This is a genomic window from Kitasatospora sp. NPDC101801, from assembly GCF_044766665.1.
GTDB lineage: Bacteria > Actinomycetota > Actinomycetes > Streptomycetales > Streptomycetaceae > Kitasatospora.
On record NZ_JBIWML010000030.1, the window covers coordinates 1 to 97,850 of the forward strand.

A 97,850-nucleotide genomic window follows, 5' to 3' on the forward strand; every position below is an offset into this window, starting at 1 on the left:
ACCGGGGGGGCCGGCCCCCCCCCCCCCCCCCCCCCCCCCCCCCACCCCCCCCCCCCCCCGGGGGGGGGCCCCCCCCCCCCCCGCGCCCGCCCCCCGCCTCTGTCTGGAAGAGACCCTGATGGACACCTCCCTCACCCACCCCGCCCTCACCGCTCTGCGGACCATGCCAACCCGGCCCGCACCCACCACCCTGTTCGACCCGAAGTCCGGCACCGTCTCGATCGGCCGCCACCCCGAGGGCAACGACGCCGAACTGGCGCTGTTCGAGCCCACCGGGGCCATCCCGACCCGCATCACCGGAGTGCCCGGCAGCGGCACCACCACCCTGCTGGACACCCTGATGGCCGCCGAGGCCGGCACGGACATGGTCACCTCCGTGCTGGTCGACCTCGCCGGCCCCCAGACGGCGACCGCAGTCCCGGACCGCGCCGCCGACACCACGGGCAACGCCATCAGGTTGCTGACCGAGCTCCAGGAACTCGTCCTCACCCGGACCCGCGCTCTCGCCTGCGACCCGACGCTCGGCCCCTTCCGGCCTACCGCCGAGAACCCGTTGATCACCCTGACGCTGGTGCGGCTCACCCTCCTGATCGACGCCGACCCGAAGATCGGGCACCTGCTGGAGTCGATCACCCCCTTCGCCCGCCTGGCCGGCCTGAGCCTGCGCGCGGTCGACACCCCCGACGCCCCGCCCAGTGGACTCCTCACCCGCTACTTCCGCGGCGGCAACCTGGTCGACTTGCTCGCCGGACGGCCGGGCCACCGCCGGGACCAGGTCCTGCCCGGCATGGGGCTGCTGACCCCCCAGTTCGGCGACCCCCACCCCTTCCGGGCCTGGCCGCCGCTGCCGAGCGCCTGACCCCTTTCGCCTGCCACCACCCAACGCACCGAGGAGCACCCGTGACCGTGTCCCTTCTGGCCTTAACCGTCGTCGTCTCCGGCGTGCTGCTCTACCGCAAGCAGGTGCGCGTCCTGGCGGCGCTGCCGCTCGCCGGCGCCGGTTTCTTCGCCGCGCAGACCGCGATCGCCCCCGCCGTCAGTGAGCTGATCGCCAGCGTCGCCTCCCTCGTCTCCAACCTGGCCTCCTGACAACCGAGAGAAGGACCCGCCATGCACCACACCCCCGCCCCCGCCCGCCCGTCCGCCGGCACCGAGACCCCGCCGGAGACCGAGCCGACGGAGGTCCTCCTGGAACTTCACGCCGAGGACGGCTCCGACTACCGGGACAGGCGCCTGCTCGACCTGGCGCAGCTGACGATCCTGCTCCTCGCGTTCGACGGCTGCGAGGACGACGACGCGGACGCTGCCGAGGCGACGCTCACCTACGAGCCGGCCGAGTACGCCGGGCTCCCCTGGTCCGAGACCCGGTGGTTCACCAACGCCGCTCTGAGCGAGTTGCTGCTCGCCTTCGAGGAGGGCGAGCCGATCTGACCGGCCTGCGCCACCTGCCTGCTCCCGGCCTCTCCGAGGGCTGCCGGACCCCCGCCGCCGATCGAGGCGGCCGGGTCCGGCAGCCCCAGAAGGCGCCCGGCGCCGCGAACAGCCCCGCCGCCCCGAACCGCACACCACCCCAGAAGGAGAACGACGTGGACCTCACCGACCGCACCCGGACCCAGCCCGTCGGCCCGGCCCGCACCGAGCCGCAGATCGACCTGCTCAGTGCCAGCTACAGCCCGGCGATCATCGACGGCCAGATCATCGCCGTCCCGCTCCGCCCCGACCAGTACGACGGCACCCAGTTCGTCCCGGCCCTCATCGACGGGCAGGTCGCGCCCATCCCGGTGTTCAACCCGTTCTCCGCGATCGCGGTGCAGGCGCAGCCCGCCCCGGCCGCTCCGGCCCAGCCGCCCGCCGACCCGGGCCTGCCCCGCTCCGTGCAGCAGGGCGTGCTGCTCGGCTCGGTCGCCTTGGTCGCCGCCGGAGGCTTCGTGCTGCTGTCGGGTGCCGGGGCCGGCCTGGCTGCCGAGCACGCCGACGGCCTCACGGAGGTCCTCATGTGGGTGTCCATCACCGTCGTCGCCGTCGCGGCCGGGGTGCTGCTGCTGCTCGGCAAGTTCAAGGCCATGAACCGCGCCGCCGCAGCCGGCGGCGCCGCGTCCGCGACCGCCACCGGCGACAACTCCAGCGCGACCGCCACCGGCCCTGTCTACGCGTGGTCGTACCGGCCCGAGCACCGCACCACCAACATCGGCCAGCAGTCCGCCGGGTGGAAGGGCACGGTCAACAACAACGGCTGACGACAGAAGCGACCGTATCGCCGGGCTCTGACCGGTGCCGGTCGTCAACCAGCCAACGTCCGGTCCTACGGCTTCGTCACCGGCCAACCGCCCGCCCCGCCCACCGGCAGGGGCGGGCGGCCGCGCTCCGGGGGCGTTACCGGCCGACCGGCCGACCACAGCATCCAGGAGGACGCCTTGGGCAACACACTCACCTTCACCCTCCCCGCCGTCCTGGCCGCCGCCCTGGACATCAACGACCAGGCGGCCACCTGCGACGAGGCCGGGTGCGACACCGAGATCGACCTCGGTCCCGCCTCCCGATGCGGCAGCGGCCCGGACGATACGGCCGTCACCGGCTGCGGGCAGCACTTCTGCCCCCGGCACCTGTGGCTGGACGGCGACCACCTGACGCCGCAGCGGCAGCAGTGCGAGCCCTGCATCGACCAGAGCACCCTGCGGAAGGCGGCCTGACCACCATGTCCCTGTTCCGACACCTGATCATGAGCCGTGCCGACCGGCGGGCCTGGCGCAGTGCCGCCACTCTCGCCGACCTCGGCGAGCTGACCGCCCAGTGGCTGGAGGGCACCCGCGCCTCCTGGCCCGGCTACGTCCCCGGCTACGGCCCGGACTCCGAGACCACCGACACCCCCGGCCTGGTGCGGGCCCTCGCCCTGGCCAACAGGGCCGGCTACGTCACCAACGCCAGCCAGCCCGGCGAACACGGTCCTGACCAGGGCCAGGACTGGTGGGCGCAGCGCACGGCGGTCTCCGGCTTCGTCGCCGACCCGCAGGCCCTCCACACCCTGCGCCTGGTGGCCGAGAGTTACGGCCTGCTGTACGTCGAGCACCAGCCCGACACCGCCGAGGACCTGCGGCCCGACGGTGTTGTCGGCGTACAGGTGAAAGTGGCTCTGGCAAGATTTTCGTAGCCGAAGATCGTCGGGTGGGGTTCGGTGAGCCCACCACCCCCAATTCGATTGCCGCCGAGCCCACGGCTGCGCTGATACTTCGTCATGAGCAGAATCGCGCAGGTCATTGTGTTGGCGCAGTATGCGAACGGGGTGATGGAGCCGTTGACCCGGCGGGATGACTCGCGTAGCTGGGGCGGCCACTTCGAGCAGCTCGCCATGTTCGCTGACGGTTGGATGATCGAGTTCAACCGGGTGCGCCCGCGGTCCGGTCTGCTGCGGCATCTGGAATCCCTGGAGTGGCCGCGCCCGGAGAGCGTGCAGGTACTGATCCATGACGAGGAGGACGACTGCTTCGGGTTGTGGATGATGCGAGACGGGGTGCTGACCGAGGTCTCTCTCCCCGGTCACAGGCGCCTGCACCCTCCGGTGCCGGCAACTGATGAGTTCCCGCCCGACCCAGGGCTGCTGTGGCAGGCGGAAACGGCAGTGCCGGCGGGCTTCTCGGCGGAGCGTCAGGACAAGCGCACGGCCTGGTAGGACCTGGTCAGCCACTGGCAATCGAGCGATGACTCCCCAGCGGAGGGCCTCGGCCGGCACCGCACGTTCAGTAGCGGCGGCGCAGGTGGGCGATCAGGACGACGCGGTGGCGTAGGAGTGGGACGCCGGCGCGTCCTGCCATGATGCGCTTTTGGAGCTTGAGGTCGGTGATGCGGCCTTCGTTGACGCCGGAGTTGTAGGTGGTGGTGATCCCCTGCCGCACTGCTTCCTGGTCTTCGCGCAGGGCTGCGGCGATGCCGGCGAGGGGTGGCAGGCCGCTGGCGGTGAGTTGGTCGAGCCAGCCGGTCAGGGGGGTGTCGTCGCGGGTGTCGAGCATGGTGGCGAACTGGCGGACCAGGTCGTGGGTGCGGTTCAGTTCCGGGCAGTGTTCGAGCAGTCGGCGCAGACGTTCCGCGGTCTGGAGGCTGTGCCGGTGTGGTGCGGTGATGATCCAGCGTGCTGTCTCGCGTGGAGAGGGCGGGCGTTCGCGTGGCTCGTCCAGCGGCAGCCCGCGCCGCAGCGGCGCGATGGCCATCTTCACTCGCTGGTAGTGGCCCGGATAGCCCTTGCCCAGGAGCTCCTGGTGAAGGATTTTCGCGCTGTGCTCGCCTTCGTCCCAGCGTTGTTGCAGGTGGTCGAGGTAGGGGTCCAGGGCGGACGGGCGGCGGGGAGCACGGCGCATCACCTCCTGCCAGGTGCGGGCCCGGGCGTACTTGCTCACGGTGCGGCGGTCGAGCCCGAGTTCCCGGGCCACCGCACTGACCGGACGGCCGGTGTCGGTCAGGGCACGGACGGCTTCGAACAGCCGACGGGCGTGCCGGGCAGCAGGCGTGTCGACCGGGCCGGGACCGGTCCTGGTCGTCTCGGCAACCTGCGGGGCCGTCGGTTCGGCAGGTGGCAGGGCAGTGGGCAGACAGCCGCGATGGGCGGCGGCGATCTCCTGGACACGGCGGGACAGGCCTTGCCACAGGTGGAAGCGGTCGCTGACCTGGACAGCGTTCGGGGCACCGGCTGCGATGCCCTGCCGGTAGGCGAGCGAGCCGTCGCGGCAGGCGATCTCAACCCCTGGATGCCCGCGCAACCACTGGCTCAGCTGCCCGGCGTCCCGGCCCTCCCAGAGCGTCACCGGCAGACGGGTGGTGGCATCGACCAGCAGCGTGCCGTACGTATCGCCCTTGCGGAGCGCGAAGTCGTCCACCCCCAACACCTTGGGCGTCACCACCGGTGGAAGTGGCATCCGCATCACCTGGGACAGCACCGCGGAGCGCGACAGCACGATGTTCAGCACGCGCAGCATCCGAGCTCCGCCCCGGCCCGCCAGTATCACACCGATTTTTTCAACCAACCCTTGCAGCAACGGAGTTCGACGTTGGTAGCGCACCGTCAGTCCAGGGATCTGCTCGGCGAAGGTCGCCTTCGCGCAGGCCGCCGCCTCGCAGTACAGGCGCCGCACGCTCAGCTCGATCCGGACCGGACGCCCACCGATCGTGGCGTCGGCCAGCTGCCGCACGTAGCGACTGTGGACCCACCCGCTCAACACCCCGCACCCCGTGCACCCAGCCGGCTCCCGGGACCGAGTACGAGCCCGGACCATCACGACGGGCCCGGAGGTATCGACCGACAGCACCACCACATCCGTCAAGTGCGGCAACAGCGAAGCCAGTTCAGGAGAGCACCGTCACAGGCTGCCCACTGCCGAGCCCTGGCGATCTCCGGCTACGAAAATCTTGCCAGAGCCACTTCAACGAGTACGCGGACAGGTGTCGTCGTCACGGCCGTCAACGGGCAGCCGTTCACCCGGTTCGGCGACTGGATGCCGCCCGAGACCGTCCGCCGTCTGGTGTGGAAGGGCGCAGGCAAGGACGCTGTCGCCGCCGCCGAGCGGGCCTGGCAGGTCACACTCGCGGACCCCGACTCGGGCCCCCGCCGCGCGCTGATCGACGCCCTCTTCGAGGCCTTCGCCGACCCGGCCGAGGCCCGCTGCGTGCGCTGCGGCTGCACCGAGGACGACCCGTGCAAGGGCGGCTGCTGGTGGGTTCCTGGGCTGGTGACGGAAGACGTGTGCAGCGCCTGCGCACCCGACCGGTTCGACGAGCTGGCCGCCGAGGCCGACGGCGACGCGGACGGGTCGCCTCTCGCGCCCGTCCGGGCGCCCCTCATTCCCTGACCGACCCGGCCGGGCCACCGCCCGGCGCCGCCGGCGCGGCCGGGCGACGTGCCCGACCGCGCCGGCCCGCACCACATCCCGCGAGGAGAGCACCGGATGAAGACCTGGAACGTCCCCGCCCACCGCATCGCCGACACCGAACACAGCACCCTGACCTTCAGCAGCGGCGAGGAACTCGTCCTCGCCGACTGGGAGGTCACCGAAGCCGCCCCGGACCAGGACGGCCGCGTCTACGCGTCCCTCCGCGGCTGGATCGCCAACACCGAAGGCACCGGCACGAGCGGCGACCGCTACGTCCTGCCGGTCAAGGCAGGCCGGGCGCAGCTGGTCCTGGCCGAGCTGCGCGGCCGAGTGCCCCTGCGTGACCTGGCGGTCCACATCGACACGCACAGCCCCGGCGCCCCGCACCCGAACACCTGGGACCACGCCGGCTACCTGTGCACCGTCTCCTGGATGGACCGCCGGATCGACGGACACGGGCAGCCGGTCCTGGAGACGGAGATCGGCTCCGCCCGCTGGAGCGACCCCGCCAGCGGCCGCGAGTGGGACCTGCAGGCCGCGTACCTGCGCGACGGGGAGACCTACAACCCGCTCGGTTTCGTGTGGCGGCACTTCGACCGCTGGCACCGGGGCGTGCCGATGCTGCACCCCTTCTACGGCGACCACCGCAGCCCGGCCCATGGCCTGGCCGGCCGCCTGCTCACCGACGGCCCGTGGGCCCTGGCGACCGAAGCGCCGGCCCTCGCCGCCCCGGCCTCCACCGGCCGCTGACCCTGCCGCAGCCTTCAGCACCACGCCAAGACGGGCCCGGCCACCACGGCCGGGCCCGCATGCCGAACCCCTCAGCCTGTCCAGATCCGGGAGCAGACCATGAACACCGACACCCCGACCACCACCAGTCCCGCTGAGCCCACCGTGGCGGCCGCCCCGGCCGCCGGGCGGCGCACCCTCAAGGCCGCCGCCCGGGCCCGCTGGGCGAAGGCCACCGCGCCCGGCACCTTCCTCGACCGCCGCCGCGAGGACCTGGTCGAAGCCCTCGACCAGGGCTGGCGGGGATCCGCCCGCTGGGTCCGCATCCTCGCCGGGGTGCTGATCGCCGCGTTCGTCCTCTACGGGGCCCTCGCCGTCTTCTCGGTCGCGCACCACGTGCTCGCCCAGAGCGGCGAGAACGCCCGGATCGTCGGCATCACCGGCACCATCACCGGCCCGGTGCGCCTCTACCTCGACCAGCACACCGCCGGCCTGCCGATCAGCAGCGCCGACACCTACATCGTGTGGAAGGCCACCGGCGTGGTCACCGCGCTGCTGTCGTTCCTCCTGGGCTCGGCCGTCTCCCGGCTCGCCTGGACCGGATGGTCCGCGGCCACCCTGGCGACCGTGTGGCAGACCAGCCCGGACGGCGGCCGCACCGTCGCCACCGCCCTGACCGCCGCGGCCCTGGCCGCCGTCTCCATCCCGGCCCTGCGCGGCCTGACCTTCTCCCTGCGTCCCCAGGTCACCATCCACCGCAGCGTCCTGCGGAAGGCCACGGTCACCGGCCGGCCCGCCCGGAGCCGGACGGCCGTGCCGTCGCCCCGCAACCCGTTCGACATGCCCTGAACGCCCGCACCCCTCGGGGCCCGGGCGGCACCGGCCGGGCCCCGGTCGACCCTCAGACCACGGAGCCACCCTGTGAACAACCTGCTCGACCGAGCCGTCGCCCTCGCCGGCGCCGACTCCCCCTCCGCACGAACGATCTGCGTGGACTTCGACGGGGTGATCCACCCCGAAGGCCCGTGGAACGGCGGCCGCCTGCGCAGGGGCCCCCTGCCCGGCGCTGTCCAACGGCTGCGCACGCTCCTGGACGGCGGCTGGTGCTTGGCAGTGGTCACCGCCAGGCACTCCGACTTCCACGAGGACGTCGCCACCTGGCTCGGCGAACACCTGCAGCGCAAGGTCATCGTGCTCCGCGGGGCCGAGACCGCGTACTGGAATCAGCCCGGCGTGGTGCTGGTGACCAACGTCAAGGTCGGCGCCCTGGTCTACGTGGACGACAAGGCCGAGGAGTTCACCAGCTGGGCCACCGCCCTCGCGGGCCTGCCCGACTCCCCGGACGACCTCCTGCGGACCGGCTCACCGGCTGGCCCACCGGCGCCCTGGTGGCAGCGGCTCGCAGTACGCATCAGGTCACCAAGGTTTTCCCGAAAGCGTTGATGTCGCAGTTCAGAGCCTTGGCGGAGACCTTGGTGAGCGCCGTTACCGGCCCGGTATCAGCCCACCAAGGTTTCCGCCCGGGCCCGTCCGGGCCGTCCGTAGTCGCCCTCGACCCCGTCGAGGCGGCCACCGGCCACCCGGCCGATCCACCGCCCGCACCACGGGCGGGCCGAGCACCACGAGACGGAGCAGACATGCCCCAAGCGCACATGCCCGAGAGCAACCACAAGAAGACGGCCGGCCTGCCCGGGGTCTTCGCCGAGCTGATGTGGGTCGACAGCCCGGACTTCGGCGCCCACCCCAAGGACCGCCGCAACCCGTTCGTCTACGACGTCGATCCCGCCCCGCTCGCCCGGGTCCTGGCCGCCGTCCTGGACATCAACGAGACCGGCATCGGACGGTCGGACCTGTCGCGGATCGTCGCCGACGACCCGGTCGACGGCCCGATCCACATCGTCCACCTGGCCGCCGTGGTCGAGGCGACCGCCCGCCGCCACGGCGGCTCGCTGGCGACCCCGGCCAGCACGTCGGCGCTGTTCGACGCCGCGGTCAACGGCAACGCCAGCGGACAACTGGTCAACCTCATGGCGAAGGAGGGCTTCGGCCCGGCCACCGAACGCGTCCGGGCCCTGAGCGCCCAGCAGCGGTACGAACTGCTGGAGTCCCTCATCGAGCACTGGTCGCACCCGGTCCTCGGCCTGACGTTCGACATCACGCACAGCGGCGTGTTCGGCACCCGCTGACCCACCGCCGTGGTCCCGTCCCATCCGGGCGGGACCACGGCCCCGGCCGACGAGACGGCTGGTGCAAAACCTTGGTGGCAGCGAAACCGACAAGCCACCAAGGTTTCCGACGGAACAGCGAATCCGCAGGTCAAAGCATTGGTGGAAACCTTGGTGGGCGCCGTTGCCGAACCGGTACCGGTACCGACGGCCGTCACCAAGGTTTCCACCAAGGGTCACGGGATCCACTGCCAGGACCGGCCGCCGACGTGAGCGGCCCACAAGCCCGGGAGCCCCGCTGTGATTCCCCGTCGCTCTTTCAGTCAGCGAGTCCTGCAAGCCACCCTCGACGCGACCCAGTCCCTGGTCACCGTTGCCGGTGCAACGGCCGCCAGCCTCGCTGCACACCGAGCCCTGCGGGAGCGGCGCACGACCGACGAGCTGGCCGTGACATCCATCGTCATCGGCATCGCCGTCGCCGCCGTCGTCCAGGAGGTCCTGGAAGACGCCACCTACTCCCTGCGAATCAGTCTTGAGCGCCGCCGCAACCGGCCAGCCGCGGCGATCCGCCGGGACCCCGCTCCGACGGCGAAGCCGGAGACGGAGCCGGAACTGACGCCGATGCAGCAGGTCGAGATCGCGGCCCGCTCCGCCGCCACGTATGAAGCGCGATGGCACTCCAGCAGCGTCCTGGGCACCGACGGCCCGTTGCGGGACCGGAGCTGGACCGGCGCCGCCGACGGATCAGCCACCCTCGACCTGCCCTTCGGAGCGGTCCTGCGCTACCAGCCCGCCGCCACGGTCGACGGGGTCTCCGTCCCCGTGCCCTGGGACGAGTGCTACCGCCTCTGCTACGGCAGCCAGCTCATCGTCGTGCGCTCCGGGGCGCATCTGCTGACCCTGATGCAGCGGCTCGCCGAGGGCCGGCCGCTGCTGGGCCACCCCTGGTTCAAGGCGTCCGACGTGCGAGCCGACCTCGGGCCCGAACTGCACGCAGCCGACCTCGGGCCCGCGACGCACGGTGCTCCGGACCACGTCGAGCCTGCAGCGACGCCGAAGCGCACCAGCCGACCGGGCGGCGGTCCGGTTCGCCGCAACGCCGTGAAGTAGCCGCAGCCGCCTGGAATCCGTGCGGCCGCACGCTCCGCCTCTCCACCCGACCTTCCAGTCCCTCAGGAGGCCCAATGCCCGCCAGTCCGGCCGACCGCCAGCCGGTCATCGCCTGCACCGTCACTGTCGACACCCCGCCCGACCAGCTTCAGGACACCGTGTTCTACCTGGCCGAGGCGCAGCTGCCCCTGACCGTCGAGATGAACGGGTCCACGGTCCGCTACCACCCACTCACCGACGCCGTCCGCCCCCGGCCTATCGGTGCCGGTGACGCTGCCGTGCTGGACGCGTACGGCGAGCTCCCCTCCGTGACACTGCTGATGCGTGCCGGGGCGACGGCGTTCCACCACTGGCAGAGCGCCGTTGCGGGAGCCCCGAGCTCCTCCGGGCACCGGCCGGACCCGTGCCCGGAGGAGCTGGAGCGTGCCTGGGTCCTCGCGCAGGCGGTGATGCTCGACATTTCCTCGCTGAGGGACGGTGGTGACCCGCGCACCGCGCAGGAGTGCGTGGACGTCGTCAACCACCTGCGGGCGCTGGAGGGGCTGGGTCCGGTCAGCGAGCGCGAGGCGGTGACCTGGCTGCGGTACATCTACGCCAGCCAGCGACTGGAGGGCGGCCGTAGCTGATCGTGCGGCGCGGCCGCCCCGCGTGTGTCGGGCCGCGCCGCAGTGTTGGTGGGTGCGGCCGGGCCCCGTGGATCGGGGGCCTCACTCCAATCATGAGCCAACATAAAGTTGGCCAACACTTGATAGGCCAACTAAAAGTTGGCATACTTGGGGTGTCGGCACCGCCCGACCCCCGCTCCAGTGCCCAGGAGGCTCACCGATGCTCCGCATCACCACCACCCGGAAGCTCGGCTGGCTGCGCCACCGCGCGGACCAGGCCGAGAGCACGCTCGCCGCCACCGCCACGCAGCTGGAGACCAAGGCGGACGCCCACCGCGCCACGAAGGGCGACCTGGCCGCCGCCGAGTCCGAGCTGGCGCACCTGCGCTCCGAGGCGGCCCAGCGTGCGTACGACCTAGACGTCGCACACTGCCGCCTGCAGCTGATCCGCACGCGGGTCGAGCGGATCGCCCCCGGTGCCGACCCGGCGGGCATCGGCCCGGACCTGATCCCGTGGCTCGACGGACCGCTTCACCCGGGCCACCTCGCCGACTACCGGGGCACCGTCACCGCCACCCGGCCCTGACCACCACCACGGTCGCGACTCACACCGGGCACCCCCGCCAAGGGCACCAGGACCACCCGAGAGGAACTCCATGACCACCGAGAGGGTCATCACCGCCCGGGCCGAGGGCCCGATCCGCTTCGAACTCGGCATCACGTCCGGCCACGTCAGGATCACCACCAGCCCCCTCACCAGCCGCGCAGTTGTCACCCTGCGCACCATCGGCACCGAGGGTGCGGCAGTTGACGCCGTTGCCGCCGCCACCGCGAGCGAGCGCGACGGCAGCCTGAAAGTCACCGTCCCCGCCCCCGAGGACGACCACACGGCTGCCACCGGCCCCGTCGCAGTCGTCGGCACGGTCATCGGACCGACCTACACCAACCGGGCCCTGCGGGGCGGCGCGACCTTCGTCCAGCACGGCACCGGCAACATGCAGCTGCTGGGGGACCTGGGGTACTTGAAGATCGTCCACCACAGCGGTGGCGGGCGGACCATCACGGCCGACGGCACCCCCCTCATCGAGGGGCCGGGCATCATCCAGGTCGACGTCCAGCTCCCGCCCGACAGTGAGATCAGCGTACTCAGCGACGGCAGCGCCGACCTCACCCTCGCCGGTGCCTACAGCAAAGCCGCCGTCACCACCATCTCCGGCGACGTCGCGGCCGAGGACGCCGACCTTCGCGAAGCCGTCGTGACCAGCACCTCCGGGGATATCACGATCGGACGGCTCCGCCGCAGGGGCGCCCGGCTGACCTCCACCAGCGGCGACATCGCGGTTCACCGGTTCGACGGCGGCCCGCTCACCGTCACCACCGTCCGCGGGGACATCCAGGTCGGCGCCCGCCGGGGGACCGTCCACGCCGGCCACCTCGACCTCCAGACCGTCAAGGGCGACATCACGACCACCGGCTTCACCGCCACGCCGCAGGTGCGGCTCACCACCAACACGATCAAGGGCGACATCCGCCACCGCTGACGCCGCCCCGGGACGACCGTCCAGCCGGCAAGCATCGTCGGCCGTCCCGGGCCACCCACCCGCTCCAGGAGGAGACAGAGGGGAGAGCCCATAGTCCCTGATCCGAACGGAGCCCCCGGCCATGACCCCTCAGCCCGAAGAGACCCCCGAACCCGGTAGCGACGACGCAGCCGCCGTACTCGCCGCCGCCCGCAAGCGACTGACGGCCGCCCAACGCAAGCGCGAGGACGACCACGCCGAGGTCGACCGCGTCTTCTGGACCGCCGTCCGCGACGAGATCGCCTCCAAGCGCATCCGCCAGGTCGACGCCGCCGACGCCCTCGGCTACACCCGCGAGTACATCCGCAAGAACCTCAAGAGCCTGCCCCTCAAGTAGGAGACGACCACAGGTGGACCTCACCCCGTACGAGAACGAGAGCTGGCTCAACAAGTCCGGCGACGAGATGACCGAGGAGGAGCTGATCCGGGCCGCAGAGGCCCACGACGAGCAGGGCGAGGCCCGGCACGCCGAGCTCTACTTCGGCCTCCGCGTCCGCCGGTTCATCGACCCGGGCTGGGACCCGGACGGCATCCACGGCGACGGCTCGCCCGCCTGCTGACACCCCGGCCGCACCACCACCTCGGTGGTGCGGCCGCCACCCACCCGGCCCGGAGCACCAGCCGATCGAGAAGGACCGTCCGCCATGAACCTTCACTCCGTCAGCCCGACCAACCCCACCTACGTCACCGGGGCCGAGCACTACCGCGTCACGCTCAGCGGCATCCTGCTCCCCAACCACCCGCACTTCGCGCAGATGGAGGAGTTCTTCACCGAACGCCGCCAGCCGGAGGGCTACGGGCTGCTGTTCCTGGAGTCCGAGGAGCACTCGGTCACCCACGCCGGCCCCATCGACCAGGTCCGCGCCTACCAGGCGGCCCCCATCGCCGAGCCCGCCTCCCTGGACCTCACCCAGGGCGTGAACTACGGCGGCTGGCCGCACGGCACCGGCTGGGACGACCTCCTGCCCGCCACCACCTGGAACCCGGCCGGTGAAGGCATCGTGGTCGAGTTCGACCACCCGCTGGGCGGCAAGGTCACCGTCTACGAGTACCTCAAGGACGGCCCCGACGGGACGAAGATCCCGAGGGTGAGCCAGCACTGCGAGCACTGCCACCCCAGCGGCTCGGGCTACGACCACGAGGTCGCCATGGACAACCGCGGACCGCACGACCGGCGCTGGATGGCCCGCAATGCCCGCAAGCACGTCCGCCACCACGCCGAGCGGTGCCGCCCCCAGGACCCCAACCTGATGGAGATCGTCACCGCAGTCGCCAACGAGATGCACGGCACGAGCAACCCGGTGACCAGCTGGGAGTCGCACTGCGCCACCGCTGGGCCGTGCGCGAAGATCCGACACCTGCGCGCAGGCAGGGCCTGAGCCGGTGGCCGACGTCTTCGACGACTGGCCCGCCGACAAGCCGGTGAACACGGCCTTGCTGGAAGCGGCCGAGTCAGGACACCTGCGCTACGACCGCGACCGGTACCCGATCCACGCCGTCCCCAACAGCGTCGTCTACCTGTTCTGGGGTGGCCTGCTCTCGGACGGCCCCGACGGTCCCCAGCTCACCGAGACGGGCCGTGCCCGCCTCGCCCACGAGCGGTCCCTCCGTCCGCCCGAGGGCACCGACAGCCCCGACGACGCGGAGGCGGAGCACCCCCGGCCGGAGCCCGCCGCCCCGCCCACCCCGGCGGCGGACAGCCAGCTCGCCCTGTTCGGCTGACATCCAGTCAGCACCAGGGGATCCGCCGCTGGAGCAGGACGCCTCCACCACTCGGACCCCGTGGCAACTCCGGGGCACCGCAGAAGACTTCGCGGCTACCCCGCCGCCCCCGCGCCACATACCTTCCATGCCCTCGGAGGCCACCATGACCCTGCCCTCGCCCATCACCACCGTCTCGGCCACCGAGCTGGCCCGGATCCTTGCCCAGACCGCGCCCCACCGCGCCGACAGCACGGTGTGGAGCAAGGGAGCCGCCACGCTGCTCGATGTCGTCGAGCTGCGGCTCCACGCCGTCACCACGGACAGGACGGCCATCGCCGTGGGCACCGCCCACCTCCACGAGACCTCCGGCGCCTGGCACGCCGTCCTGCGGGACACCGATGCCGACGCCCTGCACCAGTGGGCCAGCTCGCGCGGCCACGACGAGGACGTCCGCCTGGTCAGCGACGGTCAGCGCCTGGACGCCCACACCGCCGGCAGCGGCCTGCACCTCCCGGTCAGCACCGCATACCCGGTCCTCGACTGGCGAGCCCGCCTCGCCCCCTACCTGCGCAACGCCACCGCCTCTCCGGCCGGCCTCGACACAGACGCCCTGCGCCGGTGGAGCACCAGCGGCGACACCCTCTGGCTCGACGCCACCAAGCCCGCCACCGCGGTCGTGATCAGGGGCGAGCGCTTCGTCGGCCTGCAGATGGCCACGAAGCAGACCGTCCCCGCGATCCGGGTGCCGGGCCCAGACCCGGCCACCCCCCTCGGCAGCGCTCCGGCGCTGCCCCTCCCCGACCGCGACAGCCACCACACCACCCTCTACACCGAGATGCTCAAGCGAGTCATCACCTCGGAGGAGGCTGTCACCGACGCCCGCCAGGCCCAGGACGGGTGGGCGGCGACCGCGCACATCCACGCCGCCGGATCCGCCTACGTCGCCAACCGGCTGCTCGCGGAGCTGGAGCAGTACGACCCCCGCCGCGCCTACCACCTCGCCGCACAGCTCCGCGAGGAACTCGACCTCGGGGAGTTCACCGACATCGCCCGCGAGATCGCCTACCGCGCCGACCTCGACCCGGCCGCCTGGCGGGACGAGTACCGCCGACGCAAGGACGCCTCGCTCAGCCGGACCTGACGACCAGTACCCAGCCAACTCGTGGCGGGTCCAGACGGTTGCGCCCCCCACCCGCCGCCCCGATCCGAGAGGAAGACCGCACCGTGACCGCCACCCCCTCCCAGCCTCTCCAAGGCCCGGCCGCCGCCGACCGGCCCCACCCGGCCCTCCGCTCGCTCGGCGAGGTCGCCGACGCCGTGGCCGACTGGATGGACGGCCGCACCGACGTGCTGACCTGCGCCGCCTTCCACATTCCCACCAACGCGGAGGGCGGCCCGACGGCTCTCCTGGCCGGCCTCAACCGCGCCGGACTGCTCACCCTGGCCTCCCAGTACGGCCAGGACACCCAGTTCGACGGCGACGGCAAGCCGACCACGCGCCGCGCCGCCGTGGTCCTCCTCGTGGCCGACCGCCGCCTGCGCCGCCGCCTGCGCACCCAGGCTCACGCACGCGGGCTGCTCGCCGTCGAGTACCGCTTCCCGCGCTTCACCCGGCTGAGCGGGCTGGGAGGCGTGACGGTCTCGCAGTACGACGGCGAGCCCGACGCCGCCTTCGGCGCCCGACGCGACCGGGCCGACCTGCACCTGCTCCTGCCCGGCGCCGGCCCCGCCGTCCTGCGCCAGGCCGCCGCCCGCCAGCTCACCATCGCCGACCCCGACTGGGGCCGCAACGACCGGCTGTGGCCGCTGCTGTGGCAGTTCGCCGCGCCGGGCCCCGCCGAAAGGACCGAGCCCGTGGAACCCCGCGACCGGCTGATCAATTACGGCGCGAGCGCTCACCTGGACGACGACGTCCTGGAGGAGCTCACCGCCCTGACCGAGGACGCCCAGCTCGACCGGGTTGAGGAGGTTATCCGACAGCTGCCCGTCACCGGCGGCACCCTGGAGCGCGAACAGGTCCTGCGGGTCCTGCAGGCGATGCGGTTCCACCCGCGCACCGGCGACGAGCTGGCGGACCTGCTGGCCGCCTACCACCACGTCGCCGACCTCGCGCTGCACCTCACCGACATCCTGGACACCCTCCACACGAGCCTGGTCCACGGGGTGCCGCCGGACATCGGCCCCGAACTGCTGCGCCGCGCGCTTGCCGTCGCGGTCGCCGCCGGCCCGCTGGAAGGCACCACCTTCCCGCGGGCGTCGGAGGCTCTCCGATGAGCACCGCAGAGACCCGCCGCGCCTTGGCGGCGCTCGGCCTGCCCGAGACCTGCCTGCTGGTCCTGCTCGGCATCAGCGGCAGCGGCAAGTCCACCCTGGCCACGCTGTTCCCGCCCGCCTCCGTGCTCAGTGCGGACAAGCTCCGCGAGATCCTGACCGGCGACCCGGGCAACCAGGCCGTCTCCCGCACGGCGTGGGCGCAGCTCAACGCCCAGCTCGACAGCCGCCTGCGCCACCAGCTGCCCACGATCATCGACGCCGTCAACAGCGAGCAGTGGGTGCGGCTCAGCAGCATCTCCCTCGCCCGCCACCGCGGCGTCCCGGCCGTCGCCCTCGTCGTGGAATCCGACCTTCCCACCGCTCTGGCGCGAAACGCGAAGCGGCCGCCCAGCAGCCGGGTGCCGGACCAGGTCGTCCGCGCGCAGCATGCCGAGCTCGCCCAGGCGCTGCCCGGTCTGATGGAGGAGGGATTCGCTGCCGTCCACCACGCCGGTGACCTCGCCGTGATGTCGGCGCTCGTCGGCGCCGCCGCCCGCCGGGAGGAGCAGTACCCGGCCCTGCACGTCGAGCAGGTCTTCGGCCGGGACCTCGCCCGGGTGTTCACCTGGCACGGCGAGAAGGACGAGGAGGGCTTCGCCACCGGCTCCTTCGCCGTCGCCGGGCAGGAACTGCTCCTGCGGTGGATGGACGACGGCGACCCGTACGACTGCAGCTTCCAGACCCCGGCGGCGCAGCCCTGCCTCTACTGCGAAGGGCCGACCTGGCTGTCCGTGCGCAGCGCCAAGGACCTCTTCGGCGCGATCACCGGCAACAGCGCGGTGGACGCCGTCTGCGTGAACTGCGACTGACCCGCCCGGTGCGGCCCGCCACGGGCCGCACCGCCCACCGCCAGACCGACAACCCCCGTTAGGAACGCCATGAACCCGTTCGTGACCAGCACGATTCTCCCCGGCACCGACGACCGGCTGTTCACGAGTCCTGCTCGTGAAGGGTCATGAGATCCCGTCCGATCCATGTGATCGGGCGGGATTTCTGCTTTCCGGGGGCTTGTTCGAGGTGCTGTGCGATCTCGGTGGGCCTTCGCGGGCGTGGTCCAGAAGTCTGCGGCGTTGGTTCGGGGGTGGCCCAGGGTGCGGTGGGCGTGCCGGGGCTGCCGCTGGGATGGGAGCCAACGGCGACCTGGGGCCGTGCTCTTCGGGATGTGGGCAGACTGCTCGTCAGCCGGGTGGTGGGGGAAGCCCGTTGGTGGTGAGCGGCATCGGGGTGAGCCCGTCGTAGCTCTGACCGTCGTCGGCCTGGATGGGTGCGGGGCTGCTGGTGCGGGTCCAGTCATGCAGGATCTGCAGGTTGATCATGAGGATCATCAGGGCGAGGAGGACGGTCTGGGCGACGCGGCCGTGGGCGAGGCGCTTCCTGGGGTCGGAGATGTCGATCTGGTGGCCCTTGGCCCGGCCGTTGAGGCCCTCGTTGTGCGCCCGGATGGGTTTGTAGGCGTCGTGCCAGGTCGGGCTGAGGTAGGGGCGGTCCTGGCGGAACTTGTCGATCATGCCCAGGTCGCCGGGGTGGACGGTGATCGTCGGCTTGCGGCAGATTCTCGGCAGTTCTTTCGACGGTGGTGGCCGCAGGCGTTCGGCCGGGGTGATCTGAACGGCTGGTTTCGCCGACGGGTGGGCTGTGGTGGAGCGCGTGTTGGTGAGGTCCACGACTGCGGGGACTGCGGCCGTGGGCCGGTGGACGCGGTTGAAACGAGGGCAGGTCACCGAGGGCGAGGGGCCGGCCGCAGGGCACTGCAGGCGGAGGGTCCCGTCGGGGGCCGGTCCCTGCTTGAGTTTGAGGAAGTACGGCTCCCGCTTGGCGAGGCGTTGTTCGAGCACCTCATCGAGGTCACGGACGGCCTTGTCGTCGAGGCCGGTGGTCGCATTGGCCAGCACGTCGGGCATGGCAGGGCAGGCGAGGGTGCCGTCGATGAGGGCGGCGCCGAGGTGGCTTCCTTGGACGCCGCGCTGGTTTTGCTTGTAGTCGAGGGTGAGTTGGTAGCCCATGCGGCGGGCGTGGAGTTGGAAGTGCTCGGTCGTCTGGTCGGTGTAGGCGCGGTCGGCGGCCAGCAGCCCGATGGGCAGGCCGAGGGGGAGCAGGGTGGTGAGCGAGTGGACGGCGTTGGGGCCGATGCGCTTGCCAGGGGTGTCCAGGACCGCCCCGAGGGCGAGCTGGGGGTGCTTGCTGACCCGCTTCCCGGCGCTGGGATGGCCAGCGGTGTGCCGTCGGCTGGCCGCGACCAGGAGCGTCGCGCTGTGGCCGAAGACTCCTTCGTCACTGCCGCCGCTGAAGTGCCAGCCGGCGGTGACTTCGACGGAGGCGAGGTCGCGCAGGTCGCTGGGCTCGTGATGCCAGGCGGGGACGGCGGTGGTGTCGGCGCCGATGTCGCCGCGCCAGCCCTTGAACAGTCCGCGACGCTGGGCGAGGCGCACGGTGACCAGCACCAACCGGTCGCTGATCTCCTGCAGCAGAGCCCGGCGTCGCAGGCGCTCAGCGTCGTTGTCCTCCCAGGCGGCGGCGTGGGCCGCGGCCTCGGCGAGCGGGAGCCTGCGCCTGCGGTCGATCCGGGCGGGGTCCAGGGCCGTGGTCAGACGGTCGAACGAGCGGTAGACGCGGCGGCTGAACGCGTGCCGCGCCCACTGGTCGTCCTGGTCGATGTCGGGGATGGCGAGCCAGCTTCGGGCCAGTGGCTGGAGCTGGTCGAGGAGGATCCGGCAGGCGTCCGCCAGGCTCGCGCTCTGGTTGTAGTGCAGGGACAACAGCAGGCCGACCAGCACGGTGCGAACGGGCAGGCCGTCGGGCCCCGGGCGGCCCGCCAGCTCGCCCTCGATGAGGTCGAGGGCCCCGGAGCGGTGGAGCAGGAAGTCGAGCTGGCCGACCTTGGAGTCCGGGATCTGTGCGGGGGCGTCGGTGACCGGCCGAGGCCGGCAGTGACTGATCTTCTCCGGGTTCCGCCAGGTGCGCGGGACTGTCATGCCGGGCGGCCCCGCAGGAGCCGGATCGCGGTGGAGTCGTCGAGCGGGGGGACGAGGTGCTGGTAGCGGGCCAGGGAGGCGGGGGAGGTGAGCCCTGCGGCTTTGGCGATCAGGTCGTGGTCGATACGGTCGCGCATCAGGTCGACGATCCAGCCGGCCCGCAGCCGGCCGACCGACAACGGGGGCAGACCGGTGGACGGTTGGTGCAGGAGCGACCAGGAGCCGATGAGGTTCTTCGCGTAGGCGGTGGTCCGGCCTGGCCGGAAGAGGTAACGGCCGCCTGCCAGTTCGGCGAGCTCTGCCAGAACCTCCTCCCACGAGGCGCGGGCGGCCACCGGGGTGCGCTCGATCCCGGCATGGATGAGCGGGTGCCTGGGGCCGGGGCGGCGCAGGTCCAGGCCGCGGGTGGCGGCGAGTTCCCTGGGCGTCAGCCCGAAGCCTGCCCCGAGCCCCATCAGCGCGAGCGCGTCCGTGCGCTGTTGTCCGCGAAGGTGCGAAGCCCAGTGCCGAAGTCCGGCCAACTCCTCACTGCTGTAAGGGTTGTGGGGGTTGGCGGGTGCGTGCAGCTTGGGTGGGACGGGCTCGCCCCGGTCCGTCCAGGCCAGTGCGTCACGCACGCGTCGCAGCCAGGTGCGGTAGGTCTGCAGGGACGTGGGCTGCAGCACTCTCACGCGGGACAGTACGAACGCGTCGATGGCCTCCCCCCGAAGCCAGCTGTCCGGATCGCGCGGCAGCCCGTTCGCCTCCGCCCACAGGGCCAGGCCGGCCACCGCGTGCAGGAGACGCTCGACGTCGTAGGGCACCGCCGTGACCGTCGCGGCCACGGCCGAGCGCACCAGGGGCGCGACGTCGTCCCAGGCGGGCGGGGCCTGCCGGGGACGGTAGCGGGCGATCTTCGCGGACGTGTCTGGATCAAGGAGCACGGTCCACGAATACCGGCTGGTCAAGCAGCCGTCAGGAGATTGATCCACTTCAACGGACAGGATGGTGCGGAGATGGTCGGCGGAAGCGCCCGCGTGCGCCCCCCTCGGGATCTGACCGAGGATCCGGAAGCCTGGCCCCATCTGGCCAGCGCCGATGTCGGAGCCGAGGCCGTGCGGGTCATCGCCGGCCGCCTCGCCCGGGCGCTGGCCGAGCGGCGGCTGAGCCTCCGTCAGGCCGCCGCCGGCTCCGGTGTGAACCGGCAGGTGATCGCCGATCTGCTGGCCGGCCGGTCCTGGCCGGACGTGGCGACCGTCGCCCGCCTCGAAGCGTTCACCAGCACGAGGCTTTGGCCGATTGGTATCGGAGTTGAGCGAGACGGAGAGCATTGAGTCTCGATTCCGCCCGGCCGCATGAGCATTCGCGACCAGGGCAAGCTGAAATCGCGCCTCCCGCCGCGAGCCCGTGACACCTCAACTACGCTCGGACATGCGGAAGGCACCTTGTTGGGAGCTCACGCAACCTGGGTGCCGTCGAGCTGATCCCTCGACGGCACCCGCTTGTGACGCCGGCCCGCACGGGCGGCCGGCGAATCCGGTCACCTCATCGCGACCGCCCCGCCGTTGACGTGCTCGACCATCCCGGCCGTGGCGGGTTCCAGGGCGAGAGGTCCCGGTGCGATCCGGAACCAGCCGGGGTGGCCTTCGACGACCTTGCCGTGCTTCGCGAGGGTCTTCAGTCGCGACCGGGTGGTCTCGATCCGCCGGTCGGAGGGGGTCTCGCCGATCGCCACCGCGATGTCGCGCACCTTCATCTCCCGGCCTGCTGTCGTGAGGAAGAGCAGCATCCGGTCGACGGCCTCGTCCAGGTGGATCCCGACCGACGGTGTCCGTGCCGGACGACTCGGCTTCGCCTTCGCTTTGGGCTTCTGCCGGGGCTGAGACGCCGGGGCCGGTTGCGGTTCGGGGTGAAGCTCCGCGGGCTCGGGCCTGGCAGCGGGCCGCTGCCCCGGAATCAGTCCGGCCTCCTCCATGGCGTCCACCGTGGTGCTGGCTTCCTCGTAGGGGGAGTCCTCAGGAAGGGACTGGATCGTCTCCCGAGTGATCGTCAGCCGGGCCAGGCGCTCCTCGGTGACCGTGATCTTCTCCCGCAGCACGGCCATCTCCGCGTGCAGTGCTTCCAACTCGCCACGCGCGACGCCTTCTTGCACGTCCAGCCGCTCGAACAGCGTCGCCATCGCCAGCTCCTGATCCTCGCCGGTGATCCAGGGGTTCTGGCAACCAGAACCCAGCCCAGAGTAGGGCCAGAAGCCAGGACATTGAGCGAAGCTTCCCGACATGGGCTGATATGAGCAGCTTCCATCAGAAGGCGGCATTCGGTGATCCATCGTCAGGCACCGGATGAGCGGATCGGGGCTCCGATGAACACAGGGTTGCCGCCCCTGGCCGCCAAGAGAAGCCAGGAGAACTGCCAAGGTGAGCCTGATGACGACCCGCCGTGTCAGAGTCTGGTGGCATGCTCAGCGGCCATGGATACCCAGCAGTTCTGGCAGCTGATCGACGAGGCCCGCACACGGGTGCCTGCCCCGGACAGGGGCACAGCGGTCGCTGAACAGGCGACCGCACTTCTTGCGCTCCGCCCGCCGCAGGAGATCGTCGCCGCCGAGCAGACCCTGTGGGACCTGATGGCCGACTCGTACAGTGCCCCTCTCTGGGGCGCCGCCTACATGATCAACGGCGGATGCTCCGACGACCTCTTCGACTACTTCCGAGGCTGGCTGATCACACAGGGCCGGGCAACGTTCGAGCGCGTCATCGCCGACCCCGACGCGCTCGCCGAACTTCCCGCCGTACGCGCCTTCGCCGCGGACGGGATCGACATCGAGTGCGAAGAAGCCCTGGTCATCGCCTGGGACGCCCACCAGAGAGCCACCGGGGAGGAACTCCCCCACGACGGCCTCACCATCAACTACTCGGCTCTGGATCCGGACTGGAACTTCGACTTCGACGACGGCGACGAGTTGCGCCGACGGCTGCCCCGCCTGGCAGCGCTCTACGCGTATTGATCAGAAGCTCACATCGCGCACCGGAGACGATCGTCAACGCCGTCACCTCCCGAACCACCGTGCAAGTCGGCTGGAGCCGCTCGCACCCGCTACGACAGGGCGCAGGCGGCGTCCGCCAGGGGCACCTCCGTGTGCCTGGAAGGCCGCCTTGGTCAGCCAGCTCAGGTACCAGTCGCGGAAGTTGACACGGTTCGCTCCGGCTGAGAGCGGTTCGGTGGGGTATTCGTTCGCCCGGGAAACCGACCACAGGGTGTCACGCTCCGGCCCCGTGACGACGAGCCAGGTATACCCACCGCAGCCCTGATGGCTGAGAGGTATCGCCCCTGCGGTCATCTCTGCGCTGAGCGTGTCCCACTCGTCGTCCCAGTCGCGGAACGCCGCGAGATACGACCGCTCGTCAGGAAAGCTCTCCCGGTCGGGTTCGCGGGCGTCGTACTCCGCTTCCCAGCGGGCCCGCTCTTCCACGGACGGGAACGGCCGGTCCAAAAGGGCGTTGTCAGTGCGATGCCCGTACTCGTCGGCCCAGTGCCACCCCCGCTCGTCGTGTCGCAGGACGAAGAGTCCGTAGTGCGGTCCGGCTCCGCCCGCACCCACCTCCAGCAGGAAGGTGCGATAGGCCGAGGGGAAGGAGATCCCGAGCTCTTCCTCGGCTGCCGTCACCTCGGCCTCACTGAGAGGCGGCTCCAACTGGAACTCATGCCCGAACCCCCGTTCGGCACCGAAGACCTTCTCCCGGAACGGTGCTGCCCGTAGGCCCAGAACCTGCTCACGCACGCCCGGCCAATCCACCTCTGACTCCGTCACCTGCCACCTCCGCGTCTTGCTCGTCACTGGTCACTGCTCTGGCCGTGTGAGCTTTCGGCCTGCAGCACACCTTTGCGTGCCACCAGCGAACTGAGTCTGGCCTGGCGCCCCGGCCACCAGCGACTCGGTTTTCGGGAAGCGATCACTCTCCATTCGGGAAGCGATCTTAGGCTGCCCCCTGCGGGCCCTGGTCAGCCCCACTCGTGAACACCCGGACGACCGCCAGGTCAGCTACTCGGTGCGTGAACTCGCCAAGGCCCGCAAGCCGATCGCCATCGAGGTCCCGGGCCACGGCCAGGAGGCCACCGCCGTCCGCTACCACCCGGAGAGCGACCCGGTCACCGAGGCGCTCGCCGCCTCCGCCGTCCGCCACGCCTACTCCGACCTCCCGGCCGTCGGCACGCTCATGCTCGACTCGGCGACCGAGTACCACCTCTGGCAGCAGGCCATCGCCGCCGACCGCCGTACCCCCGGCATCGTCGCTCCGGACCGGCTGCGCCAGCACGAGTACTCCTACCTGTTGGCGCGCGGCGTCGCGCTGGACGTCGTGGCCCTCCAGAGCCAGGGCGACATCCACAGCGCCGCCCAGTGCGCCCGCGCCGCCAACGAACTGCGGCGCCTGGACGGCATCGGCGCCGTTCCGCAGGAGACCGCCCGGACCTGGCTGCGGGCCACCTACCACGAGCGGCTGCTTCGCGGCCCCCACGCCTGGGACTGCCCCGGCGGCTGCGGCGGCGACGGGATCGTCATGACCTACGACTACGAGGACGGCGTCATCGTCCACCAGGAGCCGGACGAGTGCGACCGCGGCTTCCGCGCCGATCCCGACCCGGACGAGAGCGTGCGCGACGGCGCCGGTCAGGGCGTCCACGACGGACAGCACCACGTCGGCCTCGGCGTATCCGGGGCGGACGACCCGTGGGCCTCGACGCGGCGCTGAACGCCCGCCGAGACCCCAGCCCGAGCCTCCGGCGCTCCGGATTGGCTCACCGCCGCTCGCGGTGGCCGGCGCCGGCCTCTTCGTCGCACAGCTCGGACAGCTTCGCGACCTGCTCGAACAGCGCCTCGATGATCCGCTCCTTGCGCTTCTGCCGCTTCAGGCCATCCGCGGTGTCGATCGCCTCCAGCACGATGCCGTCCACGGCGTGCGTCAGGTGCCGCAGTCCGGCCGTCGTGAGCATCAGCTGGCTCAGCGGTTCCAGGTCCTTGGCTGCCGCCGGTGCGTACTTCGTCGGCCGGGGGCCGTCGCGCTCGACGATGCGCTTCTCGGTCAGCCGCAGGCCGGCAGCCACCACCCGGGCCAGGTGGACGCTCTGCGGCGGCACTCCGGCAGTGTCGGCATCGGCCGGCCGGGGCCAGGCATCGCCGGGGAAGCCGACCACGCTCACGCCCAGCAGCTCCAGGATCTCCCTGGTGCACGAGCGCGGCTGGGCGACACCCTTTTCGTCCAACGGCAGGACGTCGAACTCGTCGCTCTCCTCCGCCCCCATCGTCCAGGCCGGGAAGTGCCGGACCACGGTGACGTCCGGGCCGAACTTGCGCACCGCGGCACGCACCAGGCTCTCCGCCGAGTTGATCAGGCCCGCGCCGAGCATCAGGTCCGTGGCGATCACCAGGAAGCTGCCGTCCTTCGTCGGCCAGACCCGTAGCCGTACGTGGGTGCGGTACCCGTTGATGTTGGGGAAGTACCACGCGTGATCATCCCGAACCGGGGTCAATCGCGACAGGACAGGCAGAACAACCTCGGACACAGCGCGATCCCTTCGCCGCAGACATAACTCACTCAGTGATCACGCTAGCCAGTCCGTTTGTCCCAGCACCGGCGAACGCTGGAACCGCCGCGCCGAAAGGAGGAGGCGGCGCGCAGGACCGAGGACTGACGGGCGTCGCGCGAACCCCAACTGCCCTGTCCCCCACGGATGGTGGTCGTCCGATTAAGAGGAAACGTTCTCCACCGTTGCCGTGTCTCATGAGACAGGGGCCCTGGTTGGCACTGGGCGAGAGGGACGGGACGGCATAGGGTCGGCGCTGTGACCGATCCCCAACTGACTGAGACACTCCACGCCTTCTTCCGGACCCTCCAGCAGGGCGAGGTCAGAATCGGAACGGTGACCGGCTTCGACGGGCACGAGGCCGTCGTAGACCTTGAGGCGACCCCGGCGCCGCATCACTCGGTGGGGCGTGTCCTGCGGGGTGAACTGTCCTGGAAGCGGACGGAGGACCCGTCGGACGCCTTCCAGGTCGGGCAGGAGGTCGAGGTCGAGGTGATCGGCGTCGACTGGCGCAACGAGCGCGTCATGCTCTCGGCCCAGGCATGTGAGGACCGGGCTCTGCGGAACTTTCTCGTGGGTATCCAGCGGGGTTCGGTTGTGACCGGGACGGTGGAGAGCGTCCATAATTTCGGGGTATTCGTCCATCTCGACGGCGAGCCGGCCGGCCACTGCACCGGCTTCATCCGGGGACCTGAGCTGACCTGGTCACACATCAATCACCCTTCGGACGTTGTCGAGGTGGGCCAGCGAGTCACAGCGAAAGTCTTCATCGCCGAGACCCGGCGCGGACAGGTGTCCCTTTCGCTGAAGGCCCTTCAGGAAGACCCGTTCATCCGGTTCGCCGATCGGGCGGGCGAGGTGGTATCCGGCCGCATCACCAAGCTGATCCCCTTCGGCGTCTTCGTACGCGTTGCCGAGGGGATCGAGGGTCTCGTGCACATCTCTGATCTTTCCGACAAGCCGATCGTGTCTCCCGAAGAGGTCGTCCAAGAGGGCGACGAGATCCTTGTGAGGATCGCCGAAGTCGACCTGGAAAGGCATCGCGTCAGGCTGACGCCTGCTGCGGAGGGGTTGTAGGCCGACAGCGGACTACTGCTGGCGGGCAGCGTCGAGGGCCACGACGCTGTCGGTCCGTGATTCGAGGTGTTCCCGCAGGGCCTGGTTGTCGAGGTGGAGCGCGGCGATGACGGTGGCCGCAGCATCGAGTCGGCACTGGAGCTGACTGCGTTGACGCTTCAGCGACTTCAACTCGATCCGGAGCAACTGGAGTTCGTCTTCCCTGCGTGCCTCGCCAGGGGTGCGGGCGCCGCTGGCGGCCGTGCGTTGGTCCCACTCAGCGAGGATGCCGTGCGCCCGGTTCATCGTGGCTCGGCTAACGTCGGCCTCCTTGTAGAGGTTCTCCTTCATCAGTCGTCCGTCGGTGCGGGTGGGGCGGCCTGCGAGGAGTCGCTCCATGGCGGCGCGGAGGGCCTTGGCGGCCCGGGCGGAGACGTGGTCCGTGTTGGGGGTGACGAGAGTCGGTCCGGTCATTTGTCGGCCCTTCGGGTGACGGAGCGGACGTCGTTGAGCTGTTGGTTGAGTTGGTCGCGGCGGCAGGGGGCGATCTTGGGCGTGTCCAGAAGGGTGAGCAGGCTGGTCTCCTCGCTCCGCCAGATCTTGAGGTGCTCGGGAGTGATGACGCTGTTGGTGCAGCGGCCTGGCTGGCAGCGGTCGATCAGCGGGCCGGTGTGGCCGGGGGGAGTGATCGCTTCTTCGACGCATTTCGCGCCGGCTGGGTTGGTCTGGTCGAAGGTGCAGTGGTTGAGCTTGCCGAAGCGCAGGGAGATCCGGGCTTTGTGCAGCAGGTCATATTCGATGCGCTTATCACCGGTCTTCGCGCTGCGGTTCGCCTCGACGGCCGCCTTCCTCACGGCGTCGAAGGTCTCGGTGAGCTTCTCGGCGCCGGGGCCGTAGCCGATCGTCTGCCCCTCGTGGTGCTGGTCGTAAAGGTCACGCAGGCGTGTGAAGCGGGCCGCGTCGATCGCGGTGTCCAGCAGGCGAGCCCAGCGGGAATCGGAGGCCGCGTAGCCCTGGGTGGAGCGGTTGGCCAGCGCTCGCACCGCCGCGTGCTTGAGCTGTAGGCCCAGGGCGATCTCCGTGCCGGGCTCCGTGCCGACCAGCATCGACATGGTCTTGCGGAACTGGTGTGGCGAGATGTGGTCCTGGGGGATCTCCGCCAGTCCTGTGTTCTCACGGTGGGCGTTGACATGCTGGATGAACTGGTCGATGAGGTCCTGGCTGTGGGTGAACCGGTCAGCGACGTCGGGTAGGCCGGGATCGGCGAAGACCAGCTCGGGGTGGAGGGCGAGCTCCTCGGCAACCACAATTGCCCGCGCGACCGGATCTGTGATCCACCAGTGCTCCAGCGGCCGGCCCGGGTCCTGCTTGCGCTTGCGGGAGACGACCGCCGGGGCGCCGTAGAACTCCGCGACGCAGCCGCCTCGGGCGATCTCTCGGATTTCACTGTCACGCATCATCGAGAGCGCCGCCACGAAGATGTAGCAGGCGCCCCGCAGAGCGCGACACTCGTGCTCCAGCCCGCGCGCTTCCAGTCGGCGGTGCCAGGGCCCTCGGGACCCGTCTGGGCGGCCCACCACCGCGAGTTCACCGATGCGGCTGGCAGGAGCTGGGTGGTCCGGCTGAAGGAGAACGTCGCGGGCTCGGATGATGTCCGCCGAGAACGTGTCGATGTAGGTCCAGGCGGCTTTGACCAGCGGGAACCAGGCTTCGGGGCGGATGTTCGGGGTGGTGAGTTCGCTGGTGTCGCGCGTGTCCTTGGCGATGGCCCGCCGTGACCGCCCTGGCCACGGGTCCGGTGCCAGGCCGCCGCCGGTCAGGGCCGGGGACAGGCCGTGCAACAGCCGAACGGCCTCGACGTAGTGGCGGACCGCTGCCGGGGACCGCATCTGTCGCTTGTCGGCGATGAAGCGGTGCATGTCGCCGGCCGTCCACCGGGCCGGGTGGGGGCTCAGGCCGTCCTGGTGGGCCCAGCCGATCAGGGTCCGCAGCCCGGAGAGCAGCCTCTGCACCGTTTTGAGGTCCACCGGAGCGCGGCTCAGTTCGGCTCCGATGTTGATCAGCGCGGGGTGCTGCGGGTTAAGCAGCGCCATGAGCAGTTCCCGGGTGCGCAGGTTCCAGCTGTCGGGGAACGAAGTGAAGACGGCGACCCAGTGCCCGGGGGAGGTATTCGCGGGGCGTCGGACGGCGGCGAACGGCCACCGATCGGTGCGACCGAACGTTGGAACATCGACGCCGGCCAGCAGCGGCCGCCCGCGGAAAACCGGCTCATCGGGGTGGAACAGCTTCGACTCAGGAGGCGGCCCGGCATGGGGGAACTCGCATCCGAAGGCTGAGGTCATGAGTCGAACTCCACGTGTGATGAGAGCGGCAGCTGCAGTCGAAGGTCCTGGTCGGCGACCTGTCGGCGGGCCTGCTCAAGGTCAGTGGGAGAGGCGTCGGCCAGCACCGCCCGCAGGTTCGCGCGGCTCTGCCCCCAGGTCTGGTGGAAGACCCGGGGGTCCAGCCGGGCCGCCAGTCTCTCCAAGTGGTCTGAGAAGAGCAGGAGTTGGGGGAGGTTCGAAGGCAGGATGAATGCGTTGCGGCACTCTAGGCAGCGCAACGGGGCGACCGCGCAGAGTTCTCCAGCCGGGCTGTAGGGGGAGTCGTAGGGGTTGCGGCAGCTGCTGACGCCCATGTCCAGTTCTCCTTGCCGGATCTCTTCGGCCTCGTCGGCGCTGATCCCGAGGCCGTCGAGGACCTCTGGGTCGTCGAGCCGCGGGGCTGATTCGCTGTCCAGCACCACCGGTCCTTCCAGGGCTCGTGCCAGCCAGGTCTGCTGGGCCTTGGTGATGGTGTGTCCCGCCATGACCCGCAGGGTGGTTCCGTGTGCGTAGTGGCCCCAGAAGACCTGCTCGGTGTGGTCGTCGGCGGCGTCGCTGACCACACCTCGGAAGGCGATGACCTTCTCGACCTTCGTGCTCTTCCTCAGCCGGCGGATGTCGATCTTCCCTGCGAGGGTCACGCCGCTGTGGCGTACCCACGCCCCGAAGACGCCCCCTGGTCCCTCTGCGTCGAAGGGCCGGATGACCAGCTCTCCCTGCTGGCGGAACGCGTTCGCCTCCTTGACGACCTCTGCCCTGGTGAACAGGTAGGGCGACTTGGCGCGACTGCGGCACCGGGCGCCGGCCGTCACGTCCATCAGCTCCCGAAGGATCTCCGAGGTGTTCAGTCCGGTGCGGTCCGGATGCATCACCTCGGTCCCCTCCCTCTGGGGGTCCCGGAATTCTCGGAAGCGGACCTTGTGCGCGCGGCGCTTGACCAGCCGCAGGCGTACTCCGCCGGGGACGAACTCGGTCTCGTCCTCGGTCAGGTAGGTGACTTCTTCCGGGGCGTGTCCGGTCGCGGCGACCAGCAGCACCCGGAACGACTGCAGGTCGAGGTTGCTCGGATAGATCAGGGAGGTCAGCTCGACGGTCAGCTGGAACGCGACCTGGGTCTCGGTGAGACTCCTCCCGACGTCCGGAAGGGCCTCCATCAGGGCCTGCGGCCACTGGCTCTGCGGGGGCAGGTTTGCCCAGATCTCGGCTGGCGACACCAGTGCTTCGGACAAGCCGAACACTAGGTTGGCCGGGTCCAGCCAGCCCCCAGATCGGGGATCGGTGCCGCATGCGATCAGCTCGCGTCCCCGCTCCAGCCGCTTCTTGAGGCTGCGGATGTCGGCCCAGGCTGCCCGCACCAGCCGACGCTTCTCCTCCCGGGTGAACTCCTCCAGCTCCTTTCTCCCTCCGCTCGACAGTGGGACCGGGTTCGTTGCCAACCGCTGGACGGCAGGGGCTAGTTGGCGTTCAGGGTGCTGGCCGCGGAAGCGGATCAGCGCCCGCAGGGACGCTCCCACCGCATAGGGTGATCTCGATCCCTCCTCGTACTGTTCGGGCAAGGTCTGCCACCAGGCCCGGATGCAGGCGCTGACGTCCGGCTCCACCTGGGCCAGGGAGCACGCGCCGGCTCGCTGGCCGGCCGTCTGGTCCACGAAGGCGCACAACGCCAGGATCGCGCTGCGGTAGACGCCCACCCCTGTGTGGTGAGGCTGTTTCAGCTCGATGTAGTCGGCCAGCTCGGTGGCCAGCTCGTCGGCCAGCCGGCGGCAGGCGAATCCCGTGGTGTCCAGCACCAGGCGTCTCTGGTGACCACGGGTGTCCGTCAGATCCCACTGCCAGAGCCCGCCCAGTTGCCGAGGGTGCTCGGTGGCCGGCTCTTCGCCGAAGTCCCTTGTCCGCTCCAGCCGCCTAGGCAATGCGCTCGCCGTCCAGGAGCTGGATCGCGATGTCGGCGTAGGAGGCGCCGTCGCTGTCTGCCCAGGCGCGAAACGCCTCGTCGATGTAGTTCATCGGGTCCTCCAGGTAGGCGAGGTACTCGTAGGTCGTGCGGGGACTCGCATGGCCGAGGGCCCGCTGCACGACCAGCAACGGGTTCATCGAGATGTGTTCGGCCAGAGTGACCAGCGGCCGCCGGTCGGCCCGCCGCAGTTCGCGTTCGATCAGCACTTCGGTCAGGTGCTTCAAAAGCCGCAGGGCGAAGGTGTGGCGTAGGTCGTGGAAGCGCCATGGCTTGCGGGGCAGCACGGGTGCCTGCCCGTGCTCGGCGAAGGCGATCATCCGCTCCCAGGCGTGACGCCGGATCCGGTCCCAGGACGAGGCGCTGAGCATCAGCCCGCCCTGGCCAAGGAAGACCGCCATCGCCTCCAGGCCGCCGGGGCACTCGCGCACCGTGATCTGCCGCAACCCAGCCGGCATGGCGGCCATGGTGAAGGTCCGGCGCCGGCCACCGAGAACTCCCGAAAGGCGCCCGCGGCCCTGGTCGACGGAGTCGACGACGAACAACTCGCGGTGCTGGCGGGCAAGCCGGCAAGCCGCCTTCTCGACGATCTCCGCCCGCTCCAGCAACGCGTAGGTATCGACCAGGTCCAGCGGCGCCGCCGGGACATGCGCCTCCCGGCGGCGGCCGAACTTCGCGCATGCCTGCAGAGTGAAGTCCGCCGGCCCGCCCGGCCGACGGGCCAACTCGGGCAGCAGCACCGTCGACCACTCCCGCTTGCGCATGCCCGTCATCAGTGCCAGTTCTGCCGCCGCCCGGTTGCGATGCGGGAAGCCGCCCCGGAAGGCGACATCGACTTCTCCGTCGGGGCGCTGCCCGCCCAGGCCGACATCGCGGAGGAACAAGTACTGATCCAGTGACAGGTGCCGCACCTGCAACCCATGGAGCAGCCCGGTGCCGTAAGCCTTCGGCATGCGCAGCGGCCCCCGCCGCAGCAAGCCGACCTCGGTCATCCAACGGAACAGACCGTTGATCGTCGATGCCTCCCGGTCCCACGTCACCTGGTCGATCGGGACCGGCTGCAACTCCAGCCGCTGGCGCCGGTAGGCCAGCAGATCACCCTCACCCACTGAGAACAGATCCCGGTCCCGCGTCGCGAGATAGTCGGCCAGCCGCAGGGCGACGTACGCGTACGAGCGCATCGTGTCCGGCTCCCGCCCGAGATACGCCAGATACCGAAACCAGGAGAACAGTGGCTCCACTGGGCGCATGTCCGCGCCCAGGACCACCGGCATCCCATCCGGGATCACCCGGTGGTCCAGCAACGCCACCGCCCCCGACGCCGCGTCGGGCAGCCCCTCGCCGTACCGCTCGACGAGAGAACGCTTCACGAAGTACAGGTCCAACTTCCCTCCCTGGAACATCAACCAGAAGAGAGAAGAACAGGGCTGCGTGCGAACGAGCTAGAGATCAGAGATCAAACCACTCGTTGCAGTGAGACATCTGCAAGCTATGGAGAGATGAAACGGGAAACCCGCCAAGTGCCCTTCCCTGGCCGGTCGGCGCACGGTGAAATGGAGCCATCCCCGCTCGAACCGCCGGATCCCGGCGGCCGCAGCGATCCCCAAGACACGAAGGGCAGTACACGACCATGAGTATCCTCGCCTCTCGCGCCCGCTTGGCCCTCAACCCCGAGGGCACCGAAGCCCGCTACGGGCACGACCAGGTGATCCGCGGAGTCGTCACGTCGTTCGGCTACGGCCACCGCCCGCTGGCCGGCGGCCGCGAGGACCGGTGCGCCCGGCCCGACTGCCGGCACGTTCCGCGCGCGGACCTGTGCGTGGACGCCACCGTCCACTACCGCAACCCGCACACCGACCCGAGGATGCGGGAGATGACGGGCCTGGACGACGAGGTGCTCCAGCACGTCCTGGACACCCCTGGTGCCGTCGGCAGCATCGACGCGGCGGTCGCCTTCGCCGCCAACCTGCTGCGTGACGTGGCCAACCGCAAGATGCGGATGGTCAGGGTCGCGGTCGGCTGCGTCGGCGGCCGCCACCGCTCCGTCGCGATGGCTGAGGAGATCGCCCACCAGCTCTGGCTCCGGCACGGCTTCACCCTCGACGTCGAGCACCTGGACGTTCGACGCCCGGTCATCCAGCCCTGAGCCGGCACCGCACCTGGCCGCCCCCGGCGGCGGCCCCGCGCGACCGGCCGGGCGAGTGCGTCTTCTGCCTCATCGTGGCCGGCAGGGCCCCGGCGCGGGTCGTCCGGCGCTGGCCCGACGCACTGGCCCTGCATCCCCTCGGACCGGTCACGCCGGGGCACCTGCTGGTGATCCCCGTGCGGCACGCCACGGACTTCACGTCGGACCCCGACATCAGCGCGTTGGTGATGCGCCGGGCCGCCGAGCTTGCCGTCCCGCCCTGCAACGCGATCAGCAGCGCCGGGGCGCTGGCCACCCAGACCGTCTTCCACCTGCACATCCACGTCCTGCCTCGCTCCGCCGCCGACGGCCTGCTGATGCCTTGGAGCGACCCGGGAGGGCCGGATGAACTCCGGTCGTCCGGATGCGGCTGCCGCGTCGAGTAGCCGACGTGCCGTCAGTTCAGTGGTGGTGCAGCAGAGTTGCACGTCAGAGGCTCTTCCCAAAGTGGAGAACTTTACGTACAGTTAGGCGTACGAGAAGTTCTCCACTTTCGGGAGGGAACCCCCATGCCCCTGCACTTCACCACCGGACCCGACGCCCAGCGCGGCGGCCTCGACATCACCTTCAACCTCCCCTACAAAGAAGCCCTCACCGTCGGCCCCGCCGACGCCGACGAACTCGCGAACCTCCTCCACACCGCCCTGTGGGGCCTGAGCGTGCTGCGCACCGGCAAGGACCACCGGCTCGACGAGAGCGAGGACCAGGTCCAGCCCATCACCGCCGACGACTGGCCCGGTCTGATCAGCCACCTGGAGACCGCCCGCACCACCCTGCTGACCGGCATCACCGCAGCGGCGATCCGCGCCCACCACACCTCCGGAGGCAGCATCGGACACCTCGCACGCGCCATGGACACCGCCCGCTCCACCGCCCAGGCACGCCAGGACAAGGTCCTCAAGCACCCGGCCGGCGATTGGGAGACCTGGGCCGCGCAGCCGGCCGAGCCGCACCCGGACATCCGCGACGGCTGGTCCTACACCATCGACCTCCACCCGGAGGAGGCCAAGCACGTCGGCTTCGAGGCCCAGCAGTTCGCGGACTGGATGGACACGGCCCTGTGGGGCCTGGTCATGCTGCGCACAGGCGTCAACCCGCGCGCCGAGGGGGGCGCCCGCCCCGCCGGGCCGGACGACTGGTACTGGGTCTTCGTCCACCTGGTGCACCGGCTGGAGCCGCGCATCAGGGGCATCACGGACGCCGCCGTTCGCACCCACGCCGGGATGGGCGGCACCGTCACCGACCTGGCCGTCGCGATGGGCGTGCCCACCAAGACCGCCCAGAAGCGGCGCGAGAAGATCGTCAAGGAGTTCCCCGGCGGCTGGGAGCGATGGGCCCTCATGGGCGGAACCCAGGGCGGCGACCACACCGAGGAGGACGCCGCCAACCCGGCCTTCCACGTGCCGCTGCCGGCCCACGTCACCCAGGTCGTCGAGATCGCCGCCAAGGACGGCCGGGTCGGCACCACCTGCACCTGCGGCTGGACCTCCGAGGGCCGCACGGTCGACACCCTCAAGGCGGCGCAGTGGGGCGAGACCCACAAGCAGGAAATGGCCGTGAAGGACACCACCCTCTCGCGGCGCTGATTCCCGGGGCGGCCGCGATTCCTTGGCCGGACGGCGGCCGCCCCGGACTCCACGACCCGATCAGACCTGATCAATGGACAGGAGTACCGCCATGCTGCACCACACCGCACACGCTGTCACCCCGCACGACGCCGCCACCACCATGGCCGCCGTCTTCGTCGCGCTCTACACCGCCCACCAGATCGGCGACCACTGGGTGCAGACGTCCTGCCAGGCCGCAGAGAAGGGCCTGCGGGGCTGCGCCGGCCGTTGGGCCTGCTCCAAACACGTCGCCACCCTGACCGCCACCAAGTTGGCGCTGCTGGTCCCGGTCGCGCTTCTGCTCGACCTGCAGATCACCGTGCTCGGCGCGACCGTCGCCCTGGCCGTCGACGCCGGCACCCACTGGTGGGCGGACCGCCGCTCGACCCTCGCCTGGCTCGCCAAGGTCACCGACAAAACCGAGTTCTACACGCTCGGCACGCCCGCTCACCCGGAGCACCCCATCACCACCGAAGGCAAGTACGCGCCGACCCTTGGCACCGGCGCATACAGCCTGGACCAGGCATTCCACGTCTTCTGGCTGCTGGTCGCCTCCGTCATCACGGCCACCGTCTGATGACCGCCGCCCCCTCCCCTGTCAGGTGCGCCCTCGCAGACAACCCGCCGCAGCACTGACCGAGAAGACCCCGGGGCGGCACGGTGCCGGCGGGCACCAATACGATCCCGCAGGGTCGGCCGGAAGCAGAGCAGAAGCCTCCGGCCGGCCCCGCATCAGCAGCCGTAGAAGCGCAGGATCTCGGCCGAGGCGGGGTCGGCGGCTGTCAGGAGCTCTGTTCCACCGCGCCGAGCGTGGTCGAGCACCAGCGGCGGGATGCCGCGGTCCAGCGGCGTGACGGTCATCCGGCCTGGCGCCTGCCCGGTGTAGGTCACCTGGGCTGCCCGGGGGAAGGCGTCATCGGAGGCGTACGGGCTCAGATTCAGGCACTTGCCCGGCCCGCCGAGCTCGCGGTGATAGCGGTCCATCGGCTCCGGGAAGACGTACGCGGAGGTGCTCGGTGCAGCTGCCGTCAGGGCGAGCATCCCGGCCAGCGCGACGGCGACGTGCCACCAGCGCACGTTGAACCGGCGCAGCAGCCACCACGCGAGGGGAAAGGACACTCCTGCGGCCAGGAGTGCCGCTCCGGCCTGCACCGCCATCGCTGCGGCTCGGTGGTTGTGCCAGAGCCGCGAGTCAAGGACGAAGGAGAATGAACCGACGCCGGCGAGCAGGGCAACCGACCCCGCCAGCGAGGCGGCCAGCATGGTGGATCCCTTGTTCTCCTCCGTGCCCATTCCCCGCAGTCCGATGTTCTGAGCCACCGTTCCCCCTCGATCTGCCACGTACCACTCGACCTGCACGTACGGCCAGGGTCGTCGGGGCGACGTCGTATCCCCGGATGCCGGACCACGGCCGCCCGAGGATGGTCGAGCTTTCGCCCTCAGGACGGGCGACATGCGACCAAAACTGTAAAGCAGCTTGCCATGTCAACCAGATTTACAGCATGCTCGTTCCTGTGAGCACGCAACTCGACAAGGCTCTGACCGAGCTGAGGACCTGGTCCGCACCCGGCCGCCGGGCCGCACTGATCGCCGCCGCCTGGGACGCGGGAGAGACCAACGTCTCCGCGCTCTCCGAGGCCGCCCGCGTCAGCCGGCCCACGGTCTACGCCGACCTGCGGTCCCAGGGCATCGACCCTGACCACCGCCCCGCCAAGGAGAACACCATGCTCAGCCCCGTGATTCTGGAAGGCTTCACTGGACTCAACCTGGACGGCCAGGAGGCCAAGCTGTTCCAGGAGACCGTCTACCGCCACATGCAGGAGCACCCGGGCGACAGCAGCGGCGACGAGGCTGGCCGCCTGATCGGCCTGATGGACGCCTTGCGCGACTACAACTCCCTGCGTCCCCGGCTCCAGGAGGAGCGGGTCGCCCGCGAGGAGCGCGACCGGGCACTGCACCTGGTCGAGGTCCGCTGGGAAGCGCTGAAGACCGCGGCGAACTGGCTCGCCGCGCACCACGACTACGTGGTGACCGTCGACGACGCCCGGATCGCCATCGACATGTGGGAGGACAGGGCGGCTGGCGCGGCCGGCGTGCCCTTCCGGCAGGAGCACCTGCACCAGCAGGCCGCGTACCAGCAGATCCTGGCAGCCGGGCATCCCGCGATCGAACCCCTGACCATCGACCCGGCTGCCGAGGCCGCCCGCCTCCGGGCGAACCTGGAGCAGGCGACCGGGCACCGGCGCCGCCTGGCCGCCGAGACCGTCGCCCTGGCAGGACAGGGCGACAGCCGCTGATGCAGTCACCGGCGCCCGAGCCATGTCCGGGCGCCGGTGGAGTCAAAGAAGGCGACCCATTCAGCCGCAAGTGTAAAGCCACTTGACATGTAAAGTGGATTTACAGGAGACTTGTTCCGTGACCATGCACTCCGATTCGGCCCCGGCCGGCCTGCGGACCTCGACCGCCGAGCGCGGCACCAGCAACACCATCAACAAGGAGGGGGAGTGATGGGACGCCAGGACTACAACAAGGGACTCGCCGACCTGCGCGACCTGCGCGCCGAACTCGCCGCCGCCGAGAAGACCGTGGCTGCCGCATCCGCCGCACGAGACAAGCTGCGCGACCAGCGGGCCCGCAAGGTGATGCAGACCGCCGCCGCATTCGAGGGCGCGAAGGCGGACGCGATCGCGAAGGCCGCAGGCATGTCGGTCGGCGAAGTCGTCGAGATCGCCCCCCTGCTGGACCCCACTCCCGCCGAACTGCGTTCCGCCCCACCCGCGCAGCCCGAGCCGTCCCCGGCGGTCACCCCGCAGCCCGAGCCGTCGCGGCCCGCTGCCGAGGAAGCGGCACCCGCCGTTGCGGCGGAGGTAGTCGCCGTTCCTCCGGCCCTCGACCGCGACGCCGGCACCCCCGAGGCGGCCGCCGCCCCGGAACCCGGCGACGAGCTCCAGGTCCCCGAGCCGCAGGCTCTGCCTGTCGAAGAGCCCCCGACCGCCGAGTCCCCCGAGCACCCGGCGCCGGCCGACACCGTACTCGTCTTCCGTGAGCTGCCGACGATCCCGGCCGGCTCCCAGGGAGCAGCGTTCACCCGCCTCGATCCCCACCTGCTCTCCGAGCGCGCGGTGTTCAACCACAGCCTGCGCAGCATGGTCTTCCTGGACGCCGCAACCGGCGAGATGACGCTCAAGGGGCAGACCGTCCGGGTCCAGCTCGGCGCCCGTACGCCCGGTGAGATCCTCGATGCCGTGCAGGCCGCAGCCCCGGGCACCCGACGGATCTACGTCACGAACGGTGCGCCCTGGCACCTCGGCGCCGAGCGCTTCCCGACGCTGACCAGCGCGGTGACCTGGTGGCTGAACACTCCCTCCCCGCGTTGGACCACGGCCGTCGGCCGTGGGCGGGACACAACGGCGGGCCACTTCGTCCACGAGCGCCACCCCGTAGGCCGCTACGTCCGGGTGAACGCCCAGCCCGAGGACATGAGCGTCGAGATCCTGTCGGCGGGGCAGTGGTTCGACACCGGCGGGGCCGACGTGGCCGTCGTTCGCCAGGCCTTCCTGTTCATGTACGAGGCGATCCGTGCGAACAAGGGATGGGAGAAGCAGGTTCTCCTCGGGTTCCCGTCGGCGACCGCGTTGGACCTGTGGCGGCACACGCTTCCGAGGAGGGGGATCTGGGAGAACGGCTATCCGGTGATGAGCACGGAGCTGCGCGAGCTGATGCACGCGACGGCCGGCCAGGGCCGCACCGAGCTGATCCTGCCGCCCCGGGTTCCGGCGGTGCTGCCCTCGCTGATCGAGTACGACCGAATCTTCGCGTACGCCAAGCACACCTGGAAGAGCGGTGTCGGGGCTCCGTCCCGGCTCACCCGGGCGGCCTTCGCCGCGCTCTCCGAGCAGGAGCAGGACAACGCGTTGATGGCCCCCTCGCACTGGAACATCAAGGTCACCGTCCCGTCCGGGTGGCAGCACATCGGCCTGCTGCCCGCACCGGTTCCCGGGGAGCGGTCCTGGGACTACCCGGCGCGGCCCGGTACGACCTTCACCACCTGGGCCAGCGGCCCGGAGGTGGTCATCGCGCGCGCCCGCCAGTGGCACGTCGAGGTCCTCGACGGGCTGGTGTGGAAGTCGGGATCGCCGCTGAAGGAGTGGGCGGAGAAGTTGAAGGCGACGTGGGCGGGGCTGGCGGCGCAGGCGCAGCTCAACAACGATCCGCGCCTTCGCCAGGCGTACCACCTGGCCTCTCGGGGGATCCGTTCGATTCTGCTGTACGGGATCGGCGCCTTCGCGCAGGGTCCGACGCTGAACTCCGGCTTCACCGCCCCCGGCCAGCCGGTTCCGGACGGCGTGGAGATCCTGACCCAGGACGCGAACGGCATCACCTGGCAGCACCTCAGCCACACGGCGAGCGACCCCCACCCGAACTGGTCCGCCGGGGTCTGGGGAGCAGCACGCGCAGCTCTGGAGGAGCTGGTGATGAAGGAGAAGGACGAAACACTTGCCACGGTCGGGGCACTCCACGTGCCGCCCGGCACGGTGGTCGCCTTCCGGACCGACGCGATCTACCTCACCCAGGACCCGGGCTGGCCCTCGCGCGGTGTGCCCGGCGACTACCTGCTCAAGGGGATCCTGCCCGGGCCGGTCCCCACACCGACCACGGTCGAGGAACTGCTGGTCCTGCGCGACCGAGGCCGGGCCCACCTGGCCCAGCAGGCTGCCTGACGACACCCGCCGCCGGGCCCGGGCCGACCGCCTTCGCGGCGGGCCCGGGCCCGGCCACCCCCCGGTTGCCCGGCACCATGCCGTCCACCCACCGCCCGCACCATCACCGTTGAGGAAGAGCCGATGCCCGCCAACCCGCCGCCGCTGAACGAGGCCGGCCGCCTTGCCAAGGACCTGATCGACCTCGGCTACAACCGCTCCCAAGTCGCCGGGATGATCGGCCGTGACGCCTCGACCATCTCCCAGATCTTCACCAAGGGCGGCGGCAAGGGGAAGGCCTACATCGGCGCCCTGCAGCAGGTGTTGCGTGCTGTGCGTGGCGGCGAGCGCGACCTGGACGCCCTGGCCGCGATCGCCCAGCAGAACATCACCGACCGGCGCACCCGAAGCGGCCAGAAGGCCCGGGTGCGCGGTAAGAACATCGTCGGTGAGCTCGGGAAGTCGAGCACCGGCACCGCCGGGCGTCAGGCCATTCTGTCCGGGGCCTCGCACCTGGCGGATGTCATTCACGAGACCGCCAAGGTCAACGGCCGGGTCGCGGTCACCGTCCGCATGAAGTCCGACGAGTTCGTCCACTCCGCCGGATCACGGAAGGACTCCCCGGGCCTGCGCCGCGGCGTCGTCCCGCGAGCCGACGGCACCGAGGAGCGCAGCTACGGCTCCACCGTCACCGGCGGGTTCGACGCCCGCGAGTGGTCCCGGCGCGTGGCCGACCAGCGCGGTGACGTCACCGCCGCGGTGTTGGCCTGGCTGGTGGAGACCGGCCGGGCTCGGCCGGGCGCTGAAATCCTGTGGCTCCAGGTCAGGGGATGGGTGCCGCGCCCCAACAAGCGCAAGGGCGGCCGACGGTGACCCACGATCCCGATTCGACCGACCTCGCAGACAACCCTGCCCCCGATGGAGAGATGACCAACGGCATGTGGTTCTTCACCATGGCGCTCACCTACCGGGTCCGGCGGCCGCTCGCACTGATCATCGAGGACCAGTCCACCACCGTCTACAGCCGCGTCAGCGGCTACACAAGCCGCAGCGACGCCTACAAGGCCATCTACGAATTCTGCCGCGGAAACCTGATCACGGACCTGGGGATGCCCGCCACGATCCGGCCGAGCGTTCAGTTCTGGACCCTCGACCGGGACGACCTCACCTCCCTCGCCCCGCCGGGGACCAGCTGGCACTACACCATCACCTTCCGAACCGAGCTGCCCGGTAGTCCACCCACGACGGAGCCGACCCACCGCACCTTCTCGGGCACCCTCGACAGTCCGGTGTCCCGCTACGACGCCTACAAGGAGATCAGCGACCGCGCGCATCGGGAGCTGGGGCTGCCGGACGACGGAACATTCCTGCAGGTGACCGGCTGGACTCTCGGTCCCGATGTCCTCGACTGAGAGCGGAACTGCCGTCGCGCTGAGTCCCCTGTGGGTGACAGTGAGTTGCCCAGCGGGCTGACATCTTGCTATCTTTAGCAGGTCGCCAGCCATGGTTAGCAAAGGGGTTCCGCTGTGCTTCCCACTCGCCTGCCCTACGTCAAAGGGCCCCTGACCTCATCCTTCGAGAACCACGAGCCCACCGACCTCCACCTGGGACTCACACCTCAGAGGACCCTCTGCCAGCTCCCGATCCGGGGAGCAACCGGCGACCACCTGGACGTCGACACCGACTCCGCCGACACCCACCACGGCTTGTGCCGGCACTGCACCGACGCGCTGGCCCGGTACCGCCGAGCCACAACCGGCACGCAGAAGAGCACCATCACCTGGAACAGCACCCTGGTCCCCGAGGGTCGCGCCACCGCACAGCTCGTCCAGTCCGCACTGCAGGCCCGCGAACACCTGGCCCTGGTCAAGGACCGGATGTACCCGGTTCCCGAGGACCAGCGCGCCGACGCTCTCCTCGCGCTGCTCGCGGACGTCTCCACCGTCCAGAAGAACCTCGACGCGCTCGCCGACGAACTCGTCCTCGCCCTGCGTGACGCGAGCCGCCCCGCCCCCTCCTGGGAGCGCATCGGGCAGCGTCTCGAAGTCAAGGCCACGGCGGTGCGTAACCGCTACGCCCGCGGAGCTACCGAGCACCCCGACCGTCTCACCCTGTGCGGCATCGGGGGCACCGGCTGCGGCGAGCTCCGCCCGGCCTCGCTCCCGGGTGGATTCGACCCCTGGAAGAACCACGACCTCGACCACGAGGCCGACCCCAACTTGCCGCAGGACGAGGACGACTACTGAACCCGCAGTCCGCAACCATCTACAGGAGCACCTGACCGTGGACCAGTCCGCCACCGGCACGCCGCCTTCCGACCAGTGGGCGCACGAGATCACCGCCGCGCCGCCGCGCCCCCGCCGTCCCAAGGCGCCGCCCCGGGTCGTCATCACCGAGTTGCGGGACTACCAGAAGCTCATCACCACGGACACGGTGCGGGAGGTCAAGGACGGCGGCCGGGCCACGGTCGAGATGACCTGCGGCTCCGGCAAGACCGCCGTCTCCGCGGAGTGCGCCCGTCGGCTGGCCCTGCGCGGCCGTGTCCTGGTCCTCGTCCCGACGATCGAGCTGCTGGAGCAGACGGCCAACGCCTGGAGCACCCGGCACGGCCGCCGGGGCCTGTCAGTCGCGGCGTGCTCGCGCGAGGAAGCTCTGGAGCGTGCCGAGGCCGGCGGCCACATCGAGGCCAAGGTCACCACCGACGCCGCCGAGCTCGCCGACATCGTCGCCTCCGCCGCTGTCGGCCAACCGGTCACCGTCTACGCCACCTACGCCTCGCTGGCCCGGCTGGTGAAGGCACACGCGGACTTCCGCCTGCCCAGCTGGGACCTGGTGGTCATCGACGAGGCCCACCGCACCGCTGGCGCCGTGGACAAGCCGTGGGCTGCCGTTCACGACGACGCCCAGGTCCCCGCCACCCGCCGCCTCTACTTCACCGCCACGCCGCGCATCGCCGGCCAACGCTCCGGCGGCGACGACCTGACCGATCTCGTGATCGGAAGGGCCCCGAAGCTGTTCTCGATGGACGACGAGCAGATCTTCGGCCGGGTCGTCGCCCGCTACTCCTACACCCAGGCCCAGGCCGAGGGCTGGGTCGCCGACTACAAGGTCTTGGTGCCCGTCGTCACCGACGAGGACCTGCGCGACCTGCTCATGCTGCCCGCGGTCGCCGACCTGCGCTCCCAGCGCACCAACGAGGACCTCCAGCGGCTCGCCCTGCAGGTCGCAGTGCTGCGGGCCGTCGCCGACCTCGGGCTCCGGCGCGTCATCACCTTCCACTCCCGCATCAGTGCCGCCCGGAAGTTCTCGGGCACCCTGCTGGAGACAGCCGACCTCCTGGTCGACCAGGCGCGGCTGAAGGCCGGCGACCCGCTGGCGGACTACGCCCGGCCCGAACGCATCTGGACTGCGGCCATCGCCGGCAACGACCCGCTGAAGGAGCGCCGGGCGAAGTTCCGCCGCTTCGCCGCCCACACCGGCGAGACCGGCGAGGAGTGCGGCATCCTGTGCAACGCACGCCTGCTGGGCGAAGGCATCGACATCGAGGCCGTGGACGCCATCGTCTTCGCCGACCCCAAGTCCAGCGAGATCGACATCGTGCAGGCCTTCGGCCGGGCCATCCGCCAGCGGCCGAACCAGGGCAAGATGGCCTACGTCATCATCCCGGTATACCTGCCCACCCCGGACGCCGAGACCGACGGCAGCGAGGCCGACGACCTCCCCACGGCCGACCCGGGCGTCGTCAGCGACGCGGGCCAGGCCGTCCAGGCCGAGGCCGAGGAAGCCATCAACGCCTCCGTCTTCCGGACGATCCTGCAGGTCCTGAGGGCCCTGTCCTCGGTCGACTCCCGGGTGGTCGGGCGCATCACCGACCTGCGCACCCACCGGCCGGGCAAGACCGCGATGCGCGCCACCACCCCGGCCAGCGAACCGCCGGCGCCGCCGGCCGCTGACACGGACGAGGCCCCCGGGGAGCCGCTGGACGAGGAGTGGGAGGAGGACGAACTGCCGGAGTGGCTGGTGATCAACGCCTCCGACCACGAGTCGGAGATCCTCCGTGCCCTGAAACTGCGCGCCTTCTCCCCCCGGGCCCAGGAATGGGAACGCCTGTACCGCATCGCGGCAGCCTTCTACGCCGAGCACGGCCACCTGGACGTCACCGACAAGGAACAGTTCGGCGAGCTGATCACCTGGCTCGACCAGCAGCGCTACCTGAAGTCCGCCGGTTCCCTCGGACCGGCCTGGGTATCCGAACTCGAAGCCATCGGCATGATCTGGTCCAAGCGCGCCAACGCCTGGGAACGCGGCTACGCCTACGCCCTGCGCTTTCACCACCGCCACGGCCACCTCGCCATGCCGGTCGGCCACCGCACCGACGGCTACGGCGACGGGCAGTGGATGCGGCGCCAGCGGGTGAGTGCCGATGCGCTGACCGACGCTCAGCGTGCCCAGCTGGACGACCTGGACCCGTTGTGGCGCCAGGACCCCGACTGGAACCGCTCCTGCCGCCGCTTCGCGGCCTACCTCGCGGCCGGCGGCGCCGTGGACGGACCGGTCAACCGGCCCGGACTGGGCGACGACCCGGATTTCCGCCCCGGGCGATGGCAGTCCCGCCAGGTCAGCGCGGCCAAGGGCAACCAGCTCAACCCGCAGCAGCTCCTGGTCCTGCGCTTCCTCGGAGTCCTGCCGACCGGCCCGGGCGATCCTGCGCCGCACATCCCGCTCGCCCTCCCGTCCGCGCCCCCGGCCGACGAGGACCGGTAGTCGGCCGGCTGAGGTCCGAACACACCGCCGCCCGGCCGGCCGCCGACCGTACCGACCACCTGGAGACACCACGATGACGACGACCAGCGAACCGCCCGGTCCCGCTGAGACGACCGCAACTCCCCCTGTCACCTGGTATGCGACCTGGGAATGCCACGACTGCAGGGACGGCGGGGACAGCGTGTTCGACGACGGCACCATCGTCGACGCCGATCACGACTGCGACGAGGGAGACGGAGAGATCGCCTGGGAGGGCCGGGCGGAGTGCGGCTGCGGCTGGTCCCTGACGACGGACTTCGAGGACGGCGACTACGTCGAGGCCAACCACGACTGCGCGAGCGACGGATGACCGGTTCCCGCACCCAGCTCTCCGAACGCGAGGAGGTGGCGGGTCGCATCCGTGCGGCCCGCCGCACCCGCGGCCTGTCCCAGGCCCAGGTCGCCCGGGCCCTGGGCATTCCCCGGCCGTCCGTCAGTGACATCGAGCAGGGCCGCCGAGGCGTCGGGGCCATCGAGCTCAAGCGGCTCGCCACCCTGCTGGGCACCACGGCGGACCACCTACTCGATACGCAGGACGGCGCAGCGCTCAGCGGCCTCCACCCGGCCGACCGCCGGGCCGCCGAGCTCTACGCCGGCTACCTGCTCTGGCGCCGGACCGGGTAATCCTGACCACCATCGCCACCGCATCGGAGGCCGCCGTGACCGACACCGCCGAACCCACCACCTCGACCGCGGCCTGGCCGGAAGTCTGGGGCGAAGGCCTGTACAGCCGCACCGCGCTGCTGTTCTGGCTGGTCTTCCGGGCCCAGTGCGACCGCGACGCGCAGGCCCTTGTGGCCGCCTTCGAGGCCGACATCTTCGACATCGTCCACCACCTCAACGACCTCCAGTTCGGCATGGGCCCCGAGCCGAGCGAGGACTACGTGAGCGGCTGGAACGACGCCAACGCCAAGCTGTACGCCACGCTCTCCCCGCGGATCGACGAGATCCGCGGCCTGATCTACGAGTGGAGCAGCGGCCGGGGCACCCAGCTGGCCGACGCCACCCCGTACACCTGGAACCGCGAGGCCGTCACCGCCGGCGAGCTGCTGCACGCAGCCCTGCCCCTGTACGCCGAGTTCGTCGGAGCGAAGCCCTTCGACACCGAGCTGACCTCCACGGTCCTGACCACCCTGGCTGGCTCCATCGCCGACAACGCCAGCGTGTACAGCACCCGTCTGCGCGTCTTCACCGTCGCCCACCGCGAGCGGATCGAGAAGCTGCTGGCGGACTACGGGCCCGGCAGCAGCTACGACCGGCCCGAAGGCCGGTTCCAGCTCGTCCGCCAGCCTGAACTCCTGCCGGTGCTGGAACGCCTGCACGCCGAACCGGTCAGCTTGATCGGGGCGTTCGAAGACACCGGCCTGCCCGACGTCCTGCTGCTCGACCTGGCTGCCGCCTGGGGCATCCGCCGGCCCGAGCGGCCCTGACCTCCCACCGTCCCGAACCCGGAGTCCAACGTGAACACCGCACCGTCGACGTCGTCCACCGCATCGGCACTCCCGGCCGCCGTGCGCCCGCTGGTGGTCTTCGACATCGACGGAGTCCTGTCCCCGTACGACGTCGGCCCGGGTCTCGTCGGCTACACCAGCCGTGAGGTCACCCCGCAGGCATGGCGAGACTGGGCGGTGTTCGTCCAGCCGCGACCGACCAGGCACTTCGTCCGCCTCAACCCGCACGTCGGAGCCCGGTTGGAGGCCCTGCCGGTCGACCTCGCGATTGCCGGTCCGTGGCGGCCCGAGGAGATCGAGGCGCTGCTGCCCGCCCTGGGCCTGACCCGCCTCCCGGCTCTGATCCCCCTGCGTGAGCAGACCTTCTTCGTCCGCCTGGACGACCCGGGAAGGAGCCTGGAGAATCCCGAGCTCGATCTCGACTGGCGCGGCGAGGACGTCCTGGCCGCCGCGAGTCTGCACCGCGTCGGCGCCGACCGTCCGTTCGCCTGGCTCACCGGCGGATTCACGGACTGGATCAAACGGACACTGCCCGGCGCCCACGCCGCGCCCGTCCTCCTTCACGAGGTCGACCACCGGACCGGGCTCACCGACGCCGACTTCGCCAAGCTCACCGCCTGGGCGGTCGCCGTCGCGGCCCGGCCGCCGGTCCCCGAGCTGCGCCTGCGCCGGTGCCGGGACTGCGGTGATCGCTCGTCCATCGTGGTCGACGGCCGGCGGGAGGACCGCACGCACGGCGCGTGCGGGAGCTGCTGCGAGTGCTACTGCCCAGACCCGCAGTCCGACGGCAGCGACCGGTTCCAACCGTGCGGCGACCTGGAACGCGAACGCTGCCAGGCCTGCGGGTTCTGCGCGAACTGCGGCTGCGGCTGCTGACTGCGGCGCGAGTGAGCACGGAGCAGAGCGGGGCGACGCTCAGCCACCGTCGGTGGCCGGCGGCGCCGAACAGTGAGGCCTCCCGGGATCCGGGAGGCCTCACCGCTTGCATTCTCAGCGCGCGCCCAACCTACGGCCCGACTGCCCCCGGGTCGCAAAGGCTGCCCGCCGAGCTGTCGCCCACCGACCCGGCCGACGGGGTGATGGTCACCAGACCTTTGCTCTGGGCGATGGAGTGGAGGACGTCCCGGGCGGCCTGGGCGTCGCCGAGGGCGCGGTGGTCGCCGTAGAGCTTGTAGTCCCGGTGGACCTCCCACACCGACCGGGCCGCCATCAGGCACCACCACGTCTCAGCCTTGTCGAGCCGTCCCGGGCGTCGGCCGACCGCCCGGGTGTGGTCGGCGATCACCGAACGGTCGTAGACGCTGTTGTAAGCCAGCAACCTGCGGCCCCGAGTGATCCTGAACAGCGCCGGCAGGATCTCCTCCCACGTCGGGGCGTCGGCGACATCGGCGTCCGTGATGCGGTGGATGTGCGTCGCGCGAATCGGCGTCTGCGGGTTGACCAGGGTGTTCAGGCGGACCTTCCCGGAGGCCGCGTCGATCACCGCGATCTCGCACACCCGCCCGTACAAGTCTGTGGTCTCGGTGTCGATGACCAGAGCGGCGCCCTTGGCCGAGACCTCCCGGGCGGTCAGCAGGGTCCGCAGCCGGGCGTCCTTCAACCGCAGCTCGCGGGCGACCGCAGCAAGGTCTTCCCTGCCGCCGGCGGCCTCCAGGAGCAGCGCCCGGGTCAGCTTCTGCCCGTCCTGCACGGTCCAGTTGATGCTCCAGGCGTCCTGCACGTTGTCGTGCAACAGGTGCACCGGCGTACCGTGGCGGTCGGCCAGGGCGGTGGCGAGGCGGCGTGCGAGCTCGGCCCGGGAGGGCAGCTTGGCGGCAACCGCCCGCAGCGCCGACGTACGTCCCCGGGGGACGGCCCGCACCGCTTCCCAGTCCACCCCGTCCCGCTGGCGCAGCGTGAGGACGTCCGAGGTCCGGTACAGCTTGACCTCCACGGTGCGCACCGACCCGACCTGCTTGAAGTGGGATCCGGCCGGGGCGATCCAGCCGGCGGCGAGGACGTACGGCCAGTCCCGCTTGTAGCTGATGTCCAGGTAGTCCGCCGCCCGTTCGCCAGGGATCAGGCGCCGTCCTTCGACCTGCTCGGCGACCTCGGTGTCGGTGGCGAGGGCCTCGACGTCGGTCTTTGCCCACCGGCCCAGCCGCCCGGCGGTCAGGCTTCGCTGCTCGGCCGCCCAGCGGAACTCGGACTCCGTCTCTGCCCAGGGGACGGTCTCCGTTGCGCGGGCGGTGGACAGTGAGGCCTCGATCCAGGCGGTGCGTTCGCCGACGACGGCGGCCAGGGCGTCGGTGTCCGACCACTGCTCCGCCTCCAGCGCCCCGTACGTCGGGTGGCCCTCGTAGGTGCCGAGGCGGCGCAGCAGGCCGAGGTCGGCGAGGACCGGTACGTCGTCGGGGGTGATCTCCTGCAGGCCGGTGACCTGGCGCAGCGTCTCGGCGATCCTGCGGGAGCCGAGTGGGCGCAGGGCGTCGAGCTTGGGGAGCAGGTCGGGCAGCTCGGTGCGGAGCTGGTGGACGAGGGTGCTCGACCAGCGGCCCTTGTCGGTGTCGGCGGCGGGGATCAGTCCGGCCTGGCGGCCGAGGTCCCAGAGGTAGCGGCCGATGCCAGCCGTGTCGGCGGCCTGGTAGGGGCCGTGGTCGGCGCGCTCGGGTGCGGGGGCGGTCTGGGCGGGTGCGGTCATTCTCGCTCGTCCTCCAACGTGATGTGGCATATAAACCGCGTTTGGAACATTTAGCCGATTAGGTATCAAATACCTATGAAGAGACAGTAGTTGGTACCACGGACACGACGGCCCGTGCGTGCACGGCCCGCGCCCCAGAGGCCGCCAGTACAGTTGGCCCGGCAACGCAGGAGGAGACGAAGGGGGCCAGGGGTGGACCGGCGCAAGATGGACGATGGCCGTCACGGCATCCGGCACGAGGTCGACTTCGCCGCTTCGGTCATCGCCGGGCAGCAACGCACGCAGATGGTGTGCCAGTGCGGAGTCGTCACCGGCGACGTCGCCGGCCATCGCGCTCACGTAGAGCAGGCCCTGCGCATTCCGGGCCCGGCCTGGTTCCCCGTCGGCGCGCGGCTGGCCGTCATGCTCGTCGGCGGCGTCGCCCTGCTCTTCGGGCTGATGGCCCTCGCGAACGTCACCCTGTCCGGCACCGCGCACACCATCGTCCTCGGGCTCTCCCCGGTGGTGAGCTTCGCCGCCACCATGGGCGCCGCCCACACGCTGCGCCGCTTCATCGTGCCGCTCGCCCCGGCCGGCCGGTAGCCGCTTCGCGGCGCCCCTGCCCCTTGGCCGCCTGGCCGTCATGGACGCGGTAGCCAGGCGGGGAGCGTGGCCGCCGGGACCGTCGACCTCGCCCGCAGCCCGAAGGCACTACAGGGCGGGCGTCCCGCGCGGCGGCGGTGCAGTGAGTGGCTTGGGGGAGATCCGGACGTAAGAGGCGCCCAGCACGGCGAAGTGCTGGGCGCCTCTCACACTGGCGGATCGTTCAGGCCGCGAGGTCGAACTCCCCGAGTCGGACGCCCGACATGAAACACCGGAATTCGTGGTGGGTGTACGAGTGCACCTGCCCGTTCGGGTCCGCACTGTCGTGGACCCGAACGCCCGTGAGGGAGAAGGTGAGGACGATCCGGTGGCCGTGGAGGACGCCGCGCCGGAGGTTGTCGAGCCAACTGTTCCAGACGTCCGCCGGGTAGATCTGCGGCGGCAGGGTGAGGTCCTTGGTGTCCCGCAGCGCTACATGGCCGTCGGTGTGTGCGACCTCGAAGCACCCCTGGGCGCTCTCGGAGGCGCGAGCCTTGAACCAGGAGGCGGACGAGAAGTCTGGAACGGTAGGCATGTCAACTCACATCTCTTGCCGGAGGGCCCGAAGGAACTTGATTGAGTCGGTCGGGTCGAGTGCGGCCCCGCACAGTCGGCCGTAGAGCTGGTTGAAGCGGCGCGTGTCGTGCGGCTTCTGCAGATAGAGGTTGCCGCCGGGTGTGTCGCAGTAGACGACCTGCGGCTCCTCGGGGTCGGGGAAGTCGATCAGGGTGAAGCCGCCGTTCGGCGACCCGTGGGCGCCCTTGCTGTAGGGGAGCACCTGCAGCGTGATGTTCGGGACGTTCTCCGCGCAGTGGACGAGGTGGTCGAGCTGTTCGATGAGCGCCTCGCGACCACCTGCCGGCCTGTGCAGCGCAGCCTCATCGAGGACGACCTCCAACTCGGCCGGCACCGGCTCGCGCAACAGCACGCTCTGCCGGGCCATGTGGGCATCGGCCAGGAGGTCGATTTCGTCCTCGCCCGCGGTAGGCAACCCGGCCCGCAGGATGGCTCGCGTGGTCGCGCGGGTGCGTACCAGGCTGTGGACCGACGCGAGCGCGAAGACCCGCAGAGACCGAGCGGCCTCCTCCAGCCCGAGGTAGGTCTCCAGGCTCGGAGGAAAGGCGGCTTCGTGCGCGGTCCACAGGCCGCCGGCGGGCGCCTGGCGAGCCATGCCGAGCAGTTCTGCGACCTTGTCGTCGGGTGCGCCGTAGGCCTCGCAGAGGCCCTTGATCTCGATGATCCTCGCGTCCCGCTTGCCGGTCTCGACCCTGCTGATCGTGCTGTCCGAACAGCCGATGGCTGCTCCCGCATCCTCGATCGTCATCCCTGAAGTTTCACGAAGCTCCTTCAGGATGCGGCCGATCTTGCGCCGCTGCGGAACCGGGGCTGCGCTGCGTGAGACGCCCATCGTCGAACTTCCCCTCTCGCGCTGCCGCCTGGACAGTGCTGATTTTGCCTTACGGGCCGCATCCGGAGTAATCGCTGCGCTCACCAGGGTCCTCCCAGTCGAAGAACATCCAAGAAATTTCACAGAGAAGTTGCAGCCTGAAGTTTCACGGGTCATTCTAGAGCTACGGAGTCGTGACGGTCGGTGATCGTTTGAGGTTCGGCCGCGTCGCAGACAGGGATGCCGCCATGCCACTCAGCACGACGAAGATCGCCACCGACCGCCCCGCGCCACCGACCCGCGAGGCCCGTTGGCTGCTGACCGGGCAGGAAGCCCTGGCCTGCATCGCGGCCTGGCGCACCCCACACGGGCTGGCACCAGTCCGCATCCAGCCCACATCGGGGTGGGAAGCACTCTGCGTCCAGGGCCGACTCGGCCGGCACGCCCTGCGAGAACTCCTGGCGGGGCCCGCCGTGCCGGGACCAGTCCTGGAAGCCGGCGCGGAAGTCGTATTCCTGGTACCGCCGCTCCACCACCCCTGGGCCGCTCTTCTGCACGGCGTCACACACACCCCTGCCGGCCCCTGGGACTGGGGTCGCTCCCTCACACACCGCCTCGACGCCGGCCAAGTGCTGCACTGTCCGCAGCCCGGCATATCCCACCGCAAGGGACCGCGCTGGATCGTCGAACCGGACGGTCGCGGGACCCTCACCTTCGCCGGCCAGCTCGCCGAGGCCCTGCACTCCGCCTACCGAAGCGCCATCTCCCCGGCCCTCGCGGAGTCCACCGCACCACCATCGGACCGCCCGCAGCAACGGCCCGCCACTCCTGCCAACTTCGCCGCTTTCGCCCGGCGGCAGCCCAGCACCGCGGAGGCATCATGACCTCGATCCAGGCTCCCGCCGACCACCTCGTCGCTCCCGCCAGCAACACCTGGATTCGCGGGCACCAACCCACGGCGGAGGCGGACGTGCCGCAACTGCGCGCCGCCGTCGGCGACCACTGCCGCTCCCAGGCCAAGCAGGCCGATCGCTCGGTCGACGAACTCGCCCTGTTCATGGTCGGCCTGGTCGCCACCGAGCTGCTCTCCAACGCGATCCGCCACACCACCGGGACGTCCGACCGCCCCGCCGCCGGGATCAGGCCCTCCGTGGCACTCCTCGCCCAGGTCCTGGAGGACGGCAGGATCCTGATTGCCGTCTCCGACTGCAGCCCCGCCGGGCCGAACCCGAAGCTCGTGGACCGGGACGAAGCCGAAGGTGGCCGGGGACTCAAGATCGTCCATGAGATCACCCACGCCTGCTGGGGCTGGCACCCGCTCCCCAGCGGCAAGAGCATCTGGGCGATCTGCCCCAACATCTTCACCGTCGACACGGCGGCCTGACCGCCCCGGACCGTCCGGCAACCGTCGGGCGGCCCCGACCCCCACAACAGGAGCAGCAGTGCCTCCCGCCAAGAGAAGTGGCCGGCTGTACGACTTCGCCGTCCCGCCACCCGCCACCGCACCCAGGACTCGGTATCTGGACGACGGCACTGTGCTCGCGGTCCCGGCACCCGCGGGCCCCCGGGAACTCAACGTCGGGGACTGGGTGCTGATCGACGACGAGCCTTACCGGATCAAAGACCTGCGCTGGCGACAAGGGGACGGCCGGATCATCCACCTCGACGGCCGCCCCCCGTACCCGCTCACCGTGGCCGACACCATTCAGCGGTTCGATCTCGTCACACCGCCCCGCTGACAGAGGGCCGAGGCCCGGCGAGGCAACCGCCCAGCACGTTTTCGAACACGCCTTGCGTGACGCCTCGGACACCGCCGTCTCCCCAACGACGACCACCCGATCGGGTGACGTGACTTCCCCGGCGCCGACCACTGCGCAAAGATGCGCAGCGTGTACGAGAACCTGCGTCCGACTGAGGATCAACTTCGCACGGCCCTCGCCGTGTTGGGCCTGGCGGTTCCCGCTGCTCTGGAGCATGAGGACGACGTCGTTCGCGCCGGCCTGCTCGCAGCGCACCTACGCCGGGCCGCCGACCACGTCAGCTACAACCTGGTGGCCGCTGCCGGCCTGCACACCCGGTTGGAGATCACCGACCGCGCCAAGCCCCTGGCCTGGCCTGTGCCCGAAGACCACGCGGCCTCGGTCCTTCGTCACCTCGGCCGGGCCGACGGGCACCTGGCCGTGCTCGCCCAGGACTTCTCCCCGGCCGGCGCTGTGGCGATGGACACCGGCGGCCGGACGGAGGAGGCCTTCGCTGCTGCCGCGACCAAGCTGTTGGAGGCCGCTGACGAAACGATCCGGTTCCGGTCCCGGCCGGACGGCACCGACCGGGTGGAGGAAGAGCTCCACGCGCAGCAGGTCATCGACCACCTGCACGCCGGAGAGCACCTCCTCAACCAGGCGCTGAACCGGCGCGAGGCCGCCGCGCTCGGAGTGGACGCAGCCCTGCTGACCGAGGAGGACTGACCCGGTTCGCACAGCAGACACAGCCCTGCCAGGGTCAGCGGCTACGCGGCCGCGGCGCGTCGGACGGCGCACGGCCTTCCAGCCCGGGCCGTCCCTGGGTGCGGTCGAGGTACCACTACGCTCTCCGGGTGAGCACTGAACCGCCTTCTGGGACCACTGCGGACGACCTCTTCGACGAAGACGGCGAGCCGGGCGACGACGAGTGGGACGAGCCGGAGACCGCGGAGGACGGGGCGAGGCTCTGTTCTCCAGTGACCCGGCGAGTCCTGGCACTGGCGCTGCGCACGTTGAGGTCCGCCGCTGCGCACGATGCAGAGGTGTTCGGCGACGAGCCGTTCGATGCCGCAGATGGACGCGGAATGGGCTTCCTGGCCCGGTTGCCGCGCTGTACCGACGCCCTCGGTCGCGACTTCCGTGCCCTGTTCGCCCCGGCGGCGGACGGGCTGCTGGAGGACGTGGAGGGCGAGCGGATCCCGTTGGGGCGCAATCCAGCCGAGGGCCTGTTGATGCACCTCATGATCGAGGAAGCCCGCGCGATCCACTACCGCGCGGTCATCGACACCGACTTCCGCGCGGCGTGCGGGCTCGACGACGAGGACCTGGCGGACCCGAGCCAGTTCGACTGGTCCGAGCTGCGCCAGCTCCTGTTCGTGGAAGACGACCTGCTGAGCCTGTACGGCGGCGGCGCACTGAACCTCGCGAGCGGACCGTCGCCCACCCTCACCAGCTCGGCGGCTGCCTGGTCCTACCACTACGGTTTCTCCGCCCACCGGACGACCGCCGGGACCGATGTACGCCTGCCCGTCGCCGGTGCTCTTGCCCTGCTGAGCCCGGTGGAGGGCGACCCGTGGGCAGCGCTGAACCAGCGGGAGCACGACCGCGGGCGTGGCCCCCGGGCCGACCTGCTCTCGCCGGCGGGAGCCAAGCTGTGGGCGGGCGTCGCCGACGAGCTGTCCTCGTGCGCCTACTACCAGGCGCTTGAATGGACGGACGCCCCGTACGTTCCGTTGCTGCCGGACGACGAAGACCCCGAGGACATCGTCTTCATGCGGCTGCCGCGCTGCGCAGACCGGCAGAACCAGGCGTTCAGGTTCCAGATTGCGCGGGCGTTCGCGGACCTGGCGGCCGACGTGCGGGCGGGCGCGCTGCCGGTTCCCCGTTCCCATGGCGAGGACCTGGCGCTCATGATCACCTGCCGTCGCGCGGCCGACCGGGCCGAGTCGGCGCAGGCCATGGCCGAAGACCTCTTCGACGACGATCACGACGAGGACTGGTACGGCATCCCGCTTCCGGCCTTCGCGGTGCTCGCCCCGTCCGAGTTCGACTACTCGCTGATGGAGGAGACGCTCACGGCCGCAGCCGAGGCGTACCTGCTGTGGGGCGACACCACGGGGTTCGAGCACCCGGAGCACGAGGTCAACCAGAAGATGACCCGAGAGGACCTGCGTCCGGAGACCTGGTTCGACACCTTCGCCAACGTCCACCCTCGCCCGGCCGGCCGAAGCCACCCGCAGCGGGTCCTCGATCGACTGTCCGATGACGCCCGCGGCGCCCTCGACTTCCTCGCGCTGCAGCAGGAGATCTCCGACTCCCGCCGTCAGAATGACGGCCCGCAGCCGGAGGACCTGAACCATGTGCCCCAGGACTGCGGCTGCGGCTCACCGTGCTGTCCGGGCGCCGGCCCCTGGCACGGTCCCGGCAACGCCTCCGCCTTCGAGCGGCGCTCCGCCGGATCGGTCCGCGCCCGCACGCCGTTTGTCGCCGCGATGCGCCAGAACGTCCTCACCGAGCTGGGCAGCGTCCTGCACAAGGAGACACGGCAGGCCCAACTCCTCGATGCCGAAGAGCCGTTCAAGACCACTGGATGCATGGTCCTGAGCGACCGCACTCCGACCGCGTTCGCACAACTGCGCCAGGTACTGCCCGGTGTCGAGACGCCCGGCAATCGCGTGCGCCTCGGAGTCTGCTGGGCCGGGCCGGAAGCCCGCCACGAGCAGGCCCAGTGGTACTGCGTCGACGTCATGGGCATCGAGGAGCACTCCGCGGGCCCGCGGGACGAGCCCTGGCTGCGGGTGGCGGCCCACGAGATCCTGCAGGCCGGGATGGCGCTCGCCGACATCATCGCCGTCCGGCGCGCCGACTCCACCACTCCGCTGTCCCCGCTGCCCTCCTAGCGAACCCCAGGTTTCGTCGACGAAAGCTCGGACGCCTTGGGCAACGGCTCCACTTCCCTGGTCACTGCCGCGCCCCCGCTTGGTGGCCACCGGTGGCGTCAGCGTGCAGGAGGAGGAGGTCGAGTACCGGGCCGTCAGGTCCGCTCCGGTAGGGGCCCGCGTACCGGTATCCGAGTGTCCGGTACAGGCGCTGTTCCGGCCGGTCATCACCGGGCATGGCGAGCAGCGACGCCCACTCGGTGCCGAGCGTGTCAAGCAGCGCACGGTGGAGTGCCGTGCCGACACCGTGGCCTTGATGGGCGGGCAGGACGGCGAGTTCGCACAGGCCCGCGAGCTGCTTCGCCGCGGCGACCGGGCCCTTGATATCGGCGAGTTCGGCGCCGAGCCAGTAGGCCGGGGAACAGCGGAACCCGTAGCCGAACCCGATCGGAAGGTGGCCGGCGGCGGGATGGGCGGTGATCAGGGTGAAGCCGTGGTTAGCTAGGGTTCATCGGCTATCTGAGCAGGTCAGCAGGCATCTGGAGTTGTTAGGCACGTAAGGCACGTAGCCAAGCCTCCGATGAGACCCTGAACGAACACCGGAACCGGTCGAAACGGCGGTTTGTTCAGGGTGGCCTCTGAGGAAAATCGGATCGGCCAGTCGGCAGCCGTCTAGCGGGGCGGGCATCAGGCCAGTTCGAGGAGAGCCGAGTGGATCAGCTTGGGTACGGCGGTCAGCGCCACATCCAGCATGTGCTCCAAGGCCACCGCGTGCGCGCTGCGGTCCACGTCGATGTGTTCCCCCCAACCGGCCGGCTCGTACCGGGCGAGCATCGACAGCGAGTAGAGGACCAGCCACCACACCATCAGCGGGTGCAAGGGGCGGTCGTTTCCCGCGACCGCAGGCATCAGGTACAGCCGACCGTCGTACCCAGTGGCCACGGATGCGATCTTCGCGGTACATGCAGCCGCTGTCGCCTCGTCGACCGGCCATTCGAGCCGGATCTTGAACCGGTCTTGAAGGAAGCCGAATGCCGCCTGCTCGCGGCCTCGGTGCCAAGCACTGCTGTAGTTGGCAGCGTGAGGGTAGTCGGCCATGAATGAGTCGAGTGCGACCTTGACGGGTTCGAGCTCCGGGCTGAACAGGTCCTCCAGCGTTCTGCCAGGTACGGCCAGCCCGGTGACCGAGTCGGGAACTTCGGCGATGAACGCTCCCACCGTCGGCCGGTCCGCTGAGCTCCAATTTCTGTCGTCCGGGAGGAGCGGCAACAGGGGCGCGATTGTCCGGGTCCCCCGGAGCGGGCGGGTCTGCGCCTCGGGTATGAGCTCCCAGAGGTCACCGAGGATGAGCGGCTTTGCCATGTCGGACGGGATTGGTGGCGAGTTAAGCAACGCGCTGAGCCTGGTGAAGCTGCCGCCGTCCTTGTCGATCTGGACTATGGGAAGGTCCGGGAGTGGTCCTGACAGGACAGGGGCCTTCAGTCCGTGGGAGGTCAGTTTCCAGCCGAGCCCTGGGGGTGCCGGTGCGGTGGCCGCGAGGGCACGTCCTGCCTGGCTTAGCCCGTAGAAAGCCAGGAGCGGCCTGGTCGCGTAGCCGGCGTGCGCGGCAGCGGCGAACAGCTGCTCGGCCTGCTCCAGGCCCGCAATGTAGACCGCGCTGCGCCCGCCCTTTGCTGCATAGCCGGGCGGGGTATGCCTTGTCGCTCGCAGGTCCGCCCATGCTGTAGCACTGTCCGTTGTCCGCCCCGAAGTCACGGAGCAGAGTGTAGAGCCGCCGCGGCGTAGCGCGATGGCGCCGGCCATCGGCTACAGAGAACTACTTGCCGGGTGGCAGCAGCTGTACGAGCACACGGCCAGGAGGCCCAGCGACTCGCCAGGCCGTCAGCTGATCGGTGGAGCCGTCGGGTGTCTCAACGAACCGCTGGATCGTGGGAGTATGCGGTTCGTTCAGACGGGCTCCTGGAGGTCACCGTGTCCGAGACCCCGTACGGGTTCGACTGCCTGCGCCTGCAAGCCGCGCGGAAGGAAGGCGATCTGACAGTGGCTGAGATCGCCAGGGCAGCGGACGCGAGCGACCGGGCGGTGAGCTTCTACCTCAGCGGACAGCGGCACCCGCGAGCCGAGGTGTTGCCCCGTCTGGCCCGTGCGGTCGGGGTGGACGATCCGCTCGACCTGTGCGACCTCCCGAAGGGCGGCGAGCGGATCGTCCACCTGCGGGTGCGGGTCGGGAAGAGCCGGGCAGCGGTGGCGGCTGAACTCGGCTGGCATCCGGAGACCTACCGGGAGTGGGAGGCCCGCGGGCACGCGCCGGACAAGATGGCCGGCCCCTGCGACGGCTGGGAGGACGACCCCCGGCGGCCTGGTTGGGGCTGGCGGGTGAGCACCCCGTTCTTCACCAGGCCGATGGTCGAGAAGGGCGCGAGCATCGACGGCACGTGGCGGCCACCGGCGTACGGGCCGCACGAGTACAGCATGCCCGAGCACGAAGGCATCTTCGAGGTACCGGCCGAACGCCTCCACCAGGCGCTCCAGCGGACCCGGGCCGATTGGGAGGCTGCGTGCCGGCGCTGGAACCGGCATAGCCCGGACATCGCGGCAGACCTCGCCCAGGCCGCCGAGCTCACCCGTCGCTGACGTGCCGTACGTGCCTGACTAACCTTCGGATATCTGTAAGGCACGGACCGATCAAGCCCACTTGCCTTACGTGCCTTACGGCTCCTGAGCACCCCAGATAACCATCGTGCCGGGTGTGACCGGTGATCTGGCGGTGGAGTGCATCCGGGGTGAAACCGGCGGACGCGACGTCGGGGTGGTCGGCGTGGGCAGCGGCCCAGATACCGACGAGCGTGTCCAGCAGGGTGGTGACGCCCTGGGGGCCGTGCGTCTGGAGAGTCAGGCCGGGGTGGGTGGGCAAGGGGAACTCCCTGAGGCCGGCGGATACCGTGCGCCGGAAGCCGAGCCCCGGCCGCGCTGCTGACGGTAGCGAATCCGGCACTCTCCGCCCACCCCTCGCGCAGGGCGCACAACGACCACGTCCTCCCTGCTGCTCCGCCGGACGGCTGGTGGGCAGCAGGGAGGACGTGGCGCATGGCTGGGCGGGTCAGCCCGGGTTGCAGGCGAAGGCGCTGCTGGCCGCGTGCAGTCCCTCGGGGTTTCCGCAGTCGTAGAACGTGCCGGCGATCGGGTGGATCAGCGTGTCGTGGTCGCGGGCGAAGGCGTTGATGGCGTCGGTGGCCCGGAGCTCGCCGTTGTCGGCGGGCCGGACCGCTGTGAAGTGGGGCAGGACCGAGGCCGGGAGCAGGGATCGGCTGATGTTGATGTACGCGGTGTGCTGCTGCCGGTCCTCGGGAAGCCAGTGCCGGACCTCGTCCACCAAGGGGTGCGGGTGCCCTCCGGCGGCCGGACGGGGCTGGACGATTCCGTACCGCAGCGGCTCGTCGCTGTGTGCGGTCGCCACTGCTATCGCTCCCTCGCACCCGGCGGCGCGGCGGGCGGTGACGAGGTCGGCGAGGTCGGAGCCCCGGTCGAGGCGCAGCAGCAGGTCGTCACCGGAGGCGAGGAGGAAGTCGTCGCTCCCGATCCAGTCGGCGGCGACGATAGCCGGCAGGGCGGTGCCGTAGAGGCCGGTGTCGCGCGGCTGCTCGATGATGGTGAACTCGGCAGCGGGGATCTGGGCGAGCGGTTGGTACTTCTTCTGCCAGCCGCGGTCGGTGAAGTACTGCTTGAGCTCTGGGTCCTCGGCGAGGAAGTGCCGGACCTGCCGGGTGCACTCGCCGGGCGCGGTGATCACGGCGATCTCGCTGATGCCGGCGGCCAGGCAGTCGGCGACTGTGTAGGCGAGCAGGGGCTGGTTCCAGACGGGCATCATGCACTTCGGGATGGTCTTGCCGATGGGGAAGAAGCGGCTTCCCACCCCGGCGGCTGCGATGACGGCCTTGATCTTCTTCATGACTCACCTCTCATGGGACCGGACGGATCCATGGCGGACGGGCTGCGCTGAGCTGAGAAGGCGGGGTGCGTGGCCTTGGCGTCTCACCGGCCGGAGTCGGCCGGTGGTCCGAGAAGCAGGAGGGACGGGCTGAGTTCCTCGAAGTAGCGGCCGGCGTCGGCTTGCGCGGGCAGGAGCGTCCATCCCGCACCTGCGGCACGCCAGCGGGTGTACTCCTCGGTCAGGTAGAAGCGGCCGGACTGCGATTCGTGGGCCTGAAGGGCCTTGATCTTGTCGGCCATGAAGGGGGTGATGTCGACCAGCACGGACGAGACCACTTGGTGGTGGGGGGCGTGCGGTTTGCCGTGCAGGATGGTGGTGCAGCTGGGGACCCGGGCGGCCGCGTTGAGGGCGGCGCGCGCGACGGCCAGGTGGTCCTGGTGGTCGCTCCCCGAGTGCAGGGCGTGGGTGAGCAGCACGGTGCATCCCAGCCGGGCCAGCGTGGCCTCGATGGCGGTGACGAGTCCGCGGCCGGCGTCCAGGGCGCCGTCTTCGAGGCCGAGGCACTCCACGGTGATGCCACTGTCCTGGTAGGAGAGCCGGATCTCCTTCAGCCGCCGGGTGGCGGTCAGGCGGACCCCGGCGGCCTGGTCGGCGACCGATACGCCGTTGACGCCGTTGGTGACGACGAGGACGGTGACACTGGCGCCGGCGCTGCGCCACAGGCGCAGGGTGCCGTAGAACATCAGCGCGTCATCGTCCGGGTGGGCGACCACGGCCACGACCTGGGCGCCACTGGTCAAGGTGATCGACATGCCCATTCCCCTTCGACTCGACCCGGGCGGCAGACGGAACCTTGCGGGTGGACGCCTGCCTACTACTGCACTCATCACAGCTCCACGGCGGGATCCGGGGGAGGGCACACGAGGGGGCTGACAGTCCGCGCGAGGGCCGACGCAGCCACGACCAGGCGGTGGGCCGGTGTCCCCGGGACGGGTGATTCTCCCGCCGCCGGGGTGACAGCCGGGATGTGCGCAGCGGCCCCGGGCAGCCGCGCGGCAGGGGTGCGGCGGTCACCAGGCGGGGCAAGGTAGCAGATCCGGGTCAGCTGCGCAGACTGGGCCGGAAGGGGCGAGCCGGTCTGCCACGATGGTTGGATGACCGACCCCGTTGAGTTCTTCGATGCCCGTGCGCTGCGCCTGGTCGAGGCTCCGATCCCTCCGCTGTCGACTGAGGAGCGGACAGCCATGGACCGGTTCTGGGACGAGTCGGTGGCTCTGCAGCCGGCCCTGTTCGACGGCCCGGCCGTGGCCTGCCTCGGTGTGGAGAACGCGGGCGCCGAGCTGCTGCTGTCCTGGGCCCGGGTCACCTACCGCTACCGGGCGCTGCGCCGTGTCGAGTCGTGCAGCTGGTTGCCGGCGTCGGTGTTCGTCACGGTGCTGCAGCCCGTCACGGAGGGCGGCCTGGTCGTCGGCCGGAGCTCGTCCGCCACAGCGTATCCGGGCCGTTGGGGGACGCCTGGCGGTTCAGCGGAGCCGCCGGCCGAGGGTGAAGTGCTCGACCTCGCCGGGCTGCGGCGGCACGCGGCGCAGGAGCTGGTGGAGGAGATCGGGGTGGTAGCCGATCCTGAGGACATGACGGTGTGGGCCGTGACCCGAGGCGAGCACGGCAATATCGGTGTGCACTTCCTGGCGCCCGCCGCGCCCACGGCGCTGGTGCTCAAGCACCACGAGGTCCTTGCGGAGGCGGAGCGTACGCGCGGCGCCGGACCCGAACTGGACCGGCTCACGGTGGTCCGCTCGGTGGAGAACGTCAAGAGCCTCGCCAGCACCGCGGACTTCCTGCCGCAGGTCGTCGCCCGCTACTTCCAGCAGCAGGCCGCAAGCCGCGCCTGACCCAGAGCACCCCTGTTCCTTGCCGGTGGCCGGCCGAGACCATCTCGGCCGGCCACCGGCCTGTGTGCCCGGCCGCAGTCCGTCAGCCCCCTTGTGAGCCCTGCCGTCGCCGCGGCGACGGCGCTGTGATGGCCTCCTGGCGCAGAGCAGCTGCGCCAGGACCACACACCTGGGGGACTCGATGACCGGACGCTCCCACCCGGCCGCCGCTCCGGCACCCGGCGACGGCCGCCCGGCCGCCCTTCCGCCGCTCCTGCCGGGCCTGACCTACCTCGCCGCAGCCCTGACCAGGACCGCCCTGCCCCCTGCCGGTGAGACGGCGTGGATCGAAGAGGAGGCGCAGGCCCTTCTCGCCGCCGAGCGCTTCGCCGCTCCCATCGCCCCACTGGCGACGCGCCGCCCCGGCCTGACCCTGGCGGACGCCTACCGGATCCAGTGGGCCGGAGCCAGGCTGCGAATCGAGGCCGGTGCCCGACCGGTCGGCCACAAGATCGGCCTCACCTCGGCGGCGATGCGCGAGCAGATGGGCATCGCCGAGCCGGACTCCGGCATCCTCCTGGACGACATGGTCGTGCCCGACGGCGGCACCGTGACCCTCGCCGACCTCGTGTCCCCGCGGATCGAGGCCGAGTTCGCCTTCCGGCTCGGCCGCGACCTGGCCGGGACCGCGGTGGACCTGGAGACGGCCCGGCGCAGCGTCGACCAAGTACAGGTCACCCTGGAAGTGATCGACACCCGGTACCGCGACTGGCAGATCACCCTGGCCGACAGCATCGCCGACAACGCGGCGTGCGCGCGGATCGTCACCGGCCCGCCCGTCGAGCTCCGCCCCGGGACGGACCTGCGCGAGCAACTCCTGAGCGTCACCGTCGACGACGAGCCGGCCGCCAGCGGGAGGGGCCGGGAAGTGCTCGGCGACCCGCTGGAAGCGGTGGCCTGGCTGGCCCGTCGCCTCGCAGCCTTCGGCACCGGCTTGAAGGCCGGGGACGTGGTGCTCGCCGGATCCGTCCACGCCAGCCTCCCGCTGCGCCCGGGCACGGAGATCCGCGCTGCCTGCGAGGGCCTGCCGCCGGTGACCGCCCACATCGTCTGACCACCAGGCCGGTCCGCCCCAGGCAGCGGCGGCGGCCGGCCCCACGCCATCACAGAATCGGGAAGGAACGACATGAACCAACCCACGAACCGGCTTCGGGCCGCGGTGCTCGGGACCGGCAAGATCGGCATGGACCTGGCCGAGCGGCTCGGCAAGTCCGCCGTGCTGGAGTGCGCGCTGATCGTCGGCCGCGACGAGACGTCGGTGGGCCTGCGCCGGGCCGCCGAGATGGGCCTGGCCACGGCGGCCGGAGGAATCGCCGCGTTCGTCGAGTCCGGGGAGCACTTCGACGTGGTCTTCGACGCGTCCAACGCGGCGGCGCACCGCGCCCACTGGGACGCGCTCGCCGCGACCGGCGCCGTGCTGGTGGACCTGACCCCCAGCAGCACCGGCACCCGCGTGGTGCCCACCGTCAACGGGGAGCAGGCCGTACGCGACTCCCGGCACTTCAGCATGATCAGCTGCGGCGGGCAGACCGCGATCCCTGTCCTCGCGGCCATCGCCGGCACCTGCACACCCGGTTACGTGGAGGTCGTGGCTACCGCCGCCACCGCCAGCACCGGCCGGGGCACCTGGCTGAACATCGACGAGTACCTCGCCACCACCCAGGCCGCCGTCACCGAACTCGCAACCGGCCCCAGCCGCGTCAAGGCCCTGCTCAACCTCAGCCCGGCGACCCCCGAGCCGCCGTTCCGGGTCCAGGTCACCGTGCTGGCACCCGACGCCGACCCGGTCGCGGTCCAGGACGCGGTGGCGGCGGCCGCCGACCGGGTTCGCGCCTACGCCCCGGGCTACACCGTCACTTCCTGCACCACCGCCGGCGGACGCATCGACGTGGCCCTGGAGGTCACCGCCCACAGCAGCCACCTTCCCTGGTACGCGGGCAACCTCGACATCATCAACGCCGCCGCGGTCCACATCGCCGAGCGCTGCGCCGCCACCCTGCACCTGGAAGGGGCCACCCGATGGACCAGCCAGTGACCCCGCCCCGCCCGGTCGTCCTCCACGACCCGACCCTGCGCGACGGCCACCACGCCGCGCGCCACCAGCTCGACGCCGGCCAGCTGCGCGCCTACGCCTCCGCCGCCGACCGGGCGGGCGTCCCCGTCGTCGAGGTCGGCCACGGCAACGGCCTCGGAGCGTCGTCCCTGCAGCTCGGCCGGGCCGCCCTGTCCGACGACGAGATGCTCACCGTCGTCCGCGAGGCCCTGACCACCAGCCGGATGGGGGTCTTCATGGCACCGGGCTGGGGCACCGGCGCCGATCTGACCAACGCGGTCCGGCGCGGGGCCGACGTGGTGCGCATCGCCGCGCACTGCTCCCAGGCCGCCGTCACCGAACGCCACCTGGACCTGCTGGGCGGCCTGCGTGTGGAGGCCCAGGCCGTCCTGCTGATGAGCCACATGGTCGGCCCGGCCGAACTCGCCGAGCAGTGTGCCCAGTTGGTCCGCTACGGCGCCCGGGCGGTCGGCATCATGGACTCCGCCGGCCACTACCTGCCCTCCGACGTCACGACCCGCATCACCGCCATCCGCGCGGCCATCGGCGCCGTGCCGGTCATCTTCCACGGCCACAACAACCTCGGCCTGGCGATGGCCAACTCGCTGGCCGCGGTCGACGCCGGGGCCACCGTCATCGACGGCTGCGCCCGCGGGTTCGGTGCCGGGGCCGGCAATACCCAGCTGGAGGTGCTGGCCGCCGTCCTGGACCGCACCGGACATGAGACCGGGATCGACCTGCACCAGTTGCTCGGCGCGGCCGACATCGCCGAGGCGTACCTGATGGACGCGCCGCCCACCATCGACTCGATCAGCCTGGTGTCCGGCCTGGCCGGTGTGTTCTCCGGGTTCAAGATCCCGGTTCTGGAGGCCGCCCGGCGCGGGGGAGTGGACCCGGTCGACGTCCTCTTCGAGCTCGGCCGCCGCCAGGTCGTCGCCGGCCAGGAGGACCAGATCCCCGCCGTCGTCCGCCGGCTGCAGCACACCTGACCGCATCGCCCGGCGCCGTCTCCCGGCGCCGGGTCCGTCCACCGAGAAGGAGCACCACATGCCCAGCACGACGACGCGGCCGAACCCCGGCCCCTGCCGGGACACGGCCGGTGACCAGCGGTGAGCGCGACCAGGTGGACCGCCCCGGGCGGTGCGTGGATCGTCACCCCCGCCGTCGCCGGGGACCGCTTCGCCAAGGCCCGTGAGAGCGGGGCCGCCGTCACCCTCGTCGACCTCGAAGACTCCGTCGCCCCCCAGCACAAGGACCTCGCCCGGGAACGGGCCGCCGACTTCTTCACCACTGCGGACCCCGCCGGGCCTCTGCCCGGCATCCGGATCAACAGCCTGCTTACCCTGACCGGGATCCGCGACCTGGCCGCCCTCACCGACTACCCCTGCCGCCCGCCGCTCGTCCTGCTCCCCAAGGTCGAATCGGCCCGCGACATCGAGATCGCCGCCGCAGCCCTGGACGCTGACGGCTACGCGCCGCAGATCTGGGCGCTGATTGAGACCCCGCGGGCCATCGACAAGGCGCCCTCCATCGTGGCCACCCCACGGCTGGCCGGAGTGCTGTTCGGCGCGGCCGACTACGCCGCGATCACCGGAGCGGGCCGCACCTGGCCGGCGCTGCTGCACGCCCGCTCGGTCCTGGCCAACAGCGCGGCCGCCGCCGGCATCGCGGCCGTCGACTCCCCCTGGTTCGAGCTCGGTGACACCGACGGGCTGCGCCGGGAGGCGGAGCTCGCCCGCGAGCTCGGCTTCACCGGCAAGGCCGCCGTCCACCCCAGCCAGGTCCCGGTCATCACCGAGGCGTTCCGGCCCACCGACGCCGAGCTCGCCCAGGCCCGGGCCATCGTCGACGCCCGCACCCACACCGGCTCGTCCATCACGAGCGTCCGCGGGCAGATGGTCGGCGCCCCGTTCTACGCCGCCGCCCAGGCCCTGACCGACCGGACCGACCACACACCCTGACCACCACCGTCGAAGGAGCCAGCACCATGGACACCACCACCTCCACCGCCGCCGCCGGCCCGCAGGGCTTCCGACAGATCGGCGAGAACCGGTACCGCGAGAACGTGGGAGCCGGCCTCGACGCCTTCACCCCCGGCATGGTGATCGAGCACCGGCCCAAGCGGACCGTCACCGAACTCGACCACGCCATGACCCTCGCCCTGACCGGCAACCCCGCCCCCGTCCACTCCGACGCCGAGTACTGCCGCACCACCGGCACCGGCCGCCCGCTGGTGTGCGGGATCGTCACCGTCGGCATCGTCATCGGCATGACCGTGCGCGCCACCAGTGGCCTGACCTCCGCCAACCTCGCCCTGGACGAGGTGCGCTTCACCGCCCCCGTCCACGTCGGCGACACCCTCAGCGCGACCTCGGAGATCCTCGCGTCCCGGCCCTCGGCCAGCCGGCCCGAGCACGGCATCGTGACGTGCCGCATCACCGGCCACAACCAGCACGGCGAGCAGGTGGTCACCGCGACCCGGACCTTCTTCGTCCCCACCGACGCGCAGCCCCTGCGCGACTCCACCGGCTACTGAGAGGCCCGCGATGACCGAGCGAACCCTGTACATCCAGGCCGAGCGCGGCCTACTGGACGAGTACGACAACCTCGCCACCCGCAGCTACGGCCACCCCGTCCCGGCCGTCCGCCAGCTCGCCTGCCACGTCGACACCCGCATCGCGGTACGAGGCGGCAAGGTCGTCGCCGGCGGACTCGGCTTCCTCGCCGGCCAGCACTTCGGCGGCCGGCCCGTGCCCACCGCCTGCCTGGGATCGGGCTGCGTCGCCCCTGAGGAACGCGGCCAGCAGCTGGCGGTGCGGATGCTGGAGGAGAGAATCCGCCCCCTGCGCGACCAGGGCGCGGTCCTCGCCACCGTCTGGACCGCCCTGACCGGCTACGCCCGCCGGATGGACTGGCACGCACCCGCCCCGGCGGCCACCTGGGAGGTTGCCGCAGACGCGCTGCACCGCGCCTTCGACCCCGGCGACCTGCGGATCGAGCACGGCGTCTCCCCGGCCGGGGAGGCGCTGCGCGCCGCCCTCGCCCGGGACTGGAACGGGCCGCTGTCCCGGCCCACCTGGTGGGGCGACTTCCTGCGCGAGCACCACGACGCCCAGACCTACGAGTTCACCCCGCCGCACGCCGACGCCCCCAGCGGGCAGCTGACCCTGGCCACCACCCGCGATCCGGAGCGCGGCGCCCGCCTGAGCGTCCACGGCTTCTGGGCGGCCGAGCCGGCCACCGCCACCGCGATGATGGCCTTCCTAGGCCGCTGGGACACCCGGGTTACCACCGTGCAGTTCCAGCGCACCGGCCTGTTGCCGTTCCCCCTGCTGCTGCACCACCTGCCCCGCAGCACCAGTCTGGTCACCCACGCCCAGCCGCCGTGGATGCTGCGCATCCTGGACCTGGAACAAGCGGTGCGACTGCGCGGCTGGCCGGGCGATGTCGACCTGCGAGTCGGAGTCGAGATCGGCAGTCCGGATGGCACGGAGTCCGGGACCTACCTGCTGGAGATCAGCAAGGGTCAGGCCGAGCTGACCCCGGCTCCGGCGCCCGAGGTCGAGGTGGTCTTCACCCGGGGCCAGTTCACCCTCTGGTACGCCGGGGCTTTCCGCAGCGTCGCCGCTGCCCGCCTCGCGGGGGTCTGCGGAGAGCCGCAGTCCCTGGCCGCCCTGATCGGCGCCACCTGCGAGCGGGAGCCCTGGCTCACCGAGCACTTCTGACACCTCCGCCCGCCGGAACCCCGTCTGTCCCACCGGTCACTGACGGCGGGACAGACGGGGTTCCGGCGGCGCCACACTGGGGACGACACCGTCAAGGGGAGCGGCAGGGGGACGAACATGACACGAACACCGGAAGGCGACTCCGGACTGAAACGCGAGCGCACCGCACGCGGATGGACGCTGGACCACGCGGCGGCCAAACTCAACACCCTCACCGGCGGCGCGACCGACGCCAGCCTGATGAGCGCGTGGGAATCCGGGCGCCGCCGCACCGGCCAGACGAACCGGCGGGGACTGTGCACGCTGTACCGGCAGCGGTCCGAGGTGCTGTTCGCCCACCAGGACGGCACCGCCGCCAGCACCCTGGAGCAGACCGGCACCGACGTGGTGCAGCGTGTACTGACCCGCTGGGCGGACCTGGTGGAGGCCATGGTCGAGGTCGCCGACACCGCGCAGGAGTGGCTGGTCGTCACCGGCAGCCGCTCCCGGGAGAAGTCCTACCTGGCCGCGATCGAGACCGCCGTCGCCCAGGTCCCCGACCTGGTGCACTACCGCGTCCTCTACGGCCCGCCCCGCCATTCCGAACTCACCGCCCACCTGCTGCGACTGCTGGAGCTGCGCGACCCGCGCGAGCGCCGCAACGGCCACCCCACCCTGCGGATCGGCGTGGTGGAGCAGCCGGCCGCGATGGAGCGGTTCTTCGTCGCCTCCGAGTCCCGGGCGGTGATCCCGCTGCCGTCGCTGCACGGCTCGGACGGCTTCGACTCCGGAATCGTTGCCGGTCCCGAGGCTGCGATCGGACTGGTTCAGCACGGCCGCGAGGCCTGCGCGTCGGCCCGGCTGATTCAGACACCGGAAGCAGTGCTCGCGCTCACCGCGCGCGAGCAGCACCACGGCGTAGGAGGAACGTGAGCGAGAACCTGCTGGACGCGGCACAGGGCCGGACGGCCTCGGTCGTCGACCTGGCGCAGCAGCTGGTGCGGGTGCCCAGCCGCGGCGGCATCGACGACTACGGGCCCGTCCTGGACATCTTGGAGACGTGGCTGACCCGCTACCGGCTCCCGCACCGCCGGCTTCACAGCCCGGACGGGGACCTGGTCGCCCTGGTGGTGGAGATCGAGGGGGGCCGGCCCGGCCCGTGGTGGACCTTGGACGCCTGCCTCGACACCGCCCCGTTCGGAGACGAGAGCGCCTGGAGCTTCCCGCCGACGTCGGGCGACATCGAACAGGACTGGCTGCTCGGCCGGGGTAGCGCCGATTCCAAGCTCGCGGCCGCGACGTTCGTCCACATCGCCGCTGACGTCCACGCCCGCGCCCACGAGCTGTCCGGCGGACTCGCGGTGCTCCTGGACGTCGACGAGCACACCGGGCACTTCGGCGGCGCCCTCGCCTACCTCGCCGACCCCGACATCCCCCGCCCCGAAGGCGTGATGATCGGCTACCCCGGGCTGGACGAAGTCGTCGTCGGCGGCCGCGGGCTCTGGCGCGCCCACGTCCGCGTCCACGGCGACTCCGGCCACTCCGGCTCCAGCCGGCCAACGGTCGGAGCGATGTCCCGCGCCGCCCGCCTCATCCGCACCCTGGACGACACCAACCTCCCAGCCCCCGCCGACGGCGACCCGTTCCCGCTACCGCCCAAGCTCACCGTCACCGCCGGCCACGGCGGCGAGGGCTTCTCCCTCGTCCCCGACCTGTGCACCCTGAACATCGACATCCGCCTCACCCCCGCCTTCGGCGCCGACGACGCCCGCACCCTGGTCCACGACGCCGTCACCGCCCTCGACCGCGACCACCCCACCCGCCACCCCACCGAGACCGACATCATCGCCATCTGGCCGCCCTTCCAGCTCGGCCCCGGCCAGGAACCCGGTGCCGCCCTGCTGCGCGCGGCCAAGGAAGCAGGCCTCGACCCACGCCCGAAGACCGCCGGACCCTCCAACATCGGCAACCTGCTCGCCGGCCACGGCATCGCCGCCACCGCCGGCTTCGGCGTCCCCTACGTCGGCCTCCACGGCATCGACGAACGCGCCCACCTCACCGGACTGCCCAAGGTCTACGCCGTCTACCACCAAACCGTCCTCGACCTGCTGCGCCCGGTCTGACGTCCCACCTACGTCCCAGATCCGTTCCACCCGGGATACCAGAAACAGCCCAGACACAGCCCTGGTCGCGCAGGGCCTCACGGCGGTCCCCTGGTTGGTGCCGGCCGCGATGCGGCTCCGGCGCCAGCCCGGACCGAGGGAGCACCGCCGTGAACCAGGCACAGACCCCGAAGCAGCCGAACACGAAGCTGGCCGACTTCCTGGCCACGTACAACATCAGCCGCAAGGCCCTGGCCTACCTCGTCAACCAGATCGGAGCGGCCGAAGGCCACCGGAGCGCCTACACGCACTCCAGCGTGGGCAACTGGCTGGCCGGTATGCGCCCCAAGGACCCCGCCCCGCGCTTCATCGCCGCCGCGCTCGCCCGACGGGTCGGCCGGCTCGTTGACGCCGAAGAGATCGGTATGGGCGCGCCGCGCGCTGCCAGCGCCCAACTGGGATGGGATTTCCCCAGGGACCGGACCGACGCCATCCGAGGCGTCATGGACTACTGGAGCTCCAGCACAGTGAACCGACGCAGCTTCCTGAGCGGCGGCAGCTTCACCGCCGCCGCCTACACCACCCCCGTCACCCGCTGGGTCGTCGCCCCCTCCGACCGCACCGCCGAGCACACCAACGGCGGACGACGGGTCGGCCGCACCGACCTTACCGACCTGTGGGAAGCCGCCGACCAGGCCCGCCAGTGGGACTCGAAGTTCGGCGGCGGGGACTGGCGCTCCAGCTCGGTGAGCCAGTGCCTCACCCACCAGGCCATCCCGCTGCTCGAAGGCACCTACACCGAAGAGGTCGGCCGCGAGCTGTTCTCCGCTACCGCCGAACTCGCCCGGGTCGTCGCCTGGTCAGCGTTCGACAGCGGCCAGCACGTGGTCGCCCAGCAGCACTTCATTCAGGCGCTGCGCCTGGCGAAGGCCGGCGCGGACATCGAGATGGGCGCCTACGTGATGGCCACGATGGCGCTCCAGAGCATGCTGCAGGGGCACCCGGACCAAGCCGTCGACATGTCCCAGGGCGCCTACGAGCGCGCGAAAGGCCATGCGGCACCCCGCGTCCTGGCATTCGCCAAGCTCGCCGAAGCCCGAGCCCACGGCCGCCTTGGTGACGCCGCGTCCGCCAGTGCCGCCCTCGGCCGGTCCGAAGACCTTCTCGCGCAGATCCGCCCCGGCAGCCGCGACCCTCAGTGGCTCGACTACTTCACCGAGGCCCGCATCGCCGCCGACGCCACCGAGGTCTTCCGCGACCTGGGCAAGCCCACGGCCGCCCTGCAGTGGAACACCCGTGCCGAGAGCATGCCGTCGGGGCGGTTCACGCGAGCCACCGGCATCCGCCTCGCCGTCGTCGCCACCACTCACCTCCAGAGCCGGGATCTCGACCAGGGCCTGAATACCGCCAACGAGGCAGCCGACATCCTGGCCAGGGTCAATTCCAACCGCGCCACCGCCTACCTGGCCAAGGTCACCCAGGCACTGACGCCCTGGAGCGACGAACCCGGAGCTCGCGAGTTCACCCACCGCGTCACCCAGCCCACAGCCGCAGCAAGCTGACCGCCGCGCCGACGACCGTGCTGCCGTTCCTGTCAGCCGTCGTGGACGGGCGACCGGCGAGGCCCCTGTCCGCCACCATCGCAACCGCCAACGAACAGAGGACCACATGACCTCCGACCTGCAACCCGCCGGCACGGCAGCTCTGATCTTCGAGACCGGCACCCTGCGGGACATCCACCGCACCGGCTGGGGCTACGACGGCATCAAGGACGCCGAGACCGTCGCCGAGCACAGCCACCGCACCACCGTCATCGGCATCATCCTGGCCGCCATGGAAGGTGCTGACCCCGCCCGCACGGCCCTGCTGTGCGCCCTCCATGACCTACACGAGACCCGCATCGGCGACCTGACGCCCCTAACCCGCCGCTACGTCACCGCCGCCGACCCCCGCACCGTCACCGCCGACCAGGTCGCCGCCGCCCACCCCGCCGTCCGCGAGGTGCTCACCGAAGCCGTCAACGAACACGAGGACCGCCTCACCCCGGAGGCCGACTGCGCCCACGACGCCGACAAGCTGGACTGCCTGATCCGCGCCGTCGAGTACCGCGCTCAGGGCCATGCGGCGGTCCAGGGGAAGATCGACCGCTGCCGCGCCGCGCTCAAGACCCGTGCCGCCCGGGCACTCGCCGATGCCGCGCTCGGGGCGGACCCGGCCGACTGGCAGCGCAACTTCGAGCGGGTCCTGGCCGCCCACGGCGGCTGACCGACCGGAACACGCTCTACGCAGCTTTGAGCGCGGTTGCCAGCTCAGGCGTGGTCGGACTCGAAGACGTCCTCACAAGCCCTGCGGTCGGAGACACCGTCGAAAGTGACGCAGAGGCGGCCGTCGAACTCGAACCATCCCCACTCGGCGCTGAGGCTATCGCCGTGCCGGGTCGCCTTCTGGGCGTAGTGGACTTCGCGGCCGTCCAGGTAGAGGTGCGCGGTGCGTTCCTTCACGCTGCCGGGCGGGTTGGTCCAGATGGCCACGGCCTTGTCGACATGCGCCCCAACGCCCTCGACCCGGATGCAGACCTGGGGGCCGCCACGGTGAGTGCAGGCACTCGCCGAGCGGGTGGCGGCCTCGGCCTGGGGGCCGGTGAAGGCGGAGATGAGGATGACGGCGGCGGCCGCCGCAGCAGTGCGGCGCATGGACACTCCCTGGCTGGTGATCATGGGTGCCCGGGTCAACGTCCGAAGTAGCGATCAGGTCGCGGGCGAAGCAGCCCGTTCACCCAAGTGCTGCACGCTGCCGACCGTCGGCCGCCCGGGACTGCGCCACCCGGAATGTCGCAAGTCCTTGACACAAATGTCGTGACCTTCAGACATTCCGTAGGCCGAACGTTCCCTCAGCGGGACACCACATGCTCCGAGGCACCACTTGCTGCGCCCAGCACTACGGGCTGACCCAGCGGTCGTGGACGTCGGGCACCGTGGCGGACTTGAGCATCTGGTGCCGCACTCCGCCCTCGATCGCCGCAGCCGCCGGCCGGGGAACGACGACGATCCCGTCGATCAGCTCCATGGCGCGCCGGTAGGCAACCTGCCGCTCGACGTCGGCCACCCCAGCGCCCAACGCGGTGCGTAGTAGCCGCTGGGCCTGCTCGACGGCCGTCCGCTCCCGCTCCGGCAGCCGAGAGATGCCGACCCTGCGGGCGTGACGGTCGGCGATCTCCCACGCGATTTCCAAGGCGGTCACGGCCCGGCCGTACGCGGCGGCGCCGTCGGTGCTGCTGTCGGTTCGGGCGTCACTCGCCGCGGCGAGCGCGTGCACAAGGTCGGCGGTCTCCTGCACGGCAACGTCCGCCAGGGCCGGCCGGTCCAGGACCGCGAGGATGTCGGTGGTGAACTCGCCGTAGGCCTGCAGCACGGCATCGTGCCGGGCCTCGATCCGGTGACGCCGCAGCTGGGCGGCCCGAAGTTTGCTGCGGCGCTTCCTCACCGCTGTCACGACCGCGACCAGCCCCACCACCGCAACGAGGCCGCCGGCGACCAGTCCGATCGTGCCCCAGGGCAGGTCGGCTACGGTGCCGTCGGGCGGCAGCGGAGCCGACCTGGCGTCAGCCTTGTCCTCCAGCGCTTCCCCGACGCTCTTCGACCCCTCTGCGACCACCGGCACCAAAGACGAGGCCACCACGGGGAGTAGCAGGACTAGCCCTACGGCGACGAGCACCTTGGCGACGGACAAGCTCCCGAGCCCCTGGTAGCTCCGCCAGGCCATGCGGCCCAGCACGCCCACAGCGGCCACGACGCCCAGGAGCATGCCGATCCACTGAAGCCACTCGGCGGCGTTCTGAGCCATCTCCGGCACTTCCTTCAACAAGACGGGGAACGGAACGGCCACGCTGTCCCACGCCGCTGCTACCGCTGGCGAACCTTCGGCCCGGACCCACTGATACCACGTCGGACGGACACCCCGACCGTCACCGGCCCGGCGAGGCCGACTGACGGCCCAGGCGACGCTGCGCCTGCTCGGCGACCGGATCGAACGACATCTCGGCACGCGGACCGCCGATGGCGGGCCGGGGCTCGATGCCGGCCTCGGCGATGAGGTCGGCGAGCACTCCGCCCGCCCGCTTGGCCGTCCGAATCGCCAGCAGGGTCAGGTCGTCCATGTCGACCCCCGGCAGCGGGGTGAGCGCCACCTTGGGGGAGACGGCCGGGCCGGGCACCGGCAGAGGTGGGAGAGGATGCCGCGCAGAACGGTGCCGGCGGGCGTAGGCGTCGTCGGCACTCACCTGGGGAAGCTCGACCGGCGCGCCGGCCCGGAACGTCCGCGTCAGGCTGGGGTGCTCCAGGTCGGCGACACCGGCCAGGAAGTCAGCGGCCGACCGCCCGCGCAGAAGAAGGAGCGCCAACGGGTCGGTGTCCAGGACCCGGGCGGTCTGGAGGAGCGCGGCGGCAGCGTGCTTGCACAAGGCACTGCGGGCCGTGCAGCCGCACTCGGGGAACACGTCCTCCGGATCGGGCAGCAGGGGGAGATCGTGCCGCTCGGCCTCCATGATCAGCCGCTCGGTGATCTCGGCGCCGGTCATCTGCGCCCACCGCAAGGGCAGAGCCCGGGCGATGTGGGTCAGGTCCCGCCACTGCTGCGGGGGCAAGCACGGGACGTCCACCGTGACCCGGGTCTCCCAGTCCCGCTGGTCCCACGGCGACGTCTCCTCCTCGGAGGCGAAGGCGCAGCGGATGGTGCCGATCCGCTGCGCCCGGTAGGTGTCGTGCGGGGCGAGGTTGATGGAGATCGAGGTGACCTGGGCGGACCGGCTGTAGGAGCGGGCGCGGACGAGCCGGGTGCGGGTGACCGGGTCCGCGGTCAGCGCGCTGAGCCAGGCCTGGCCGACGGCGCTGGCGGCATCGGCCTTGCCGTCGAGTGGGGGGACCGGGGTGAAGTTCCGGTTGTAGGCGGCGGAGTGGGCGAGGCTCACGGGTGCCTGCGCAGGGTGACCAGGTCGGCCAGCTGCCGGTCGTCGAGCTCGCTGAAGCCGCCGTCGCCGCTGGCGAGCACCAGGTCGGCCAGGCGGCGTTTGTCGGCCAGTACCTTCATGATGTTGTCCTCCATCGTGCCGGTGGTGACCAGCCGGTGGACCTGGACGGTTTGCGTCTGTCCGATCCGGTAGGCGCGATCGCTGGCCTGGTCCATCACCGCAGGGTTGTACCACTGGTCCATCTGGACGACGTGCCCGGCCTTGGTGAGGGTGAGCCCGTTGCCGGCCGCGCGCAGCGAGAGCAGGAACACGGGGAAACGGCCCTCCTGGAAGCGGTCGACCAGCTTGGTGCGCTGCTTGGCCGAGAGCTGGCCGTGCAGGAGCTCGTGGCCGACGTCCCGGGAGGCAAGGTGCTCGGCGAGAAGCTTGGCCATCCGCACGTACTGGGTAAAGACCAGCACCGACTGGCCCTCGGGGATGATGACGTCCAGAAGCTCGTCGAGAAGCGCCACCTTGCCGGACCGCTCGGCGAAGGTGCGCCCAGCCGGGTTGTCCTCGTCCTGCAGGTACAGGGCCGGGTGCAGGCAGATCTGCCGCAACGAGGTGAGGAGCTTGAACACCAGGCCCTTGCGGGCGATGCCCTCGGTCGTGGCGATCAGCTCCAGGTGCTCGCGGACGACCGCCTCGTACAGGGCGATCTGCTCCGTCGTCAGGTCCACCGGCCTGTCAGTCTCGATCTTGGGCGGGAGATCCGGGGCGATCAACGGGTCGCTCTTGAGGCGGCGCAGGACGAAGGGGCCGGTCAGGGCCCGGAGTCGGGCGGCGGCGACTTCGTCGCCTTCGGCCTCGATCGGGCGGGAGTAGCGGGTGCGGAAGCTGCGGTCCGATCCGAGCAGGCCGGGCAAGGTGATGTCCATGATGGACTTCAGGTCGGCGAGCTTGTTCTCCACCGGGGTCCCGGTCAGTGCTACCCGCGCCTGGGCGGGGACGGCCCGCACGGCCCGCGAGACGTTGGTGTGCGGATTCTTCGCGAGCTGGGCTTCGTCGAGGACCTCCAGCGACCAGGTCCGGGCGCTGAGCGCGTCCAGGCGTCGGTGCAGGGTGGTGTAGGTGGTCAGCACCACGGCGTCATCGGGCAGGTTCTCGGGCAGCTGTTCGGGGCCGTGTACGCGGCGGACCGGGATGTGGGGTGCGAATCTGTTCAGCTCGGCTGTCCATGATCCAAGTACGGTTGCCGGGCAGACGACCAGCGCCGGTCCGGCCGTATCCGTGTTCTCCTGCCGGGAGAGGTGCAGGGCGATCACCTGCAGTGTCTTGCCCAGGCCCATGTCGTCGGCGAGCACCGCTCCCAGCCCGGCACCGGTCAGTTGCTGTAGCCACGCCAGGCCGACTTCCTGGTACGGGCGCAGGGTCGCGTTCAGCGTGGCCGGGATGGCCGGCGCCCGGTCGCGGGCCCCGGCCAGTGTCCGGCGCAGCCGGCCGAGCCAGCCGTCCACCGGGGCGAGGTCGAACGCCTCGCCGTCCGGGCCGTCGAACTTGCCGGTGATCGCGGCGGCAAGTCCTTCGACACCGGTCAGGCCCGCGTGGCGTCGGCGGCGGAGCTTGGCGGCCAGCGCCGCGTCCACCCGCACCCACCGGTCGCGGAGCCTGACGAACGGGCGCTGGGCCGTGACGAGCCTGTCCAGCTCGGCGGCAGTGAGCTCCCTGCCGCCCAAGGCGACCCGCCACCGGAAGTCCAACAGCTTGTCCTCGCTCATCAGGCCGCCCGGCATCGCCGAGCCCGGGCTCTTGGTGGAGAGCACCGCGCTCATGGTCAGGGCCCGGACCACGTCGCGCGGGAGCAGAACGTCGCAACCGGCTGCCGCGAGGGCCGCGGCAGGCTCGCCGAGCAGGTCGTCCACGTCCTCGGCGGACAGGTCGAGCCAGGCCAGCCCGGGGTGGTCGATGAACTCCTCCAGCGGGGGCCACACCTCGGCCGCGGTGTGCAGGGCCACCTGGGCGTGCAGCCGGACCAGGTCGAGCCCGGGGTCCGCGCCCTCGCCCCACAGTTCTGCCGCGTCCAGCAACGCCTCGTCGGGGCCTGTCCGGCGGACCTGCAGAACGGCCCGGACACCGAACGGCCCGTCGTCGTCGATCTCGACCCGCAGCGAGATCCGAGCCAGCGGCACCGCGGCGGGCACACTGTGCAGGGCGAGCTGCGGCACGTGCTGGACCGGCAGGGCTGCGAAGAGGGGCGTACCGGTGCGCTCCTCCGCGTCGGGCGTGCGGACGAAGGCATCGACGACCGCGTCCAGGTACGCCCGGAGAAGGAACGCTGGCTCGGGCATCAGGGGCCGTCCGAACCGCATGTCCTGCTGGAAGAGGACGGCGTGGGCCGTCGGCGGCATCGCCTGAGCAAGGGCGGCGAGCGTCGCCAGTTCGTCCTTCGTCTGCGGCACGCACCGCCAGGTGTCGAATCCGGCGGCTGTCACGCCCACGTCTATCCGGCCCCGGGCGACCAGCTCCAACGCGAACAGCGCCGCCGCGCCCCAGAACTGGCTCGCCTCGTCCCCGGTCCCCTCCAGTCGGGCCCGGGCGAGTACCGGCAGGGCCGCGCCTACCGGCATCGACCAGTACGAGACCGACGAAGTACGCACCCCCTCGCGATGCTGACGCGCCACGGCGACGGTGTGCCCCGCGAAGAACTCCGCCCCTGCGGGCGGCTCGTCCGGAACCACCGCCAGCGCATGGGACCGCCAGAAGATCAACCGGCCGAGCCTCGGCGGGTCAGCCGGCTCGAACGACGCCGGCCACTCCGTCAGGTCGGTGCTGCTCACCGCAATTTCTCCCTCGCTGCGTCGGCGACGACGCCATGCTGTCCCAGCCGGACGGGGGCAGGCTCAAGCACCGCAGGGTTCACTCGATCGAGTGACCTCCGGATCCGCTCCGTCGCGCGGTGATATCACCGAACAGGCCGGTCAGCGGCGCAGCGCACCGCCTCGCCGGGCGGCGGCCCTGGCGGCCGCACCCGGGCTCGGCCGATCGCTGGGCACACGCTACTGCGCTCCGGCCGGTGCCGGTGCCGGTCCGGCCGGTTCGTTCCGCGGTGGAGCAGGCGGCTTCAGCGAGATGCAGGCAGAGCCTTCGAGAACGGCAGGGTCTCCCAGGCCTTGGCCAGGATCGGGTTCTCCCCGAAGATGCGGCCGTCGAGGCTGGCCCGGATCGACCAGCCGTCGGGGGAGGTGGACCCGGTGCGCAGCAGGTCCGACACGGTTGTGTCGCCGACGACCACGGCGTCCTCCAGTTCGCTGACGGCGGCGACGGTCACCGGGAAGGTGGCGGTCGGCAGAACGCTGCGGAACTCGCTGCTGTTGACCAGGTGGTAGGGCTCCATCGTGACGACCATCCCGAGCAGTTGCCGGTCCGAGGGGATGTGGGCGAAGGCCGGGTCGCCGTCGGTGACGCGGTCGGCCGACTTCTGGAGCTGGTTGACGGCCTTGGCGAGTTTGGCCTCGATCTCCGTCGCCCACTCAAGGGGCCCGAGCCGCAGCGAGGCGGTGGGACGGGCGGACTTGACCTCGACCAGGAGCACCAGGTCGTCGAGCACCACGAACCAGTCGATCGACTTGACCGTGTTCTTCTTCTCGTCCCTGTACTTGATCTCGGGATGGACGGTTGCTCCCTTGATCAGGCCGAGCTGGCGGCCGACGTACTGTTCGAACAGGTCGCCGAGGTCGTTGGCGAACGTCTGCTTGTGCACCTCCCAGCCGGAGTAGTAGAGCCCGAAGGGGGAGACCTTCGCGAGCGCGGCGGCCGGAACGGGGAGGAGGTAGCCGGGCCCGAAGTCGGAGAGCGCCGGCCGCGCACGCAGGGGGTTGAAGGCGAAGCGGCGCAGCGCCGGGTCCAGCGGGAGCGTCCCGGCGGCCGCGGCCCGCTCGGTGTCCGCCTTCGCCTGGTCGCGCAACGCCCGGGTCGTGGTGGCGAAGTGGGCGTCGATCACCTTGGCCAGCTCCTCAGGGGTGGTGAGCGAGGCGAAGGAGCCGAGGTCACCGGCCATCCACTGCGGGTCAAACCGCCCCGCCCTGGCCTTTGAGACGCCCCACAGCATCTGGGCGACTCCGACGTAGTCACCCAGCGAGCAGCCGAACAGCCGCTCGTCCCAGCCCGGCGTGATGGCCTTCAGCTTCGCGGGCTCGGCGGCGGTGGTGTGCTGGAGCATGGCGATCGGGCGCGCGAGCTCGCTGAACTCATGCTCCTGCCAGACGAACTGCTGCCCGGCGAGCCGCAGCAGGAAGCCCTCCAGCCGCTCGCCCACCGGCTGCTGGCGCATCGGTTCGTCCAGGGCGAAGTAGAGCTGGAGCATCTCCTCCAGGTCGGCCGGCCGGGCAGGCCTGGACCGGTTCTCGGTGCCGCGCAGCAGGGACATCCAGGCGGTGTCCAGCAGCGCCCACGGGTTGTAGAGGCGTGCCGCAAAGCTGCGCCGGTACTCCGGGTCGGTCATCGACGGCAGCTTGGCGCCGGTCGCGGCGATGAGCGGGACCAGAGAGCTCGGTGCGTGGCGCCGGAGGCGCTTGACGTACGTGCGGTCGGGGACGGGGTAGTGCTCGGTGATGCGGGGCATGGCTGGTTCGGGGTGTCCTTCGTACAGGTCAGCGGGCAGAGGCGGGGAGTGCTGGGCGACCGAGGAGGTACCGGTCGCCGGAGAGCCTTGAGAAGGCGGGATGGTCGGCCATCGCGGCCTTCAGCCGGGTGGCGGGGACACGGGTTCCGTCGTCGGCGAGCGCCTCGCGCAGCTGCGCCGGGGTCAGGGCGGTGCGGGTGCGGGCGAGGTGGCGGGCGGCGGCCTGCTCGGTGGTGGCCGGGCTGGTCGGCTCCACCACCACGAGGCGGTTGCGGGTGAGGTCGTGGTCCTCGCTGGCCGCCGCGAACTGCTTGAGCAGCGGTTCGGCGATGTCCTTCAGCGAGATGGCTCCTGCCCGCCACCGGGCCGATTCGAGCAAGCCCTGGTGGCGGCAGACCATCACGGCGAGGGCGACGACGGCGGACGCGAGGAGAGGGTGGCGCGCGGCGGCGCGTCCGGCCCAGGCTGCTGCCTGCCAGGCGAGCCTGGCGGCGATCTCGGCGACGAAGGCGGAGGCGGTCAGGTTCGCCTCGAAACCGGCCGCGCGAAGCAGGCCGTGGGCCATGCCGACCCACTGGTCCACCGGGACGGCCAGGCCGAACCGAGTGAACACACTGTCCTGGGTCAGGATGACCGCGGGGGCGAGGAACTCGGCGAGGGCGGCGGTGGGGGCGTCGTCGGCGTCACCGCGGGCACGGGCGGGAAGTGACGGGTCGTCCCGCAGCAGCAGCCGGGAGGCGGGGGAGAGGTGGTCGCCGATGGCGAGGTCGACGATCGGGACCCCCGGCACCATCCGCTGCCACAGCATGTGCTCGGCCTGGCCGAGCATCACTCCCGTCGCGGCCGCGATCCGGGGCAGGTGCTGCTGCAGTTCCTCCACGATGTGTGCGGCGCCGAAGGTGTTCGAGCGGCCGGTGCCCGCGAGCGCGCTGATCAGGTCGACCGGCTCCCCGTCGCGTACGGCGCCGCACGCCACCTGGGCGAGCGCGCAGGCGTCCACGACCGTGACCAGTGCAGGGTGGGTCAGGCTGGAGGCCCATGTTGCGGAGGGCAGGGCCGGCAGTGCGGCCGGGGGGTTGTCCATGGCTCAGTTTCGGGCCGCCGGGACCTGCCCGTCGAGGGAATTGGCGAACTGGCCGGGCGGGGCAGAAGCGCCGCGCCCGGCTGTCGGTGGTCCAGGGCGGGTGAGGTCCGCCTCACCGGGGCTAGTCAGGCCGCGGCGACAGGGGGTCCTCCCCGAGCCGAGGCCGCAGCCAACGCTGACGGACGGCGAGACGAAGGTGGGCCTGGTCGGCATCACAGCTGCCGACCAGGCCCACCGCGCATTCTGCCGCACCGCAGGCCACCGGCCCACCGAGAGCCGCAGCACCGCCGCAGGGCTCTCGGTAGCCCGCAGGAGGCCCGGGAGGAGGGGCGGGGGCATCGGCGGCCATGACCGGCCGTCGGACCCCGCAGGGGGTGTGTCAGGCGTCCAGGACGTCGAGGTGGCAGACGCTGCAGTGGTGCCCGCCTCCGCCCGGCCGGAACCCGTGGCCGAGGGCCTGGAGGTCGTTCGCCGTCACGGGCTCGTACCGGCCGTCGTCGTCGGCCGGGGCGGTGGGGGCGTGGCGCAGGCAGAGCAGGTGGACGCGGTCCGGGGAGAGGTACGCCACGACCTCCTCGGCGGCGCTGTCCGGGATGAGGAGGGTGTCCGGGTCGTCGGGGTCCGGCGCCGGGTGCGCGGGGATGTGGGCGACGGCCTTGCCGATCGCCGTGGCGCAGCCCCGGCACAGGGCGGGGTCGAAGTAGCCGCGGCCGGTCACGTCCGCCAGGTGAACCGCCCAGTCGTCGAAGCCCATCGGCTTGTGGCAGGCCATGCACCGCACGCCCCGGGCCGATTCGACGGCGATGAGGGTGGACTCGGTCAGCACCACGCTGGAGGGGATCTCCGGCCGGGCCCGCTGCGACTGCCGCTGCGCCCGTACCCGGTTGAGGGCTTCGTGGTAGCTGATGCCCTCAGCTTGCTGCAGTTCGCGGGCGCGCTGCTGGTCGGTGTTGCGCTTGGTCACGATCGTCTCCTCGGAGACCGGCACTGTGTGCCCACGCCATCGGCCGGTGAAGAAGAGGATCCGACGGTTGATGAAGTCCAGCGGCGTGGATCCCGTAGGACCTTCTCCCGGGACTCGCGCGGCGTGGGCGCACGACAACGGAATGGGCGTTCAGCTCGCCGCCGCCAGGCTACCGGAGGACAGCGGCCGGCCGATCCCGAACACCACCGTGGCCCGGCTCCTCCAGGCGGAGCCGGGCCACGGTGACCTGCCGTCAGTCCCCGTACCCGTCCAGGTGGGTGTCCCACTCCCGGGGCCAGGCCCCACTCGTACATCACCCGCTGCGCCCAGTAGCACCGGTTGATGCCGCGCAGCTGCTCGTCGCAGGAGCCGGACATGTTCTCCGACAGCGCGTTCCAGCGGTTCGACCAGTGGAAGCTAGCTTCGCGGTAGGCCAGCTCGGCCCGATCGGGCGGCAGGCCGGCGGCTGTCGTGGAGGCCTCGACCTCCCAGAAGCTCCAGGTATAGGCTGCGCCGCTGCGGGTCGTCGGCCTGCTGGGCGAGTTCGCCGAGCGCGGCGGCGATCGTGACCCGCCCTTCGGCGAGGATTTCCTCGTCGGTCGGGGGCTGCGGCAGGGTAGAGGGTCGCGTCGGGAGGGCGCGGACGGCGGCGACGGCGGCCTGGTGGCTCTCGCCGGTTTCGGCGGCCCGGGCGCGGGCGGCGTTCTTCCTGGCGTGGTTTTCACCATAGGGTGTCCTTCTGGTGGCCGGCCCGCGATCCGGGCCAGGGGAGGGCACCAGGACAGTCTGCTGGGCGGGCGTTGATGCGGGGCACCGTCAGGACGTTGGTGCTGCCGGTAGCGGCCAGCAGCGGTCCGGGACCGACACACCGCGCGACCCACCGGCAGCGTATCGGGACGGCCCACGCCGTGGGGCGGATCTCGCCGGTGACGCGCCGTCAGGCGGAGGCGGAGCGGCCGGTCTCGGGGTTGCTACCTGGCTCGAAGGCGATCGCGCTGGGCACGTGGTTGGTGCGGAAGCCTTTGGTCACCTGGGCGCCGCGCGAGCCGAGGTCGGCGTAGGCGATCAGGCGGGGCCAGTCGCTGCTGTCCACCAGCTCGCGACAGCCCGGGCAGGCGTAGAACCCGTCACCCGAGGCCCACCAGTGGGTCCCCACGTTGACGAAGAACTCCTGGACGCGGGATCCGCTCCGTACCCTATCGCTGAGCCCTTCAGGTTGCGGACTGGCCGGGGCGTAGACCACGGGAAGCGGGATCTGCAGTGACGTCGATTTACCTCTCCTCCGATAACCCCCGATGGGCGCCGAAGACCGAGGCTGACCTCCAGGCCGCCGTCGACGGCGGCCTGTTCGAGGAGAACCATCACCTGGACCTGAAGAAGGCCCCGAGCAACAAGGGTGACAACAGGGAACTCGCCCGCGACCTGTCCTCGTTCGCCGTGGACGGCGGCACCCTGATCATCGGGGTGCAGGAGAATAAGGACGAGCGCACCTTCGAACTCGCCCCGCAGCCGTTGAACGGGCTGGCCGAGAAGGTGGAGCAGGTCGCCCGCACCCTTCCCGACCCGCCACTGACCGTCCTCACCGAGGAGATCTACTCGGCCGCGGACGACGGCACCGGCTACCTGGTCGTGCACATCCCGGCCAGCCCCGTCGCACCGCACATGGTCGACAACCGCTACTTCGGCCGTGGCGACAAGACGAAGTACCAGATGGGCGACTCCGAGGTCGTCGCCCTCCACCAGCAGCGGCGTGACTCCGAGGCCGACACCCTCACCTTGCTCCGCAGGGAGATGGACGAGGACCCGCTGCGCGAGGTCGGAGCCCGATCGCACTTCTTCCTTGTTGCCCAGCCCACCGCTGCGCGGCGGGATGTGTGTCTGCCCATCACCGGCGCCCCGGACTGGAGCGCACGTCTGCAGATCCTGATCCACCGTGTCCTGGAGAACCCGGGCCTGCACGAGGCACTCTCCAACGGTGGATTCAGCCCTAACTTGAGCGATGCCCACCAAGGACATCGGCGGGCCAGGGGAGTGGCGCTCAGTTCCTCGGGTCTCAACTCCGACCGTACGTTCGTCACGGCCAGCGGAGCCGAGAAGAGCGTCATCGAGGTCCAGCTATCCGAGAGCGGCGGGCTGCGCCTGTTCATGTCCCGACTGTCCGATGAGGTGGCCAGGGACGAGGAGCAGGTTCTTTTCGACGCCGGCGCCGTCATTCTCACTCGGCACTTGCTGGACCTGGTCCGCCTGGTCTCCAACGAAGTCGGCTACCACGGGAACTGGGCGGTCGGGGTGGGAGCCACCCGGCTCCGAGGCCGGCGCAGGTTCACGACCCAGGCACAGTTCCCCAGCGACCACAAGTACAGCGCTGACACCTACGAGGAAACCACGGGAGTCACCCTGGCCGAGCTGAACGACGCCCCGGGCGCGGTGACGCGGCGGCTGCTGGGCCCACTGCTCCGCTCGCTCGGCTCGGAGGAAGTCTTCACCAATGCACTGAACGACGCCTGACCCTCGTTCCCCTTCAGGGGAGCGATGTACGGCCTCCGGCCAAGCCCTGGGGTTCGCCGACGGAATGTCAGCCCGGCCTGACTTTTTTCTTCAAGCGCAGCCAACATTTCGGGGAGTTGTGCCACCCCAGAGGTGGCACAACTCCCCGTGGTGCGTTCACCGTTGCGGGCCGCCGCCAGGTGTGCTGTGGTCAGTCGGCGGCTGATGTCGGTGGGCCACCGACGATGACCACCACCGGTCAGAGCCCGCATAAGAAGATGCTCGGCATCACCGTGCTCGCCGCCGCCCGCCGCCGCCGCGTCAGCCGGGCCTTCGACGACTGCGCAGCAAGGGGTTGAGCCAGGCCGAGCTGGTGCCCGGACGCGGAGAAACGCTGCACGTGGCCAATGTGCAGGCCACCGTGTACCTCCACCGGGGGACCGTCCACGTTGCCGACCAGGGTGGAGATGTCAGCCCTGGGTGCCGGCCATGGCCCGGAGCTTCCGGATGAGTGCGGCGTCATCACGCATGACCCCGACGACCTTCGCATCGGCCGCGCCCTGGTCGTGGTCCTCGCCGCAGGGGCACACACTCCACCCGTCGGCCTCGATGTGTCCAGCGACCTGGTCGAGCAGGTCTGCAGCTTCGTCGAGCACCCCGACAGGTAGCCCCGCGCTGTCGCTCGCGGCGTCAGCGCCGATCGCGAGCCCGATCTCGAAGACGAGGTCGGTGGCGTGCTGGACCGTGCGGGAGTCGTCGTTGCTGGAGGCGAACTTGATCACCTGGGCCAAGGCCATGAGCGGGCGCGAGCAGATCCAGCGGGGCAGATCGGCGGTCCGCTGGTCGAGCCGGACCGGCCGCACACCGTCCACGGTCTGGGATCCGTCGGTGCCCAGGGCGCTGGCCGTGGCGATCTGGTCGGCGACGGCGGCGGGCTCGATGTAGCGCAGGGCGGACCGCGGCTGGATCCCGAGCCGTTGCGCCACCATGGTCACGTTGTGGGCGAGCACGTTCGTCACGGCCACGGGGACGACGTCCAGTCCGCGGGTGAGGAGCTCGGCCTCGGTCTGCGTCGCGAGGGCCTGGAAGGTCTTGGAATTCCTGATGTCGGGCACGGCGACAAGAGTAGAGCCCCCAGCGGGCGCGACCCCGCCGCGGCGGTGCGCCCCGTTCCCGCACCACCGACCGCCGGGGAGGGATCGGAGTCCCCGCGTCGATGGTGTCGACAGCCCCCGCCGCACGCCGAAATTGCCCCGGGATTCGGCGGTCGGTGCGGCTACCGTGTTCACCATGAGTCAGTCCGGAGCGGCCCAGCTGGTCGCCCTCCACATCGCCAGCGAGCCCTCGCAGCCCGCGCCTTTCGCCCCCCGCATTCTGAGCGCCAGCACGACTGCCTCCACCGGGCCGGACCCCGAGGCGGCGGAACCCGCCGAGCCTGACTGGCAGGCGCTCGGGGTGGAGGCGCGGTGGATCGGCACCGACACCAGCACCTGCGCGGCTGTCCTGAGCCCGGTCGCTGGACCCGCCACCGGTTCGGAAGAGTTCAAGCGGTACACCGCGGGCGCCCGGCAGCGCAGTGAGACTGCCCTGGTCATCGCCAGCATCGGAGCCGGGCGGACCCCAACCGCGCGCAACGTCTTCGATCAGGGATTCGACCACAAGATCCACTTGCCCAACCCGTACGGCTGGATCGGCGGCCGCCTTCTGCCCGCCGGCGTCCGCCCGCAACTGGCGGACAACCTGGACAGCGCCGAGCGCGACCTCGCCCTGCGCCTGCGCAACCGGCGCCCGGACTCCCCGTGGTGGGGACTGACCCTGGTCCGCGGCGGACCGCGCCCCGGGTACGGCCATGCCACCATCGCCCCCCAACCGAGGAAGGGCGAGCTGCGCCCCCTGCTGGTCGACAGCCTGGGCAATCCGGTGGCCGGGGTCTGGGCGCCCGACGACGGCTCCGCCCGCTGGTTCGTCGTCCCCTTCGGCACTGACCGCGGTCAGCTGGTCGACTGGCTCATGCAGAAGGCCCTGCCCCTCTACGTTCCCGGGCAGCTGGTGAGGGCCCGCTCGCCGCTCGTCCGGGATCCAGCCTTCGCGACCCGGGCCGAGATCCTGCTGCTCGCGGAGCAGGCCGAGCATCAGCGCGCCTACGAGCTGCGGAAGGCCGAGCTCGACGTCCCCCTCGCCAAGGTCCGCGAGGAAGCCGACCGGCTGCGTCTAGGCCTGATGTACGGCACCGGCCGCCAACTGGAGGACGCGGTGCGGGAGGTGCTCGCTGCGGCCGACTTCACGGTGACGGCTCTTGATGACGAGTTGGGTACCCAGTCTGCGGACCTGCTGGCCGAACTCGGCGGCCGCCGCATCCTGGTTGAGGTCAAGTCAGCCGCGTCGCCGGCGCCGCAGGACCTGGTCGGCAAGCTGTACAAGCACATGTCCACGTGGCCATCGTTGAAGCGCGACGCGCCGCTGGACGGCGGGCTCCTGGTGGTCAACCACCAGACCCGACTCCCGCCCCAGCAGCGCCCCGCCGAGGTCTACTCCCGCGGGCCCTTCGCCGACTCCCTGAAGGTCCCGGTGGTGGGCAGCCTGCAACTGCTCAACTGGTGGCGCGAGGAGGACTGGGCGGCCATCCGCCAGGCTGTCCTGGGAGACGACAGCACCACGGCCCAGCCGAGCGCGGACTCCGCGACGGGTCCACTTCTGCCCGGACCCATCGGCCCCGCCGCGCCGGCCTCCCGCCTCGCTCGCTGGCGGCGCTGACCCCGGTCGCCGGGCACCCGGCCGACCCGCGCCCTGGTAACGGCGAAGGCCCCACCCTTTCGGAGTGGGGCCTTCGCCGTTGCGCAGTGCGGTCGGATACCTTCCGCGGCACCCTCACCCGGCAAGAGTGCCCTTGGTCCGCAGGAGGCTACGGGCCCTGGAACTCCGGGCCGGGAGGTGGCTCTCCTGCCAGTAGAGGATCTGCCCGGAGACCTCCGTCCACGCCGCGTGCTCGGGCAGTCCCGCGCTCTCGACCAGGGCCCGCACCTCGACCGCGTCACGCAGGGCATCACGGCCCCGACCCTCCCGCAGTGCGACCCGCATCTTCTCCACCCGCTTTGCCCCGTGGTCGCCCGCGCGACGCTGCGCCGTGACGACTACCGGCATGGCCTCGCCGATGAACTGGGTGAGCAGCTCGTCCGACCACAACGCCCAGCGGATCCGGGTCACGAGGCGGCCGATCAGCAGGCAGCCGGCCAGGAGCAGGGCCGCGGTGACAAAGGGGAGCCACCTGGGAGGGGGACCCGAGACGACGCCGGCGAGCACGTAGAGGCCAGGCAGCATCGCGCCGGTGACGAACACGAAGATCCCGGCCATGATCTTCTCCATCAGGGAAGCCGACCGTGGCCCCCAGCTGCGGCTGTTGCCGCCACGGGCCCGGGCAACGGCGACGGCGCCGCAGGTCCCGACGACGAGCAAGCCGGCGGTGAGGCCGATGCTGAGCAGAACCACGGACCGCTCCCATCTGTGCGCCTGGATGTACCAGGGTCGTGCCCGGCACGCGCCAGGTGAACACCCGGAGTGTATTGGGCCGCGCCGACAGGCCAGCACGCCCACCGCGGTAGCGTCCACGGATGAGCTCCGCCGAACTTCCCCTCCACGATCTCGTCGAGAGCACGGTCGAGGACATCGTCGCCACAGCCAAGCCGGATGCGGGCCACTGGCTGATCGGCGAACTGGAGCAACGGGGGCCCGAGGCCATGTGGGCCGGGGCACTGCAGCTGATCCGCCCGCTGGCCGCGAGGCCGGCCTACGGCCTGCCCGAGCACGAAGCAGCAGCCCAGTTGCGCGCGAACGCCCGGGCCGCCAACCCCGCGACCGCCCTGGTGCTGGAGATTCGGCTCGCCCTCAGCGAGAGGGTCGAGGAAGAGGCCCGGGAGCTGTGGAACAAGGCCGACCCGGCGCTGCGCCGTACCGCGGTCATGGACTGGCTCATCTCCTACGCCTGGGTGTTCGGCTTCCGCGGGGCGAAGCTGACCGCGCAGCAGGCCGTCTCCCTGATCCGGTGCGCCATCCAGCGCCAGCAGCCGTAGTCGCTCATCGTCCGGGGTCATCCACCTGCGGTAATGCAGCTTGCGGAGCTATTCGAACATATGAGCTACTGGGGGTGCCGGAGGGGAGCCGGGTGCCAATGAGAAGGGGCTGACCGACCGGAGGTGATTGAGGTGTTCACGCACCTCCACACGGCCTCGGGCTACTCGGTCCGCTTCGCAGGATCGCTCCCCGGCCCGCTGGCCGAACGGGCCGCCGAGCGTGGAATGGCCGAACTGGCACTCACCGACCGGGACACCGTCTCCGGGGTGGTCCGGTTCGCGAAGGCCTGCGCCGCCGAGGGCATCCGGCCGCTTTTCGGCGCGGACCTGGCCGTCGGCACCGTCGAGGACCCGGGCCCGGCCGCCCAGCGGCTCCGGACCCCCGCCCGGGGCGGAGCTTTCGTCGACGAAACCGCCCCCCGGGTGACCCTCCTCGCCCGCGACCGCACCGGGTGGGCCAACCTGTGCACACTGATCAGCGCCGCCTGGGCAGCCCGCGCCGAACGTGGCGGCGGCCAGCCCATCGTGCCCCTGGAGGTACTCGCCGCCCACACCGAAGGCCTCACCGTGCTGCTCGGCCCGGCATCCGAACCGGTCCGCGCCCTCGCCACCGGCCGCCCGGACCGCGCCACCGACCTCCTCGCCCCGTGGCGCACCTGGTTCGGCCCCCACCTGCGCCTGGAAGCCGTCCACCTGCGCCGCACCGGCCCCGGCCCCGGCTCACTGCGCCTGGCCGCCCGCACCGTCGGCCTGGCCGCCGACCTGGACCTGCCCGCCGTGCTGACCAACGCCGTCCGCTACGCCGACCCGCATCAGGGCCCGATCGCCGACGTTCTGGACGCGGCCCGCCTGCTGCGCCCTACCCAGCCCGGCAGTACGTGCAACGGGGAGCGCTGGCTCAAAGGTCCGGGCGAGATGGCGGAGCTGGCGGCCGAGGTCGCCGAAGCGGCCGGCCAGGGCCGCTCCGGCGGTCAGCGGCTGCTGGCGGTGACCGCCCGCACGGCCGCCGAGTGCAGGCTCGACCCGAAGAGCGACCTCGGGATCGGCGGCGTCCGCTTCCCGGAGGAGGACCAGCTCGGCCTGGCGCCGGGCAGCTCCGCCCGGGTGCTGCGCGAGCGCTGCCAGGCGGCGATGGTCACCCGCGGCTACGACCGCGACCCGGCCGCCGTCCAGCGCCTGGGTGAGGAGCTGGACGTCATCACCGGGCTCGGCTGGCCGACCTTCTTCCTGACGGTGGGCCAGATCGTCACGGACTTCAAGGAGGCCGGGGTCCGGGTGTCGGCGCGCGGCTCCGGCGCCGGCTCGCTGGTCGTGCACCTGCTCGGCATCTCCGCGGCGAACCCCATGGAACACGGGCTGATGATCATGGAGCGGTTCCTGTCCTACCGGCGCCGATCCCTACCGGACATCGACGTCGACGTCCCCGCCGACCGCCGGATCGACTGCTACCGCCTCGTGCTGAAGCGGTTCACCTCCGCCCGGGTCGCGGCCGTGGCGATGCCGGAGACCTACCGGGTCCGCTGGGCAATCAGGGACGTCGCCCTCGCGACCGGGCTCGCGCCCGAGGAAGCCGGCCGCCTCGCCAAGGCGTTCCCGCACATCCGGGCGAAGAACGCCCGAGCCGCGATGGCCGAGCTGCCGGAGCTGCGCCAGGTCGCCGAGCGAGCCGACCACTACGGTGCCCGCTTCTGGGACCTGGTCGAGGGCCTGGACGCACTCCCGCGCGGCCAGGCCATGCACCCCTGCGGTCTGGTGCTGTCCGACTCCACCCTGCTGGCCCGCACGCCGGTGCTCCCGACCCCGGGGGAGAGCCTGCCCATGACGGTGTTCGACAAGGACGACATCGAGGACCTGGGCTGCCTGAAGCTCGACATCCTCGGGAACAGGACCATGCAGGCGATGTCCTACGCCCTCTCCGAGATCGAACGCACCACCGGCGAGAAGGTCGACCTGGACGACCCGGCCCAGGTGCCGCTGACCGACGCAGGCGCCTTCGAGCTGCTGCGCGAGGGCGAGTCGCTGGGCGTGTTTTCCATCGACAGCCCGGGCCAGCGGGACCTGCTGGGCCGCGCCCAACCGCGGGCCTTCCTCGACCTGGTCGTCCAGCTGGCGCTGTTCCGGCCCGGGCCGGTTGCCGCAGACATGATCAGACCGTGGCTGGCCTCCCGGCACGGCCGCCAGCCGGTGCGCTACCCGCACCCGGACCTGATCCCAGCCCTGGCCCCGACGCTGGGTGTCCTCGTGTTCAACGAGCAGGTGGCGAAGGTCATTTCAACTTTGACCCGTACCGATCTCGCGATGGGGGAGGAAGCCCGCCGAGCACTCAGCCGACCCGAGCGCCTGCCCGCGCTGGAGCGCTGGTTCCGCACCCGGGCGGCCGAGGCCGGCTACGACCAACGGGTCATCGACACGACGTGGGCCCAAGTCCAGGGCATGGGCGCATACGGCTTCCCCGCCTCGCACTCGATGGCGTTCGCCGTGATCACCTTCCAGAGCGCCTGGCTCAAGGCCCACCACGGCGCCAGCTTCTACGCCGGCATCATGCAGGCCGAGCCCGGCATGTACCCGCTGCGCCTGCTGCTCGCCGACGCCCGCCGGCACGGCGTCCCGGTACTGCCCGTGAGCGTGTCCGCATCCGAGGCCGGGTACCGGGTCGAGTCCGGCCCGGACGGCCGACAGGGGCTGCGGATCGCGCTCGCCGCGGTGAAGGGCATCACCGAGGACGAGATCGCCCGGATCACCGCCGCCCGGCCGTTCACCTCTGTCTCGGACTTCTGGGAGCGGGTCCGTCCCTCCCTGCCCACCGCGCAGAACCTCGCCCGCATCGGGGCCCTCGACTCCATCACCGGCGGCCGGACCGGCCGACGCGACCTGCTGCTGCTCCTGGACGAGCTCCACCACGGCCGCCGCTCCGCCGCCGTGCCGGACCAGCTCGCCCTGCCCACCCCGGCCGGGCCGGCCTCACCGAGCGGGTTGCCGGGCATGACCCCAGGCGAGGAACTCCAAGCGGAGCTGGACGTGATCGGCCTGGACGCCTCCCGGCACCTGATGACCGAGCACCACGAGCTGCTGGCCGAGCTCGGCGTCACCCCCTCCGCCCAGCTGCGCGCGGTGGAGAACGGCGAGATCGTGCTGGTCGCCGGAGCGAAGGTCGCGATCCAGACGCCGCCCCAGAAGAGCGGCCGCCGAACGATCTTCGTCACCTTGGACGACGGCAGCGGCAGGCCGGTCGACCTCGCATTCTTCTCCGGCCCCGAAGCCGAGGCCGCCGCGCACACCCTCTTTCACACCTGGCAGTTGGTGGTCCGCGGCCAGCTGCAGCACCGCGGCAAGGCCGTCTCCGTCGTCGGGCAACGGGCCTGGGATCTGAACGAGCTCGCCCGGGTCCGGGCAGAAGGGGGCACCGCAGCCGTCCGAGCACTGCTCGCCGCGCCCTTCCCGGGCGATGACCAAGACCAGAACAACCGCCCGCGGCCCGACCGGCCCGGATCCGGTGGCGCGGGCCGGCTCTGGCACGCTTCGCCCGGATCGGCCGGGTGAGGCAGATGACCACCACGCCCACCACCGCGACGGTCCTGCACCTGCACGTCCACCGGGCCGGCTTCGAGGCCTACCGCTCGCTCTTCACCGTCCTCGCCGACATCACCCCAGTCGTCCAGGCCCTGCCCCCGGACAGCGCACTCCTCCAACTCGCAGGATCTGTCAGCTACTTCGGGAGTACGCCGGCCGAGCTCGCGGACCTGCTGCAGACCCGCCTGGCCGCGCGCTACGGCCTGGTGACCACCGGCGGGCTCGGCCCCAACCGCCTACTGGCCACCCTCGCCGCCGACACCGCCTCCCCCACCACCATCCAGACTCTGCCCGACGACCCCCGGCTGCAGCTGGCCTTCCTCCACCGGCAGGACATCCGCCTGCTGCCCGGCATCGGCCCAGCCCTGGAGAAGAAGTTCCGCCGCTACGGAATCAGCGAGATCGGTGAGCTCGCCGCCCTGCCGCCAGCCACCGTCCAACGGGTAGCCGGCGCGGCGACCGGGCGGCTCCTGCTGGAACGCGCCAACGGCACCGACCGCCGCACCGTCACCCCCGCCGGACCACCGGCCACCATCTCCTCCAGCACCCGCTTCGACCACGACGTCCTGGACCCCGAGGAGGTCCGCCGCGCCCTGCTCGGCCTGGCCGCCGACCTCGGCGCACGGCTGCGCGCGGCCGGACAGGTCGCCCGCGGCATCGAGCTGCAGATCACCTTCGCGGACCGATCCTCGCTCACCCGATCCCGGACGCTGCCGGAGGCGAGCTCCCACAGCCCGGCGATCCGGGACGGCCTGTACGGCCTGTACACCCGGCTCGGGCTGCAGCGGGCTCGGATCCGGTCAGTGACCGCGCGCGCTGGCGCTCTGGCCACCGCGAAGACGGCTGCGGTGCAACTCACCTTCGACCGGCCCACCGAGTCCGCCCGGACACTGGAACCCGTCGTCGACCGTGCCAACGCCCGCTTCGGCGCGGGTGCTCTCAAGGCCGGCTCCCTTCACATCCGTCGGGATTCACCTGGCTGGGCCCGGTCGCCGACGGACCGCAACGGATGGGCGCCCGGGCGGCTCAGCAGATGATCCAGTCAGCCGACTTCCCTTGCGAGGCCACCCGGGCGCTGAGCGCGCGCCGGACCAGCCGACGCGACACTCCCGACGCCTCGCGAGCTGTCCGCGCCGGGTTGCGCTCCGCCGATCCTGACGCATCACCGCAGGTGAGGCATAACGAAGGCTCGGAAAAGTTCATGGACCGCGCGCAGCCGCGGGCGTAGAGTGCCACACCACCAAGATCCCCAAGAAGAGGAGCGCCCCGTGCCGGAGGACAGCACCAGCCCCGTCCGCGCCGGCCGACCGCCCGGCGTCCGCGTCGGCCTCGACGGACTCACCGACAGGCAGCGCCAAGTCGTCGGCGCGATCCGCGACTTCGGCACTCAGCACGGCTACCCGCCCTCAATGCGGGAGATCGGTCGGGCCGTAGGACTTCGCTCCACCTCCTCGGTCGCGCACGTCATTGGGCGGCTGGAGAAGATGCACGTCGTCCGCCGGGACCCGCACCGGCCCCGGGCCTATGTGGTGTCCGACCACCGCTTCGGCTCCGCCGAGCAACTGGCCCCGCAGGCGCACCTGCCGACCTCCACGTCGTACGTGCCGCTGGTCGGCCGGATTGCTGCCGGTGGTCCGATCCTGGCCGAGCAACATGTCGAGGCAGTCCTGCCACTTCCCCGGCAACTCGTCGGCGACGGCGAGCTGTTCGCCCTCACCGTCGCGGGCGACTCGATGCTCGAAGCAGGGATCTGCGACGGCGACCTGGTCACCGTTCGCCGACAGCCAACGGCCGAGAACGGACAGATCGTAGCTGCGATGATCGACGGCGAAGCCACCGTCAAGAGGCTCCGGCACCGCGACGGGCTGACCTGGCTCATGCCGGCCAACCCGCTCTACGAGCCCTTGCCGGGGGAGCAAGCGATCATCCTGGGCAAGGTCGTCGCGGTACTCCGCAGCCTCTGACGCCCGCCAGTACAGAAGGGACTGCCCATGGACGACACCACCTGGCAGAGGGTCTACGGCACCGACCCCGACCACCCCAGCCCCGGCCCGGAACCGGACGGCGAGTACCGGGAACTGCGCGGAGGCCCGCTGGACGGCCAACTCGTCGATGTGAGGGGCTGGAACTCCGAGCAGCTGTCCGCCGGCGCCTACCTGCTCATCCCGGGCAACACCGAGCGGGCCGACTACGAGCCCCGCCCCGGCGACCCGACCCAGTGGGACTTCCAGGGCAACGTCCCCTGCTGAGGCCAGGCGGGCTCCACTGGGCAGCGTCGAATCATCCCGTTGCCCAGTGGAGCCCAACCCGGACGATTGCCTATCCAGAGTAGATTTCAGCATGTCGATCGGGTGGCCCCCGCAACGACAGTGACGGCAGTCCGATCGTCTGATCATCACCCCCGGCGCGCAGTCGCCGACACCTCCGTGAGCCGCCGGTGACCTCATGGCAACGCGATAGGAATTCAAAAGCACCAGGACGACAAGTTAACCTCACGCGCTTGAGCCTCCTCAGGGGCGTAGGCCAACAATTCCGAGCATGCTGCCCGCCTGAAATTCGAAGAAGCACCAGAATGTAAAATACTCGCCTCTCGAAACCCGATCACCTAGATTGGGCCCAGCACCGACACGGGGAGGAAGAAGTGCCACACGACTACGACTGGGGGGACGCGGCCGCCTGCCGCGACACCGACCCGGACGCGATGTTCGTCGAGCAAGCCAAACAGGACCGCGCCAAGACCACCTGCCTCAGCTGCCCCGTCCGGACCGAGTGCCTGGCACACGCCCTGGACAACCAACTGGAGTTCGGCGTCTGGGGCGGCATGACCGAACGCGAACGGCGCGCCCTGCTGCGCCGACGGCCCACGGTCATCTCCTGGCGGGAGCTCCTGGAGAGCGCTCGGGCCGAGCACGCACGGGCCACCACCGACCCGCACTGCACGGCCGCCTGACCGCCAACTATCCGATCAGCCCGGGTGCGGCATCGTCATCGCGCAGTCCCCGCCACACCGGATGGCGAAGGCGGCCTGCCGGGGTGAGCTCCAGGAACTCCACCTCGGCGTGAAGCCGCGGCACAGCAAACCGGACCTCGGTGCCGGTCGGCAGCCCCATCCCGCCGACCGGTGCGACGAACGGGCTGGTCGGCGCAGACAGCCTCTGCAGCAGAGCGCCCAGGGCCCGGCGCTCGGCATCGGCGAAGCCGGTGCCCACAGCACCGACAAACAGCAGCTGCCCGCCCTCTGCGGCCGGCACCCCAGCCAGGACCGCCCGCACGCTGGTCCCACCCCGGCCGCCCGGGAGCCAGCCGCCGATCACGACGTCGGCCACTTGCAGGTGCTTGGACTTGACCCAGTCCCGAGAGCGAGCCCCGGGCCGGTACAGCGAGCCGGCCCGCTTGGCCACGATCCCTTCAAGGTGCTGACCGCGGGTCCAGTCGAAAGCATCGGCGACCGACGGCCACGCAGGCGGCACTCGCACCTGCGGTAGCTCCAGATTGAGCGATTCCAGAAGGCCCCGACGCTCCTCGTAGGGCACGGTGAGCAGCGGTCGCTCGGTGTGCAGCACGTCGAAGACCACCAGGATGGCCGGCGCCGCTGTCCGCCCGGCTTTGATGGACGCCGGCCTGGAGCGGTGAACCCTGCTCTGCAGTCCGTGGAACGACGGCCGCCCGCCCTGCATCACCACGATCTCGCCGTCGAGGACCAGAGGCCCCTCGACGGTCTCAAGAGCCTCGGCGACCTCCGGGAAGCGGGCTGTGAAGTCTGTCCCACTGCGGCCGGCCAGTCGGACCTGGCCGCTCTTGACATAGGCGAGGCACCGGGCTCCGTCCCACTTCACCTCCGCCCACCATCCGGCACCGGCGACATCGGCGCTCGGGAGGCCATAGCTCCATGATCGCGACGACAGCCGGGTACCGCGAGCGGCGTCCGTCCGACCAGCCCCCTCACTCCAAGTTCAGCAGCTCCAGCGTGAGCATCAACGGACATATCGATCCGCATATGTTCCACGCATACATCCACCCGAGCCCCTGCCCGAGGCGATGCGTATCACTGTTGCTCTCAGTAGCAGCGATACGCACTGCCAGCCCGAGCGCTGTTGCCCAGCGCCAGAACGTCCGCTGGGCCCCCCGGGCGTTCGGTGGCACGCCAGCAAGGCCAGCGGACACCGAGGCGGTGTCGGTCGGGGACAGCACCAGGTCCTCACCGCTGTTGTGTCCCTTCAGGAGGACACAAGAGGCGCGGAACGTCGGTGGTACCGACGTATCTGTCAGCCGGGCTGACTTGGAATGTACGAGACTGGGACCCGTCGACCTGCCTGCAGCAGCGAGTCAGGAGGGCGTGCCGGTTCGGCCGCGTTGTGAGCGTGGGGTCTTCTCCCCGACCGTGCGGGGCTCAACGGTGCGGGGGTCGACGGCTTCGCCGGGCGCGCCGGCGGCGTAGAGGCCTTCGGGGTCAAGGTCGCGGTCATGCGGCAGGAGGAAGAAGACGCGGCGGCGGTGCAGACCGCTGTCGGGGTCTGCTTCAGCAGCGTGGTCGAGTTCGGCATAGCCGACCATGCGGCCATCCCGGAGCCAGCGCGGCTTACCTCGGCGGCGAGGGGTCTTGTCGATGGTTTGGCGTACGTAGTCGAAGGCCGACGGGTCTTCCAGCCAGACCACGGTCTCTTCGTGGCTGAGAACGCTCCGGTCCAGTAGCGAGCTCATGACCGATGGCCTTCCTTCATGGTTGCGGTCCGGGACTGGGGACGGGTGGCTAGCAGGAACGAGTAGGTGGAGCCTGCATCGTAGAGCGGGCGGACCTGTCGGGTGTAGATGGCGCGGACGGGTGTCCTGATGACTCCGTCTGCCCATGGTGCATGGCGTTTAGTCGGCAAGGAGGCCGATGCCCGGGTAGAGCTTGCGCCCGTTGCTCTTGACCATGTCGTTGGGGGACGCCAGGCCAAGTTCTGTGCGAATGCGGGTGGCGAAAGCGCGCTTACTGGTGGGGCGGGTGCTCTCACCGGCGTTGCACCAGGCGGCGTACGCGGCGTAGAGCTGCCCCTGTTCGACACGAAGCTCGGCTTCCTCGCTGCTGCGGGTGCAGCACTCGGTCAGGAAGCGACCGATGGTGTCCTCGGTGCTGGCGTACGCGTCAGTGGCCAGGCGGACCCGCGTGGGGCCTTCCAGCGGGTCGGGCAGGCTGCTGCCGGCCTGCCGCTGCTGACGAAGAGCGTGGTATCGAACGGCGCCTTGGACCACCCAGTGGAGGATGCCGGGTCCTTCGTCGCGGACCAGTTCCAACGCCAGGTTGTCGATCTTGTTCTCGTCGGAGACGGTCTTCTCGAAAGGGACCAAGCGGATGCGGCGCCAGAACGCGAAGCCCCCGGTTCCGACCTCCGGCTTGTGGTTGCCCAGCAGCCACAGGTGATGCGTCGGCGGGAAGGAGAAGAAGTCCTGCCTCATCCGGCGGGCCTTGATCTTGTCCCCTCCGGTGAGCAGCTTGACGCGGGCTTCGTCGAAGCGGTCTGTCGGCTTGAGCTCGGAGCACACCAGCAGACGCCGACCGTGGAGTTCGGTCAATTCAGTGGAGTGCTCGGTGAAGGCCCCGCGGTCCATCAGGAAGCCGGGCGGGGCAGCGTCTGCGTAGTCCCCGAGCAGCTGCAGCATGACGTCCAGCAAAACCGACTTGCCGTTTTTGCCCTCGCCGTAGAGGAAAGGCATGACCTGGCCACCGACGTCGCCGGTGGTGGAGTAGCCGAGCAGTACGTGCAGGAAGTCGATCATCTCCCGGCCGGCCTGGTCGTCGCCGAATGTCTCAACGAGGAACCGGTTCCAGCGGGGCGTGGGCATGTCCTCCGGGGCCACACTGGTGGCACGGGAGTGGCATCCATCGAACGGCGAGGGCTTCTGCAGCTCACCGGTTCGCAGTTCGATCACCCCACCCGGAGTGCACAGGGCCCAGGGGTCACTGTCCAGGTCCCAGGCCGCCATGGACAGGTCGGGAGATGCCTTGGCCTGCTCAAGGAAGCTCTTGATCCCAGCCGTGCTGCTGGAACGCCGGCGGTGCAGGGCAATCTCACGATCGCTGAAGACCTTGGCGGGGTCACTGCCTGGCATTTGATCAGCTAGCTCGCCAGCAGCCCACATTGCCGCCTTCTCCGCCCCGCGTCTCCACCGGTAGTCAGCCCACTCGTACCAGCCCAGGCCCTCGACGTGACGGAACGAGTCCTTGTGTAGGCGGATGAAGAGCTTGGCGTTGCCCCGGTCTGTCAGCTGGTGTGGCAGAAGGCCGTCATCCTCTGTCCGGACCGCTGCGCCGGCACCCTTCTGGTGGGGCAAGGGTGTAGCCCGGGTGAGCGGCTCCTCAAACTCCAGCATCTGCTGAGCCGAGACAGCGGGGTCGAGCCCATGCGGGGTGTCAGCGGCTGAGGGAGATCCGCTCGGCTCGGCTGCGGGCACGTTCTGTCCTTCGTAGGGGTCGGTCCCCAGCGCCTCACTCCCGCCTGTTGGCGGACAGAGACCGAAGGGACCAAAGGGACCGAATTCTGGAATGGGTTCCAGAGCCTAGCGTGCGGCGAGGTTATCCCGACGTGCGCATCCCCCGGACGGTCCTGCCCCAGCCCACCAACTCGACGCCCGCCTGACCTGCCGCTTTGTGCACAAGTCAGGCGATCTGACCGTTTTGGAGAGACCGAAGGGACTGAACCCCCGAACCCTATCCGGCAGCCTGCGAAGAGGTCCGAGACACGCCGGGAATCACACCTGATGTTGAAACTCGGTCCCTCCAGACCCTCCGGTCCCTGACGCTGGTGGCAGTCGACGGGGTCTCGGTTGGGCACGCGCACCGCCCACTTGGTCCCTGCCATCCCGCGGATCGCGAGCACCCGAGCTGACCACCGCTAGGGACCAAAGCCCAGATGCAGGGGCTCTACCAAGTCGCGGGCTGTAACCAGTTCCTGCTCAGTCCCTGGAGAAAGCTGCACGTCAGTCGGGGTGTATGGCTCAACTCAGGGACTGTAGGGACTCAACTTCCTAATTATGAGCAGAATCTTGAACCAGTGATGTATGCGCGCGCACATACGAAGAAGACGCTCTCGCATACAAGATCTGCTCATAACTGGGGCCTTGAGTCCCTTCAGTCCCTCCCGCTGCCCGAGAAAGCGCGCTGGCCTGCGGAAACGCAGAGGGACTGAACGTCAGAGCATCAGGGGCCGAGCAGATGCCCACCCTGCACGCCACTCGCCGGCCCCACCAGGCTCGTGCGACAGTTCCGGATCCTGTCGCGCGTGCCGCTTCCGCAGCCCAGGCTGGGGTGGGTTTCTCGACCAAGCCGTTGTGGGCCTGGCAGGTTAACGCGCCGATCACGAACTTCCGGCTGCCGCCGGAACCGGGCCCTTGAGGGCCCTGTTCGCGCTCCTGAGCAGACGTGGCGGGCCTGGTCTGGAGCACCAGCGGTGCGCGCTGATGGTGGGGCTATCGGCCCGGTGGGTGTTTCGGGGGTGGTCGGGTGCGTATTCCTGTGTAGTTTCGGGTGGTATTCGAGGTGGCTTTCCCGGCGTCTTGCACGGCCTCATTCTCGGGTTTGTGGTGGGATTCCTTTTGCAAAGTGGTCTAGTCCAGCATTCGTGGAATGTGCATTGTTTATGGGTTGGGCTTTCTGGCGGGCTTCTGACGGGCTTTCTGGTGGGTTCGTGGTGGGGGTGTGACGGGCTGTCGTGGTGGGGGTGCGGTGGGATGTCACGCGGTGGTGTCGTCGGGGTGTCGGGGTGTCGGTGGTGCTGCGCCGTGCCGGTCGGGCGGGTGGGATGGACCGTGGGTTGGGTGGCCGTCCCCGGGGTGTCCGGGCCACCGGCCCGGTGTACTGCCCGGGGGTGCCGTACGGGCCCGTGCGGGGCTCTGTGCGGGGGTGGCGGACGTCCCGGGCCGTCGTGCGGGATGGCGGTCCTGACGGACCGCCAGTGGGGCCCGGTCCCGTGCGGGGTATGGGCTTGCCAGCGAGGAAACACGTCATACCTGGCACGGGCCGGGGCACCGCCCCGGCCTACCGACAGGCACACCGCCGGGCCGCGCGGGCCACACGGGCCGCACCGCACGGGACGGGCGGGAGGGGCCGCCGGGCCCCGGTCCAGCACGGGCCAGCACCGGGCCACCGGCCCGGACGCCCACCCCAATCGGGGCCACCGGCCCCGCCCCTGACACCCCGCCACCTGAGGCCCCGCCAGGGGCCGCACCACCCCCACGAATTGGCCACCGGCCAATTCCCCCAACAATGCACCGCCTTATACTCCGCGCAATTCCGAGGCGCCGCCAGGCGCCGGGGCGAGCGTGCCTGACGGCCCGCCAGGGCCGCCCTGGCCGCCAGGCCAGGGGCGAGGGCCGCCAGGCCCTCCGCCCC

At 71.0% G+C, this 97,850-nt stretch carries 97 protein-coding genes; 66 read left to right on the forward strand and 31 right to left on the reverse strand.

Annotated elements, in window-relative coordinates; translation table 11 throughout:
- The first annotated feature begins 118 nt into the window (after positions 1 to 118).
- The 7 genes from ACIRPK_RS26475 to ACIRPK_RS26505 all read left to right on the forward strand — a co-directional run bounded on the left by ACIRPK_RS26475 (position 119) and on the right by ACIRPK_RS26505 (position 3,667).
- Positions 119 to 859 carry a hypothetical protein gene (locus tag ACIRPK_RS26475; RefSeq protein ID WP_403042498.1) on the forward strand — a complete coding sequence of 247 codons (741 nt, stop codon included), beginning with the start codon at positions 119 to 121 and terminating at the stop codon, positions 857 to 859.
- Between the two features lie 41 nt (positions 860 to 900).
- On the forward strand, positions 901 to 1,089 hold the full coding sequence (locus ACIRPK_RS26480; protein WP_403042501.1) for a hypothetical protein: 189 nt from the start codon (positions 901 to 903) through the stop codon (positions 1,087 to 1,089).
- A 21-nt stretch (positions 1,090 to 1,110) separates the two neighbouring features.
- Positions 1,111 to 1,431 carry a hypothetical protein gene (locus tag ACIRPK_RS26485; protein WP_403042503.1) on the forward strand — a complete coding sequence of 107 codons (321 nt, stop codon included), beginning with the start codon at positions 1,111 to 1,113 and terminating at the stop codon, positions 1,429 to 1,431.
- A gap of 155 nt (positions 1,432 to 1,586) precedes the next feature.
- The gene (locus ACIRPK_RS26490; RefSeq protein ID WP_403042505.1) at positions 1,587 to 2,237 is read left to right on the forward strand and encodes a hypothetical protein; all 651 of its coding nucleotides are present in this window, start codon (positions 1,587 to 1,589) and stop codon (positions 2,235 to 2,237) included.
- 177 nt (positions 2,238 to 2,414) lie between these two features.
- The gene (locus tag ACIRPK_RS26495; protein WP_403042507.1) at positions 2,415 to 2,690 is read left to right on the forward strand and encodes a hypothetical protein; all 276 of its coding nucleotides are present in this window, start codon (positions 2,415 to 2,417) and stop codon (positions 2,688 to 2,690) included.
- Positions 2,691 to 2,695: 5 nt separating this feature from the next.
- Entirely contained in the window at positions 2,696 to 3,148 is a 453-nt protein-coding gene (locus tag ACIRPK_RS26500) for a DUF6919 domain-containing protein (protein WP_403042509.1), read from the forward strand.
- 84 nt (positions 3,149 to 3,232) lie between these two features.
- The gene (locus ACIRPK_RS26505) at positions 3,233 to 3,667 is read left to right on the forward strand and encodes a hypothetical protein (protein ID WP_403042511.1); all 435 of its coding nucleotides are present in this window, start codon (positions 3,233 to 3,235) and stop codon (positions 3,665 to 3,667) included.
- 67 nt (positions 3,668 to 3,734) lie between these two features.
- On the opposite strand, the gene ACIRPK_RS26510 is transcribed toward ACIRPK_RS26505, so the two are convergent.
- On the reverse strand, positions 3,735 to 5,300 hold the full coding sequence (locus ACIRPK_RS26510) for an ISL3 family transposase (RefSeq protein ID WP_403042693.1): 1,566 nt from the start codon (positions 5,298 to 5,300) through the stop codon (positions 3,735 to 3,737).
- Between the two features lie 9 nt (positions 5,301 to 5,309).
- On the opposite strand from ACIRPK_RS26510, the gene ACIRPK_RS26515 reads away from it, so the two are divergent.
- The 16 genes from ACIRPK_RS26515 (at position 5,310) to ACIRPK_RS26590 (ending at position 16,870) form a co-directional block, all read left to right on the forward strand.
- A complete protein-coding gene (locus ACIRPK_RS26515; protein WP_403042513.1) occupies positions 5,310 to 5,834 on the forward strand; it encodes a DUF6919 domain-containing protein in 525 nt (174 codons plus the stop codon).
- Between the two features lie 96 nt (positions 5,835 to 5,930).
- Positions 5,931 to 6,605: a hypothetical protein gene (locus ACIRPK_RS26520; protein WP_403042514.1), complete on the forward strand. Its 675-nt coding sequence runs from the start codon at positions 5,931 to 5,933 to the stop codon at positions 6,603 to 6,605.
- Between the two features lie 99 nt (positions 6,606 to 6,704).
- Positions 6,705 to 7,433 carry a hypothetical protein gene (locus ACIRPK_RS26525; protein ID WP_403042516.1) on the forward strand — a complete coding sequence of 243 codons (729 nt, stop codon included), beginning with the start codon at positions 6,705 to 6,707 and terminating at the stop codon, positions 7,431 to 7,433.
- A gap of 72 nt (positions 7,434 to 7,505) precedes the next feature.
- Positions 7,506 to 8,027, forward strand: a complete 522-nt coding sequence (locus ACIRPK_RS26530; protein ID WP_403042519.1) for a hypothetical protein — start codon at positions 7,506 to 7,508, stop codon at positions 8,025 to 8,027.
- Positions 8,028 to 8,221: 194 nt separating this feature from the next.
- Positions 8,222 to 8,770: a hypothetical protein gene (locus ACIRPK_RS26535; protein WP_403042521.1), complete on the forward strand. Its 549-nt coding sequence runs from the start codon at positions 8,222 to 8,224 to the stop codon at positions 8,768 to 8,770.
- A 426-nt stretch (positions 8,771 to 9,196) separates the two neighbouring features.
- Positions 9,197 to 9,859, forward strand: a complete 663-nt coding sequence (locus tag ACIRPK_RS26540) for a hypothetical protein (RefSeq protein WP_403042522.1) — start codon at positions 9,197 to 9,199, stop codon at positions 9,857 to 9,859.
- Between the two features lie 74 nt (positions 9,860 to 9,933).
- Positions 9,934 to 10,485 carry a hypothetical protein gene (locus ACIRPK_RS26545; protein ID WP_403042524.1) on the forward strand — a complete coding sequence of 184 codons (552 nt, stop codon included), beginning with the start codon at positions 9,934 to 9,936 and terminating at the stop codon, positions 10,483 to 10,485.
- A gap of 199 nt (positions 10,486 to 10,684) precedes the next feature.
- Positions 10,685 to 11,050, forward strand: a complete 366-nt coding sequence (locus tag ACIRPK_RS26550) for a hypothetical protein (RefSeq protein ID WP_403042526.1) — start codon at positions 10,685 to 10,687, stop codon at positions 11,048 to 11,050.
- 70 nt (positions 11,051 to 11,120) lie between these two features.
- Entirely contained in the window at positions 11,121 to 12,005 is an 885-nt protein-coding gene (locus ACIRPK_RS26555; protein ID WP_402878872.1) for a DUF4097 family beta strand repeat-containing protein, read from the forward strand.
- A 121-nt stretch (positions 12,006 to 12,126) separates the two neighbouring features.
- Positions 12,127 to 12,381, forward strand: a complete 255-nt coding sequence (locus ACIRPK_RS26560) for a hypothetical protein (protein WP_402878869.1) — start codon at positions 12,127 to 12,129, stop codon at positions 12,379 to 12,381.
- A gap of 13 nt (positions 12,382 to 12,394) precedes the next feature.
- Complete coding sequence (locus ACIRPK_RS26565; RefSeq protein ID WP_403042528.1) at positions 12,395 to 12,604, forward strand: hypothetical protein; 210 nt, start codon at positions 12,395 to 12,397, stop codon at positions 12,602 to 12,604.
- A gap of 84 nt (positions 12,605 to 12,688) precedes the next feature.
- The gene (locus tag ACIRPK_RS26570) at positions 12,689 to 13,423 is read left to right on the forward strand and encodes a hypothetical protein (RefSeq protein ID WP_402878770.1); all 735 of its coding nucleotides are present in this window, start codon (positions 12,689 to 12,691) and stop codon (positions 13,421 to 13,423) included.
- A 4-nt stretch (positions 13,424 to 13,427) separates the two neighbouring features.
- On the forward strand, positions 13,428 to 13,766 hold the full coding sequence (locus ACIRPK_RS26575; protein ID WP_402878772.1) for a hypothetical protein: 339 nt from the start codon (positions 13,428 to 13,430) through the stop codon (positions 13,764 to 13,766).
- Between the two features lie 127 nt (positions 13,767 to 13,893).
- Positions 13,894 to 14,889 (forward strand): hypothetical protein, encoded by a 996-nt coding sequence (locus ACIRPK_RS26580; RefSeq protein ID WP_403042531.1) that lies wholly within the window; start codon positions 13,894 to 13,896, stop codon positions 14,887 to 14,889.
- An 83-nt stretch (positions 14,890 to 14,972) separates the two neighbouring features.
- Positions 14,973 to 16,022 carry a DUF6919 domain-containing protein gene (locus ACIRPK_RS26585; protein WP_403042533.1) on the forward strand — a complete coding sequence of 350 codons (1,050 nt, stop codon included), beginning with the start codon at positions 14,973 to 14,975 and terminating at the stop codon, positions 16,020 to 16,022.
- Entirely contained in the window at positions 16,019 to 16,870 is an 852-nt protein-coding gene (locus tag ACIRPK_RS26590; RefSeq protein WP_403042536.1) for an AAA family ATPase, read from the forward strand. The genes ACIRPK_RS26585 and ACIRPK_RS26590 overlap by 4 nt, the downstream gene beginning before the upstream one ends.
- A 369-nt stretch (positions 16,871 to 17,239) precedes the next feature.
- Here ACIRPK_RS26590 and ACIRPK_RS26595 read toward each other — a convergent pair whose 3' ends face one another.
- On the reverse strand, positions 17,240 to 19,033 hold the full coding sequence (locus ACIRPK_RS26595) for a hypothetical protein (protein ID WP_403042538.1): 1,794 nt from the start codon (positions 19,031 to 19,033) through the stop codon (positions 17,240 to 17,242).
- A complete protein-coding gene (locus tag ACIRPK_RS26600) occupies positions 19,030 to 19,956 on the reverse strand; it encodes a hypothetical protein (protein ID WP_403042541.1) in 927 nt (308 codons plus the stop codon). The genes ACIRPK_RS26595 and ACIRPK_RS26600 overlap by 4 nt, the downstream gene beginning before the upstream one ends.
- A 39-nt stretch (positions 19,957 to 19,995) precedes the next feature.
- Between ACIRPK_RS26600 and ACIRPK_RS26605 the strand changes: the two genes are divergently transcribed.
- Positions 19,996 to 20,346 (forward strand): helix-turn-helix domain-containing protein, encoded by a 351-nt coding sequence (locus tag ACIRPK_RS26605; RefSeq protein WP_403042544.1) that lies wholly within the window; start codon positions 19,996 to 19,998, stop codon positions 20,344 to 20,346.
- Between the two features lie 206 nt (positions 20,347 to 20,552).
- Here ACIRPK_RS26605 and ACIRPK_RS26610 read toward each other — a convergent pair whose 3' ends face one another.
- The gene (locus tag ACIRPK_RS26610; RefSeq protein ID WP_403042546.1) at positions 20,553 to 21,191 is read right to left on the reverse strand and encodes a hypothetical protein; all 639 of its coding nucleotides are present in this window, start codon (positions 21,189 to 21,191) and stop codon (positions 20,553 to 20,555) included.
- A gap of 291 nt (positions 21,192 to 21,482) precedes the next feature.
- On the opposite strand from ACIRPK_RS26610, the gene ACIRPK_RS26615 reads away from it, so the two are divergent.
- Positions 21,483 to 22,019 (forward strand): DUF4240 domain-containing protein, encoded by a 537-nt coding sequence (locus ACIRPK_RS26615; protein ID WP_403042548.1) that lies wholly within the window; start codon positions 21,483 to 21,485, stop codon positions 22,017 to 22,019.
- A 42-nt stretch (positions 22,020 to 22,061) separates the two neighbouring features.
- Here ACIRPK_RS26615 and ACIRPK_RS26620 read toward each other — a convergent pair whose 3' ends face one another.
- The gene (locus tag ACIRPK_RS26620; RefSeq protein WP_403042551.1) at positions 22,062 to 22,823 is read right to left on the reverse strand and encodes an SMI1/KNR4 family protein; all 762 of its coding nucleotides are present in this window, start codon (positions 22,821 to 22,823) and stop codon (positions 22,062 to 22,064) included.
- Positions 22,824 to 23,061: 238 nt separating this feature from the next.
- On the opposite strand from ACIRPK_RS26620, the gene ACIRPK_RS26625 reads away from it, so the two are divergent.
- On the forward strand, positions 23,062 to 23,763 hold the full coding sequence (locus tag ACIRPK_RS26625) for a hypothetical protein (protein ID WP_403042554.1): 702 nt from the start codon (positions 23,062 to 23,064) through the stop codon (positions 23,761 to 23,763).
- 46 nt (positions 23,764 to 23,809) lie between these two features.
- Here the strand turns inward: ACIRPK_RS26625 and ACIRPK_RS26630 are convergent, their stop codons facing one another.
- Entirely contained in the window at positions 23,810 to 24,541 is a 732-nt protein-coding gene (locus tag ACIRPK_RS26630) for a hypothetical protein (RefSeq protein ID WP_403042556.1), read from the reverse strand.
- 312 nt (positions 24,542 to 24,853) lie between these two features.
- Here ACIRPK_RS26630 and ACIRPK_RS26635 point away from each other — a divergent pair, with 312 nt between their 5' ends.
- The gene (locus ACIRPK_RS26635) at positions 24,854 to 25,672 is read left to right on the forward strand and encodes a S1 RNA-binding domain-containing protein (RefSeq protein ID WP_402878822.1); all 819 of its coding nucleotides are present in this window, start codon (positions 24,854 to 24,856) and stop codon (positions 25,670 to 25,672) included.
- Between the two features lie 12 nt (positions 25,673 to 25,684).
- On the opposite strand, the gene ACIRPK_RS26640 is transcribed toward ACIRPK_RS26635, so the two are convergent.
- The 4 genes from ACIRPK_RS26640 to ACIRPK_RS26655 form a co-directional block, all read right to left on the reverse strand.
- A complete protein-coding gene (locus ACIRPK_RS26640; RefSeq protein WP_403042559.1) occupies positions 25,685 to 26,125 on the reverse strand; it encodes a hypothetical protein in 441 nt (146 codons plus the stop codon).
- Positions 26,122 to 27,993, reverse strand: a complete 1,872-nt coding sequence (locus tag ACIRPK_RS26645; protein WP_403042562.1) for a hypothetical protein — start codon at positions 27,991 to 27,993, stop codon at positions 26,122 to 26,124. The genes ACIRPK_RS26640 and ACIRPK_RS26645 overlap by 4 nt, the downstream gene beginning before the upstream one ends.
- Complete coding sequence (locus ACIRPK_RS26650; RefSeq protein WP_403042564.1) at positions 27,990 to 29,804, reverse strand: hypothetical protein; 1,815 nt, start codon at positions 29,802 to 29,804, stop codon at positions 27,990 to 27,992. The genes ACIRPK_RS26645 and ACIRPK_RS26650 overlap by 4 nt, the downstream gene beginning before the upstream one ends.
- Positions 29,805 to 29,919: 115 nt before the next feature.
- Positions 29,920 to 31,353 carry a hypothetical protein gene (locus tag ACIRPK_RS26655; RefSeq protein WP_403042566.1) on the reverse strand — a complete coding sequence of 478 codons (1,434 nt, stop codon included), beginning with the start codon at positions 31,351 to 31,353 and terminating at the stop codon, positions 29,920 to 29,922.
- Positions 31,354 to 31,598: 245 nt separating this feature from the next.
- Between ACIRPK_RS26655 and ACIRPK_RS26660 the strand changes: the two genes are divergently transcribed.
- The 4 genes from ACIRPK_RS26660 to ACIRPK_RS26675 all read left to right on the forward strand — a co-directional run bounded on the left by ACIRPK_RS26660 (position 31,599) and on the right by ACIRPK_RS26675 (position 34,337).
- On the forward strand, positions 31,599 to 32,114 hold the full coding sequence (locus tag ACIRPK_RS26660; protein ID WP_402878782.1) for a hypothetical protein: 516 nt from the start codon (positions 31,599 to 31,601) through the stop codon (positions 32,112 to 32,114).
- Positions 32,111 to 32,539: an HIT family protein gene (locus ACIRPK_RS26665; RefSeq protein WP_403042696.1), complete on the forward strand. Its 429-nt coding sequence runs from the start codon at positions 32,111 to 32,113 to the stop codon at positions 32,537 to 32,539. Before ACIRPK_RS26660 ends, ACIRPK_RS26665 begins: the two co-directional genes overlap by 4 nt.
- A gap of 123 nt (positions 32,540 to 32,662) precedes the next feature.
- Positions 32,663 to 33,739: a hypothetical protein gene (locus tag ACIRPK_RS26670; protein ID WP_403042568.1), complete on the forward strand. Its 1,077-nt coding sequence runs from the start codon at positions 32,663 to 32,665 to the stop codon at positions 33,737 to 33,739.
- A 91-nt stretch (positions 33,740 to 33,830) separates the two neighbouring features.
- Positions 33,831 to 34,337 (forward strand): transcriptional regulator, encoded by a 507-nt coding sequence (locus ACIRPK_RS26675; RefSeq protein ID WP_403042570.1) that lies wholly within the window; start codon positions 33,831 to 33,833, stop codon positions 34,335 to 34,337.
- A gap of 155 nt (positions 34,338 to 34,492) precedes the next feature.
- On the opposite strand, the gene ACIRPK_RS26680 is transcribed toward ACIRPK_RS26675, so the two are convergent.
- Complete coding sequence (locus ACIRPK_RS26680) at positions 34,493 to 35,080, reverse strand: hypothetical protein (protein WP_403042573.1); 588 nt, start codon at positions 35,078 to 35,080, stop codon at positions 34,493 to 34,495.
- A gap of 194 nt (positions 35,081 to 35,274) precedes the next feature.
- On the opposite strand from ACIRPK_RS26680, the gene ACIRPK_RS26685 reads away from it, so the two are divergent.
- The 10 genes from ACIRPK_RS26685 (at position 35,275) to ACIRPK_RS26730 (ending at position 45,590) form a co-directional block, all read left to right on the forward strand.
- The gene (locus ACIRPK_RS26685; RefSeq protein ID WP_403042575.1) at positions 35,275 to 36,057 is read left to right on the forward strand and encodes a hypothetical protein; all 783 of its coding nucleotides are present in this window, start codon (positions 35,275 to 35,277) and stop codon (positions 36,055 to 36,057) included.
- A 210-nt stretch (positions 36,058 to 36,267) separates the two neighbouring features.
- A complete protein-coding gene (locus tag ACIRPK_RS26690; protein WP_403042577.1) occupies positions 36,268 to 38,481 on the forward strand; it encodes a hypothetical protein in 2,214 nt (737 codons plus the stop codon).
- 123 nt (positions 38,482 to 38,604) lie between these two features.
- Positions 38,605 to 39,333 (forward strand): helix-turn-helix domain containing protein, encoded by a 729-nt coding sequence (locus ACIRPK_RS26695; protein WP_403042579.1) that lies wholly within the window; start codon positions 38,605 to 38,607, stop codon positions 39,331 to 39,333.
- 53 nt (positions 39,334 to 39,386) lie between these two features.
- Positions 39,387 to 39,872, forward strand: a complete 486-nt coding sequence (locus tag ACIRPK_RS26700; protein ID WP_403042581.1) for a hypothetical protein — start codon at positions 39,387 to 39,389, stop codon at positions 39,870 to 39,872.
- A 114-nt stretch (positions 39,873 to 39,986) separates the two neighbouring features.
- On the forward strand, positions 39,987 to 40,706 hold the full coding sequence (locus ACIRPK_RS26705) for a hypothetical protein (protein WP_403042584.1): 720 nt from the start codon (positions 39,987 to 39,989) through the stop codon (positions 40,704 to 40,706).
- A 37-nt stretch (positions 40,707 to 40,743) separates the two neighbouring features.
- The gene (locus ACIRPK_RS26710; protein ID WP_403042586.1) at positions 40,744 to 43,224 is read left to right on the forward strand and encodes a Helicase associated domain protein; all 2,481 of its coding nucleotides are present in this window, start codon (positions 40,744 to 40,746) and stop codon (positions 43,222 to 43,224) included.
- A gap of 73 nt (positions 43,225 to 43,297) precedes the next feature.
- A complete protein-coding gene (locus ACIRPK_RS26715; RefSeq protein ID WP_403042588.1) occupies positions 43,298 to 43,573 on the forward strand; it encodes a hypothetical protein in 276 nt (91 codons plus the stop codon).
- Positions 43,570 to 43,887 (forward strand): helix-turn-helix domain-containing protein, encoded by a 318-nt coding sequence (locus tag ACIRPK_RS26720; protein WP_403042590.1) that lies wholly within the window; start codon positions 43,570 to 43,572, stop codon positions 43,885 to 43,887. The genes ACIRPK_RS26715 and ACIRPK_RS26720 overlap by 4 nt, the downstream gene beginning before the upstream one ends.
- 35 nt (positions 43,888 to 43,922) lie before the next feature.
- A complete protein-coding gene (locus ACIRPK_RS26725; protein ID WP_403042592.1) occupies positions 43,923 to 44,693 on the forward strand; it encodes a hypothetical protein in 771 nt (256 codons plus the stop codon).
- A gap of 30 nt (positions 44,694 to 44,723) precedes the next feature.
- Positions 44,724 to 45,590, forward strand: coding sequence for a hypothetical protein (locus ACIRPK_RS26730; protein WP_403042594.1), 867 nt, complete (start codon positions 44,724 to 44,726; stop codon positions 45,588 to 45,590).
- A 130-nt stretch (positions 45,591 to 45,720) separates the two neighbouring features.
- Here ACIRPK_RS26730 and ACIRPK_RS26735 read toward each other — a convergent pair whose 3' ends face one another.
- A complete protein-coding gene (locus tag ACIRPK_RS26735; protein WP_403042597.1) occupies positions 45,721 to 47,394 on the reverse strand; it encodes an exonuclease domain-containing protein in 1,674 nt (557 codons plus the stop codon).
- Positions 47,395 to 47,586: 192 nt separating this feature from the next.
- Between ACIRPK_RS26735 and ACIRPK_RS26740 the strand changes: the two genes are divergently transcribed.
- Positions 47,587 to 47,976: a hypothetical protein gene (locus ACIRPK_RS26740; RefSeq protein ID WP_403042600.1), complete on the forward strand. Its 390-nt coding sequence runs from the start codon at positions 47,587 to 47,589 to the stop codon at positions 47,974 to 47,976.
- A 223-nt stretch (positions 47,977 to 48,199) separates the two neighbouring features.
- Here the strand turns inward: ACIRPK_RS26740 and ACIRPK_RS26745 are convergent, their stop codons facing one another.
- Together ACIRPK_RS26745 and ACIRPK_RS26750 are read right to left on the reverse strand one after the other, a co-directional pair.
- Positions 48,200 to 48,550 carry a DUF397 domain-containing protein gene (locus tag ACIRPK_RS26745; RefSeq protein ID WP_403042603.1) on the reverse strand — a complete coding sequence of 117 codons (351 nt, stop codon included), beginning with the start codon at positions 48,548 to 48,550 and terminating at the stop codon, positions 48,200 to 48,202.
- 6 nt (positions 48,551 to 48,556) lie between these two features.
- Entirely contained in the window at positions 48,557 to 49,507 is a 951-nt protein-coding gene (locus ACIRPK_RS26750; RefSeq protein ID WP_403042606.1) for a helix-turn-helix domain-containing protein, read from the reverse strand.
- Between the two features lie 775 nt (positions 49,508 to 50,282).
- Between ACIRPK_RS26750 and ACIRPK_RS26755 the strand changes: the two genes are divergently transcribed.
- From ACIRPK_RS26755 to ACIRPK_RS26770, 4 genes are all read left to right on the forward strand, one after another.
- Positions 50,283 to 50,786, forward strand: coding sequence for an ATP-binding protein (locus ACIRPK_RS26755; RefSeq protein WP_403042609.1), 504 nt, complete (start codon positions 50,283 to 50,285; stop codon positions 50,784 to 50,786).
- Positions 50,787 to 50,991: 205 nt separating this feature from the next.
- Positions 50,992 to 51,141, forward strand: coding sequence for a hypothetical protein (locus tag ACIRPK_RS26760; protein ID WP_403042610.1), 150 nt, complete (start codon positions 50,992 to 50,994; stop codon positions 51,139 to 51,141).
- Positions 51,142 to 51,291: 150 nt separating this feature from the next.
- Positions 51,292 to 51,867 (forward strand): hypothetical protein, encoded by a 576-nt coding sequence (locus ACIRPK_RS26765; protein WP_403042612.1) that lies wholly within the window; start codon positions 51,292 to 51,294, stop codon positions 51,865 to 51,867.
- Positions 51,868 to 51,995: 128 nt separating this feature from the next.
- Complete coding sequence (locus tag ACIRPK_RS26770) at positions 51,996 to 54,041, forward strand: hypothetical protein (RefSeq protein WP_403042615.1); 2,046 nt, start codon at positions 51,996 to 51,998, stop codon at positions 54,039 to 54,041.
- A 61-nt stretch (positions 54,042 to 54,102) separates the two neighbouring features.
- Here ACIRPK_RS26770 and ACIRPK_RS26775 read toward each other — a convergent pair whose 3' ends face one another.
- Together ACIRPK_RS26775 and ACIRPK_RS26780 are read right to left on the reverse strand one after the other, a co-directional pair.
- Complete coding sequence (locus ACIRPK_RS26775) at positions 54,103 to 54,504, reverse strand: GNAT family N-acetyltransferase (RefSeq protein ID WP_403042697.1); 402 nt, start codon at positions 54,502 to 54,504, stop codon at positions 54,103 to 54,105.
- Between the two features lie 203 nt (positions 54,505 to 54,707).
- The gene (locus tag ACIRPK_RS26780) at positions 54,708 to 55,775 is read right to left on the reverse strand and encodes a YaaC family protein (RefSeq protein WP_403042617.1); all 1,068 of its coding nucleotides are present in this window, start codon (positions 55,773 to 55,775) and stop codon (positions 54,708 to 54,710) included.
- A 216-nt stretch (positions 55,776 to 55,991) separates the two neighbouring features.
- On the opposite strand from ACIRPK_RS26780, the gene ACIRPK_RS26785 reads away from it, so the two are divergent.
- Positions 55,992 to 56,654 carry a helix-turn-helix transcriptional regulator gene (locus tag ACIRPK_RS26785; protein WP_403042618.1) on the forward strand — a complete coding sequence of 221 codons (663 nt, stop codon included), beginning with the start codon at positions 55,992 to 55,994 and terminating at the stop codon, positions 56,652 to 56,654.
- 466 nt (positions 56,655 to 57,120) lie between these two features.
- Here the strand turns inward: ACIRPK_RS26785 and ACIRPK_RS26790 are convergent, their stop codons facing one another.
- Both ACIRPK_RS26790 and ACIRPK_RS26795 read right to left on the reverse strand, forming a co-directional pair.
- Positions 57,121 to 57,969 (reverse strand): sugar phosphate nucleotidyltransferase, encoded by an 849-nt coding sequence (locus tag ACIRPK_RS26790; RefSeq protein WP_403042621.1) that lies wholly within the window; start codon positions 57,967 to 57,969, stop codon positions 57,121 to 57,123.
- Positions 57,970 to 58,052: 83 nt separating this feature from the next.
- A complete protein-coding gene (locus ACIRPK_RS26795) occupies positions 58,053 to 58,763 on the reverse strand; it encodes a PIG-L deacetylase family protein (RefSeq protein ID WP_403042623.1) in 711 nt (236 codons plus the stop codon).
- A gap of 342 nt (positions 58,764 to 59,105) precedes the next feature.
- Between ACIRPK_RS26795 and ACIRPK_RS26800 the strand changes: the two genes are divergently transcribed.
- The 11 genes from ACIRPK_RS26800 (at position 59,106) to ACIRPK_RS26850 (ending at position 70,006) form a co-directional block, all read left to right on the forward strand.
- On the forward strand, positions 59,106 to 59,843 hold the full coding sequence (locus ACIRPK_RS26800; protein ID WP_403042625.1) for an NUDIX hydrolase: 738 nt from the start codon (positions 59,106 to 59,108) through the stop codon (positions 59,841 to 59,843).
- A 181-nt stretch (positions 59,844 to 60,024) separates the two neighbouring features.
- Complete coding sequence (locus ACIRPK_RS26805) at positions 60,025 to 60,936, forward strand: 2-keto-4-pentenoate hydratase (protein WP_403042628.1); 912 nt, start codon at positions 60,025 to 60,027, stop codon at positions 60,934 to 60,936.
- 72 nt (positions 60,937 to 61,008) lie between these two features.
- The gene (locus ACIRPK_RS26810) at positions 61,009 to 61,917 is read left to right on the forward strand and encodes an acetaldehyde dehydrogenase (acetylating) (protein WP_403042631.1); all 909 of its coding nucleotides are present in this window, start codon (positions 61,009 to 61,011) and stop codon (positions 61,915 to 61,917) included.
- Positions 61,902 to 62,924 carry a 4-hydroxy-2-oxovalerate aldolase gene (gene dmpG / locus ACIRPK_RS26815; protein ID WP_403042633.1) on the forward strand — a complete coding sequence of 341 codons (1,023 nt, stop codon included), beginning with the start codon at positions 61,902 to 61,904 and terminating at the stop codon, positions 62,922 to 62,924. The genes ACIRPK_RS26810 and dmpG overlap by 16 nt, the downstream gene beginning before the upstream one ends.
- A 120-nt stretch (positions 62,925 to 63,044) precedes the next feature.
- Positions 63,045 to 63,896, forward strand: a complete 852-nt coding sequence (locus tag ACIRPK_RS26820) for an HpcH/HpaI aldolase/citrate lyase family protein (RefSeq protein ID WP_403042636.1) — start codon at positions 63,045 to 63,047, stop codon at positions 63,894 to 63,896.
- 26 nt (positions 63,897 to 63,922) lie between these two features.
- Positions 63,923 to 64,471, forward strand: a complete 549-nt coding sequence (locus ACIRPK_RS26825; RefSeq protein WP_403042638.1) for a MaoC family dehydratase — start codon at positions 63,923 to 63,925, stop codon at positions 64,469 to 64,471.
- A gap of 10 nt (positions 64,472 to 64,481) precedes the next feature.
- The gene (eis, locus tag ACIRPK_RS26830) at positions 64,482 to 65,660 is read left to right on the forward strand and encodes an enhanced intracellular survival protein Eis (RefSeq protein ID WP_403042640.1); all 1,179 of its coding nucleotides are present in this window, start codon (positions 64,482 to 64,484) and stop codon (positions 65,658 to 65,660) included.
- Between the two features lie 117 nt (positions 65,661 to 65,777).
- The gene (locus ACIRPK_RS26835) at positions 65,778 to 66,572 is read left to right on the forward strand and encodes an XRE family transcriptional regulator (protein ID WP_403042643.1); all 795 of its coding nucleotides are present in this window, start codon (positions 65,778 to 65,780) and stop codon (positions 66,570 to 66,572) included.
- Positions 66,569 to 67,762 carry a M20 family metallopeptidase gene (locus tag ACIRPK_RS26840; protein WP_403042645.1) on the forward strand — a complete coding sequence of 398 codons (1,194 nt, stop codon included), beginning with the start codon at positions 66,569 to 66,571 and terminating at the stop codon, positions 67,760 to 67,762. The genes ACIRPK_RS26835 and ACIRPK_RS26840 overlap by 4 nt, the downstream gene beginning before the upstream one ends.
- Positions 67,763 to 67,911: 149 nt before the next feature.
- The gene (locus ACIRPK_RS26845; protein ID WP_403042647.1) at positions 67,912 to 69,303 is read left to right on the forward strand and encodes a sporulation protein; all 1,392 of its coding nucleotides are present in this window, start codon (positions 67,912 to 67,914) and stop codon (positions 69,301 to 69,303) included.
- A 106-nt stretch (positions 69,304 to 69,409) separates the two neighbouring features.
- A complete protein-coding gene (locus ACIRPK_RS26850; RefSeq protein WP_403042649.1) occupies positions 69,410 to 70,006 on the forward strand; it encodes an HD family hydrolase in 597 nt (198 codons plus the stop codon).
- A gap of 44 nt (positions 70,007 to 70,050) precedes the next feature.
- On the opposite strand, the gene ACIRPK_RS26855 is transcribed toward ACIRPK_RS26850, so the two are convergent.
- From ACIRPK_RS26855 to ACIRPK_RS26890, 8 genes are all read right to left on the reverse strand, one after another.
- Positions 70,051 to 70,434 (reverse strand): hypothetical protein, encoded by a 384-nt coding sequence (locus tag ACIRPK_RS26855; protein ID WP_403042650.1) that lies wholly within the window; start codon positions 70,432 to 70,434, stop codon positions 70,051 to 70,053.
- A 244-nt stretch (positions 70,435 to 70,678) separates the two neighbouring features.
- On the reverse strand, positions 70,679 to 71,584 hold the full coding sequence (locus ACIRPK_RS26860) for a hypothetical protein (RefSeq protein ID WP_403042652.1): 906 nt from the start codon (positions 71,582 to 71,584) through the stop codon (positions 70,679 to 70,681).
- A gap of 121 nt (positions 71,585 to 71,705) precedes the next feature.
- Complete coding sequence (locus ACIRPK_RS26865) at positions 71,706 to 72,707, reverse strand: hypothetical protein (RefSeq protein ID WP_403042653.1); 1,002 nt, start codon at positions 72,705 to 72,707, stop codon at positions 71,706 to 71,708.
- Positions 72,704 to 75,523 carry a DEAD/DEAH box helicase gene (locus ACIRPK_RS26870; protein ID WP_403042656.1) on the reverse strand — a complete coding sequence of 940 codons (2,820 nt, stop codon included), beginning with the start codon at positions 75,521 to 75,523 and terminating at the stop codon, positions 72,704 to 72,706. Before ACIRPK_RS26870 ends, ACIRPK_RS26865 begins: the two co-directional genes overlap by 4 nt.
- Before the next feature lie 284 nt (positions 75,524 to 75,807).
- Positions 75,808 to 77,307, reverse strand: a complete 1,500-nt coding sequence (locus ACIRPK_RS26875; RefSeq protein ID WP_403042658.1) for a hypothetical protein — start codon at positions 77,305 to 77,307, stop codon at positions 75,808 to 75,810.
- A 28-nt stretch (positions 77,308 to 77,335) separates the two neighbouring features.
- Positions 77,336 to 78,391 (reverse strand): hypothetical protein, encoded by a 1,056-nt coding sequence (locus ACIRPK_RS26880; RefSeq protein WP_403042660.1) that lies wholly within the window; start codon positions 78,389 to 78,391, stop codon positions 77,336 to 77,338.
- Positions 78,392 to 78,770: 379 nt separating this feature from the next.
- On the reverse strand, positions 78,771 to 79,355 hold the full coding sequence (locus tag ACIRPK_RS26885; RefSeq protein WP_403042663.1) for a hypothetical protein: 585 nt from the start codon (positions 79,353 to 79,355) through the stop codon (positions 78,771 to 78,773).
- A gap of 937 nt (positions 79,356 to 80,292) precedes the next feature.
- Complete coding sequence (locus tag ACIRPK_RS26890; RefSeq protein ID WP_403042666.1) at positions 80,293 to 80,511, reverse strand: hypothetical protein; 219 nt, start codon at positions 80,509 to 80,511, stop codon at positions 80,293 to 80,295.
- Positions 80,512 to 80,615: 104 nt separating this feature from the next.
- Here ACIRPK_RS26890 and ACIRPK_RS26895 point away from each other — a divergent pair, with 104 nt between their 5' ends.
- Complete coding sequence (locus tag ACIRPK_RS26895) at positions 80,616 to 81,863, forward strand: helix-turn-helix domain-containing protein (RefSeq protein WP_403042668.1); 1,248 nt, start codon at positions 80,616 to 80,618, stop codon at positions 81,861 to 81,863.
- A gap of 449 nt (positions 81,864 to 82,312) precedes the next feature.
- On the opposite strand, the gene ACIRPK_RS26900 is transcribed toward ACIRPK_RS26895, so the two are convergent.
- Entirely contained in the window at positions 82,313 to 82,957 is a 645-nt protein-coding gene (locus tag ACIRPK_RS26900) for a hypothetical protein (RefSeq protein WP_403042670.1), read from the reverse strand.
- A 175-nt stretch (positions 82,958 to 83,132) separates the two neighbouring features.
- Between ACIRPK_RS26900 and ACIRPK_RS26905 the strand changes: the two genes are divergently transcribed.
- Positions 83,133 to 84,596: a hypothetical protein gene (locus tag ACIRPK_RS26905; protein WP_403042672.1), complete on the forward strand. Its 1,464-nt coding sequence runs from the start codon at positions 83,133 to 83,135 to the stop codon at positions 84,594 to 84,596.
- A 114-nt stretch (positions 84,597 to 84,710) separates the two neighbouring features.
- Here the strand turns inward: ACIRPK_RS26905 and ACIRPK_RS26910 are convergent, their stop codons facing one another.
- Positions 84,711 to 85,328: a hypothetical protein gene (locus tag ACIRPK_RS26910; protein ID WP_403042673.1), complete on the reverse strand. Its 618-nt coding sequence runs from the start codon at positions 85,326 to 85,328 to the stop codon at positions 84,711 to 84,713.
- 122 nt (positions 85,329 to 85,450) lie between these two features.
- On the opposite strand from ACIRPK_RS26910, the gene ACIRPK_RS26915 reads away from it, so the two are divergent.
- The 6 genes from ACIRPK_RS26915 (at position 85,451) to ACIRPK_RS26940 (ending at position 92,429) form a co-directional block, all read left to right on the forward strand.
- The gene (locus ACIRPK_RS26915) at positions 85,451 to 85,909 is read left to right on the forward strand and encodes a hypothetical protein (RefSeq protein WP_403042675.1); all 459 of its coding nucleotides are present in this window, start codon (positions 85,451 to 85,453) and stop codon (positions 85,907 to 85,909) included.
- A gap of 132 nt (positions 85,910 to 86,041) precedes the next feature.
- The gene (gene dnaE, locus ACIRPK_RS26920) at positions 86,042 to 89,449 is read left to right on the forward strand and encodes a DNA polymerase III subunit alpha (protein WP_403042677.1); all 3,408 of its coding nucleotides are present in this window, start codon (positions 86,042 to 86,044) and stop codon (positions 89,447 to 89,449) included.
- Positions 89,450 to 89,454: 5 nt separating this feature from the next.
- Complete coding sequence (locus ACIRPK_RS26925) at positions 89,455 to 90,516, forward strand: hypothetical protein (RefSeq protein ID WP_403042680.1); 1,062 nt, start codon at positions 89,455 to 89,457, stop codon at positions 90,514 to 90,516.
- Positions 90,517 to 90,657: 141 nt separating this feature from the next.
- Positions 90,658 to 91,443, forward strand: coding sequence for a transcriptional repressor LexA (gene lexA, locus ACIRPK_RS26930; RefSeq protein WP_403042699.1), 786 nt, complete (start codon positions 90,658 to 90,660; stop codon positions 91,441 to 91,443).
- A gap of 27 nt (positions 91,444 to 91,470) precedes the next feature.
- Complete coding sequence (locus tag ACIRPK_RS26935; RefSeq protein ID WP_403042683.1) at positions 91,471 to 91,728, forward strand: hypothetical protein; 258 nt, start codon at positions 91,471 to 91,473, stop codon at positions 91,726 to 91,728.
- Between the two features lie 392 nt (positions 91,729 to 92,120).
- Positions 92,121 to 92,429, forward strand: a complete 309-nt coding sequence (locus ACIRPK_RS26940) for a WhiB family transcriptional regulator (protein WP_403042685.1) — start codon at positions 92,121 to 92,123, stop codon at positions 92,427 to 92,429.
- A 7-nt stretch (positions 92,430 to 92,436) separates the two neighbouring features.
- On the opposite strand, the gene ACIRPK_RS26945 is transcribed toward ACIRPK_RS26940, so the two are convergent.
- The 3 genes from ACIRPK_RS26945 to ACIRPK_RS26955 form a co-directional block, all read right to left on the reverse strand.
- Entirely contained in the window at positions 92,437 to 93,384 is a 948-nt protein-coding gene (locus ACIRPK_RS26945; protein ID WP_403042702.1) for an ATP-dependent DNA ligase, read from the reverse strand.
- Positions 93,385 to 93,805: 421 nt separating this feature from the next.
- Positions 93,806 to 94,180, reverse strand: a complete 375-nt coding sequence (locus ACIRPK_RS26950) for a DUF6009 family protein (RefSeq protein ID WP_403042688.1) — start codon at positions 94,178 to 94,180, stop codon at positions 93,806 to 93,808.
- Positions 94,181 to 94,339: 159 nt separating this feature from the next.
- A complete protein-coding gene (locus ACIRPK_RS26955) occupies positions 94,340 to 95,833 on the reverse strand; it encodes a phage/plasmid primase, P4 family (RefSeq protein WP_403042691.1) in 1,494 nt (497 codons plus the stop codon).
- Positions 95,834 to 97,850 lie beyond the last annotated feature (2,017 nt).

Bases quoted from the DNA above. Each gene is read 5' to 3' on its own strand.
- ACIRPK_RS26475 (WP_403042498.1), top strand. From the start codon at position 119: ATGGACACCTCCCTCACCCACCCCGCCCTCACCGCTCTGCGGACCATG.
- ACIRPK_RS26485 (WP_403042503.1), top strand. From the start codon at position 1,111: ATGCACCACACCCCCGCCCCCGCCCGCCCGTCCGCCGGCACCGAGACC.
- ACIRPK_RS26500 (WP_403042509.1), top strand. From the start codon at position 2,696: ATGTCCCTGTTCCGACACCTGATCATGAGCCGTGCCGACCGGCGGGCC.
- ACIRPK_RS26505 (WP_403042511.1), top strand. From the start codon at position 3,233: ATGAGCAGAATCGCGCAGGTCATTGTGTTGGCGCAGTATGCGAACGGG.
- ACIRPK_RS26520 (WP_403042514.1), top strand. From the start codon at position 5,931: ATGAAGACCTGGAACGTCCCCGCCCACCGCATCGCCGACACCGAACAC.
- ACIRPK_RS26525 (WP_403042516.1), top strand. From the start codon at position 6,705: ATGAACACCGACACCCCGACCACCACCAGTCCCGCTGAGCCCACCGTG.
- ACIRPK_RS26535 (WP_403042521.1), top strand. From the start codon at position 8,222: ATGCCCCAAGCGCACATGCCCGAGAGCAACCACAAGAAGACGGCCGGC.
- ACIRPK_RS26545 (WP_403042524.1), top strand. From the start codon at position 9,934: ATGCCCGCCAGTCCGGCCGACCGCCAGCCGGTCATCGCCTGCACCGTC.
- ACIRPK_RS26550 (WP_403042526.1), top strand. From the start codon at position 10,685: ATGCTCCGCATCACCACCACCCGGAAGCTCGGCTGGCTGCGCCACCGC.
- ACIRPK_RS26555 (WP_402878872.1), top strand. From the start codon at position 11,121: ATGACCACCGAGAGGGTCATCACCGCCCGGGCCGAGGGCCCGATCCGC.
- ACIRPK_RS26560 (WP_402878869.1), top strand. From the start codon at position 12,127: ATGACCCCTCAGCCCGAAGAGACCCCCGAACCCGGTAGCGACGACGCA.
- ACIRPK_RS26570 (WP_402878770.1), top strand. From the start codon at position 12,689: ATGAACCTTCACTCCGTCAGCCCGACCAACCCCACCTACGTCACCGGG.
- ACIRPK_RS26580 (WP_403042531.1), top strand. From the start codon at position 13,894: ATGCCCTCGGAGGCCACCATGACCCTGCCCTCGCCCATCACCACCGTC.
- ACIRPK_RS26590 (WP_403042536.1), top strand. From the start codon at position 16,019: ATGAGCACCGCAGAGACCCGCCGCGCCTTGGCGGCGCTCGGCCTGCCC.
- ACIRPK_RS26595 (WP_403042538.1), bottom strand. From the start codon at position 19,033: ATGACAGTCCCGCGCACCTGGCGGAACCCGGAGAAGATCAGTCACTGC.
- ACIRPK_RS26610 (WP_403042546.1), bottom strand. From the start codon at position 21,191: ATGGCGACGCTGTTCGAGCGGCTGGACGTGCAAGAAGGCGTCGCGCGT.
- ACIRPK_RS26615 (WP_403042548.1), top strand. From the start codon at position 21,483: ATGGATACCCAGCAGTTCTGGCAGCTGATCGACGAGGCCCGCACACGG.
- ACIRPK_RS26640 (WP_403042559.1), bottom strand. From the start codon at position 26,125: ATGACCGGACCGACTCTCGTCACCCCCAACACGGACCACGTCTCCGCC.
- ACIRPK_RS26645 (WP_403042562.1), bottom strand. From the start codon at position 27,993: ATGACCTCAGCCTTCGGATGCGAGTTCCCCCATGCCGGGCCGCCTCCT.
- ACIRPK_RS26660 (WP_402878782.1), top strand. From the start codon at position 31,599: ATGAGTATCCTCGCCTCTCGCGCCCGCTTGGCCCTCAACCCCGAGGGC.
- ACIRPK_RS26670 (WP_403042568.1), top strand. From the start codon at position 32,663: ATGCCCCTGCACTTCACCACCGGACCCGACGCCCAGCGCGGCGGCCTC.
- ACIRPK_RS26675 (WP_403042570.1), top strand. From the start codon at position 33,831: ATGCTGCACCACACCGCACACGCTGTCACCCCGCACGACGCCGCCACC.
- ACIRPK_RS26690 (WP_403042577.1), top strand. From the start codon at position 36,268: ATGGGACGCCAGGACTACAACAAGGGACTCGCCGACCTGCGCGACCTG.
- ACIRPK_RS26695 (WP_403042579.1), top strand. From the start codon at position 38,605: ATGCCCGCCAACCCGCCGCCGCTGAACGAGGCCGGCCGCCTTGCCAAG.
- ACIRPK_RS26700 (WP_403042581.1), top strand. From the start codon at position 39,387: ATGACCAACGGCATGTGGTTCTTCACCATGGCGCTCACCTACCGGGTC.
- ACIRPK_RS26715 (WP_403042588.1), top strand. From the start codon at position 43,298: ATGACGACGACCAGCGAACCGCCCGGTCCCGCTGAGACGACCGCAACT.
- ACIRPK_RS26720 (WP_403042590.1), top strand. From the start codon at position 43,570: ATGACCGGTTCCCGCACCCAGCTCTCCGAACGCGAGGAGGTGGCGGGT.
- ACIRPK_RS26735 (WP_403042597.1), bottom strand. From the start codon at position 47,394: ATGACCGCACCCGCCCAGACCGCCCCCGCACCCGAGCGCGCCGACCAC.
- ACIRPK_RS26745 (WP_403042603.1), bottom strand. From the start codon at position 48,550: ATGCCTACCGTTCCAGACTTCTCGTCCGCCTCCTGGTTCAAGGCTCGC.
- ACIRPK_RS26755 (WP_403042609.1), top strand. From the start codon at position 50,283: ATGACCTCGATCCAGGCTCCCGCCGACCACCTCGTCGCTCCCGCCAGC.
- ACIRPK_RS26790 (WP_403042621.1), bottom strand. From the start codon at position 57,969: ATGAAGAAGATCAAGGCCGTCATCGCAGCCGCCGGGGTGGGAAGCCGC.
- ACIRPK_RS26795 (WP_403042623.1), bottom strand. From the start codon at position 58,763: ATGTCGATCACCTTGACCAGTGGCGCCCAGGTCGTGGCCGTGGTCGCC.
- ACIRPK_RS26800 (WP_403042625.1), top strand. From the start codon at position 59,106: ATGACCGACCCCGTTGAGTTCTTCGATGCCCGTGCGCTGCGCCTGGTC.
- ACIRPK_RS26805 (WP_403042628.1), top strand. From the start codon at position 60,025: ATGACCGGACGCTCCCACCCGGCCGCCGCTCCGGCACCCGGCGACGGC.
- ACIRPK_RS26810 (WP_403042631.1), top strand. From the start codon at position 61,009: ATGAACCAACCCACGAACCGGCTTCGGGCCGCGGTGCTCGGGACCGGC.
- dmpG (WP_403042633.1), top strand. From the start codon at position 61,902: ATGGACCAGCCAGTGACCCCGCCCCGCCCGGTCGTCCTCCACGACCCG.
- ACIRPK_RS26825 (WP_403042638.1), top strand. From the start codon at position 63,923: ATGGACACCACCACCTCCACCGCCGCCGCCGGCCCGCAGGGCTTCCGA.
- eis (WP_403042640.1), top strand. From the start codon at position 64,482: ATGACCGAGCGAACCCTGTACATCCAGGCCGAGCGCGGCCTACTGGAC.
- ACIRPK_RS26835 (WP_403042643.1), top strand. From the start codon at position 65,778: ATGACACGAACACCGGAAGGCGACTCCGGACTGAAACGCGAGCGCACC.
- ACIRPK_RS26850 (WP_403042649.1), top strand. From the start codon at position 69,410: ATGACCTCCGACCTGCAACCCGCCGGCACGGCAGCTCTGATCTTCGAG.
- ACIRPK_RS26855 (WP_403042650.1), bottom strand. From the start codon at position 70,434: ATGCGCCGCACTGCTGCGGCGGCCGCCGCCGTCATCCTCATCTCCGCC.
- ACIRPK_RS26860 (WP_403042652.1), bottom strand. From the start codon at position 71,584: ATGGCTCAGAACGCCGCCGAGTGGCTTCAGTGGATCGGCATGCTCCTG.
- ACIRPK_RS26875 (WP_403042658.1), bottom strand. From the start codon at position 77,307: ATGCCCCGCATCACCGAGCACTACCCCGTCCCCGACCGCACGTACGTC.
- ACIRPK_RS26880 (WP_403042660.1), bottom strand. From the start codon at position 78,391: ATGGACAACCCCCCGGCCGCACTGCCGGCCCTGCCCTCCGCAACATGG.
- ACIRPK_RS26905 (WP_403042672.1), top strand. From the start codon at position 83,133: ATGAGTCAGTCCGGAGCGGCCCAGCTGGTCGCCCTCCACATCGCCAGC.
- ACIRPK_RS26915 (WP_403042675.1), top strand. From the start codon at position 85,451: ATGAGCTCCGCCGAACTTCCCCTCCACGATCTCGTCGAGAGCACGGTC.
- ACIRPK_RS26925 (WP_403042680.1), top strand. From the start codon at position 89,455: ATGACCACCACGCCCACCACCGCGACGGTCCTGCACCTGCACGTCCAC.
- ACIRPK_RS26935 (WP_403042683.1), top strand. From the start codon at position 91,471: ATGGACGACACCACCTGGCAGAGGGTCTACGGCACCGACCCCGACCAC.
- ACIRPK_RS26950 (WP_403042688.1), bottom strand. From the start codon at position 94,180: ATGAGCTCGCTACTGGACCGGAGCGTTCTCAGCCACGAAGAGACCGTG.
- ACIRPK_RS26955 (WP_403042691.1), bottom strand. From the start codon at position 95,833: ATGCTGGAGTTTGAGGAGCCGCTCACCCGGGCTACACCCTTGCCCCAC.